Origin of the sequence: Actinokineospora sp., from assembly GCF_052390155.1 — a bacterium.
In the GTDB taxonomy this organism is placed as follows: Bacteria; Actinomycetota; Actinomycetes; order Mycobacteriales; family Pseudonocardiaceae; genus Actinokineospora.
Map to the genome: position 1 here is coordinate 1 of NZ_JBQTHF010000028.1, position 113984 is coordinate 113984.

At 72.4% G+C, this 113984-nt stretch carries 104 protein-coding genes (1 of these 104 running past the window's edge); 46 read left to right on the forward strand and 58 right to left on the reverse strand.

The window, feature by feature from the left end:
• Window positions 1-418: 418 nt before the first annotated feature.
• Window positions 419-616, forward strand: coding sequence for a hypothetical protein (locus ACT4N7_RS10395; RefSeq protein WP_444828435.1), 198 nt, complete (start codon window positions 419-421; stop codon window positions 614-616).
• 7 nt (window positions 617-623) lie between these two features.
• Here ACT4N7_RS10395 and ACT4N7_RS10400 read toward each other — a convergent pair whose 3' ends face one another.
• The gene (locus ACT4N7_RS10400) at window positions 624-1670 is read right to left on the reverse strand and encodes a ketoacyl-ACP synthase III family protein (protein ID WP_444828436.1); all 1047 of its coding nucleotides are present in this window, start codon (window positions 1668-1670) and stop codon (window positions 624-626) included.
• Window positions 1671-1845: 175 nt separating this feature from the next.
• Here ACT4N7_RS10400 and ACT4N7_RS10405 point away from each other — a divergent pair, with 175 nt between their 5' ends.
• The 6 genes from ACT4N7_RS10405 to ACT4N7_RS10430 are packed head-to-tail and all read left to right on the forward strand — an operon-like array spanning window position 1846 to window position 8779.
• On the forward strand, window positions 1846-2700 hold the full coding sequence (locus ACT4N7_RS10405; protein WP_444828437.1) for a hypothetical protein: 855 nt from the start codon (window positions 1846-1848) through the stop codon (window positions 2698-2700).
• Window positions 2697-3464, forward strand: a complete 768-nt coding sequence (locus ACT4N7_RS10410) for a methyltransferase family protein (RefSeq protein WP_444828438.1) — start codon at window positions 2697-2699, stop codon at window positions 3462-3464. Before ACT4N7_RS10405 ends, ACT4N7_RS10410 begins: the two co-directional genes overlap by 4 nt.
• The gene (locus ACT4N7_RS10415) at window positions 3464-6076 is read left to right on the forward strand and encodes a PEP/pyruvate-binding domain-containing protein (protein ID WP_444828439.1); all 2613 of its coding nucleotides are present in this window, start codon (window positions 3464-3466) and stop codon (window positions 6074-6076) included. Before ACT4N7_RS10410 ends, ACT4N7_RS10415 begins: the two co-directional genes overlap by 1 nt.
• Entirely contained in the window at window positions 6019-6966 is a 948-nt protein-coding gene (locus ACT4N7_RS10420) for a hypothetical protein (RefSeq protein ID WP_444828440.1), read from the forward strand. Before ACT4N7_RS10415 ends, ACT4N7_RS10420 begins: the two co-directional genes overlap by 58 nt.
• The gene (locus ACT4N7_RS10425; protein WP_444828441.1) at window positions 6963-8159 is read left to right on the forward strand and encodes a cytochrome P450; all 1197 of its coding nucleotides are present in this window, start codon (window positions 6963-6965) and stop codon (window positions 8157-8159) included. The genes ACT4N7_RS10420 and ACT4N7_RS10425 overlap by 4 nt, the downstream gene beginning before the upstream one ends.
• On the forward strand, window positions 8156-8779 hold the full coding sequence (locus ACT4N7_RS10430) for a nitroreductase family protein (RefSeq protein ID WP_444828442.1): 624 nt from the start codon (window positions 8156-8158) through the stop codon (window positions 8777-8779). The genes ACT4N7_RS10425 and ACT4N7_RS10430 overlap by 4 nt, the downstream gene beginning before the upstream one ends.
• Here ACT4N7_RS10430 and ACT4N7_RS10435 read toward each other — a convergent pair whose 3' ends face one another.
• Window positions 8780-10297, reverse strand: coding sequence for a long-chain-fatty-acid--CoA ligase (locus tag ACT4N7_RS10435; protein ID WP_444828443.1), 1518 nt, complete (start codon window positions 10295-10297; stop codon window positions 8780-8782). It abuts the gene before it with no gap.
• Window positions 10298-10473: 176 nt separating this feature from the next.
• On the opposite strand from ACT4N7_RS10435, the gene ACT4N7_RS10440 reads away from it, so the two are divergent.
• From ACT4N7_RS10440 to ACT4N7_RS10455, 4 genes are read left to right on the forward strand one after another with little or no spacing between them, the layout of a single operon-like run.
• On the forward strand, window positions 10474-11232 hold the full coding sequence (locus ACT4N7_RS10440) for an esterase/lipase family protein (protein ID WP_444828444.1): 759 nt from the start codon (window positions 10474-10476) through the stop codon (window positions 11230-11232).
• Window positions 11229-12158, forward strand: coding sequence for an alpha/beta fold hydrolase (locus tag ACT4N7_RS10445; RefSeq protein ID WP_444828445.1), 930 nt, complete (start codon window positions 11229-11231; stop codon window positions 12156-12158). The genes ACT4N7_RS10440 and ACT4N7_RS10445 overlap by 4 nt, the downstream gene beginning before the upstream one ends.
• A gap of 9 nt (window positions 12159-12167) precedes the next feature.
• The gene (locus tag ACT4N7_RS10450) at window positions 12168-13613 is read left to right on the forward strand and encodes a WS/DGAT/MGAT family O-acyltransferase (protein ID WP_444828446.1); all 1446 of its coding nucleotides are present in this window, start codon (window positions 12168-12170) and stop codon (window positions 13611-13613) included.
• A complete protein-coding gene (locus ACT4N7_RS10455; protein ID WP_444828447.1) occupies window positions 13614-14252 on the forward strand; it encodes a QsdR family transcriptional regulator in 639 nt (212 codons plus the stop codon). It begins immediately after the preceding gene.
• A gap of 43 nt (window positions 14253-14295) precedes the next feature.
• Here ACT4N7_RS10455 and ACT4N7_RS10460 read toward each other — a convergent pair whose 3' ends face one another.
• On the reverse strand, window positions 14296-15297 hold the full coding sequence (locus tag ACT4N7_RS10460; RefSeq protein WP_444828564.1) for an adenosine kinase: 1002 nt from the start codon (window positions 15295-15297) through the stop codon (window positions 14296-14298).
• 262 nt (window positions 15298-15559) lie between these two features.
• On the opposite strand from ACT4N7_RS10460, the gene ACT4N7_RS10465 reads away from it, so the two are divergent.
• Window positions 15560-16330, forward strand: coding sequence for a carbonic anhydrase family protein (locus ACT4N7_RS10465; RefSeq protein ID WP_444828448.1), 771 nt, complete (start codon window positions 15560-15562; stop codon window positions 16328-16330).
• 7 nt (window positions 16331-16337) lie between these two features.
• On the opposite strand, the gene ACT4N7_RS10470 is transcribed toward ACT4N7_RS10465, so the two are convergent.
• Genes ACT4N7_RS10470 through ACT4N7_RS10485 form a run of 4 tightly spaced genes read right to left on the reverse strand, consistent with a single transcriptional unit; the run spans window position 16338 to window position 21419 of the window.
• A complete protein-coding gene (locus ACT4N7_RS10470) occupies window positions 16338-17348 on the reverse strand; it encodes an NlpC/P60 family protein (RefSeq protein ID WP_444828449.1) in 1011 nt (336 codons plus the stop codon).
• Window positions 17349-17383: 35 nt separating this feature from the next.
• A complete protein-coding gene (locus ACT4N7_RS10475; protein WP_444828450.1) occupies window positions 17384-17866 on the reverse strand; it encodes a poly-gamma-glutamate biosynthesis protein PgsC/CapC in 483 nt (160 codons plus the stop codon).
• Window positions 17863-19227, reverse strand: a complete 1365-nt coding sequence (gene pgsB / locus ACT4N7_RS10480; protein WP_444828451.1) for a poly-gamma-glutamate synthase PgsB — start codon at window positions 19225-19227, stop codon at window positions 17863-17865. The genes ACT4N7_RS10475 and pgsB overlap by 4 nt, the downstream gene beginning before the upstream one ends.
• Entirely contained in the window at window positions 19224-21419 is a 2196-nt protein-coding gene (locus ACT4N7_RS10485) for a HAMP domain-containing protein (RefSeq protein ID WP_444828452.1), read from the reverse strand. Before ACT4N7_RS10485 ends, pgsB begins: the two co-directional genes overlap by 4 nt.
• A 148-nt stretch (window positions 21420-21567) precedes the next feature.
• Between ACT4N7_RS10485 and ACT4N7_RS10490 the strand changes: the two genes are divergently transcribed.
• Window positions 21568-22488, forward strand: coding sequence for a hypothetical protein (locus ACT4N7_RS10490; protein ID WP_444828453.1), 921 nt, complete (start codon window positions 21568-21570; stop codon window positions 22486-22488).
• A gap of 88 nt (window positions 22489-22576) precedes the next feature.
• Here ACT4N7_RS10490 and ACT4N7_RS10495 read toward each other — a convergent pair whose 3' ends face one another.
• Complete coding sequence (locus tag ACT4N7_RS10495; RefSeq protein WP_444828454.1) at window positions 22577-23131, reverse strand: NUDIX hydrolase; 555 nt, start codon at window positions 23129-23131, stop codon at window positions 22577-22579.
• A gap of 59 nt (window positions 23132-23190) precedes the next feature.
• Here ACT4N7_RS10495 and ACT4N7_RS10500 point away from each other — a divergent pair, with 59 nt between their 5' ends.
• Window positions 23191-23889: an HAD family hydrolase gene (locus tag ACT4N7_RS10500; RefSeq protein ID WP_444828455.1), complete on the forward strand. Its 699-nt coding sequence runs from the start codon at window positions 23191-23193 to the stop codon at window positions 23887-23889.
• 351 nt (window positions 23890-24240) lie between these two features.
• Here ACT4N7_RS10500 and ACT4N7_RS10505 read toward each other — a convergent pair whose 3' ends face one another.
• The gene (locus ACT4N7_RS10505; protein WP_444828456.1) at window positions 24241-25923 is read right to left on the reverse strand and encodes a putative bifunctional diguanylate cyclase/phosphodiesterase; all 1683 of its coding nucleotides are present in this window, start codon (window positions 25921-25923) and stop codon (window positions 24241-24243) included.
• Between the two features lie 61 nt (window positions 25924-25984).
• The gene (locus tag ACT4N7_RS10510) at window positions 25985-26326 is read right to left on the reverse strand and encodes a hypothetical protein (RefSeq protein ID WP_444828565.1); all 342 of its coding nucleotides are present in this window, start codon (window positions 26324-26326) and stop codon (window positions 25985-25987) included.
• Between the two features lie 88 nt (window positions 26327-26414).
• Between ACT4N7_RS10510 and ACT4N7_RS10515 the strand changes: the two genes are divergently transcribed.
• The 4 genes from ACT4N7_RS10515 (at window position 26415) to ACT4N7_RS10530 (ending at window position 30124) form a co-directional block, all read left to right on the forward strand.
• The gene (locus tag ACT4N7_RS10515; protein WP_444828457.1) at window positions 26415-27209 is read left to right on the forward strand and encodes a glycerophosphodiester phosphodiesterase family protein; all 795 of its coding nucleotides are present in this window, start codon (window positions 26415-26417) and stop codon (window positions 27207-27209) included.
• Window positions 27210-27325: 116 nt separating this feature from the next.
• Complete coding sequence (locus ACT4N7_RS10520; RefSeq protein WP_444828566.1) at window positions 27326-28741, forward strand: MFS transporter; 1416 nt, start codon at window positions 27326-27328, stop codon at window positions 28739-28741.
• Between the two features lie 28 nt (window positions 28742-28769).
• Window positions 28770-29540, forward strand: coding sequence for a thymidine kinase (locus ACT4N7_RS10525; RefSeq protein WP_444828458.1), 771 nt, complete (start codon window positions 28770-28772; stop codon window positions 29538-29540).
• Between the two features lie 239 nt (window positions 29541-29779).
• A complete protein-coding gene (locus ACT4N7_RS10530; RefSeq protein WP_444828459.1) occupies window positions 29780-30124 on the forward strand; it encodes an RNA polymerase-binding protein RbpA in 345 nt (114 codons plus the stop codon).
• 70 nt (window positions 30125-30194) lie between these two features.
• Here ACT4N7_RS10530 and ACT4N7_RS10535 read toward each other — a convergent pair whose 3' ends face one another.
• Together ACT4N7_RS10535 and lnt are read right to left on the reverse strand one after the other, a co-directional pair.
• On the reverse strand, window positions 30195-30965 hold the full coding sequence (locus ACT4N7_RS10535; protein WP_444828460.1) for a polyprenol monophosphomannose synthase: 771 nt from the start codon (window positions 30963-30965) through the stop codon (window positions 30195-30197).
• A 47-nt stretch (window positions 30966-31012) separates the two neighbouring features.
• Window positions 31013-32623, reverse strand: a complete 1611-nt coding sequence (lnt, locus tag ACT4N7_RS10540; protein ID WP_444828461.1) for an apolipoprotein N-acyltransferase — start codon at window positions 32621-32623, stop codon at window positions 31013-31015.
• 138 nt (window positions 32624-32761) lie between these two features.
• Here lnt and ACT4N7_RS10545 point away from each other — a divergent pair, with 138 nt between their 5' ends.
• Window positions 32762-33442 carry a cyclase family protein gene (locus ACT4N7_RS10545; RefSeq protein WP_444828462.1) on the forward strand — a complete coding sequence of 227 codons (681 nt, stop codon included), beginning with the start codon at window positions 32762-32764 and terminating at the stop codon, window positions 33440-33442.
• Here ACT4N7_RS10545 and ACT4N7_RS10550 read toward each other — a convergent pair.
• From ACT4N7_RS10550 to ACT4N7_RS10580, 7 genes are all read right to left on the reverse strand, one after another.
• Entirely contained in the window at window positions 33427-34332 is a 906-nt protein-coding gene (locus ACT4N7_RS10550) for a universal stress protein (protein ID WP_444828463.1), read from the reverse strand. The genes ACT4N7_RS10545 and ACT4N7_RS10550 overlap by 16 nt on opposite strands.
• 136 nt (window positions 34333-34468) lie before the next feature.
• Window positions 34469-36535 carry an AMP-binding protein gene (locus tag ACT4N7_RS10555; RefSeq protein WP_444828464.1) on the reverse strand — a complete coding sequence of 689 codons (2067 nt, stop codon included), beginning with the start codon at window positions 36533-36535 and terminating at the stop codon, window positions 34469-34471.
• A gap of 230 nt (window positions 36536-36765) precedes the next feature.
• Entirely contained in the window at window positions 36766-37182 is a 417-nt protein-coding gene (locus ACT4N7_RS10560; protein WP_444828465.1) for a hotdog fold domain-containing protein, read from the reverse strand.
• 70 nt (window positions 37183-37252) lie between these two features.
• Complete coding sequence (locus ACT4N7_RS10565; RefSeq protein WP_444828466.1) at window positions 37253-38008, reverse strand: OAM dimerization domain-containing protein; 756 nt, start codon at window positions 38006-38008, stop codon at window positions 37253-37255.
• Window positions 38005-39576 carry a lysine 5,6-aminomutase subunit alpha gene (locus ACT4N7_RS10570; RefSeq protein ID WP_444828467.1) on the reverse strand — a complete coding sequence of 524 codons (1572 nt, stop codon included), beginning with the start codon at window positions 39574-39576 and terminating at the stop codon, window positions 38005-38007. Before ACT4N7_RS10570 ends, ACT4N7_RS10565 begins: the two co-directional genes overlap by 4 nt.
• Window positions 39563-41182, reverse strand: coding sequence for an amidohydrolase (locus tag ACT4N7_RS10575; protein ID WP_444828468.1), 1620 nt, complete (start codon window positions 41180-41182; stop codon window positions 39563-39565). Before ACT4N7_RS10575 ends, ACT4N7_RS10570 begins: the two co-directional genes overlap by 14 nt.
• A 2-nt stretch (window positions 41183-41184) precedes the next feature.
• Window positions 41185-42237: an L-erythro-3,5-diaminohexanoate dehydrogenase gene (locus tag ACT4N7_RS10580; protein WP_444828469.1), complete on the reverse strand. Its 1053-nt coding sequence runs from the start codon at window positions 42235-42237 to the stop codon at window positions 41185-41187.
• A gap of 87 nt (window positions 42238-42324) precedes the next feature.
• On the opposite strand from ACT4N7_RS10580, the gene ACT4N7_RS10585 reads away from it, so the two are divergent.
• Both ACT4N7_RS10585 and ACT4N7_RS10590 read left to right on the forward strand, forming a co-directional pair.
• Window positions 42325-43755, forward strand: a complete 1431-nt coding sequence (locus ACT4N7_RS10585) for a KamA family radical SAM protein (RefSeq protein WP_444828470.1) — start codon at window positions 42325-42327, stop codon at window positions 43753-43755.
• A gap of 132 nt (window positions 43756-43887) precedes the next feature.
• Window positions 43888-45321, forward strand: a complete 1434-nt coding sequence (locus ACT4N7_RS10590) for a S28 family serine protease (RefSeq protein ID WP_444828471.1) — start codon at window positions 43888-43890, stop codon at window positions 45319-45321.
• A 61-nt stretch (window positions 45322-45382) separates the two neighbouring features.
• Here ACT4N7_RS10590 and ACT4N7_RS10595 read toward each other — a convergent pair whose 3' ends face one another.
• Window positions 45383-45799: a cupin domain-containing protein gene (locus ACT4N7_RS10595; protein WP_444828472.1), complete on the reverse strand. Its 417-nt coding sequence runs from the start codon at window positions 45797-45799 to the stop codon at window positions 45383-45385.
• Window positions 45800-45878: 79 nt separating this feature from the next.
• On the opposite strand from ACT4N7_RS10595, the gene ACT4N7_RS10600 reads away from it, so the two are divergent.
• Together ACT4N7_RS10600 and ACT4N7_RS10605 are read left to right on the forward strand one after the other, a co-directional pair.
• Window positions 45879-46934, forward strand: coding sequence for a GDSL-type esterase/lipase family protein (locus ACT4N7_RS10600; RefSeq protein WP_444828567.1), 1056 nt, complete (start codon window positions 45879-45881; stop codon window positions 46932-46934).
• A 34-nt stretch (window positions 46935-46968) separates the two neighbouring features.
• Complete coding sequence (locus ACT4N7_RS10605) at window positions 46969-47481, forward strand: hypothetical protein (protein WP_444828473.1); 513 nt, start codon at window positions 46969-46971, stop codon at window positions 47479-47481.
• On the opposite strand, the gene ACT4N7_RS10610 is transcribed toward ACT4N7_RS10605, so the two are convergent.
• On the reverse strand, window positions 47405-47890 hold the full coding sequence (locus ACT4N7_RS10610) for a hypothetical protein (protein WP_444828474.1): 486 nt from the start codon (window positions 47888-47890) through the stop codon (window positions 47405-47407). The genes ACT4N7_RS10605 and ACT4N7_RS10610 overlap by 77 nt on opposite strands.
• 110 nt (window positions 47891-48000) lie before the next feature.
• Here ACT4N7_RS10610 and ACT4N7_RS10615 point away from each other — a divergent pair, with 110 nt between their 5' ends.
• Together ACT4N7_RS10615 and ACT4N7_RS10620 are read left to right on the forward strand one after the other, a co-directional pair.
• The gene (locus ACT4N7_RS10615) at window positions 48001-48930 is read left to right on the forward strand and encodes a phosphatidylinositol-specific phospholipase C/glycerophosphodiester phosphodiesterase family protein (RefSeq protein ID WP_444828475.1); all 930 of its coding nucleotides are present in this window, start codon (window positions 48001-48003) and stop codon (window positions 48928-48930) included.
• Window positions 48837-49286, forward strand: a complete 450-nt coding sequence (locus ACT4N7_RS10620) for a GNAT family N-acetyltransferase (RefSeq protein WP_444828476.1) — start codon at window positions 48837-48839, stop codon at window positions 49284-49286. The genes ACT4N7_RS10615 and ACT4N7_RS10620 overlap by 94 nt, the downstream gene beginning before the upstream one ends.
• Here ACT4N7_RS10620 and ACT4N7_RS10625 read toward each other — a convergent pair.
• Together ACT4N7_RS10625 and ACT4N7_RS10630 are read right to left on the reverse strand one after the other, a co-directional pair.
• On the reverse strand, window positions 49272-49730 hold the full coding sequence (locus ACT4N7_RS10625) for an Lrp/AsnC family transcriptional regulator (RefSeq protein ID WP_444828477.1): 459 nt from the start codon (window positions 49728-49730) through the stop codon (window positions 49272-49274). The two genes, ACT4N7_RS10620 and ACT4N7_RS10625, sit on opposite strands and share 15 nt — an antisense overlap.
• Window positions 49727-50848 carry a M24 family metallopeptidase gene (locus tag ACT4N7_RS10630; RefSeq protein WP_444828478.1) on the reverse strand — a complete coding sequence of 374 codons (1122 nt, stop codon included), beginning with the start codon at window positions 50846-50848 and terminating at the stop codon, window positions 49727-49729. Before ACT4N7_RS10630 ends, ACT4N7_RS10625 begins: the two co-directional genes overlap by 4 nt.
• A 120-nt stretch (window positions 50849-50968) precedes the next feature.
• Between ACT4N7_RS10630 and ACT4N7_RS10635 the strand changes: the two genes are divergently transcribed.
• The gene (locus tag ACT4N7_RS10635; RefSeq protein ID WP_444828479.1) at window positions 50969-51862 is read left to right on the forward strand and encodes a hypothetical protein; all 894 of its coding nucleotides are present in this window, start codon (window positions 50969-50971) and stop codon (window positions 51860-51862) included.
• A gap of 119 nt (window positions 51863-51981) precedes the next feature.
• Window positions 51982-52905 (forward strand): 5'-3' exonuclease, encoded by a 924-nt coding sequence (locus ACT4N7_RS10640; protein ID WP_444828480.1) that lies wholly within the window; start codon window positions 51982-51984, stop codon window positions 52903-52905.
• A gap of 69 nt (window positions 52906-52974) precedes the next feature.
• Here the strand turns inward: ACT4N7_RS10640 and ACT4N7_RS10645 are convergent, their stop codons facing one another.
• The 9 genes from ACT4N7_RS10645 to pafA all read right to left on the reverse strand — a co-directional run bounded on the left by ACT4N7_RS10645 (window position 52975) and on the right by pafA (window position 63401).
• On the reverse strand, window positions 52975-53637 hold the full coding sequence (locus ACT4N7_RS10645; protein ID WP_444828481.1) for a DUF4333 domain-containing protein: 663 nt from the start codon (window positions 53635-53637) through the stop codon (window positions 52975-52977).
• Between the two features lie 154 nt (window positions 53638-53791).
• On the reverse strand, window positions 53792-56563 hold the full coding sequence (locus ACT4N7_RS10650; protein WP_444828482.1) for a DEAD/DEAH box helicase: 2772 nt from the start codon (window positions 56561-56563) through the stop codon (window positions 53792-53794).
• Between the two features lie 62 nt (window positions 56564-56625).
• A complete protein-coding gene (locus ACT4N7_RS10655; protein WP_444828483.1) occupies window positions 56626-57507 on the reverse strand; it encodes a diacylglycerol/lipid kinase family protein in 882 nt (293 codons plus the stop codon).
• A 42-nt stretch (window positions 57508-57549) separates the two neighbouring features.
• The gene (tatC, locus tag ACT4N7_RS10660) at window positions 57550-58515 is read right to left on the reverse strand and encodes a twin-arginine translocase subunit TatC (protein ID WP_444828484.1); all 966 of its coding nucleotides are present in this window, start codon (window positions 58513-58515) and stop codon (window positions 57550-57552) included.
• A gap of 17 nt (window positions 58516-58532) precedes the next feature.
• Entirely contained in the window at window positions 58533-58847 is a 315-nt protein-coding gene (tatA, locus tag ACT4N7_RS10665; protein WP_444828485.1) for a Sec-independent protein translocase subunit TatA, read from the reverse strand.
• A 288-nt stretch (window positions 58848-59135) separates the two neighbouring features.
• On the reverse strand, window positions 59136-60110 hold the full coding sequence (locus ACT4N7_RS10670) for a helix-turn-helix transcriptional regulator (protein ID WP_444828486.1): 975 nt from the start codon (window positions 60108-60110) through the stop codon (window positions 59136-59138).
• Window positions 60107-61081, reverse strand: coding sequence for a helix-turn-helix transcriptional regulator (locus ACT4N7_RS10675; protein ID WP_444828487.1), 975 nt, complete (start codon window positions 61079-61081; stop codon window positions 60107-60109). Before ACT4N7_RS10675 ends, ACT4N7_RS10670 begins: the two co-directional genes overlap by 4 nt.
• A gap of 366 nt (window positions 61082-61447) precedes the next feature.
• Window positions 61448-62002 (reverse strand): GNAT family N-acetyltransferase, encoded by a 555-nt coding sequence (locus ACT4N7_RS10680; RefSeq protein WP_444828488.1) that lies wholly within the window; start codon window positions 62000-62002, stop codon window positions 61448-61450.
• Window positions 62003-62042: 40 nt separating this feature from the next.
• On the reverse strand, window positions 62043-63401 hold the full coding sequence (gene pafA / locus ACT4N7_RS10685) for a Pup--protein ligase (protein WP_444828489.1): 1359 nt from the start codon (window positions 63399-63401) through the stop codon (window positions 62043-62045).
• Window positions 63402-63549: 148 nt separating this feature from the next.
• Between pafA and ACT4N7_RS10690 the strand changes: the two genes are divergently transcribed.
• Window positions 63550-65034, forward strand: coding sequence for a bifunctional phosphatase PAP2/diacylglycerol kinase family protein (locus ACT4N7_RS10690; protein WP_444828490.1), 1485 nt, complete (start codon window positions 63550-63552; stop codon window positions 65032-65034).
• A gap of 9 nt (window positions 65035-65043) precedes the next feature.
• Window positions 65044-65871, forward strand: coding sequence for an MOSC domain-containing protein (locus ACT4N7_RS10695; protein WP_444828491.1), 828 nt, complete (start codon window positions 65044-65046; stop codon window positions 65869-65871).
• Between the two features lie 12 nt (window positions 65872-65883).
• Here ACT4N7_RS10695 and ACT4N7_RS10700 read toward each other — a convergent pair whose 3' ends face one another.
• From ACT4N7_RS10700 to arc, 8 genes are all read right to left on the reverse strand, one after another.
• A complete protein-coding gene (locus tag ACT4N7_RS10700) occupies window positions 65884-66846 on the reverse strand; it encodes a LysR family transcriptional regulator (RefSeq protein ID WP_444828492.1) in 963 nt (320 codons plus the stop codon).
• Between the two features lie 139 nt (window positions 66847-66985).
• A complete protein-coding gene (gene prcA, locus ACT4N7_RS10705) occupies window positions 66986-67756 on the reverse strand; it encodes a proteasome subunit alpha (RefSeq protein WP_444828493.1) in 771 nt (256 codons plus the stop codon).
• 32 nt (window positions 67757-67788) lie between these two features.
• Window positions 67789-68658 carry a proteasome subunit beta gene (prcB, locus tag ACT4N7_RS10710; protein ID WP_444828494.1) on the reverse strand — a complete coding sequence of 290 codons (870 nt, stop codon included), beginning with the start codon at window positions 68656-68658 and terminating at the stop codon, window positions 67789-67791.
• Window positions 68659-68700: 42 nt separating this feature from the next.
• On the reverse strand, window positions 68701-68898 hold the full coding sequence (locus ACT4N7_RS10715) for a ubiquitin-like protein Pup (RefSeq protein ID WP_444828495.1): 198 nt from the start codon (window positions 68896-68898) through the stop codon (window positions 68701-68703).
• Window positions 68899-69003: 105 nt separating this feature from the next.
• Window positions 69004-70512, reverse strand: coding sequence for a depupylase/deamidase Dop (gene dop, locus ACT4N7_RS10720; protein WP_444828496.1), 1509 nt, complete (start codon window positions 70510-70512; stop codon window positions 69004-69006).
• A 57-nt stretch (window positions 70513-70569) separates the two neighbouring features.
• Window positions 70570-71241, reverse strand: coding sequence for a hypothetical protein (locus ACT4N7_RS10725; RefSeq protein ID WP_444828497.1), 672 nt, complete (start codon window positions 71239-71241; stop codon window positions 70570-70572).
• Window positions 71242-71369: 128 nt separating this feature from the next.
• The gene (locus ACT4N7_RS10730) at window positions 71370-72275 is read right to left on the reverse strand and encodes an aldo/keto reductase (protein WP_444828498.1); all 906 of its coding nucleotides are present in this window, start codon (window positions 72273-72275) and stop codon (window positions 71370-71372) included.
• Window positions 72276-72335: 60 nt separating this feature from the next.
• On the reverse strand, window positions 72336-74186 hold the full coding sequence (gene arc, locus ACT4N7_RS10735) for a proteasome ATPase (protein WP_444828499.1): 1851 nt from the start codon (window positions 74184-74186) through the stop codon (window positions 72336-72338).
• A gap of 591 nt (window positions 74187-74777) precedes the next feature.
• Here arc and ACT4N7_RS10740 point away from each other — a divergent pair.
• The gene (locus ACT4N7_RS10740; protein WP_444828500.1) at window positions 74778-75461 is read left to right on the forward strand and encodes a hypothetical protein; all 684 of its coding nucleotides are present in this window, start codon (window positions 74778-74780) and stop codon (window positions 75459-75461) included.
• A gap of 81 nt (window positions 75462-75542) precedes the next feature.
• Window positions 75543-76253: a hypothetical protein gene (locus ACT4N7_RS10745; RefSeq protein WP_444828501.1), complete on the forward strand. Its 711-nt coding sequence runs from the start codon at window positions 75543-75545 to the stop codon at window positions 76251-76253.
• Window positions 76254-76306: 53 nt separating this feature from the next.
• Here ACT4N7_RS10745 and ACT4N7_RS10750 read toward each other — a convergent pair whose 3' ends face one another.
• Both ACT4N7_RS10750 and ACT4N7_RS10755 read right to left on the reverse strand, forming a co-directional pair.
• Entirely contained in the window at window positions 76307-77140 is an 834-nt protein-coding gene (locus ACT4N7_RS10750; protein ID WP_444828502.1) for a tRNA (adenine-N1)-methyltransferase, read from the reverse strand.
• Between the two features lie 64 nt (window positions 77141-77204).
• A complete protein-coding gene (locus tag ACT4N7_RS10755; protein WP_444828503.1) occupies window positions 77205-78341 on the reverse strand; it encodes a site-2 protease family protein in 1137 nt (378 codons plus the stop codon).
• Between the two features lie 88 nt (window positions 78342-78429).
• Here ACT4N7_RS10755 and ACT4N7_RS10760 point away from each other — a divergent pair, with 88 nt between their 5' ends.
• The 3 genes from ACT4N7_RS10760 (at window position 78430) to ACT4N7_RS10770 (ending at window position 81878) form a co-directional block, all read left to right on the forward strand.
• Window positions 78430-79323, forward strand: coding sequence for a RecB family exonuclease (locus ACT4N7_RS10760; RefSeq protein ID WP_444828504.1), 894 nt, complete (start codon window positions 78430-78432; stop codon window positions 79321-79323).
• Window positions 79323-80102 carry a thioesterase family protein gene (locus tag ACT4N7_RS10765; RefSeq protein ID WP_444828505.1) on the forward strand — a complete coding sequence of 260 codons (780 nt, stop codon included), beginning with the start codon at window positions 79323-79325 and terminating at the stop codon, window positions 80100-80102. The genes ACT4N7_RS10760 and ACT4N7_RS10765 overlap by 1 nt, the downstream gene beginning before the upstream one ends.
• Before the next feature lie 300 nt (window positions 80103-80402).
• Window positions 80403-81878: a S8 family serine peptidase gene (locus tag ACT4N7_RS10770; protein WP_444828506.1), complete on the forward strand. Its 1476-nt coding sequence runs from the start codon at window positions 80403-80405 to the stop codon at window positions 81876-81878.
• A gap of 51 nt (window positions 81879-81929) precedes the next feature.
• Here ACT4N7_RS10770 and hisG read toward each other — a convergent pair whose 3' ends face one another.
• The 3 genes from hisG to ACT4N7_RS10785 are packed head-to-tail and all read right to left on the reverse strand — an operon-like array spanning window position 81930 to window position 83565.
• Window positions 81930-82775 (reverse strand): ATP phosphoribosyltransferase, encoded by an 846-nt coding sequence (gene hisG, locus ACT4N7_RS10775; protein WP_444828507.1) that lies wholly within the window; start codon window positions 82773-82775, stop codon window positions 81930-81932.
• A gap of 44 nt (window positions 82776-82819) precedes the next feature.
• Window positions 82820-83083: a phosphoribosyl-ATP diphosphatase gene (locus ACT4N7_RS10780; protein WP_444828508.1), complete on the reverse strand. Its 264-nt coding sequence runs from the start codon at window positions 83081-83083 to the stop codon at window positions 82820-82822.
• Window positions 83084-83136: 53 nt separating this feature from the next.
• Complete coding sequence (locus ACT4N7_RS10785) at window positions 83137-83565, reverse strand: DUF3995 domain-containing protein (RefSeq protein WP_444828509.1); 429 nt, start codon at window positions 83563-83565, stop codon at window positions 83137-83139.
• A gap of 53 nt (window positions 83566-83618) precedes the next feature.
• On the opposite strand from ACT4N7_RS10785, the gene ACT4N7_RS10790 reads away from it, so the two are divergent.
• A complete protein-coding gene (locus ACT4N7_RS10790) occupies window positions 83619-84176 on the forward strand; it encodes a TetR/AcrR family transcriptional regulator (protein WP_444828510.1) in 558 nt (185 codons plus the stop codon).
• Between the two features lie 196 nt (window positions 84177-84372).
• On the opposite strand, the gene ACT4N7_RS10795 is transcribed toward ACT4N7_RS10790, so the two are convergent.
• A complete protein-coding gene (locus ACT4N7_RS10795) occupies window positions 84373-85014 on the reverse strand; it encodes an HAD family hydrolase (RefSeq protein WP_444828568.1) in 642 nt (213 codons plus the stop codon).
• A gap of 32 nt (window positions 85015-85046) precedes the next feature.
• On the reverse strand, window positions 85047-88607 hold the full coding sequence (gene metH, locus ACT4N7_RS10800; protein WP_444828511.1) for a methionine synthase: 3561 nt from the start codon (window positions 88605-88607) through the stop codon (window positions 85047-85049).
• A gap of 51 nt (window positions 88608-88658) precedes the next feature.
• Between metH and ACT4N7_RS10805 the strand changes: the two genes are divergently transcribed.
• On the forward strand, window positions 88659-89582 hold the full coding sequence (locus ACT4N7_RS10805; protein WP_444828512.1) for a PAC2 family protein: 924 nt from the start codon (window positions 88659-88661) through the stop codon (window positions 89580-89582).
• Window positions 89583-89598: 16 nt separating this feature from the next.
• Window positions 89599-90735, forward strand: coding sequence for an MFS transporter (locus ACT4N7_RS10810; RefSeq protein WP_444828513.1), 1137 nt, complete (start codon window positions 89599-89601; stop codon window positions 90733-90735).
• Between the two features lie 3 nt (window positions 90736-90738).
• Here the strand turns inward: ACT4N7_RS10810 and mshC are convergent, their stop codons facing one another.
• Window positions 90739-91977, reverse strand: a complete 1239-nt coding sequence (mshC, locus tag ACT4N7_RS10815; RefSeq protein WP_444828514.1) for a cysteine--1-D-myo-inosityl 2-amino-2-deoxy-alpha-D-glucopyranoside ligase — start codon at window positions 91975-91977, stop codon at window positions 90739-90741.
• Window positions 91978-92128: 151 nt separating this feature from the next.
• On the opposite strand from mshC, the gene ACT4N7_RS10820 reads away from it, so the two are divergent.
• Window positions 92129-93310, forward strand: coding sequence for a S8 family peptidase (locus ACT4N7_RS10820; RefSeq protein ID WP_444828515.1), 1182 nt, complete (start codon window positions 92129-92131; stop codon window positions 93308-93310).
• On the forward strand, window positions 93307-93642 hold the full coding sequence (locus ACT4N7_RS10825) for a hypothetical protein (RefSeq protein WP_444828516.1): 336 nt from the start codon (window positions 93307-93309) through the stop codon (window positions 93640-93642). The genes ACT4N7_RS10820 and ACT4N7_RS10825 overlap by 4 nt, the downstream gene beginning before the upstream one ends.
• A gap of 4 nt (window positions 93643-93646) precedes the next feature.
• On the opposite strand, the gene ACT4N7_RS10830 is transcribed toward ACT4N7_RS10825, so the two are convergent.
• A complete protein-coding gene (locus tag ACT4N7_RS10830) occupies window positions 93647-94426 on the reverse strand; it encodes an ion transporter (RefSeq protein WP_444828517.1) in 780 nt (259 codons plus the stop codon).
• A 54-nt stretch (window positions 94427-94480) separates the two neighbouring features.
• Between ACT4N7_RS10830 and ACT4N7_RS10835 the strand changes: the two genes are divergently transcribed.
• The 3 genes from ACT4N7_RS10835 to ACT4N7_RS10845 all read left to right on the forward strand — a co-directional run bounded on the left by ACT4N7_RS10835 (window position 94481) and on the right by ACT4N7_RS10845 (window position 97419).
• Window positions 94481-94621 carry a hypothetical protein gene (locus ACT4N7_RS10835; protein ID WP_444828518.1) on the forward strand — a complete coding sequence of 47 codons (141 nt, stop codon included), beginning with the start codon at window positions 94481-94483 and terminating at the stop codon, window positions 94619-94621.
• Window positions 94622-94784: 163 nt separating this feature from the next.
• Entirely contained in the window at window positions 94785-95714 is a 930-nt protein-coding gene (locus tag ACT4N7_RS10840) for an anti-sigma factor RsbA family regulatory protein (RefSeq protein WP_444828519.1), read from the forward strand.
• Between the two features lie 79 nt (window positions 95715-95793).
• The gene (locus ACT4N7_RS10845; protein WP_444828520.1) at window positions 95794-97419 is read left to right on the forward strand and encodes an amidase; all 1626 of its coding nucleotides are present in this window, start codon (window positions 95794-95796) and stop codon (window positions 97417-97419) included.
• On the opposite strand, the gene ACT4N7_RS10850 is transcribed toward ACT4N7_RS10845, so the two are convergent.
• The 5 genes from ACT4N7_RS10850 to hrpA all read right to left on the reverse strand — a co-directional run bounded on the left by ACT4N7_RS10850 (window position 97420) and on the right by hrpA (window position 107087).
• Window positions 97420-98151: an enoyl-CoA hydratase/isomerase family protein gene (locus ACT4N7_RS10850; RefSeq protein WP_444828521.1), complete on the reverse strand. Its 732-nt coding sequence runs from the start codon at window positions 98149-98151 to the stop codon at window positions 97420-97422.
• Window positions 98148-99527, reverse strand: a complete 1380-nt coding sequence (locus ACT4N7_RS10855; RefSeq protein WP_444828522.1) for a hypothetical protein — start codon at window positions 99525-99527, stop codon at window positions 98148-98150. The genes ACT4N7_RS10850 and ACT4N7_RS10855 overlap by 4 nt, the downstream gene beginning before the upstream one ends.
• Window positions 99528-99625: 98 nt before the next feature.
• A complete protein-coding gene (locus ACT4N7_RS10860) occupies window positions 99626-101047 on the reverse strand; it encodes an nSTAND1 domain-containing NTPase (protein WP_444828523.1) in 1422 nt (473 codons plus the stop codon).
• Entirely contained in the window at window positions 101044-103107 is a 2064-nt protein-coding gene (locus ACT4N7_RS10865) for an SIR2 family protein (protein WP_444828524.1), read from the reverse strand. Before ACT4N7_RS10865 ends, ACT4N7_RS10860 begins: the two co-directional genes overlap by 4 nt.
• A gap of 74 nt (window positions 103108-103181) precedes the next feature.
• Window positions 103182-107087 (reverse strand): ATP-dependent RNA helicase HrpA, encoded by a 3906-nt coding sequence (hrpA, locus tag ACT4N7_RS10870; RefSeq protein WP_444828525.1) that lies wholly within the window; start codon window positions 107085-107087, stop codon window positions 103182-103184.
• Between the two features lie 143 nt (window positions 107088-107230).
• On the opposite strand from hrpA, the gene ACT4N7_RS10875 reads away from it, so the two are divergent.
• From ACT4N7_RS10875 to ACT4N7_RS10890, 4 genes are all read left to right on the forward strand, one after another.
• The gene (locus ACT4N7_RS10875; RefSeq protein ID WP_444828526.1) at window positions 107231-107635 is read left to right on the forward strand and encodes a DUF6319 family protein; all 405 of its coding nucleotides are present in this window, start codon (window positions 107231-107233) and stop codon (window positions 107633-107635) included.
• 330 nt (window positions 107636-107965) lie between these two features.
• Window positions 107966-109411, forward strand: a complete 1446-nt coding sequence (locus ACT4N7_RS10880; RefSeq protein WP_444828569.1) for an SDR family NAD(P)-dependent oxidoreductase — start codon at window positions 107966-107968, stop codon at window positions 109409-109411.
• Between the two features lie 77 nt (window positions 109412-109488).
• A complete protein-coding gene (locus tag ACT4N7_RS10885; protein WP_444828527.1) occupies window positions 109489-110067 on the forward strand; it encodes a hypothetical protein in 579 nt (192 codons plus the stop codon).
• A gap of 91 nt (window positions 110068-110158) precedes the next feature.
• Window positions 110159-110449 carry a hypothetical protein gene (locus tag ACT4N7_RS10890; RefSeq protein ID WP_444828529.1) on the forward strand — a complete coding sequence of 97 codons (291 nt, stop codon included), beginning with the start codon at window positions 110159-110161 and terminating at the stop codon, window positions 110447-110449.
• A 1-nt stretch (window position 110450) separates the two neighbouring features.
• Here the strand turns inward: ACT4N7_RS10890 and ACT4N7_RS10895 are convergent, their stop codons facing one another.
• The 4 genes from ACT4N7_RS10895 to ACT4N7_RS10910 form a co-directional block, all read right to left on the reverse strand.
• Window positions 110451-110894: a response regulator gene (locus tag ACT4N7_RS10895; protein ID WP_444828530.1), complete on the reverse strand. Its 444-nt coding sequence runs from the start codon at window positions 110892-110894 to the stop codon at window positions 110451-110453.
• Window positions 110891-112474, reverse strand: coding sequence for a sensor histidine kinase (locus ACT4N7_RS10900; RefSeq protein ID WP_444828531.1), 1584 nt, complete (start codon window positions 112472-112474; stop codon window positions 110891-110893). The genes ACT4N7_RS10895 and ACT4N7_RS10900 overlap by 4 nt, the downstream gene beginning before the upstream one ends.
• A complete protein-coding gene (locus tag ACT4N7_RS10905; protein WP_444828532.1) occupies window positions 112467-113651 on the reverse strand; it encodes a PP2C family protein-serine/threonine phosphatase in 1185 nt (394 codons plus the stop codon). The genes ACT4N7_RS10900 and ACT4N7_RS10905 overlap by 8 nt, the downstream gene beginning before the upstream one ends.
• Window positions 113652-113713: 62 nt before the next feature.
• Window positions 113714-113984, reverse strand: the final stretch of a protein-coding gene (locus ACT4N7_RS10910; RefSeq protein WP_444828533.1) for a 1-aminocyclopropane-1-carboxylate deaminase. Its footprint extends 734 nt past the window's final position; only the last 271 of its 1005 coding nucleotides appear in the window; the start codon falls outside the window, past its right edge; its stop codon occupies window positions 113714-113716.

Sequence of the window (113984 nt, forward strand, 5' to 3'; positions counted from 1 at the left end):
TCCGGTGTTCTCGATCTTCTTGGTCGTTGATCGATCTACCGGAGACCTCGCCTATTTGATCAACGACACGCCGAGACCGCGCATCACTGCCGATGTTGACCGGTACGGACTTCGAGACACTGCCTAGGTCGGGGAAGCGTTGGAACAACTGGCGCAATGCCCACGCCGCCACCATTCGGGCCAGGCCCGCGCCCAGGCAGCGGTGCTGGTCGCCGTGGTCGCCGTGGTCGCCGCGCGCCAGAACCGGGACGAGGACACCGCCCAGGCGGCGACTGTGCCTGCCGGCCAGCTGTACCCGGTGGTGCGGTCCGCGAAGACCCGGGTGCTGGACCGTTCACCACGGGCGCCGAGCGGGTGGTGCCGCACTTCGTGGCGGTGACCTCGGCACTGATCCGGCCCGCGTCCATGACGGCGTCGAATGGCCGGACACTCCCTCGGCGCGTGCACCACGATGGCCATGACGGGCGCCTACCAGACCGTCGACCCCGCCGCCCCCGCCACCAGCGTCACCGTCGCCTACCTGCGCGACGACCCCGCCGCGCGCGCTTTCCTTGCCGCGGAACCGAATCCGGTCGAGGTCGCCGGCGGCGACGTGGTGGACCTGCGCCGCAAGTGAGCCGCGGTCACCAGTTCACGTCGTCCAGGATCTCGACCACCGCGCAGGACAGCGCGATCCCGCCGCCGTTGCCCATCATCAGCACGTGGTCGCCCGCGCGGACGGCACCGGTCTCGACGAGGTGGGTCAGGCCGGCGACGTGGTCGTTGACACCGAGGTGGCCCACGCCGCGGCCGTAGTCGAGCAGGCCGCGTTCGGGGGCGATGCCCAGCGGGGTCAACAACCCTCGCAGGTAGGCGATCCCGCCCGTGAACACGTGGGTCACCCGGGTGATGGCCGCGGGCGTGACGCCTGCCTCGGCGAGGGTGCGGGCCGCCAGGTCCGACCGCGCGGCACCCAGTTCGTCGCGCAGGGCGGCGAAACGGGCGGGATGGCGCTGGGCGAACTCGGCGACCCGCGCGCCGATCCGCATCGGTTCGCCGACGGTGCACGGCGGCGGGAACACCGGGGTGTCGCCCCGGTACATCTCCTCGTACTCCGGCAGCGTCGTGGTGCCGATCGCGCGCAGCCGGGCGAATCCCGCGCGCCGGGACAGCACCACCGCGGTGCCCGCGTCGCCGAGGATGGAGCCGCGGTTGGTGGTGGCGCCCGCCAGGTAGCGCCAGCGGTCCACCAGCGCCACGCCGAAGTTCTCCGCCCCGGTGACCAGGGCGGCCGTCCCGCCGGTCGCGGTGAGGTAGGCGCAGGCCAGTTCTAGGCCGCTCAGCATCCCGTTGCACGCCTGGCGCACCTCGAACGCGGGCGCGTGCCCGCCGACGGTGTGCCGCTGCACGTAGTTGTGCGGAGACCAGCCGTCCGGGCCCTGGTGGAAGAACGACGCGTGCAGCACCAAGTCCACTTCGGACGGCGCGTGGCCCGCGCGGTCCAGCGCCCGGCGCGCCGCGAACACCGCCATGTCCGGTGCGGACACCTCGCCCGCCACCGCCGCCCCGGTCCACCCGTCGCGCTCGCACGCGTCGGCGTCGTAGTCCCCGCGGGCCACAGCGTCCACAGTGGACACTGACGCGGGCAGGTACGCGCCGAGTCCGGCGAGGTACACGTCCCGCACTCGCACCGGGAACCCCCTTCTCGCACCGGTCGTCACCATCATGGCGGTTCGGGCGCCCCGGCGTACATGCCCGCACCTGCGGCGGTCAGGGGCATATCAGCGACGGCTGTTACCAAGGATGTTCAGACCAAACCGTGGTGATCGGCTCGGCACGGGGGCTCCGACTGAATCGAGGTTGCCGATGACCGTCCTCAGCGAACGCGGGTGGACCGCGCCCGGCGGGCTCGTTCGGGACGTGCGCCGCGCGGGCGCGACCTGGGCGGGCACCCTGGCGGTGGCGCGGCAGGACCCGTATTTCTTCGACCATCCGCTCGATCACCTGCCGGGCATGGCGCTGGTCTGCGGACTGCTCGACCTGGTGCGCGGCGCCGACCTGGGGCGCCCCGAGCGGCCGGGCGCGCGGATGACGCTGTCGCTTGAGTTCCCGTCGTTCTGCGAACTCGGCGCGCCGGTCGCGCTGGAAGCGGTGCGCCGGAACGAATCCGGCGCCACGCTGCGCGCGAGTCAAGCGGGCCAACCGGTCTGCGAGGGCACTGTCGACTTCCGCCCCACCGCGACCCGCCCGGCCCGCGGCGCGCCCCCCACGACGCCGCGGCGGGCCGACGCGACGCAGGTTAACCGGCGACGGCAGGAAAACGTGCTCATCGCGCAGCCGGTGATCGGTGCCGAGGTGTCCTCGGTCGAGATCCGCCGCCCCGCGCCGGGCCACCGGCTGGCCACGGCGCCGGGCGCCCCGCCGCGCGCCGAGACGCTGCTCGACGCGGCCCGCCAGTTCGGCACCCTGGTGTGCCACCTGGAGTTCGGCCGCGCGCCCGACACGACGCTGGTGCTGCTCGGGGTCGACCTCGACGTGGTCTGCGGGCTCACCGGCGGGATTCGGCTGACCAGGGCGCGGACCGAGGTCCCCCGCAGTCGGCACCGGTCGGGGTTCGACATCCTCGCCGACGGGGAACCCGCGGGCCGCGTCGACTTCGACTATTTCGCCGCCAAACCCGCGGTGTACCGCCGGATGCGCGGGGAGGTGCGGGTCGCGTGAGCGAGCTTGCGAGCGAACCGATGTCGCAGAGCGAGCTTGCCGGTGAACCACTGTCGCAGAGCGAGCTTGCGAGCGAACCGATGGCAGAGGGCATCCGCGTGAGCACTCAAGTCGTACGGCGGTTCTCCGCCATGGCGCTGGCCGCGCTGCTGACCCGGGTACTGTTCGTCGCGGGCACCGCGCTGCTGGCCGTCCGCGCGGTCACGCACCTCGCCGCAGGCGGCACCGTCCACCTGGCCGCCGGGCTGCTGATGGTCGCCTACCTGGCCTGGGTCGTGCTGGAGATCCGGGTGACGTTCAAGGACCAGTCCGCCGCCGCGGCCGAGAGCGGCACCCTCGTCGCGTACGCGTCGTCGCGGACGCTGGTGGGGATCTGCGCGGTGCTGCCCGCGGTGCCGTGGTCGGGTTGGTCGCCGTGGCTGCTGGTGCCGGTCGCGGTGTTCGGCGCGGGCATCGCGCTGCGGTTCGCCGCGATCCGGGCGCTGGGCGCGCAGTACACCCACCAGGTGGTCCGCCGTGACGACCACGTGCTGGTCACCGGCGGCCCGTACCGGTTCCTGCGGCACCCCGCGTACTCCGGGATGCTGCTGGCGAACGCGGGTTTCGTCGCGTTCTTCGCCAACCCGGCGGCGGTGTTCGCGCTGGCGCTGCTCGCCGCCGCGCTCGGCTGGCGCGTGGTGACCGAGGAGCGGGTGCTGTGGCCGCTGCCGGGTTACCCGGAGTTCGCGGCGACCCGGCCGCGCCTGATCCCCGGGGTGTGGTGATGACGCTCATCGCCCCCGGCGACGACCGGCTGCTCGACGCGACCGCGGTCGGCCACAAGTTCGCCCGCCAGGAACGCCTGCGCCGCAAGGACTTTGCGGTACCGGAGTTCCACTGTGTACCGGTGGCCGAGTTCGACGCCGCCACCGTCGGCCTGGTACCGCCAGAGTCCACTTCGGACGGTGAGCTGATCGCGTGGTCCCGCGCCGCGAGGGACGCCGTCGCACCGGTTTCCGCCGCGCTCGCCGCCGATCTCGTGGCCGCCGCCGAGGCGATGGGCGGGCTGGTCGCGGTGCGGGCGTGTGTGGTCGCCGACGAGCGCGGGGTCGGGGAGGACGGCGCCACCGACGCGTTCGCCGGGCTGACCGACTCGTTCCTCTACGTCCGCCCGGCCGACGTGCCCGCCGCCGTCGCGCGGTGCTGGGCGTCTGGGCTGAGCGCGGAGTCCATTGTGTACCGTGCGCGTCGGGGGATGCCCGCGGCGTCGGCGCGGGTCGCGGTCGGCGTGCAGCGGATGGTGTCGGGCGCCCGGTCGTTCGTGGCGTTCAGCCGCGACCCGCGCACTGGCGCGGCGTGCGGCGTCGTCGCGGCGGCGCACGGCATCGGCGAGGGGGTCGTGCAGGAACGCGCCGACGTGGACCACTTCTACCTCGACGCCGCCGGGATCCGCTCGGACGTGGTGGTCAAGCGGTGGATGGTGGCCCGCGGCGGCGACGGCCCGGTCACCACCGAGGTGCCCGCCGACCTGGCCGAGCCCCCGGTGCTGACCGAGGACGAGGTCCGCCGGGTGCTCGACCTCGCGGCCCGGGTCGAGGCGGTTTTCGGTCTGCCGCAGGACATCGAGGGCACCATCACCCCCGACGGCCGTATCCACCTCGTGCAGGCCAGGCCCGTGGTGTTCACCACCGCCGCACCGCGAATCCCGTGGAGCAACCACAACATCACCGAGAGCTTCCCCGGGGTGTCCGGCGCGCTGACCTACTCCCAGGCCCGCGAGTTCTACCGGCTCGCCTTCCGCGACGCCTACCGGCGGCTGGGGGTGTCCGAGCGCAGGCTGCGCACGGTGGAACACCACCTCGACCGGATGGTCGGCCTGCTCGACGGCCGGGTCTACTACCGGCTCGACGCCTGGTTCGCCCTGCACGGCCAGATCCCGGGATTCCCTTTGGTGCGGCCGTTCTGGGCGCAGTCGATGGGCCTCGACACGGTCGCCGCGCCGTCGCGCGCGGACGTGCGGCGCGCGCTGCCGACCGTGCCGGGACTCCTGGTCCGGCTGGCCCGGCTGCGCGGTTCGGTGCGCGGATTCCTCGGCTGGTGGGACACCCTGGTCGCCGAGGCCGACGGGATGGACGGGTGGTCGCCGGAGGAGCTGATCGCGTTCCATCGCGGGCTGTGGGCGCGGGTGGGCGAACGCTGGGGCGTCACCCTGGTCAACTCCGTGTACCTGCTCGCCTGGGCCACGGCCGCCGCCGCGCTGTTGCGCCGCTGGGTCGGCGCCGACGACAAGCGGATCATGGGCGGGCTGCTGCTCGGCGGCGGCGAGAACCGCTCGGTGCTGGGCGTGCGCTCGGCCATCGCGCTCGCCGAGCTGTTCGCCGCCGACCCGGTGCTCGCCGCCCGCGTCCAGGACGATCCCGCCGACGAGGTGTGGGCCGACGTCGTGGCGGACAAGCACGGTGCGCCGGTCGCCGCCGCCGCGGGCGAACACCTGCGCCGCTACGGCGACCGCGCGCTGCACGACCTGAAGCTGGAGGAGCCCGCACCGCGCCAGCGGCCGGGGATGATCATCGAGATGCTCCGCCCGTTGCTCCAGAGTGGACTGTCCGTCGCGGACAGTCGGGCCCGGGAACTGGCCAGCCGCGCCGACGCGGAGCGCGACCTGCGGGCCCGGTGCCCGAACCCCTTGCGCCGACTGGTGATCCGCGCGCTGGCGACCGGATTGCGCTGGTTCGTCAAGACCCGCGAGGACACCCGCTACTGCCGCAGCCAGCTCTACGGCCTCACCCGGCAGGTGCTGTGGCGGCTCGGCGACCACCTGGTCGCCGCCGGGCGGCTCGACGAGCGCGCCGACGTGGTGGACCTGACCGTCGAGGAGGTGTTCGGCGCCTACGACGGCACCCTGATCGACACCGACCTGCGCGCCCTCGCCCACCGCAGGCGCGCCGAGCGGCTCGCCGCCACGGCGCGCCCGGACCTCGACGCCCGGTTCGGCACCGCCTACGACCGGCCGGTGACCGACGGGCTGCCCGCCCGGATCGTGTACTCCCCCGGCGCCGATCGGCCCACGGAGCTGCGCGGCCTGCCGTCGAGCACGGGCGTCGTGCGCTACCCGGCGCGGGTCGTGCTCGATCCGTCGATCGCGCCGGAGTCCTGCCGAGACCACATCATCGTGGCGAAGGAGACCGATCCAGGATGGCTGTTCCTGATGATGGCGGCCCGGGGCATGGTGGTGGAGCGGGGCACCTTGCTCTCGCACACCGCGATCACCGGCAGGCTGCTGGGCATTCCGACGGTGGTGGCGGTGCCGAACGCGACCGCGCTGATCGAGGACGGGGCGTGGATCGAGGTGGACGGCGCGGCGGGCACGGTGCGGGTGCTCCCGGACGTGGCCTAGCGGCGCGCCTCGGCGCCTACATCGCGGGCAGCTTCCCGCCCGCGGCCTACGTGCCGCTGGCTTTCCTCTGGGCGCTCGGCGCGACGGCGGCGTGCGCACTGACCGACGCCCGGTTCACCGGCTGGTTGCCGGACTTCGGCGTGCTGGTCGCGGCGGGGACGCTGCTGGTCGACCTGCTGGTGCTGCGGGCACTCGACGACATCCGGGACCTGGACTACGACCGCGCACACAACCCCGACCGGCCGCTGGCCCGCGGCGCGGTGTCCACACCGGACTTGGCGGTGCTGGTCGCGGCCGGGGCGGCGGTGCTGGTCGCGGCCAACATCTGGCGCCCGGCGGTGCTCGCGGTGCTCGCCGTACAGCTCGGCTACGTGGGCGTGCTGATCGTGGTGGACCGGTGGTTGCGGTGGCCCTCCGGCGACGCGCTGCTGGTGAACTTCGTGGTGAGCCTGCCGGTTCAGTTGTCCCTCAACGCTTTCCTCTACGCCGGGCTGCTGCACTCGGCCGGGCTCGGGCCGTCCTGGTCGGGCGCGGTCGGCGTCGTGGTGGCCACGGTGTTGTTCGCGCACTTCGAGTTCGCCCGCAAGACGACCCGGGCGCCGCGGCCCGCCGAGCGCACCTACGTCACGGTGCTCGGCGTGCGCGGCACCGCGGCCGCCGGGCTCGGCTGCGCCGTGGTGGCGATCGCGCTGCTCGTCGCCGCGGTCCGGCCGTGGTCGCCCGCGGCGCTGGTCGCGGTGCTGCCGCTGGCCTTCCCGGCGGTGGCGGCGGTCCGCTTCCACCGCGACCGGCCGACCCGCTGGCCCTACGGCCTGGCGGCGGCGTTCCTGCTCGCGGGCTTCGCCTGCTTCGTACTCGCCAACCTCGTGGAGAGAGTGACGCTGCCGTGACCGACCTGCCGTCCTTCCCGTTCGCCGCGGGCCCGCGCTGCGAGCCGCCCGCCGAGTACGCCGAGATCCGCGGCTGCCCGGTGCTGCCCAGGGTCACCCTCGCCACCGGCCGCGAGGCCCTGCTGGCCACCCGCCACGCCGACGTCCGGCTCGTGCTGTCCGACCCGCGGTTCAGCCGGGCCGCGTACACCGACGGCACGCTGTTCGCCCGGTCCGCGGAGTCGCTGCCGCTGATCACCGTCGACGCGCCCGACCACACCCGGCGCCGCTCGGCGGTGGCGCACGCGTTCACCGCCCGGCAGACCCGCGAGCTGGCGCCGATGGTCGAGGAGATCGCCAAGCACCAGATCGCCGAACTGGCCGAGGCGGGCAGCCCGGCCGACCTGGTCGCCGGTTTCACGGTGCCGTTCACGCTGCGGGTGATCAGCCGCGTCCTCGGGGTGCCCGAGGCGGATGTGGCGCTGTTCAAACCGTGGGTCGACCCGATGATGTCCATCGGCCGTTACCCGGCCGAAACGGTCGCGCGCGCGCACGCTGAGTTCCAGGCGTACTTCGCCGAACTCGTCGGCCGAATCGGGACCGACCTCGCCGCGGGCCGGGCCGGGCCGGGTCTCATCGCGGAGATGCTGAACCCGCGCAGCCCGGAGCGGGCGCTGAGCGTCACCGAGACGGTGGTCATGGCCGCCGGGATACTGGTCGCGGGCTACGAGACGACGAGCAACGCCCTGGCGACCGTGGTCCACCACCTCCTGAACCGTCCCGAGTGGACAGTCGGGACGGCTCGGCTCGGCCCGGCCGTCGAGGAGATCCTGCGGTACGTCTGCGGCAACGGCACCGGCGGCGTACCGCACGTGGCGACCGCCGACGTCACCCTCACCGACGGCCAGGTCGTGCGCGCGGGCGAGGTGGTGGTGCCGATCCCGGACGCCGCCAACCGCGACCCGGCGGTGTTCCCCGACCCGGACCGGCTCGACCCCGACCGCCCGGCGAACCCGCACATCGCCTTCGGCCACGGCGCGCACCACTGCCTCGGCGCCGAACTCGCCCGGCTGGAGCTGCGGGTCGGCGTCACCGCCCTGCTGGCCGCGTTCCCGGGGCTGCGGCTCGCCGTGGCCGACGCGGACCTGCGGTGGCGCACGGACATGTTCGTGCGCGGCCCGTGGGAACTGCCCGTCGCGTGGGACCACCGATGACCGCCCTTGCCCCGGCCCCCGCGCTGACCCCCGACGCGCTGCTGACCGGCACCCGATCGGTCCGCAGGCGGCTCGACCTGGACCGGCCGGTGCCGATCGACCAGATCGAGGAGTGTCTGCGGATCGCCCAGCAGGCCCCGTGCGGGTCCGGGCGCAACACCGCGCACTGGATCGTCGTGACCGACCCCGAGATCCGCGCCGCCCTCGGCGCCCACTACCGCTCGGCGTTCAACGACCAGACCGCCGCGATGCCCGCGCTGACCGGCGTCCACAAGCGGTCCTTCGACAGCGCCGCCCACCTCGCGCGGCACCTCGGCGAGGTCCCGGCGCTGGTCCTGGCCTGCCTGGCGACCGGCGGCCCACTGCCCGCCGGGAGCCAGGCCGACCTGTGGGCCTCCCTGATGCCCGCCGTCTGGAGCTACATGCTCGCCGCGCGCGGCCGCGGCCTGGGCACCACCTGGACCACGACCCACCTGCGGCACGAGCGCGCGGTCGCCGACCTGCTCGGCATCCCCGTCGGTGTCCACCAGGCGGCGCTGATCCCCACGGCGTACTACCGCGGCACCGACTTCCGCCCCGCCGCCCGCCCGCCGCTGCCGATCCACCTCGACCGCTGGTGATCAGCCGGTGGCCGCCCGCAGGTCGCTCTTGAGGATCTTGCCGGTGGGGCCCTTGGGCAGGCTCGGCACGAACCGCACCTCGCGCGGGTACTTGTAGGCCGCCATACGCTCCTTGCAGAAGGCGATCACGTCTTCCGCGCTGAGGTCGGTGTCCGGCTTGCGGGCGACCACGGCGACGACCTCCTCGCCGAGCCGGTCGTCCGGCTTGCCGATCACGGCGGCCTCGGCGATGTCGGGGTGGGTGTAGAGGACCTCCTCGACCTCGCGCGGGTAGACGTTGTACCCGCCGCGGATCACCAGGTCCTTGCTGCGGTCGACGATGAAGTAGAACCCGTCCTCGTCGACGTAGCCGAGATCCCCGGAGTGGAACCAGCCGCCGCGGAACGCCGCCGCGGTGACCTCGGGCAACCCCAGGTAGCCCTTCATCACGTTGTGGCCGCGGATCACGATCTCGCCGATGTGGTCGGGCCCGACCGGCAGGGGCTTGTCGTCGGCGTCGACCACACGCATCTGCACGCCCCAGATCGGCTTGCCGATGGAGAGCACCTTGCGATTCTCGGCGCTGGTGTTGAACGACGCCGTGCTCGCGGTCTCCGACAGCCCGTAGCCCTCCAGCACGACGATGCCGAACTTGTCCTCGAACGCCGCCAGCATCGGCCCGGGCAGCGACGCGCCGCCGGACACCGCGATCCGCAGCGCGGACAGGTCGCGTCCGGTGGTGTCCTGCGCGGTGAGCGCCTGCAGCATCGTGGGCACGCCGCAGATCACGGTGCAGCGGTCCCGCTCGACCGCGTCCAGCACCGGCCCGGGCTCGAACCGGGGCACCACCGACAGCGTGCCGCCGTAGCGGAGGGTGACGTTGAGGACCGAGGACAGCCCGAAGACGTGGAAGAACGGCAGCACCGCGAGGGTGATGTCGTCGGGCAGGGCGCCGAAGAGGCCGCCCGCGGTCGTGCAGTTCATGTAGAGCTGGAAATGGGTCAGTTCGGCGCCCTTGGGTTTGCCGGTGGTGCCGCTGGTGTAGATCAGCACGGCGGTGTCGTCGGCCTCGGTCGGGTACAGCTCCTCGACATCGCCCGCGGGCGCCATCAGGTCCGACATCGGGCGCACTTCGGCGGCCAACGGCGCGCCGGTCACCGGCAGCACGAACACCTGCGCGTCGCCCGCGCCCTTGATGGCCTCGTCGGCGACCATGTCGAAAGTGATCAGCACCTTGGCGCCCGCGTCGGCGACGTGGTACTCGATCTCCGGCGCCTTGAGCAGCGGGTTGAGCGGCAGCAGGACCATGCCCGCGCGCACGGTGCCGAAGTACGCGACGAGGAACTGCGGCACGTTGGGCAACTGCAGGGCCACCACGTCGCCGGGGACCATGCCCAACTCGGTCAGCCCGGCGGCGAACCGAGCCGACTGGTCTTCGAGTTCGGCGTAGCTCACCGCCGTACCCGCGAACAGCATCGCGGCCTTGTCCGGGGTGGCGATAGCCGACTCCCGCAGGATCGTCGCCAGGTTGAAACTCACCGTGCACCTCCTCGGACAGCGCGCCAGCGGCCGGAACACACCGCGCATCTGTCTCGAATCACAATGGATGTTGCCTGCTTGGCCAGATCAACCTAGCCTCGGGGTGAGACAAAGCATAGGATTGTTTCAACGCGATGGCCAGGAGGTCATCGGCACGCGAAGAGAAGGGGGCAGGCATGCCGAACGGTGCCGAAGCACCGTCGCTCGGCCTCTACCTCACCGAGCCCGCGCGCGGCGTCCTCGACCTGGCCGCGCTCCCCCTGGCCGCGCCGTGGCTCTACCGCGCGCCCCGCGGCGAAGGCCGACCCGTGCTCGTACTGCCTGGCCTGCTCGCGGGCGACGCCTCCACCGCCGTGCTGCGCACCTTCCTGCGCCACCTCGGCCACCGCGCCTACGGCTGGCGCCTCGGCCGCAACTACGGCCCCGGCGCCGCCGTCATGACCCGACTGCCCGCGATGCTCACCACGCTGGCCGAGCGGCACGACGGCCCGGTGTCGATCGTCGGCTGGAGCCTCGGCGGGATCTACGCGCGCGAACTGGCCAGGCAGAACCCGAGCGTGGTCCGCCAGGTGATCACCCTGGGCAGCCCGTTCGCCCAGATCGACGACCGGCAGAGCCGCGCGCAGAAGGTCTACGACCGCTACGCCCGCAGCCGCGGCGTGCACCCCAGGACACCGACCCGCGCCGTGCTCGCCGCGCCCATCGACGTCCCGGTGACCGCGGTCCACTCGCGCCGCGACGGGATCGTGCACTGGCAGACCTGCGTCGAGACGCCCGGACACCAGAGCCAGAACGTACGGGTCCGGTGCAGCCACCTCGGCTACGGCCACGACCCCGCGGTGCTGTGGCTGATCGCCGACCGGCTCGCCGCCACCACCTGGCGCCCGTTCGAGCCGCCGCGCGCGCTGCGAATGCTCTACCCGGCGACCCCATGACCGCCCCCGCGCCGTGGGCGTTCGCCCAGCCGTGGGGCGCCACCAGCTACGTCACCGACCTCGGCGGCCCGGTGCACTGGATCGACTTCGGCGGCGAGTCCGCCGCGCCGCCGATGGTGCTGGTGCACGGGCTGGGCGGCTCGCACCTGAACTGGTCGCTGGTCGGCGCCGCGCTCGCCGAGCACCGCCGCGTCGTCGCCGTCGACCTCGGCGGCTTCGGCCTGACCAGGCTGCCGCCGCTGCGCGCCACCGTGCAGGCCAACGCCCGGCTGGTCGACCGGTTCGTCCGCGAGATCGTCGGCGCGCCCGCGATCCTGGTCGGCAACTCGATGGGCGGGATGGTGTCCATCCTGCAGGCGAGCGCGCGGCCCGCCGCGGTGGCCGGGCTGGTGCTGATCGACCCCGCGCTGCCGGTCCCCGCGCAGCGCCCGGACCTGCAGGTCGCGCGCCGGTTCCTGCTCTACGCGGTGCCCGGCCTCGGCGAAGCGACCATGTGGCTCACCCGGCGGCGGACCGGCTCACGCGAGCTCGTCCAAGCCGTGGTCGACCTGTGCTTCGCCGACCCGTCGCGCGCGTCGGCCGCGGTGATCGACGCGGGCGTGCTGCTCGCCGACGAGCGCCGCACGACCAAGGGCGCCGAGGTGTCCTTCATGGCCGCGGCCCGCTCGCTGACCGCGGTGCTGGCCCGACCCGCGCGCTACCGGGCGATGCAGCGGGACCTGCCGATGCCGGTCCTGCTCGTGCACGGCGACCGCGATCGCCTGGTACCCGTCGCCGCCGCCCGCAAGGCCGCGGCGGACAATCCCCACTGGGACTTCGCGGAGTTGACTGGCGTCGGACACACACCGCAGCTCGAAGTGCCCGACCTGGTGGTGGACCGAATCCTCGGATGGACCGGCAGGCACCCGACCCTTGCCGCACGCTAGGAGAACCCCATGCAGCAACTCAGCGGTCTCGACGCGGCGTTCCTGACCCTGGAGACGCCCACCTCGTCCGGGCACGTCGGCGGGGTGTGCCTGCTCGACCCCAGCGACGCGCCGACCAAGCTCGACCTCGGCGCGCTGATCGCGGTGATGGCCCAGCGCGTGCCGCTGGTGCCGGTGCTGCGCCGCGCCCTGCGCACCGTGCCGCTGGGCCTGGACCAGCCCTATTGGATCGACGACGAGAACTTCGACCTGGAGTTCCACGTCCGCGAGGTCGCGGTGCCCGCCCCCGGCTCGGACGCGCAGCTCGCCGAGCAGATCAGCAGGCTGCACTCCCGGCCGCTGGACCGCTCGCGGCCACTGTGGGAGATGTACCTGATCTCCGGGCTGAGCGAGGGCAGGCTCGCGGTCTACACCAAGGTCCACCACGCGGCGATCGACGGCGCGTCCGGCGCGGAACTGCTGACCGTGCTGCTCGACATCGACCCGAACGGGCGCGAACTGGCCCCGGCCGAGCCGTTCCGCCCGCAGCGCCCGCCGACCGCGGGTGCGCTCATCGCCCGGGCGGCGTGGTCGATGGCCTCGCGGCCGGTCGACACCGTGCGCATCGGCCGCGGCCTGCTGCAGATGCTGCCCCAGGCGCGGACCGTGTTGGCGCCGATGATCGGCGGCCTGCTCGGCCTCGGCACCAAGGGCGACGGCGCCGTCATCCCCACCGCCGCGCTGCGCCCGCCGCCGACCCCGTTCAACAGCGCGGTCACCCCGCACCGCAAGTGGGCCTATCGCAGCGTCGACCTCGCCGACGTCAAGAAGGTCAAGAACGCCTTCGGGGTCTCGGTGAACGACGTCGTGATGGCGATGTGCGCGGGCGCGCTGCGGCGCTGGCTCACCGACCACGACGCGCTGCCCGCGACCCCGCTGGTCGCGATGGTCCCGGTGTCGGTGCGCGACGAGGCGAGCAAAGGCAAGCTGGGCAACAAGGTCTCCGCGATGCTGGCCTCGCTGCCCACCCAGTTGGCCGACCCGGTGCAGCGGCTCAAGACCGCGCACAACGCCACCAAGGTCGCCAAGTCGCAGCAGGCGGCGATCCCGCCCGGCCTGGTGGAGAACATCACCGACTTCGCGCCGCCCGCACTCGCCGCGCGCGCGGCGCGGGTGGTGTTCGCGACCGGCGTGCTGCACCGGCTGCCGCCGTTCAACGTGGTGATCTCCAACGTGCCAGGGCCCAACGTGCAGGCGTACCTCGGCGGCGCGAAGGTGCTTGCCTACTATCCGGTGTCGGTGGTGCTGGACGGACAGGGACTCAACATGACCGTGCACGGCTACCGCAACGGCCTGCACTTCGGGCTGATCGCGTGCCGCGAACTGGTCCCGGACATCGACGCGATGGCCGGGTACCTGCTCGTCGAACTCGACCTCCTGCTCAAGGCCGCGGAACAAGTGCAGACGGCGCCCTAGATGTCGGTCCCGCGCGTTCTGCCGCCCGACCACGACGTCGAACGCGTCGTACCGGAAGGCGTCGCCGCACCCGCGTCGATCCCCGCCGACGTGTTCGCGGCGGCCGTCGCGTCCTATGTGGCCGGTCAGCGACTGGACATGCAAGGGTTGGCGCGCAAGCTTTGTGTCGGCAGAGCCACCCTCTACCGCCGCGCGGGCAACCGGGAACGGCTGCTCGCCGAGGTCATCTGGTGGCGCTCCCGACACGCGGTCGCCGACGCCCTGCACAACACCGCCGGACTCACCGGCGTGCCGCGCCTGGTCGCGATCATCGGCGCCGTGCTGACCGCGTCCCGCCGCGACTCCGCGCTGCGCGCCTTCCTCGAAGCCGACCCCGAGACCGCGCTGCAGATCCTCACCGGTGCGGACAGCCGGGTGCAGAACGGCATGATGGCGGTGCTCGAAACGCTCATCGAAGTGGAGACCGAACGCGGCACACTGCGCGTCGGGTTGGACAAGTCGCTGCTGGCGTACGCGATCCTGCGCATCGCCGAGGGCTTCCTCTACGCCGACGTGATCGCCGACCGCACCCCCGACGTCACCACGGCGCTGACCGTGATCGAGGCCCTGCTGCGCGGCCTGGACAGCTCGACACCCTGACGCTATCCGAGCCGGTTAGTACAGGATGCCGCTCTCGATCGCGCTAGCTGACCGCGTCCAACTCCGGCTTGGCCAGATCGCTCAGGCTCACCAGCGGCCGGGAGCCGACGTGGGAAATGATCTCCGCGGCGGCGATCGAGCCCAGCCGCCCGCAGGTCGGCAGGTCCAGGCCGTGGGTGAACCCGTAGAGGAAGCCCGCCGCGTAGGAGTCGCCCGCGCCCGTGGTGTCCACGACCTTCTCCACCGGTTCGGCGGACACCTTCAGGAACGTCGAACCGTCGGCGGACACCAGGGAACCGTGCTCCCCCCGGGTCACGGCCACGACCGCGCAGCGGCCCCGCACCTTCGCCAGCGCCTCGTCGAGGGAGTCGACCTCGTAGAGGGCCCGCACCTCGTCCTCGTTGGCGAACAGGATGTCCACGTCGTTCTCGACCAGGGCGCGGAACTCGTCGCGGTGGCGCACGACGCAGAACGTGTCGGACAGGGTCAGCGCGACCTGGCGGCCCGCGCCGTGGGCCGCGGCGATAGCGAGCCGCATCGCCTCCTTGGCCCGCGGCGGATCCCACAGGTAGCCCTCCAGGTAGGCCACCTTGGCCCGCGCGACCAGGCGCTCGTCGATGTCCTCTTTGCCCAGTTCCACGCACGCGCCCAAATAGGTGCTCATCGTGCGCTGCCCGTCGGGCGACACCACGACCAGACACCGCGCGGTGCCCGGCCCGTCGACGGCGGGCGCGGTCTCGAACAGCACGCCCGCGGCGCGGATGTCGTGGGCGAAAGTGTCGCCCAGGGCGTCGTCGCGCACCTTGCCGATGTAGGCGACGTCGGCCCCGAACGACGCGGCGCTGACGATCGTGTTCGCGCACGAGCCGCCGGAGACCTCGATACCCGGCCGCATCGCCGCGTAGAGCGTGTCGACGCGCTCAGCGTCGATCAGCGTCATGCCGCCCTTGCGCAGATCCTGGGCCAGGATGAAGGCATCGTCTTCGTGCGACAGTACGTCGACGATGGCATTGCCGATTCCGACGATGTCCAACTCGCCATTCACCCCGCCCAAAATCGCTCCCTCAATCGTGGTCGCCGGTAACTGTATCGGGTTGATATCACCACGCGCCAGCATCTCAGATCCCGAACAGTCCACTAACACGTCATTGGGTCTGGTAAAATTGACGATTAACAATTCGCGGGAAATCCCTAGACACTATCTTCGGGACCCGGGATGCCGCGCGCGGGCGCGGGGAGGAAGATCTCCGCCATCGATGCAGTACGCCCCCGCGCGCACACCCTCGCGCCGCACACCGAGGAAGCCCGTGTCGTTGACCCGCCGCAGCGTTCTCGCCGGTATCCCCGCGATCGCCGCAGCCGCCGTCGTCCTGCCCAGGCTCGCCCAAGCCGCGCCCGCCGCGGCCATCGCGGCGCCGCGGCAGAGTCCGATCGACATCCGCACCGACCGTGTCCGCCATCCGCACGGCGTGGCGCCGCTTGTCATCGACTACCCGACCAGCGTCGAACTGGAAGTCGAATACGTCAGCCGGGACAACGCGCCCGCGGGCTGCGCCATTCACGGTCCAGAAGAGACCGTCGAGGCGAGCGGGTTCAGCCGACCGGCCCACATCCGGTATCTGGGGGAACGCTACGACCTGCTGCGATTCCACTTCCACCGGCGCTCCGAGCACACCGTCGACGGACTGCACTTTCCGCTCGAACAGCACTTCGTGCACGCCCGCGAGTCCGACGGGCGGATTCTGGTGCTCGGCCTGTTCCTGGTCCGGGGCGCGGGCGCGCCCCAGGACGACGTGCTCGACGTGCTGCCGCGCGAGTGCGGCACCCCCGTCGGACTGTCCGATGTGGACCTGCGGGCGATGCTGCCCGCCGATCTGGCCACCTTCCGGTACTCCGGTTCGCTCACCACCGCCCCCTACGCCGAGGGCATCGACTGGAACGTGCTGCGCGGCCGGGTCGGCGTCCGCGCCACCACGATCGACCACTACCGCGGACTGTTCCCGCACGGCGACGCCCGGCAGACCCAGCGCCTCAACCACCGCACGGTGCTGCTCTCCCCCGACAACCGGCTCGCCTGACCGGCCGTCACAGCCTGCGCGCGGACCGCCAGGCAGTCGAGTAGTAGCCGCCGTCGTCGAGCAGCGAGGTGCCGCCGACGTCGCCCAGGGTCGGACCGTTGATCCGCTCGCGGCTGGAGATGAACCGGTGGTGGCCGCGGTCGTCGAGACCGAAGTAGATCCCGACGTGATCGAGCACCGCGGGATCGTCCTCGACCTCGAAGAACACCAGGTCACCGGGCTGGAGCAGGTCGTAGGCGGTGGCGCGGGCGCGGGTGTTCGGCACCAGCGCCACCCCCGGCCCGAACTCGGAGATCGCGTACGCCCGGCGGGGAATGCCCGGCCCCTCGGTGTTGGTGCCCAACAGCGGCATGCCCAGCCGGTAGCCGAAGACCAGCCGGATGTAGCCCGAGCAGTCCACCGCGCCGTAGCGGTCGGCGTCGGGGCGTTGGGCGCGAGTGTCCGGGAACGTCCACGGCGTGCCGAGGTAGTCGTAGAAGTCCGACTGCTCCTGCCTGCCCGCGCCGGTCGCCTTGACCGGGCCGAACGACGCGTCGCCGCGGAACCGCACGCCCTCGGCGTCCTGCTCCTCGGGCTCCCCGATCAGGTACTGCGCGGCGACGGCGAGCACGTCCGGGCCGGTGTCCTGCCTGGCCTCGGTGAACCACGGCTCGAACCACGCGGCGTTCTCCTCGCCCGCCTGCCACGGCTGCGGGGCCAACCGCACCCAGGCTGCGGTGTTGATCGACGCCGCCGTCGCCTCCGGCTCGCGGAAGGTGCGCTTCGGCCCGGTGATCACCACGGTCCGGGCGCCGTCGGTGAACACGGCCGCGATTGCCCCCGCCGCGTCGCGCAGCACAGTGCGCGGCGGACCGGTCAGCCGCTCGAAGCCCGGTTCGGCCTGGGCGGACGCCACCTCGCCGGGCCGCGCCGACAGCGGCACCGGACCCGCCTCACCGGAGCGGTCGGAGCCCGAGTACACCCACACCCCCACGGCCACCAGCGCGACCACGGCCACCAGGATCGCCGCGGCGATCACGGGCCGAACCCGAACGTGTGACACCGGTCCCCCAGTCAGATCGTCGGCACCAGACCGGCCAACACGCCGCTGGCCAGCACCCCGTAACCCGCGGCACTGACCGTACCCGTCGCCAGCAGGGTCACCAGCGGCGGTTGTCGGACCAACTGGTAGGCGATCAGCCCGGGCACCACGAAGCCGAGGGTCTGGTGGGCGAACAGCAGCGGGTAGTCCTGCTGGATCAACAGGAACAACGTGGTCTGGAACAGCACCCCGGTCAGCACGACGGCGGCGAACAGCCGCTTGCCGTAGAGGATCACCACGCGCTGCAGCACCTTGACCGCGCCGAAGGTCAGCCCGGCCATCACCACCACGATCGCCGCGCGCCGGTAGTCCTCGATCAGGGTCAGCGCCAGCCAGCCGGGGGTGATCATCCCGCCCGGCGACAGGTTCGTCGTCAGGTAGCAGATCAGCGAGAACACCAGGCCGATCGCGAGGCCGAGGGTAGCCACCTCGGGGGCCAGCGACGCCGCGTTCACGGGCGGTTCCGCGGTCGGGGGGAAGGCCGACCATCGGGCCACGACCGGCGGTTCGGGTGGTGCACCGCCGGGTGCTGGGGCCGGATCGGGCGCGGCAGCGGCTGGTACAGCTCACCGCGCACCACCTGCGTGCCCGCCCGCCGCGTGGGCCAGGGCACGGCCCGAACCGGCGCGGGCTCGACCGGGCGCACCAGGTCGAGGGTGTCAAGTTCGGCGAGCAGCAGCTCGCCCTGGCCGTGGATGTTGCCGATCGCGACCAGCGCCGCGACCCGGTCCACACCGTCGACGATCGCGTCGAGCAGGTCGGCCGCGGCGCGGGCCCCGCCGAGGTCGACCACGCGGTCCTGCCACGCCTCGTCGATCGCGCCGCGCGCACTGCGCGTGGGTTCACCGATCAGAATCACCCGATCGGGATCGATGTCGGCGACGAGCGCACCCATCTGCCGATTGCGCTCCACCCGGTCCGGCCTACAGTTGATCACCAGGTGCAGCGGCCGGGCGATCGCTCGCTGACCGAGCAGCCGCTCGATGTTCATCAGCGTGGACTCCGGGTCGTTGGCCGCGAACACGTTCGCCAGCTTGATCAGCTTGCCGGCCACGGCATACATCTTGACGGTGAGCACACCGGGGTCGGGCGGCGCGGCCCACATGCCCGCCATCGCCGATTGCCGGTTCACCCCCAGCAGATCGGCCACCGCCAGCGCGATCGCGACGTTTTCCTTGAACGTCACCCAGCCGAACCGCGCCATGTCCGCGTCCGACACCGACTCCGGGTCGACCACCACCAGCTCGCAATCCCGCTTGGCGGCCTCACGCGCCAGGATGTCGAGCCGCTCGCGCTCCGCGGTCACACACACCCCACCCACCGGCATCGACCGGCTCAGCGACCTGGCCACATCGTCCAGCGTCGGCCCCATCTCGGCCAGGTGGTCCTCGCGCACGTTGCACAGCACGCCGATGGTGGACTTGATCAGCTTGGCCTGGTTGACCTCCTGCAGGTCCGGCAGCACAGCCATGCACTCGATGACCAGCACGTCGGGCCGGTAGGCCGCGGCCCGACGCACGATGCCGATCTGCTCGACGATGTTGGCGATGCCGAACTTGCGGTACACCGGCTCCTCGCTGCCGTCCGGGTGGATGAACCGGGCCGCGGTGCCGGTGGTCTTCGCCGCGGTGACCAGCCCACCGCCGCGCAGCGCCCCCGCGCACAGCCGGGTGATGGAACTCTTGCCGCGGATGCCGTTGACCAGCACCCGGTGCGGGATGCTGTTGAGCTGCGCGAAGTGCCTGCGCTGCTCGACCACGCCCGCACCGAACATGGCCACGGTCGCGATCAGGAACACGACATAGAGATAGATCACGCCGAGCCCTGGCCGATCTTCGGCCGCCTCGGCGCCGCCCTCGCCGCCGGGCGGCGCGCGGGCGTGGGATGCGGCGCGGGCCGAGGCTCCTCGGCGATCCGGCTCATCAACGTCGTCTCGTCGGTCGCGCCGCCGCGCGGGCGCCGCGCCTCGCCGAGCCTGCCCGCGCCCTGGGTCAACGCCTGCCTGCACACCTCCAGGCACGAGGCGATGGTGCCGATCTCGTCATGGCGCTGCGGGTAGATCACCGAATCCCGATCGCCTGCGACGATCCGCCCGGCCGCCCGCGCCACCCGGCGCAACGGCGAGACCACCACGAACAGGTGCCACCCGAACCCGAGCACCGCAAGCAGCGCGGCCACCAACGCCACCAGCGTCGCGTTGCGCCGCAGGTCGTTGGCCGGCAGCGCGAGATCGGCGATGGGCTGCTCGGCCACGACCGTCCACCCCAACCGCCCGATCTCACCGCCCGCCACGGGCGCGGCGGCCACGATCGCGGTGGCACCGGTCTCCGCGACGGCCACGCCACCCCGCGCCTGGGTGACGCCGCGCCGCGGGCCCTCGGCGGTCAACTCCTCGAACGCGACATAGCCACCGGTCGCGCTGATCGTGCGGAATTCGGCGTCGACCAGCCGCACCTTCCCCGGCGCCTGGCCGAGCAGATCCGCGAGATGGTCGAGGTCGAACTCGCCCACCAGGGTCCGATCGGTGCCCGCCAACGGCACGTGCGCGAAGAGCACCGGCACCCGGCCCGCGCTGTTCTGCTGGCGTACCCCGGCCTTCGCGGGCGGCACCTCGGCAACCCGCAGCGGCGCCCGCCCGGCGTACTCGCCCGCGGCGCCCGCGCCGTCCACCAGGTAGACGCTGCGGTAGCGGGGCTGACCCGCCACGAGCTGGTCGAGCGCGGGCGCCAACGCCTCGGGGCCCGCGCTCGCGGCCACCACCGCCAGATCGGCCAGCCCGTCGTTCATGCTGCGCCGCAACGCCTCGGTGGCCCGCGCCGTCTGGTTGCGCACACTCGTCACGACCGCGCCCGGCACCTGCGCCTCGCCCGCGAGCAACACCACACTCGCCGACCAGCCCAGCACCGTCACCGTCGCCAACACCACCGCGACCAGCACGGGCACGCCACCGCGGGCACCCGCTCGCTCCGGCTCGACCCGCAGCAGCGTCCGCCTGCAATACCGCGCCGCGGCGGCGATCCGCGCGACCTCCCGGACCGAGGACCGGCGAACCTTGGTCCGCAGGTTCCCGCTCGCCACCTTGAGCACGTCGGCGCGCAGCCTGCGCACCGGCCGCACCAACAGCACCCGCACGACCAGGAAGCCGAACACCGCCACCACCGCGAGGGCCGCCGCGGGCACGATGCCCGCGCCGCCCGCCGCCGACACCCCCGCCGGGCCGTAGCCGACCGTGACCACGACCAAGTCCAACGCGGTGGGCTGACCGGAGGGAGACACCCGCACCGCCGCGACCGTGGCCTGCAGACCGTCCGCCGTCGGCCCCAACCTGCTGCCCGGCGCACTCTGACCGGCCACACTCACCAGCCCCGCCACCTCGGCCGCGTCCGCCACGGGCGACGACCGGCTCGCGCCGACCACCTGCCCGGCCGTCGTGGTCAACAGCAGCGATTGGCGCAGCCCGTCGTCGGCACCCGCCTCGGGCAGCCGCACGGTGCTCGTCGCGACAAGCACCCGACCGCCGGGCAACGCGATCGCGGTCACCAGGTGCGGCTCGCCGTTCGCCGCGATGACCGAGCTGACCGCCGAATCGCTGACCGACGCGGGAACCGGGACCTGCTCGCCCCGGGTCGCGACCAGCGCGCGCCCGGAGAACACGGCGACCCCACGCCACTTGCGGTTCTTCACCAGCGTGTCCAACAGCGCGTCCGGCTGCGCGGCGGCAGGCCCGGCCGCGGCGGTACGCAGATCATTGAGGCTCTGGTTGGCCGAGACGCCGATCCCCCGCGCGGTGTCCGCGGCGAGCCGCTCCTGGGATTCGACGAACGCCCGGGGCACCGTGCCCTCGGCCCGCCCGTCCAGCAGCACCGCGGTCAGCCCGGCCAGCGCGAGCAGCAACACCAGTAGCGACATCGAGGGAATGCCCACGCCTGCGGGGAATCCGCTCTCCGGCAACTGGGACTCCAGCCTGCCGGTGGGTCTCACCTTGCCCTGGTCGATCCGGTTTCGCACTGGCTCTCCGAGTTCGGCGAACGCCCTGTCTGCGGCCACTCTCCGTCGCCACGGACGTCGTCGTCCGGCATTCTGCTACACGTGGTTCGTCTCGCCACCTGGATGGACGCGTACAACGCCACGATCGTGCGCGGCTACAGTACCGACAGTGACCAAGCTCCGCGGCCGGTCTGTCGCCTTGCTGACAGGGCTCGGCGTGGTCTCGGTGGTGGCGTTTCTCGTGCTCACCCCGACCGACCACGACGAACCCGGCCGCGCCGACGTCGCGGACCTCCGCGACGAAGTGATCAGATTCACCTCGACCCTGCGCGAAGACCCCCGCTACCGGCCACCGGACGCGGCCGAGAGCACCGTCCTCGCGGACGCCGTGCGCCGACTCGGCACCGGCGCGCCCGTGCCCGCCATCGCCGACGAGGTGCGACCGCTCGGCTACGCGCTCAGCACTGGCACCGACCCCGACACCGGCCGCCCCTACGCCCTGCTGGCCAACGAACCCGACACCGAACGCGGCTGGGGCCTCTACATCGTCGACCTGTCCCGACCAGCACGGCTCGTGGTCGAGGTACCCCATCCGGTCAACGACCTGGGCACACCGGACATCGGACTGGAACTGTTCCGCCAGACCCCGGGCGCGGTGCTCGCCGTCGCGGGCACCCACCGCCGCGCCGCCAACGGCGCGGGCGACGTCGCCCACCGCACGGACTCGATGTTCCACGCCGTCGCCGAGACCCTCGCCGCGCGCGGTCTGCCCCAGATCCAACTGCACGGCTTCGACGACGCCACCCAGCCCGACGCCGACATCGTGCTGTCCCCCGGCGCGAGCGACGTGACCTCGGCGCTGCGCACCGCCGCGGACCGCATGTCCGACGCGGGCCTCGACGTGTGCCGGGCATGGACCCAGAACTGCGAGGGCCTCGAAGGCAGACGCAACCAGCAGGGCCGCGCCGCCGCCGACCTCGGCGCGTCCTTCATCCACGTCGAGATGAGCCGAACCGTCCGCGACGACCGCGACCGCTGGTCGAAGGTCGTCCGCGCCCTCCACGCCGCCGACTTCGCAGGCGGCGCCTGACAACGGAAGCCGCGCAACGGCCCGACCGAGGCCGAGATCGCGAAATCCTGCCGCACGGGCATGCAAGGCCATAAACTGTCGGTCCAGGTCAGCCCGTGAGCCGCTCCACTCGCGCCAGTGACTCGCGAAGGTTCTCCTCGGTGGTGGCCGCCCGCGCCTCGTCCGGGGAGAGCCAGCGCAGCGGGGCGTCGGGCCGCTCCGGCCGGGCGGCGTCGGGCAGGTCGGTGGCCAGCACGAACCGCAGGTCGGCGTGCTCGTGCTCGGGTTCGTCGCCCTTCGCCGCCACCGGCACGATCACCACATGCCGGATCGCCGCGTCCGGCCACGGCGCCAGGTCGGGCAGACCGGTCTCCTCACGACCCTCCCGCAGCGCGATGGCCACCGGGTCGCACTCGCCCGGGTCCGCGTGCCCGCCGACGTGCAGCCACGCCTGCTGGCGCTGGTGCCAGCGCAGCAGGATCCGCCCGCTGCCCGGGTGCACGATCAGCGCGGACGCGGTGATGTGCAACGAAGTCATCCGGTGCCACGGGTCGTCCGTGGCCGCCAGGAGCGCCCGAACCCGCTCGACGTCGGCTTTCTCGGTCGGGCCCTGCGGGCGGTACCGGGACAGCAGATCGGCGACGGAGCGACTGACGGTGACCATCGAGCCAGCCTAGAGATAATCACTCCGACCCGGCCGGGCGAGTTGATAGCTTCGGCCGAGTGAGCCGGACAACCACACCCCAGGTGCTGATCTTCGACGCGGACGACACCCTCTGGGAGAACAATGTCCTGTTCGAGCGCGTCATCGAGGACTTCCTCGACTGGCTCGACCATCCGACGATGGACCGGCACCAGATCCGCGGCGTGCTCGACGACATCGAGACTGCCAACGCCGTCACCCACGGCTACGGCTCCAAGATGCTCCTGCGCAGTCTGCACGACTGCTTCACGCGCCTGCGCGACCGCCCGGCCACGACGACCGAACATGCCCGCATCAACCAGCTCGCCACCGCGTTGATCGACCACCAGGTAGACCTCATCCCCGGCGTAGCCGACACCCTCACCGACCTCGGCGACCGCCACGCGCTGCTCCTGCTCACCAAGGGCGACGTCGAAGAACAGCGGCGCAAGCTGGACGCCTCCCAGCTCGCCCACCACTTCCGGGACGTGCACATCGTCACCGAGAAGGACGTCGCCACCTACCGCGACATCATCGCCCGCCACGGCCTGCGGCCCAGCACGACCTGGATGATCGGCAACTCCCCCAAGTCCGACATCGTCCCCGCCCGCGCGGCGGGTCTCAACGCCGTGTTCATCCCCAATGACAACACCTGGATCCTCGAACACGCGGTCTTTGACGAGTCCGACAACCAAGTCCTCGCCCTACGCGCCTTCACCGACCTCCTCGACCACTTCTGACCACCCTCCTCAGCAACCAGATCGACTTTTCACCACTGGGGCAGGTGTCACCATGGGCCGGGGCTGCCCGCCCGCCAGGCGCCACTCCCGACCCACCCAAACCCCACCCCGTCTTGGCTTGTTCTTGACCTCTGCCAGATCTGCCCCGATTTTCCACCAGCCACTCATTATCTTGATAGTGGAAAGTTGATAATAAGACGGAGAGATCGACATGTAGGTAAATAGTGCCAAACAGGCGGAATCAGGCACGAAAGGTGACCGGCGCTCACCCGGGAGAATCGGACATAAAGGATGGGCCCTCGGGGCGGCTAGCGTCCCCAAGGGCCCATCAGAGCATCAACCCACCCGGCGTCAGGTACGCGTCTCCAGGGTCTGCACGTCCTGCATCAGCGTCGGCCTGCGCATCCACGCCCCGTGCGGGCGGGCGAGCAGCGCGTCCAGCGGTTCCGGCTTCCCCAGGTGGAACCCCTGCGCGACCCGCACCCCGAGCCGCGACAGCGCCTCCACCTGCGTGGCCCGCTCGACCCACTCGGCGACCACCGACAGCCCGAGGCCGCGCGCGATGTCGACCAGCCCCTGCACCAGCACGGTGTCGCGGCTGCCGTAGTCGATCCCGTGGATGAACTCGCCGTCGATCTTGAGGCCGGTGATCGGGAGCTGCTTGAGGTGCACGAACGAGCCGAAGCCGGAGCCGAAGTCGTCGAGGGTGATCCGGCAGCCGCTGGCCCGCAACTGCTGGGACAGACTCCGCGCGGCGTCGAGGTTGGTGACCGCTGCGGTCTCGGTGATCTCGAAGCCGAGCCGCCCGGGGGCCACGCCCGCGGCGGTGAGCCGATCGAGCACGAAGTCGCCGAAGTCCTCGTCCTCCAGGGTGCGCCCGGAGACGTTGACGTTGAACCGCAGCCCGGGATACGGGTGCTCGACCAGGGTCTGGATCGCGGTGCCCGCCACCCAGCGGTCGATCTCGCACACCAGGTCGCTGCGCTCGGCGGCGAGCAGGAACTCCCCCGGCCCCAGCCGCGGCTCCTTGCCGTCCTCCAGCCGCAGCAGCAGTTCGTGGCCGATGATCCGGCCGCTGCCCAGCTTCACCATCGGCATCGCGTGCAGCACGAACCCGCCGTGCTTGAGCGCCGCGCGGACCCGTTCGACCACGGTGACCCGCAGCGCCGTGTCCTGGTAGTGCCCCTGCTCGTAGACGGTGACCCGATTGCGGCCCGCCGCCTTGGACGCGTACAGCGCCATGTCGGCGTTGGCCAGCACCTCCTGCCAGCCCGCGCCCGAGTCGAAGGTGGCGATGCCGATGCTCACGGTGATCCGGCTGGCCGCCGCGACGCCGCTCATCGGGATCGCCGCGATCGCGTTGCGCAGCCGGTCGGCCACGGCGACCGCGGACCGCTCGTCGGTGTCGGCGAGCACCGCGGCGAACTCGTCGCCCGAGAGCCTGCCGAGCACCTGGCCGCCGCCGATCCGGTCGCGCAGCAGCGAGGCCAGCAGACACATCACGCGGTCGCCGGTGGGGTGGCCGTGCAGGTCGTTGACGTCCTTGAAGTGGTCGAGGTCGAGCAGCAGGAACGCGCCGCGCGCGCCGAGCGCGAGCTGGCGTTCCAGCTCCCTGGTGAGCGCGCGCCGATTCGGCAGGCCGGTCAGCGGGTCCTCGTCCACCAGGCGCAGCAGCTCGTCCTGGCGCGCGGCCAGGCCGCTCTCGTCCAACTCCCTGGTCCGCCATCGGGTGACGTCCGTCACTCGGTAGAGGAGCTGGTCGTCACCGGAGGGTGTGCACCGGATTTCGAGCCAGCGGTAGCCGGAGCCGTTGGCCGCGGGAAGTGGGATCACCACTTCGTCGTCGCGGGGCTCGCCGGGCGCGCCTGCCAGCAGTGCGGTCAGCGAGCGGCCGGAACTCTGCTCGACGGTGAGGCCGAGCAGCTCGGCCATCGCCGGGTTGACCCACCGCACGTGGCTGCGGAGGTCGGTGAGCGCGAAGGCGGTATCGGTGGCGGCCAGGATCGCCGCCGGGGTGGTGGCTGGATCCGTCACCCGATACCCCTCACCCATTGTCGTGGGGACATGGGCACGAAGCGTAGTGGACCGATGCTTCTCAGCGCAGGCGCTCAAGGCCCTTGGCGCTGATCTTGATCGCTTCGGCAAGCGTACGCAGCTCCGCCGAGGTGGCACCATCCTGCGCGGCCGTGACGACGTCCTCGGCGGCGCAGCGGAGCTGGAAGAGCCGATCCTGCAGGTCAGCGAGTTCCGCGGCGGACAGCACGACCGTGTCCTCGGGCAGTCCGCCGCGCTGCACGGCGGTCCGCCGCTCGTAGGCGCGCTGCCTGCACGACTGGGCACAATAACGCCGCGGCCTGCCCGCGCCCTCGTCACCGGGCAACTGCCGACCGCACCAGCCGCAGTGCCGGGGTTCGTGGCGCCGCCGGACCGGCTCCATCTGTGGGGTAACGACCGCCATAGCCCGAAACGCTAGCCGGACACCCGGAGTGCACCCCACCGCCACGCCGCTGAGGCACACTCAGCGGGTGCAGTCCGACCATGGGTTTCTCGCCGGGCCGTATCCGCGCGCGTTCGTGCACCGCGGCTGGCATAGCGCCGAACACGCCGATGACGGCCTCGCCGGGATGGAGAACTCGCTGTCCGCGTTCCGGCGCGCGGTGGCCGAGGGGTACCGCTACCTGGAGACCGACGTCCACGCGACCAGCGACGGCGTGGTGGTCGTGCACCACGACGAGGTGCTCGACCGCACGACCGACGGCGCGGGCGCGGTGGCCCGACTGCCCTGGGCGAGCGTGCGCCGGGCCAAGATCCGCGGCCGTGAGCCGGTCAGCAGGCTGGAGGACCTGCTGGAGGAGCTGCCTGACGCGCTGGTGAACATCGACGTCAAGGCCGAGCGGGCCGTCGAGCCGCTGCTCGCCGTGCTGCGGCGGACCAACGCGCTGGACCGGGTGTGCCTGGCGTCGTTCTCGGAGGCGCGCCTGACCCGGGTGCGCAAGCTCGCCGGGCCCGGGGTGCTGACCTCGATGGGGATGCGCGCGATGGCCGCGTTCTGGGCGTCGGGCAGGCTGCCCCTGCCCGCGCGCCGCGCGCCGCGGCCGCTGGTGGCGCAGGTCCCGGTGCGGCACGGGAGGCTGACGGTCGTCGACAAGCGGCTGGTGGCGGTGGCCCGCAGGCGCCGCGCCGAGGTGCACGTGTGGACCATCGACGCCGCCCCGCAGATGCACGAACTGCTGGACCTCGGCGTGGACGGGCTGATGACCGACCGGCCGCAGGTGCTCAAGGACGTGCTGATCGAACGCGGGTTGTGGACGCACGCCTAATCTTTGGACTCGGCCTCGCATCGGTCACCCGGTTGGGGTAGACGGGCAAGTACTCTCCGCGTGCCGGGCGCGAGTGACCCCGGTTACGGCGTCATTCCGCGGAGGCGGCCTTGAGCATGGTGGACGACAGCACCGGAACCGCGGACGACGAGGCCCGCAAGCGCGAACAGCGGGCCTGGTGCTGGTACGACTGGGCGAACTCGGTGTTCCCGACCTCGGTCACCACCGTGTTCGGCTCGCTCTACCTCACCGCGGTCGCCGCCGAGGCCGCCAAGGCCGACCCGCGCAACGGGCCCAACCCGTGTCCGGCGGACGCGGCGGGCAACACCGACAAGCTGCGCGACTGCGACATCAGCGTGTTCGGCCTGGACTTCGCGGCCGGGTCGCTGTGGGGCTACCTGCTCTCGGTGGCCACCGTGATCCAGGTGCTCATCGTGCCGCTGATGGGCGCGATCGCGGACCGGTCGAGCAACAAGAAGCCCATGCTGGCAGGCTTCGCCTTCGGCGGGTCGGTGGCCACCGTCGCGATGGCCCTGGTCAGCGGGGACAACTGGGAACTGGGCGTCGTCCTGTTCATCCTCGGCAACATCTGCTATGGCACGTCAGTGGTGATCTACTACTCGTTCATTCCCGAGATCGCCACGGCCGACGAGCGCGATGGCCTGTCCACCCGCGGCTGGGCGTTCGGCTACCTCGGCGGCGGTGTGGCGCTCGCCATCCAGCTCGTGATCTACCTGTTCCGGGACAGCTTCGGGATCACCGAGGGCAACGCCGCGCAGATCGCGTTCCTGCTTTCGGGCATCTGGTGGGCGCTGTTCACGATCATCCCGCTGCGCAGGCTGCGCGGACACAGTGAGCGCACCGTGGTCCCCATGGAGGGCTCGGTGGTCACCGCGGGGTTCCGGGAACTGCGCGACACGCTGCGCCACGCCCGGGCCTTCCCGCTGACCCTGGCCTTCCTCGGCACGTACCTGATCTACACCGACGGCATCTCCACCGTCGCGAACGTCTCCGCCCAGTACGGCAGCGAGGAGCTGAAGTTCGAGGCCGACGTGCTGATCACGACGATCCTGATCGTGCAGTTCGTCGCGTTCTTCGGCGGACTGCTGCACGGGCTGGTCGCCCGCCGGATCGGCGCCAAGCGGACGATCATGGGCAGCCTGGTGGTGTGGGTCTTCGTCATCGCGGCGGCCTACTTCGTCCAGGCGGGCCAGGCAGTGCAGTTCTACCTGGTCGCGGGCGGTATCGGGCTCGTGCTCGGCGGCACCAACGCGCTGTCGCGGTCGCTGTTCAGCCAGATGGTGCCCCCCGGCAAGGAAGCGCAGTACTTCGCGGTCTACGAGGTCGGCGAGCGGGCCACCTCGTGGCTCGGGCCGCTGGTCTTCGCGATCACCGCGGGCGCCACCGGGTCCTACCGGTACGCGATCGTCTCGCTGGTCGTCTTCTTCGTCGTCGGGCTGGTGCTGCTGTACTTCGTTCCGGTCCGCCGGGCGATCCAGGCGGTCGGCAACCCCGAGCCCGCGCTCCTGTGACGCCTGCGGTGCCCTAGGGTTTCGGCCCGTGACCGCGAGCATCCAGCCCAGCCCGGCGTCCGGCGCCGACCCCACCGACGCGCTGTCGGCCGTGCCCGCCGCGGGAGCGCGCCGGGCGATGCCGGTCGTCGGGCACCTGCGCTTCTACTACGGGCCGATGGACTGCGGGAAGTCCACGCTGGCGCTGCAGGTCGACCACAACCACGCGCGCCAGGGCAGGCGCGGGCTGTTGCTGGTGCACCTGGACCGCTCGGGGCTGCCGCAGATCTCCAGCCGCATCGGCATCACCCGCCAAGCCGTCGAGGTGCACGCCGGGGTCGACCTGCACGCGCTGGTCCGCGCGCAGTGGGCGGTGGGCGCGCGGGTGGACTACCTGATCGTCGACGAGGCGCAGTTCCTGACCCCGGCCCAGGTCGACCAGCTCGCCGAGCTGGCCGACGACTCGCAGGTCGACGTGTACTGCTTCGGCATCGCGACCGACTTCCGCAGCACGCTGTTCCCCGGCTCGCGGCGGCTGTTCGAACTCGCCGACGAGCTGCAGCCCGTCCAGGTCGACGTGCTGTGCTGGTGCGGCCTGCCCGCGCGGTTCAACGCCCGGGTCCAGCACGGCGCGGTGACACGGGCCGGGGACACCGTCCTGGTGGCGGACACGGAGCCGGCCGGTGTTCACACGGACAGTGAACGCGCTGGTGAAAGCGATTCGACTACTGTACGTTATCAAGTGCTGTGCCGCCGACACTTCCGTCTGGGCGACCTGGGCGGCAGCCCCGGGGTCCAGGGCCAGCTCTCGTTCGCCTGACCGGCGAGCGTTCGGATAACATCCCCCAGACGGGTGAGATGTTCGTGTCGAATGTGCGATTAGGCGTCACAAACCGGGCGCGGTGGCATCCCATGGGAGGATGCTGTTGTTGACGGGTGAAGCATGTCACCCTGAGCAATCGCGACGGACGATCCGGGAATCCGTTCCTTGATCCAGACGTTGCTCTGGGTAAGCAACACCCCTGGCTCACCTCGTGGGCCGAGCGAAAGGACACCGCCATGGCCGACCGTGTGCTCCGTGGTAGCCGGCTGGGAGCGGTCAGCTACGAGACTGACCGCAATCACGACCTGGCCCCGCGCCGAACGGTCCGGTACGCGTGCCCGAAGAACCACGACTTCGAGGTCCCGTTCTCCGACGACGCGGACGTACCCTCGGTGTGGGAATGTCGGCTGCACGGCACCGAGTCCAAGATGCTCGACGGTACCGACCCCGAGCCGAAGAAGGTCAAGCCGCCACGCACGCACTGGGACATGCTGCTGGAGCGGCGCACGATCCCGGAGCTGGAAGACCTGCTGACCGAGCGCCTGCAGGAGCTGCGCGGCAGGCGCAGCCGCAGCGCCTAACACGCCACCCACAGACCGACAGCCGCCCGGGTCTCCCCCACTCGGGCGGCTGTCCTGTGTCCGGGGCCGGTCAGCCCCGCAGGCGCAGCAGCGACTTGACCTGGTTGCCCCGGCGGCGCAGGCCCCACTTGGTGACCCGCCACAGTGCCTCGCGCACGATGTTGCCGCTCATCTTGGACTCGCCGCGCTCGCGCTCGGCGAAGGTGATCGGGACCTCGACGACGGTGAAGCCCGCCTCGATGGTGCGCCAGGCCAGGTCGATCTGGAAGCAGTAGCCCTGCGAGGCCACGTTGTGCAGCTTCAGCTTCTCCAGGACGGCCCGCCGGTAGGCGCGGTAGCCGCCCGTGATGTCGTGGACCTTGGCGCCCAGCGCGAGCCGGGAGTACAGGTTGCCGCCCCGGGACAGGAACTCGCGGCTCTTGGGCCAGTTGACGACCTTGCCGCCCGGCACCCAGCGGGACCCGAGGACGAGGTCGGCGTCGGTGAGGGCGTCGAGCAGCCGCGGGAGGTCTTCCGGGGCGTGGGAGCCGTCGGCGTCCATCTCCACGATGACCGCGTAGTCGCGCTCCAGTGCCCACTCGAAGCCCGCGATGTAGGCGGCGCCGAGGCCCGCCTTCTCGGTGCGGTGCAGCACGTTGACCCGGTCGTCGGCGCGGGTCAGCTCGTCGGCGAGGTCGCCGGTGCCGTCGGGGCTGCCGTCGTCGACCACCAGGACGTGCGCCTTGGGCAGGACGGCGTGCAGCCGCTCGACGATCGGGCCGAGGTTGTCCCGCTCGTTGTAGGTCGGGATCACCACCAGGACCGGTTCGAGCTGCCCTTGGCCGTGCGGCTGGTCCGCCATCCGTTTCCTCCTCGCCGACCGTGCGCGCACGGTCGGACCCGATCCGTCTACTCGTGATTGTCCGCGGCGGGCGACACGTCCCGCGCGGCGGACCGCCTGCGCCTGCCGGTCGCCAGTGCGAAGACCAGCGCGGCGAGGCTCGCGGCCACCATGGCCCGCTCGGGCCATGCACCCAATCGGTCCGCCATGGTAGTCGCTGTCCGCAGCGGCACTCGCTGCACCAGGGCCGCGGGGGTGAAAAGGTCGGTGCGCTGGGTCACCGTGCCGTCTGGGAGCACGATCGCACTGACGCCGCTGGTGGCGGCCACGATCACAGTGCGGCCGTGCTCGACGGCCCGCACCCGGTCCATCGCGAGCTGCTGGTAGGTCATCTCGCTGCGGCCGAAGGTGGCGTTGTTGGTGGGGACCGCGAGCAGGTTGGAGCCGTTGAGCACGGACTCGCGGACGACGTCGTCGAAGGCGACCTCGTAGCACGTGACCAGGGCGACCCTGGCCCGGTCCATGGCGAACACGGTGGCCTCGTCGCCCGCGGCGAAGTTGTTGGCGCGGTCGACCGTGGCGCTGAAGATCCGAAAGAACTCGCGCATCGGCATGGTCTCGCCGAAGGGCTGCAACTGGCGCTTGGTGTACTCGTCGGTCGGGCCGCGGCCCGGCTCCCACAGGATGACGGTGTTGCGGGGCCGCCCGTCCTCGCCGATGACGACCGAGCCCACCGCGATCGGCACGCCGATGTCCGCGGTGGCGCGGGCGATCCGCTCGTAGGCGTCGCGGTTGCGGTAGGGGTCGATGTCGGAGGCGTTCTCCGGCCAGATCACCAGGTCGGGCTGGGGCGCGCGGCCCGCGCGCACGTCGGCGGCCAGTTCCTCGGTGCGCTTGACGTGGTTGTCGAGCACGGCCCGGCGCTGCGAGTTGAAGTCGAGGCCCGCGCGCGGCACGTTGCCCTGGATCGCGGCGACGGTGACCTCTCCCGCGTCGGGTGTGACGCTGACCAGCGGGATCGCCGCGAGTCCGGCGGCGAGCGGCAGCACGGTCGCCAGGGCGGGCAGCAGGACGGCCCGGCTGCCGGTGGCCAGGCGGCGGACGAGTTCGCCCAGGCCGAAGCCGGTGAGGGTGACCGCGAGCGCGATGAGCGGGGTGCCGCCGACCACGGCGAGCGGCAGGTACAGGCCCTCGGGCTGGCCGAAGGCGAGCTTGGCCCACGGGAACCCGCCGAACGGCGCGACCGAGCGCAGCGCCTCCCCCGCGACCCACAGCAGCGCGGCCCACACGACCCAGCCGCGCAGCCGGGACACCACGGCGATCGCCGCGCAGGCGACCGCGACGAACAGCGCCTCGGTGAGGCTCAGCGGCAGCCAGGCGATCGGGCCGACGAACACGCCGGTCCAGGCGAGCAGCGGGGTCATCAGGCCCATACCGAACAGCACGCCATAGCCGAAGCCCGCGCGGGCGCGGCGGCCGTGCAGCAGCAGTCCGAGGACGGCGAACCCGAGCGGCGCGAGCCACCAGGTGGGCCGCGGCGGGACGGCGAGGAACACGAGCCCGCCCGCAACGAGCGCGGCCAGCGACCGCAGCAGGACGTCCCGGCGCCGTCCGCGAGCGGGGGCGACGTGGGCGACGTGGGCCTCGTCGGGCGCCGAGGACACAGCGGGGGCGGTCACCTGCACAGCGTACGGGGGGTCACCTGAGACCGGCGCGGCGGGAAACGGCCGCGCGGGCGGGCCCAAGTCTCATGGTTGAGTCGAGAGTGAGACTTTCGGCGTCCGCGCAGGTCGGAGGCGCGCTGGTAGCGTCGTGGCGTGACGATCTCCGAACCGCCCACCTGCAGGCGCCTGGTCGACCTGAGCCACCCCGTCCGGCACGGCATGATCACCTATCCCGGTCTCCCCGGCCCGGAGATCAGCGCGCACCTGAGCCGCGCGGCATCCCAGGCCACCTACGCGCCGGGCACGGAGTTCCATATCGGGCGGATCTCGATGGTGGCCAACACCGGCACCTACGTGGACAGTCCGTTCCACCGGTTCGACGGCGGCACCGACCTGGCGGGCCTGCCGCTGGAGCGCCTCGCCGACCTCGACGCCGTGGTGGTGCGGGTCGCGCTGGACGGGGCACGCGCGATCGACCGGGCCGCGCTGCTCGGGCACGAGGTGGCGGGCCGGGCGGTGCTGCTGCACACCGGGTGGGCCGCGCACTGGGGCACCCCGGCGTACTTCGAGGGCCACCCGTTCCTCACCGCCGACGCGGCGGACTGGCTGGTCGAGCGGGGCGCCGCGCTGGTCGGCATCGACAGCCTCAACATCGACGACACCGCGGGCGGCACCCGGCCCGCGCACACCGCGCTGCTGGCCGCGGGCATCCCGATCGCCGAGCACCTGCGCGGCCTCGACGCGCTGCCTGTCGCCGGGTTCCGGTTCCACGCGGTGCCCGCCCCGATCGAGGGATTCGGCACGTTCCCCGTGCGCGCCTACGCCGTGATCTGAGCCTCGGCCCGGACAACCACCAGCGGGCAGGTGGCGTGATAGATCAGCGCCTGGCTGGTCGAGCCGTGCAGCATGCCGGTGAACCCGCCGTGGCCTCGGCTGCCCACCACCAGCAGTCGCGCGTCGGCCGAGTGTTCGAGGAGGCTGCGCACCGGGCGGTCCCGGCTGACGACCCGGCGGACGGTGACGTCCGGGTACTTCTCCTGCCACCCCGCGAGCCGCTCGGCCAGCGACGCGCGCTCGCGGCTCTCGACCGCGTCCCAGTCGACGTCGAACCGCTGGGCGTAGGCGTCCGCGGCGAACTCGATCCAGGTGTGCACGGCGACCAGGTCGGCGCCGCGGCCGGAGGCCTGGTCGAAGGCCACCGCGAGCGCGGGCTCGCTGGTGGGCGACCCGTCGACGCCGACGATCACCGGCCCGTCGGTCGGTGGCGGCGTGTCGGCGGTGCGGCCCCGGATCACCGCGACCGGGCACAGCCCGCGGGCGGACAGGGCGACGGCGGTGGAGCCGACCAGGATGCCGCTGAACCCGCCCAGGCCCCGCGAACCCAGCACGACCAGGCAGGCGTTCGCGGACTCCGCCACCAGCGCGGGCACGGCGTCCGCGGTCTGCAGGTCGCGGTCGACCACCAGGTCAGGATGGTCGGCCAGCACCGCGTCCCGCACCTCGGCGAGCATGCGGCGCCCGCCTGCCTCGACGGTGTCGAGGAAGCCGTGCGGCGCGCCGAAGCCGCCCGCGTGCGCGTACGCGGCGACGTCGACCGCGTGCACCAGCCGCAGCGGGACCTGCCTGCGGGCGGCCTCGGCGGCGGCCCAGCGGACGGCGTGCAGCGCCGAGGTCGACCCGTCGACACCCGCCACGACCGGCGGACGGGAGAGGGTGGCGCTCATCCTGGTGACTCCTCGGGGTGGGGCGCGCGGTCGGCGCAACGCCGTCCGGGGTCACGGGACGGTGGTGGATGGTGCACGGCGGCGGACACGACTTGCCCGCGCGGCTCCGTGAGGTCAGGCTACGCCCTCGCGCGGCTCAGTCGAGATCGGCGAGCAGCCGCTTGACGACCTTGCCGGTGGCGTTGCGCGGCACCTGCCGGACGAAGATCACGTCCCGGGGCACCGAGAAGCGCTCCAAGTGCTCGTGCACGTAGTCCCGCACGGCGGTGGCGCCGAGCCGGGCGCCCGGCTTGAGGGCGACGTAGGCGGCGAAGCGCTGGCCGAACTCGCGGTCGGGCACGCCGACCACGGCGGCGTCCTGCACGCCGTCCAGGCCCAGCAGCAACTCCTCCACCGGCCGCGGGAAGACGTTCTCGCCACCCGCGATGATCATGTCGTCGTCGCGGCCGGAGACGAACAGCCGCCCGTCGGCGTCGAGGTAGCCGCGGTCGCCGGTGACCATGAGGTCGTCGTGCATCTCGTTGCGGGTGCCGTTGGTGTAGCCCTCGAACAGCATGTCGTTGCCGACGCAGATCCGGCCGACCGTGCCGGGCGGCAGCGGCTCGCCGTCGGCGTCGAGGATGCCGACCTTGGTGCCGACCGCGCAGCGTCCGGCGGTGGTGGGAGCCGCGCGCAGGTCGGCCGGGTCGGCGATGCTGGCGGTGGACACCTCGGTGGAGCCGTAGAGGTTGTAGAGCACGTCGCCGAAGGCGTCCATGAACGCGGTGACGAACGGCCCGGACAGCGCCGACCCGCTGCTGGCGACCACGCGCAGCGACGACAGGTCGTAGCGGGCGCGGACGCGCTCGGGCAGCGCGAGGATGCGCTGGAGCATGACCGGCACGGCGATCAGCGACGTGCAGCGCAGTTCGGCGATGGCGCGCAGCGCGGACTCGGCGTCGAAGCGGCGCTGCAGCACCAGGGTGGCCCGCAGCGGCATGCCGAGCTGGGTCGCGGCCAGCCCCCAGGTGTGGAAGATCGGCGCGGCCACGAGCATCCGCTCCCCCGCGCGTAGCGGAATGCGGGAGAGCACCGTGGCGGCCGAGCCCATGCCCGGCGGGTTGCGCCTGCGCGCGCCCTTGGGCGTGCCGGTGGTGCCCGACGTCAGCACGATGACCTTGCCCGCGGACATCGGCGGCCGGATCGCGTCGCCGGGCGAATCCGCGATCAGCGTGTCGACGGTGACCTCGCCGGGCGCGGCGCTCCAGGTGGAGATCCACGGCAGCGACGACGGCAGGTTGTGGAACAGCGGCGCGAACTCGTCGTCGGCCAGTAGCGCGACCGGCCGGTGCGCCTCCACCAGGTCGGCGATCTGGTCGGCGGCCAGGCCGGTGTTGAGCATGAGCACGTCGGCGCCGAGCTTGCCGCACGCGATGGCCGCCTCGACCAGGCCCGCGTGGTTGCGGCACATCAGCGCGACCCGGCGCCCGTGCCGCACCCCGTACTCGGCGAGGCCGTTGGCCAACCGGGTGGTGCGCAGGTCGACCTCGGCGAAGGTCAGCTCGCCGCGCTCGTCGACGATGGCTATCCCGTCCGGCCTACGCGCCGCCGACGCCCGATAGCCGCCGACGAGGGTGGCACCCCACCGGGTGAGCGCGGTGAGCTGGCGGGCCATCCGGTCGGGCCTGCCGGGGGTGAGCACGCCCGCCCGCGCCAGGGTGCGGGCCACGGTCAGGGTCGACTGGCCCTTGGCGGTCTGGTCGATGCGCGACGGCGAGACGGTGACCGCACGCCCGGACAGGTGGTGGTCGATGAGCGTGAGCGCCTTGCGGATCCGCTTGCGCTCCCAGGACGGGGTGAGCACCGTGCCCGCGGTGAGCCCCTCCGGCAGCGACAGCATGACCTGCACCAGGGTGCGCCCGCGCGGACCCACCGCGAGCCGGATCGTCAGGTGCCCGCCGTGCCAGCTCGGGCTGACCAGCACCAGGTGCTCGGCGGGCCGGTGCACCAGCACCTCGATCTCGTCGTGCAGCGGTTTGCCGCCCGCGACGCAGAACCGCACCCGGTAGCGCGCCCCGCGACCGGCGGGCGCGCCCGCGAGCCGCTCACACGAGGCGACCTCGCGGACGAACCGGGGGTAGAGGGCGGGTTCGCTGAGGATCTCCCAGACCTGTTCCGGCGGATGGTCGAGGGTGTGTTCCACCTCGACGAGCTCGGTCGGCATGGTCCTCCGTCATCGGCACCCGCACGGGCAGGCGCACGTGTTGGCACCGGTTGGTATCAGCGAACCGTTGGCCGGGGCAAGCACGCGTACCGCCATCTGGACGACCAGCCATCAAGATCACCCGGACGGCGCAAGCCAGTCGGCAACCAGCAGTGTCCACTCCCTCACCCTGGGCGTCCAGAGCACTGGACCGTCGACTCGCTCGTGCTCGACCCGATCGGCGGTTCCCCTCAGCTCGCGGGCACGACCACCGTGCCCTTGGCGCGAGTGACCACGACAGGCGGGTCGAGCACGTCGGCGGCGGACGGGCCGCGTTCGGGGGCCGAGCGGCAGACGACGCGGGCCTCGAACTCCAAGGTGCGGGAGCGGGTGCCGATTCGGACCAGGGTGGCGGTGGCCTCGATGACGTCGCCCGCCTGGATCGGGGCCAGGAACTCGACCTCGGCGTACCCGGCGAACAGGCCCTCGTCGCCGTCGGTGCGCACGCACAGCTCGGTGGCCACGTCGCCGAACATGCCGAGGCCGTAGGCGCCGTCGACCAGGTTGCCGCCGTAGTGGGCGTGCGAGTGCGGCACGTACCTGCGGTGGCTGACAGTGAACCCAACAGTGCGGCCCTGTGACAGTGATTCGCTCGCGGGCTCGCTCATGACATCCCCTCGCAGGCTCCGTGATGCCGCTCGCGGACGCCCTGTGACATCGATTCGCTCGCAAGCTCGCTCATGAGTGGGCAGGCTCCTTCGTGGACTGGATGGCGTGCGCGAGGTAGCTCGCGACCTCGCCGGGCGTGGTACCGCGACCGAAGACCCGGTCGACACCGAGTTCGCCCGCCATCAGCGGGTCGAACCGGGGGCCGCCCGCGATGAGCAGCGGGCACCGCTCCCCCATGGCCTCGCGGAACGCCGCCGACATCTCCTGGGTGTTGAGGATGTGCGCGTCCCGCTGGGTGACGACCTGGGAGACGAGCACCGCGTCGGCCTTCTCGGTGCGCGCGGACTTGACCAGCTCCGGCACCGACACCTGGGCGCCGAGGTTCACCACCCGCAGCTCGCGGTAGTACTCCAGGCCCTTCTCCCCCGCGAAGCCCTTGATGTTGAGGATGGCGTCGATGCCGACGGTGTGCGCGTCGGTGCCGATGCAGCCGCCGACGACGACGAGTTTGCGCCGCAGCCGCCTCTTGATCACCGAGTTGACGTCGCTCGGCGGCAGCAGCGGGTATTCGCGCTCGACCACCTTGACCTCGTCCAGGTCCACGATATGGGTCACCGAGCCGTAGACGACGAAGAACGTGAAGTCGTCGCCGATGGGGTGCGAGTGCACCACCATGGCCGGGTCCATGCCCATCTTGTTCGCCAGCAACTGCGCGGCGCCGTCGGCGCGGGGGCCGTGCGGCACGGGCAGGGTGAACGAGAGTTGCGCCATGCCGTCGCCGGTGGTGTCGCCATAGGGGCGGACGTGGCGCTTCGCGCTGGTCACGGGGCCACTCCTTCGAGCAGGTCGGTCGCGGGGTTGACGTAGCCATCGGCCTTGACGACCACACCATCGGCGCCCTTGCCCTTGTCGGCGGGGCGCTTCATCAGGCCGAACGTGCCGTCCGCGATGGCGTTGAGCAGCCCGTCGTCCACGATCCGGCCGAGCAGGTCGACGGCCTCGCCGAGCACCTGGTGGGCGCGCTTGACGATCAGGCCGTCCGGCGCGGGCCGGAAGTCCTCGCGCAGGCTGCCCGCCGCGTCGAGCACGTAGCGCACGTTGGCCAGCGCGAGGTCGCGGTCGGACAGGAACGGGGTGACCACGGCCTCGGTCATCATCCCGACCAGCAGGATCGACTGGCCGGTGAGCACGCCCGCGAGGTTGAAGAACCCGTCGAGCAGGTAGCCGTTGAACACGTCGCCGGTCATGTGCTTGGTCGGCGGCATCCACTTGAGCGGCGCGTCGGGGAACAGCTCGCGGGCGAGCAGCGCGTGCGCCAGTTCGAGCCGGAACGAGTCGGGCACCTTCGGGTTGATCTCGAACGCGTGGCCGAGGCCCAGCAGCTCGTCGGGCAGCCCGGCCTCGTGCGCGAAGTGCTCGTTGAGGAGCTGCGACACCGTCACGGTGTGCGCGGCGTCGACGGCGTCGGCGGTGGTGAGGTAGTTGTCCTCGCCGGTGTTGATGATGATCCCGGCGCGGGCGTGCACCTGGCGGGAGAACCGCTGGTCGACGAACGTGCGAATCGGGTTGATGTCGCGGAACAGGATCCCGTACATCGAGTCGTTGAGCATCATGTCGAGCCGTTCGAGCCCGGCGAGCACCGCGATCTCGGGCATGCACAGGCCCGACGCGTAGTTGGTGACCCGGACGTAGCGGCCGACCTCTTTGGACACCTCGTCCATCGCGGCCCGCATGATCCGAAAGTTCTCCTGGGTGGCGTACGTGCCCGCGAACCCGTGGTGGGTGGCGCCCTCGGGCACGTAGTCGAGCAGCGACTGCCCGGTGGAGCGGATGACGGCGATGATGTCGGCGCCCGCGCGGGCGGCGTTCGCGGCCTGCACGACGTCCTCGTCGATGTCGCCGGTGGCCACGATCAGGTAGATCCACGGCCGCTGCGCGGGGTCGCCGAGCCTGCCGACGAGCTTGTCGCGCTGGGCCCGGTTGCGGTCGACGGTCTTGAGGCCCTTGGCGACGGCGGTGCGGGCGGCCTTGGCGGCGCGGGTGGCGTCGCGGCCGGTCGGGACCGTGAACTGGATCTGCCCCGCGGCGGTGGCCTCGGCCAGGTCGGTGAGCGTGGCGAGGTCGTGCGCGCGCAGCGCGTGGAACACCGGCAGCACGGCGCCGTGTGCCAGGCCGCACTGCTCGCGCACGGTGTCCACCACGCGGTTCACCCACGGGACGTCGCCCGCGCGGTGGGTGGTGTCGGCCCCGGTGATGCCCGCGAGGCGCAGCGTCGCGCGTTCGACGGCGACCGTGGTGTGTTTCCTGGCGATCTCCACCACCGGCGCGGCGGCCCGCGCGGCGAGTCCGCGCGCGGTGGCGACGACGCCGGGGTCCAGGTCAAGCAGCCCCATCGCCGCTCCCTTTCTGCTGGTCGTACACGGTGCTGCCGCGCACGACGGTGCGCAGGCAGACGGGCAGGTCGGCGCCGGGGTGCAGCGGCGGCAGGCCGGGGACGCGGGAGCGCGGGTCGGTCGACCAGCGCCGCACGCGCGCGTCCGGCGCGGTCGTGACCAGCTCCGGGGCGTCCCAGACGGCGTAGGTCGCGGGGGCGCCGGGCACGAGGGTGCCGGTGACCCCGTCGTCCACACCCGCCGCGCGCCAGCCGCCCCGGGTGTGGGCGGTGAACGCGGCACGCGGGGACAGCCCGAAGCCGTCGGTGCGGTGGTGCACGGCGGCCTGGACGGTCGCCCACGGGTCGACGCGGGTGACGGGGGCGTCCGAGCCGAGCGCGAGGATCACCCCGGCGGCGGCCAGCGCGGCGAACGGGTTCAGCGCGGTGCCGCGCTCGGCGCCCAGCCGCGCGGCGTACATGCCGTCCGGCCCGCCCCAGGCGGCGTCGAACAGCGGCTGCACCGACGCGACGACACCCCACTGGCCGAGTCGCCCGGCCTGCTCGGCGGTGACCATCTCCAGGTGCTCCAGCCGGTGCCGCGCGCCCGCGAGGGCGACCCGGCCGACGACCAGCTCGGCCAGCGCGAACCCCTCGACCACCGCGCCGACCGCGCCGTCGCCGATGACGTGGAACCCGGCCTGGATGCCCGCCTCGGTGCACACGGCGAGGTGCTCGGCGATCTGGCCCGCGTCGAGGTAGAGCGCGCCGGTCGAGCCGGGTTGGTCGGCGTAGGCGTGGCACAGGGCGGCGGTGCGCGAGCCCAGGGCGCCGTCGACGAACAGATCGCCCGCGAGGCCGCGCACACCGAGTTTCGCCGCCAGCTCGGCCGGGCCGCGCTCGCCCCAGTAGCCGACGACCTCGGGCAGGCGCCCGCCCGCGCGGGCGAGCAGGTCGGCCAGGTCGTCGGCGCCGGAGATGTCCGGGCCCGCGCACTCGTGCACACAGGCGATGCCCCGCGACGCGGCGTGCCGCAGGAACTCGACCTGCGCGTCGGCGCGCTGCGCCGGGGTGATCGCGTCCTGGGCGGCGCGGCGGACGTGGTGGTGGGCGGACGTGGTGAGCGGACCCGTGTCCGAGAACCCGGGTTCGGCGCGGGCGGCGGGCGCGCGGTCGAGCAGCGCGGCGGACACCAGCGCCGAGTGCACGTCGATGCGGGAGAGGTAGACCGCCGCGCCCTCGGCGGCGGCGTCGACCTCGGCGCGGGTCGGCGGGCGGCGCTCGGGCCACGCGGTCTCGTCCCAGCCGTGGCCCCACACCAGCGGGTGCCCGGTGCGCCGGACGTGCGCGCGGAGGGCGTCGAGGCAGTCGGCCAGGGATCGGCACGCGGTCAGGTCGAGACCCGTGCGCAGCAGGCCAGCGGATGTGGCGTGCACGTGCGCGTCGACGAACGCGGGCGCCACGAACGCGCCGTCCAGCGCCACCGTCTCGTCGGCGTCGGGGTAGAGCGTGCGGCCGACGGAGTCCTGGCCGAGCCAGACGACGACACCGTCCGCGACAGCCAGGGCGGTCGCCGAGGGGTCCGCCGGGGAGTGAATCCGGCCCCCGGTGAGCAGTGTGGTGGTCACGACTACGCAGTCTGCCGCTCGCGTGCCTCGAACAGGGCCCGCACCCCGGGCTCGGCGCGCAGCAGGTCGAGGGCGAACTCGGCGTGGCCGGGGACGTAGCCGTTGCCGACCAGCATGCGCACGTCGGCGGCCAGCCCCTCGGCGCCGAGCGCGGCGGCGGAGAACGACGTGGCCATCGAGAAGAAGATCACCGTGCCGCCCGGGGCGGTGGCCAGGATCGCGCCGTGCTCGCAGCCGGGCACGTCCACGCAGACCACGGTGACGTCCACCGGCGCGCCGACAGCCTCGGCCACGGCGACCGGGTTCCGGGCGTCGGCGATCACGACCTCGTCGGCGAGCCCGGCGGCCAGCACGGCGGCGGCCTCGGACTCGAACGGCACCAGCGCCACGACCCGGCCCGCCCCCGCGCGCCGTGCCGCGACCAGCGACAACGACCCGGACTTGCCCCCGCCCCCCAGCACACACACCGACGGCGACGGCCCGGCGGCGCGAACCACCCGGTCGGTGAGCGCGGGGGCGCCGCACACGTCGAGCACCGACAGCGACAGCGCGTCGGGCAGGTCGGCGGGCAGCACGGCGGCGATGGAGCGGCCGAACAGCACGGCGGTGCCCCGGCACGGCACCTGCTCTCCCTCGCCGTCCCAGTCGGCGAGGCCGTCGGTGATGCGCAGCGGGGTCAAGGTGAGCGAGACGAGGGTGGCGACCCGGTCGCCGACCCGCAGGCCCAGCGGCGAGTCGGGCCCGACCGCGCGGACGGTGCCGAGCAGCATGCCGCCGGACCCGGTGACCGGGTTCTGCATCTTGCCGCGCTCTTCGACGATGCGGAGTACGGCCGAGCGGACCGCCGCGCCGGAGCCGTGTTCCTCGCGGAGTTGGCGGTAGGAGGCGGCGTCGAGGTTGAGCCGCTCGACGTCGAGCACGACCTCGTCCGGCCACGGCCGGGGGTCGGCGTCGAGGCATCCGGCCTGCTGAGGCAGCACGCCCGCCGGGTCGAGCACCCGGTGCAGCCCGTACGGCGACCCGGCCCGCCTGCCCGCGTCGATACCCTCGGTCACTGCGAAACCCCTCTCGACGGGAGAATTTACGCTGCGCTCGCGTTGTGGCAGCATATCTTTACGCCCCCCGAACGGCGAGGAGCAAATATGACTGCGGTACGTGAAGTAGCAGAGGCCCCGGCGACCACCGTCTCGGCGGCGATCGACCAGGCGGGCCGCCAGCCCTACGAGTACGTCCGCCGCGAGCTGGTCGAACCGGACTGGCGCCGGTTCCCCGGCTGGGCGCACGTCACCGACGCCCAGTGGCGCGACGCGCAGTGGCAGCGGGTCAACTGCGTCAAGAACGCCGGGCAGCTCCGCAAGGTCGTCGGCGACCAGCTCGCCGAGTCGTTCTACGACGAGCTGGCCGCCGACCAGGAGCTGCTGGCCACGATGTCGATGCTGCTGCCGCCGCAGATGCTCAACACGATGGCGCCCGCCGCGTCGGCGGCCGAGTTCACCGACGCGTTCTTCGCCGACCCGGTCCGCCGCTACATGCTCCCCGTCCGCTCCGACCGCGACCCCGAGTGGCCGAGCCACCCGCACTCCGAGCGCGACTCGCTGCACGAGGCCGAGATGTGGGTGGTGGAGGGGCTGACCCACCGCTACCCGACCAAGGTGCTGGCCGAGCTGATCTCGACCTGCCCGCAGTACTGCGGGCACTGCACCCGGATGGACCTCGTCGGCAACTCCACCCCGCAGGTCGACAAGCACAAGCTGCTGCTCAAGCCGGTCGACCGGCAGGACCTGATGGTCGACTACCTGCGCCGCACCCCGGGCGTGCGCGACGTCGTGGTGTCCGGCGGCGACGTGGCGAACGTGCCGTGGAAGCAGTTGGAGTCGTTCCTGATGCGGCTGCTGGACATCGAGACCGTCCGCGACATCCGGCTGGCCACCAAGGCGCTCGCCGGGCTGCCGCAGCACTGGCTGCAGGACTCCGTGGTCGAGGGGCTGGAGCGGGTGGCCCGCACGGCCGCGCGGCGCGGGGTGAACCTCGCGATCCACACCCACGTCAACCACGCGCAGTCGGTGACGCCCCTGGTCGCGGAGGCGGCGCGGACCGCGCTGGAGGTCGGCGTGCGCGACGTGCGCAACCAGGGCGTGCTGATGCGGGGCGTCAACGCGACCCCGGAAGCCTTGCTGGACCTGTGTTTCGCGCTGCAGGGCGAGGCGAACATCCTGCCGTACTACTTCTACATGTGCGACATGATCCCCAACGCCGAGCACTGGCGGGTCGCGGTGTGGGAGGCCCAGGAGCTGCAGCACGCGATCATGGGCTACCTGCCCGGCTACGCCACCCCGCGGATCATCTGCGACGTGCCCTACGTGGGCAAGCGCTGGGTGCACCAGCTCGCCGAGTACGACCGCGAGCTGGGGGTGTCGTACTGGACGAAGAACTACCGGGCGGGCACCGAGCGGATGGAGGCCGCCGAGGCCGAGGCCATCCTCACCCGCCGCTACCCGTACTACGACCCGATCGCCACCCTTCCGGCCGCCGGACAGCGGTTCTGGCGGGACAACCCGGCCCACCAGGGCTGACCGACCCGCCGATCGGCCGCGAACGGGTGTCGCGGGGTTCGCCTGGTCAGCGCCTTTCCGACCGGCGGCCGATACGGAAGACTCGCGAATCCGGCCGCCGACCAGCGCGGCCAGTGACCGAGGAGTTTCGGCGTGCTCATCCGCAGAAGACGGACGCTCGTGGCCACCCTGGTGGCCGCGGCGACCGCGGGGCTCGTCGCCGCCACCGCCGGGGTCGCCCCGGCGCAGGCCGCGCCAGCCAGCCAGACCCAGCAGGACATCGCGGACCGGTTACGGGCGATCCCCGGGCTGACCGTGGTGTCCGAGTCGGCCACCCCGCCAGCGGGGTACCGGTTCTTCATCCTCAGCTACCGCCAGCCCGTCGATCACCACAAGCCGCGCGGACAGGCGTTCGAGCAGCGCTTCCAGTTGCTGCACAAGGACGTCGCCAACCCGATGGTGCTGCACACCTCGGGCTACAACATGCGCGAGACCGCGTTCCGGTCCGAACCCACCCGGCTGATCGACGGCAACCAGATCTCCGTCGAGCAGCGGTTCTTCTCCCCCTCGCGGCCCGACCCGGCCGACTGGGACGACCTGGACATCTGGCAGGCCGCCACCGACCACCACCGCATCGTGGCGGCGCTGGAGCGGGTCTACCCGGCCAAGTGGATCTCGACCGGCGCCAGCAAGGGCGGCATGACCTCGGTCTACCACCGCCGCTACTACCCGCGCGACGTCGACGGCGTGGTGGCGTATGTGGCCCCGAACGACCGGGTCAACCCGGCCGACCGGGCCTACGACGCGTTCTTCCAGTCCGTCGGCACCGACGCGGCCTGCCGCGCGCGGCTCGACGGCGTGCAGCAGGAGGCGCTGCGGCGGCGGCCCGAGCTGGTGGCGAAGTACCAGGCCGACGCGGACGCGGGCGGCTGGACCTTCACCCAGGTGCTCGGCTCGATCGACCGGGCGTTCGAGATGACCGTGCTGGACACGGTGTGGGCGTTCTGGCAGTACTCCGGTCAGTCCGCGTGTGGCACGGTCCCCGCCACCACCGCGACCACCGATGAGCTGTACACCTTCATCGACGGCGTCGCCGGGTTCTCCTTCTACGCCGACCAGGGCATCCTCCCGTACGCGCCGTACTACTACCAGGCGGCCACCCAGCTCGGCTGGCCCTCGCTGCGCTTCGAGCACCTGCGCGGGCTGACCAACCACCCGGGCCTCTACCAGGCGAACTCCAGCCTCCCGCGGGATCTGCGCGCCCGCCACGACGGCCGCCCGATGCTCGACGTGGACCACTGGGTCCGCACCCGGGCCTCGGAGATGCTGTTCGTCTACGGCGCGAACGACCCGTGGGGTGCCGAGCCGTTCTACCCGAGCACGCACGACTCGTTCACCTACACCGCGGCAGGCGCGAACCACGGCGCGAACATCGCCGCGCTCGCACCCGCCGACGGTGCCGCCGCCACGGCGACACTGCGCCGCTGGGCGGGGGTGACCGCCCCGGCGATCACGTCCCGGTCGGCTTCGGACGGCATCACCGATCTCGACCGCGCCGAACCGCGCAACGAGCGTCGCCCGCTGTAGTCCCCGTCCGCCGCGCCTGGCGTGGGTTCATTCCCGCGCCAGGCGCGGCAGGCGTCGAGCCTCAGTCGAGAAACTCGATGTGGTGCTTGCGGGCGACTTCCGCGGGGTCCAGGCCCGCTGCCCAGTCGTCGAAGAAGTCCTCCAGTCCGGCAGGCGTCCCGAGAATCAGCATCCGGCCGCCTGCCGAACCGGCAACGTACTTGTGCGGGATACCCATTGGCAGGTGCACGAGATCACCGGCCGGCGCCGCGAACGTGTCGGGCCCGCAGGTGACCGTGAAGGCGCCGTCGAGCACGTAGAAAGACTCATCCATCAGCAGGTGGCGATGCAGTGGCGTGGCGTCGCCCGGTGGAACCGTTGCCTCGATCAACGTCAGGCTCCCCGCGGTGACCACTGCGCCCGCGAGAAGGTGACCTCCCGCTGCCGGGAGTCCGCGCGCGGTGGCCGGTGTCGAATGGAATCCGCGGTGTTCGGCCATGACGTACGTCTCCCTTGGCTCATCAGCGCCCAGTGGTGCGACGAATCTCCGGTCGTGGCCACTAAACTCGGCCGGGATGATGCGACGGTATCGCTGGCACGCCGCCGTGCTGCTCCTGGTGACGATGCTGCTCGGCGCGTTCCTCGTGGTCGGCGGCCCCGAACCGGCACCTCCACCAGGACCGCCGACCGGTGTGCCCCGGGTCGTCGTCGCGCTGGGCGACAGCACGATCTCCGGCGAGGCGGCGGGCGACTACGAGCCGGGCACCGACGGCCAGGACGGCAACTGGTGCCACCGCTCGGCCAACGCCTCCATCCACCACACGGCGGTGCGTGGCGTCGCGGAGACGATCAACCTCGCCTGTTCGGGCGCGCCGTCCGCGCAGGTCGGACTGGGTGACACCGAGCAGTACACCGAGGGCTCCCAGGCGGGACGGCTCGCCGCGATCGCCCGGGAGAAGCGGGTGGTGGCCGTGCTCGTCTCGACCGGCGCGAACGACGACCCGGGGTTCTCCCACGTGCTCGACAACTGCGTGCAAGCGTGGTTCGACCGCGGCAAACCCGGCTGCGCCGACGTCGAGGGGCCGGGCTGGCAGCGCAAGGTCGACGCGATGGTGCCGAAGGTCGTGCGCGCGCTGGCCGACATCCGCTCGGTCATGCGCGACACCGGCTATCAGCCCGCCGACTATCAGCTCGTCCTGCAGTCCTATTCGGCGCCGATCAGCCCGGATGTGCGCGCGGAGCTGCGCAACCTCAACGGCTGCCCGTTCCGTGCCGACGACCTGCGGTGGGTGCGGGAATCGGGGATCACCCAGATCACCGACGGCCTGCGGGAGGCCGCCCGCGAGTCGGGCGCGCGGTTCCTCGACCTGTCGCGCGCCGGGCTGGGCCGGGAGGCGTGCGCCCGCGAGGACCCGACCCAGGAGTGGTTCAGCAGGCTGGCGGTCCGCTGGGACGACCTGCGGAGCGAGGTGCGCGCATCGCACGCGCTGCAGGAGTCGTTCCACCCGAACGCGGCCGGACACCGGCAGTTCGGCCGCTGCCTGGGCGAGTTCCTCGGCACCGACGACCGCGCCGCGGCCTGCCTCGCGGGCGCAGACGGCACCCTGCACCCGGCGGCGAGCATCGGGCCGTGACGGAACCCGCCGCGCGCACGGACGTCCAACGGCCATGCGCGCGCTGCTGCTCTGCCTGACCGCCGCCCTCGGCCTGCTCGCGGGCTGCTCGTCGGACCGTTCGCCGGACGCCCTGCCCGCCGACTTCGCGGGCTCGGTCGAGTACCGCAACGGCACGGTGGCGCCGCCCTACCACTACGAGTGGACCGCCGAGTTCACCGCGACCGAGGCCACCGTGCGCTGGCGGCCCGGCTACGCCGAGGCGACCGAGCCGTGGACCGAGACCGTGGCCCTGCCTGCCGACCGACGCGCCGAGCTGTACCGGGCACTGCGGGCGGCGGGCGCCTTCGAGGACACCCCGGACGACGACGGCCTGACCGGTGGTTCACTCGGCTCGGTGCGCCTCACCGCCGATGGCCGCACCTACTCCCCCGGCACGCTCGGCCGGAGCCGAGAGTCCCAGGACCGCCTCGACGCCGTGCGCGACGCGGTCATGGCGGCGGTGCCGACCGAGGTGTGGGACGGGATGCAGCGGCGGCAGGAGCAGTGGGGCCGGACGCGGCGCTGACCCGGTGGCGCACGGTCGCCGCCGCCCAACTGCCCACCCACAGCGCACCCAGCGCGAGCGTCACCCAGGCCACCCAGCTCGACGGCGGCTCCCCCACCAGCCGGACCGCCCGCAGCGCGAACACCACGAAACCGGCCCCCACCAGCACTATCCCCACCCACGACGCGGCCCGCAGCAACGCACCCCCGCGCGGTGGCCGGGCCAGCGCGACAGCCAGCGCGGCCACGACCAGCCCGACCGCCACGTTGCCCCACTGCCCGAGCGCGACGGTCCCGCCGTACTCCCGCACCGCCTCCGGCGAGGCAGCGAACCCGTGCAGCCCCAGTTCGCCGCGCACCGCGAAGTCCACCTTCGCGGCCGCGTAGACCAGCGCACACGCCGCCGCCACGACCGCCCAACCGTTCCGCATGGCACCGACCCTGCCGCATCGCGCGCGCTCCCGCCCGCCCCGCGAGAGTTCGGCGCGACAGTTCTGCACGACGTTGTGCCGGGTTCACCCGCCCCCTCTACGGTCGGGCCATGCGCCTGTTACTCACGCTGCTGACCGTCACCGGACTCCTCGTCGCGCCCGCCGCCGCCACCGCCGACCGCCCCGACCGGGTGCGTCCGCTGGCCCAGGCCCACGCGCACAACGACTACGAGCACGACCGGCCCCTGCACGACGCGCTCGACCACGGCTTCACCAGCGTGGAGGCCGACATCTACCTCGTCGGCGGCGAGCTGCTCGTCGGGCACGACCCGCAGGACCTCGCGCCCGGCCGTACGCTGCGCGCGCTGTACCTGGAGCCGCTGCGCGACCGGGTCCGCGCCAACCACGGCAAGGTGTACCCGGGCAGACCCGCGCCGTTCCAGCTCCTGATCGACCTGAAGAACACCGGCGCCGCCACCTACACCCAGCTCGACCGGGAGCTGCGCGATCCGCGCTACGCGTTCCTGTTCACCCGCTACACCGACGGCAAGGTCAAGGGCGGCCCGGTGACCGCCGTGGTGTCCGGCGACCGGCCGCGCGACCTGATGGCCGCCCAGCGCGACCGGCTCGCCTTCTACGACGGCAGGCTCGTGGGCGCGACCGACCTCGGCGGCGACGCGGAGTTCGTGCCGCTGGTGTCGGACAACTGGACCAAGGTGTTCACCTGGACCGGCGCGGGCACCATGCCCGCCGCCGAGCGCGACCGGCTGCGCTCGATCGTGGCCACCGCGCACGCCGCCGACCAGCGGGTGCGGTTCTGGGCCACGCCCGACCAGCCCGGCCCGGAGCGCACGGCGATCTGGCGGGAACTCGCGGCCGCGGGCGTGACCACATCAACACCGACGACCTCGCGGGTCTGGCGGCGTTCCTGCGGTAGAACCCGCGGGTGCACATCGACGACCTCGACCTGTCCGACGACGCCACCGCCCAGGCGGTGCACGCGGTGGGCCTGCGGGCCTACCGCGTGGAGGCCGACCTGATCGGCTTCGACGGCATCCCAGCCCTGCACGAGTCGCTCGCGGAGTTGCGGGCGCGACCGCTGCGGTGGCTGGGCTGCCGGTCGGGCAGCGTCCCGGTCGCGTTCCTCGCCTGGGACCAGACCGACGAGGTCGACATCGACCGGCTCTGCGTCGACCCGGCGTGGTTCCGCCGCGGCCTCGCCCGCGCGCTGCTCGCCGCCCTGCTCGACCGCACCGAGGGCGACGTCGTGGTCTCGACCGGCGCCGACAACACCCCGGCGGTCACGCTCTACGAGCGCGTCGGGTTCGAGCGCACCGGCACCCTCGAACCCGAGCCCGGGCTGCGGCTGGCCACGTTCCGCCTACAGCGCGGGTGAGCGGCCCTCGTACGGCGTGGACAGCACCACCGTGGTGCGAGTGGACACCTTCGCGGCCTCGCGGATCTTGCGCAGCAGCTCCTCCAGGTCGCCCGGGGTGGGCACCCGCACGAGCAGCACGTAGGACTCGTCGCCCGCGACCGAGTAGCAGGACTCGATCTCGCTGATGTGCTCCAGCCGCAGCGGGTAGTCGTCCGGGGCGGCCGGATCGATCGGCGTCAGCGAGATCAGCGCGGTCAGCGGCAGCCCGATGGCCTGCGCGTCGAGCCGGGCGGCGTAGCCGCGGATCACCTCGCGCTGTTCGAGCCTGCGCACCCGCTGGTGCACCGCCGACACGCTCAGCCCGACCCGCTCGGCCAGGTCGGTGAAGCTGCAGCGGCCGTCGGCGGCCAGCTCGCGCACGATGGCCTTGTCGATCGGCTCCAGCGCGCCGGGGCCCGTCATGCCGGCAGCACCACCAGCTCGTGCGGCCTGCGGTTGAGCGGCTCCACGCCGGTCTCGGTGACCACCACGATGTCCTCGATCCGCGCGCCCCACCGGCCCGGCCGGTAGATCCCGGGCTCCACGCTGAACGCCATGCCGGGCTCCAGCACGAGGTCGTTCCCGGCCACCACGTAGGGGTGTTCGTGCACGTCGAGGCCGATGCCGTGGCCGGTGCGGTGGATGAAGAACTCGCCGAACCCGGCGGCGGCGATGACGTCCCGCGCGGTGGCGTCGACCTGCTCGGCGGTGACCCCCGGCGCCACGGCGTCGACGGCGGCCCGCTGCGCGGCCTGGAGCACGGCGTAGGTGTCGGCCACGTCGGCGTCGCGCGGCTCGCCCACGGCGTAGGTGCGGGTGCTGTCGGAGTAGTAGCCCTCGGCGACCGGGCCGCCGATGTCGACCACCACCACGTCGCCCGCCTCGATCACCCGGTCGGACACGTCGTGGTGCGGGCTGGCGCCGTTGGGGCCGGACCCGACGATGACGAACTCGGCCCGCGTGTGCCCCTCGGCGACGATCGCGGCGGCGATGTCGGCGCCGACCTCGGCCTCGGTGCGGCCTGCGCGCAGCCACTCGGCCATCCGCGCGTGCACCCGGTCGATCGCGGCGCCCGCCGTGCGCAGCGCGGCCACCTCGGCGGCGTCCTTGCGCATCCGCAGCTCCCGCAGCACCGGCCCGGCGAGCACCTGCTCGGCCCCGGGCACGGCGTCGCGCAGCGCGAGAACGTGCAGCGCGGGCAGCATGTCGCCCACCGCGACCCGCGTCGAGGCGCCCAGCAGCCCGGCGACCAGCCGGTACGGGTCCTCGCCGTCGACCCAGGTCGCCAGCCGGACACCCAGCGCGTCGGTGGGCACCTCGGCGTAGCCCGGCGCCTCCAGCTTCGGCACCACCAGCACCGGGTCGCCCGCGACGGGCAGCACCAGGCAGGTAAGCCGCTCGAACGAGCTGCCGCTCCCGCCGATCAGGTAGCGCAGGTCCGACCCGGGCGCGATCACCATGGCGTCGGCCGCCGCGGCCGCGGCGGCCGCGCGGACCCGGTCGAGCCGGGCGCGGAGCAGGTCGGAGACGATGGTCGACATGACCGGCAGCCTAGCCCGCGGCCGCGGCGAAGCGCTCCCGTGATCATCCGGGACCCCGCCCGGACCCGGTGTGCGAACCTGCACCGCCGACAACCGCACCAGCGACGAAGGAACCAGCACATGATCCGACGCCCCGCCGTCCTCGCGCTGGGGCTGGCCGCCCTCGCGACCGCCACCGCGTGCACCATCCCCAGCACCACCGCCAGCGAGGTCGCCCTGCAGTACGGCGGCGGCCCGCTCGACTCCCGCGCCTACGTCCAGTGCATCCCGTCGGCCACCAAGCAGGTCAACGACATCAACGACACCTACGTCTACTACCCCGCCGGGCAACGCGACTTCACCTTCGGCGACGGCGACGACCTCGACTCCGCCGCGCTGACCTCCACCACCCAGGACGCCCAGGAGATCAAGGTGTCCGGCACGGTGAAGTTCACCTTGAACACCGACTGCGCGGAGTTCACCGACCCGTCCGGCAAGAAGTGGCCGGGCGGCAAGCTGCAGTACTTCCACGAGCTGATCGCGCAGAAGTACGACGCCGCGCCGGACGAGGGCGGCATGCAGATGAAGGAGGGCTGGTCGGGGCTGCTGCGCAACTACATCGGCGCCGCCCTTGACCGCGCCACCGACAACGAGGCGCTCAAGTACCCGTGGCTCAAGCTCTACACCGACACCGCGTCCAAGGCGCAGTGGGAGAAGGACGTCCTCGGACAGCTCCCGGCCATCCTGGCGTCCCTGACCCAGGGCGTCGACCTGATCACCATCAACTCGGTGCTGCTGCAGAAGCCCGGCATCCAGCCGGATCTCGTGCAGGGCCTGACCGAGAAGCAGGCCGCCGAGCTGCGGGCGCAGGCGGTCGACGTGGACAAGCGCGCCGCCGAGAGCTTCCCCGGCGGGATCGCCGCCTACCAGTTGTACCAGCAGCAGCAGGCGGTGAACGAGGCGATCAAGTCGGGCAAGGTGCAGGTGCTGCCGGTGCCGCAGGGTTCGCCGGTCATCGTGTCCCCCATCAAGTAGCGGGCCACGCGCTGGGCCCGCTGTCGCGCGGGCCCGGCGCGCGGTTACTACTTCATCGCCGCCCGGTACCCACGGGTGCCCGCCGAACCGCCGCCTGCGGCATGGCAGGCTCACCGCTCGTGAGTGGACCACTTGTGCTGTTGGACTCGGCGGGTCTGTACTTCCGGTCGTTCTTCGCGCTGCCGGAGTCGATGACCTCGCCTGACGGTGTGCCGGTGAACGCGGTGCGCGGCTTCGCCGGGATGGTCGCCCAGATCCTCACCGACCGGCGGCCGGGCAGACTGGTCGCGTGCCTCGACGCCGACTGGCGGCCCGCGTTCCGCGTCGCGGCCATCCCGAGCTACAAGGCGCAGCGGGTGGCGAATCCGGCGGAGAACGAGGAAGAGGTGCCCGACGCCCTCACCGCGCAGATCCCGATCATCCTCGACCTGCTCGACGCCGTCGGCCTGGGCATCGCCGCCGCCCGCGGCTACGAGGCCGACGACGTCATCGGCACCCTGGCCGCGCAGGAGGCCGACTCGCCGGTCGAGATCGTCACCGGCGACCGCGACCTGTTCCAGTGCGTGCGCGACGAGCCGACCCCCGTCCGGGTGATCTACGTCGGCCGCGGCTGGTCGAAGGCCGAGACGATCGGCCCCCGCGAGCTGGCCGAGCGCTACGGCCTGCCCGCGGACGGCATGGCGTACGCCGACATGTCGGTGCTACGCGGCGACCCGTCCGACGGTCTGCCCGGCATCTCGGGCATCGGCGAGAAGACCGCCGCGAAGCTGATCACCCGGTTCGGCTCGCTGCAGGCCCTGATCGAGGCCGCCGCGGCGGGCGTGAAGGAGGTCCCGCTGCGCGTGCGCGAGGCGTTCGTCCACGACGCCGACTACCTGGCGAAGGCCCCCCTGGTCGTCCGGGTCGCCACCGACGCCCCGATCGAGTGGCGCCACGACGCCACGATCCCGGCCGCCCCGAAGGACCCGGACCGACTGCGCGAACTCCAGCAGCGCTGGGGCCTGGGCGCCCCCGTCGACCGCCTGATCGCCGCCCTCGGCTGAGTGCGGGGCTCAGAAAAGTGCCGCAGAAGGCCGCGCGCGAGCGACCCGCCTCGACCGCTGAGCCAGGCGCTACTTGTCGGCGGGCGGGGCGACCTCGTACTCGCCGGTGTCGTTGCGGACGGTGATGTTCACGGTGCGCTGCTCACCCGCGATGGTGGCCGTGCAGGAGAACTGCCGGTCCTTCTTGACCTCCTGGTCGGCCGGGCAACTCACCGACTCGACCCCCTCGACGTTGTACTTGTCCGTCAGGATCGACTTGACGCCGGTCTCCACCGCCTGCTGGTCGAAGACCTTCTTGTTGAACCAGCCGGGGGTGACGAACCCGAGCACCGCGACCGCGCCCGCGATCAGCACGATGACGACGACCAGCACCCAGATCCAGGTGCCGCCGCCCTTCTTCTCGCGCGGCGGGACCCCCGGGTAGCCGCCGGGCTGGCCGTAGCCGCCGTACTGCTGCTGCTGTGACGGGTCTGGCTGGCCGTAGGGCGCCTGCTGGTAGCCACCCGCCGGGTACTGCTGCGTGGGCTGAGGCTGCTGCGGCGGCTGCCCGTAGCCGCCGTACTGCTGCGTGGGATCAGGCTGTCCGTAGGGCGACTGCGGGGGCGGCGGATAGCCGCCCTGAGCCGGGAACCCGCCCGACGGCGTCCCCTGGGGTGGGCCCGCGCCGTAGGGCTGCTGGCCCCACGGCTGCTGCGGATCTTGCCCACCGGACGGCCCGTAAGGGCTGCTCATTTTTCGCCTCCGCCTGATCGAGGTCGCGCGGCCGGAGTCCGGGGACGCCGGACGCCACTGAGCGCGATCAAACCACAGCTCGACAGGTCGGCCCCACCCCACCCGCCCAGCGTGTCCAACCTGGGTGCCGGGGCGCACCCCGTTCGGCCCGACTTCACACCGTCGCCAGGGCCACGACGCCGCGGCGGATGGCCTTGACCGCGTCCCGCGCCGCCTTGCCCACCGGCTCGTGTTCGCCGACCACGTCGCGGATCTGGTCGAGCAGGTCGATCACCTGCCTGCACCAGCGCACGAAGTCGCCCGCGGACAGCTCCTGCCCCGCCGAATCGGCCGCCGTGATCACCTTCTCCAGCGACTCGCCGCGGGCCCACCGGTACACCGTCCAGGCGAATCCCGGGTCGGGTTGGCGGGTCCGGTCGAGCCGGTGGTGACGTTCGTCGCTCTCCAGCTCCACCCACAGCCGCGCGGTGGCTGTCAGCGCGTCGGTGACCGCGCCGCCGGGCATCCTGGCCTCCATCGGACCGTCCCGGCGCGCCTCGTAGACCAGCGCCGACACCACCGCCGCCAACTCGGCCGCGCCGAGGCCGTCCCACACCCCGTTGCGCAGGCACTCCGCCGCCAGCAGGTCGGACTCGCTGTAGAGCCGGGCAAGGCGCTTGCCGTGCTCGGTGACCACCTGCTCGCCCTGCTTGTCGCCGGTGCCCGGCGCCAGGTAGCCCCGGTCGGCCAGCAGCCCGCGGATGCGGTCGAACGCGCGGGCCAGCGAGTGCGTCGTCGCGGCGACCTTCCGCTCGACCTGCTCGGTCTCGGCCAGCAGCCGGTGGTAGCGCTCGGCCCAGCGGGCGTGGTTCTCCCGGTCCTGGCAGCCGTGGCAGGGGTGCGCCCGCATCGCCCGGCGCAGTGCCGCCAGCTCGGCGTCGTCGTCCGCGCCGGAGCGGCGCCGGGTGCGCGCGGGCGCCTCGATGCCGGTGTCGCGCAGCGCCGAGGCCAGGTCGCGACGCGACCGCGGCGACCGGATGTCGACCTGCTTGGGCAGCTTCACCCGGCCCAACGCGGCCACCGGGTTCGGGAAGTCGGACACCGACAGCCGCCCGGCCCACCGATCCTCGGTGACCACCAGCGGCCGCGGCTCGCCCATCGGGTCCAGCCCGGGGTCGATCACGACCGCCAGCCCGGACCGCCTGCCCGCGGGCACCGCGATCACGTCGCCCTTGCGCAACTGCTCCAGCGAGTGCGCCGCCGCCGCCCGCCGGGCCGCGCTGTTCTGCCGCGACAGCGACTTCTCGCGGTCGGCGATCTTCCTGCGCAGCTCGGCGTACTCGGCGAACTCGCCGAGGTGACACGTCATCGCCTCGGCGTAGCCCGCCAGCGCCTCCCGGTTGCGCTCGACGCGCCGCGACAGGCCCACCACCGAGCGGTCGGCCTGGAACTGCGCGAACGACTGCTCCAGGATCTCCCTGGCCTGCTGCGCGCCCAGCCGGTCGACCAGGTTGACCGCCATGTTGTAGCCCGGCCGGAACGACGACCGCAGCGGGTAGGTGCGGGTCGAGGCGAGCCCGGCGACCTGCTTCGGGTCAACGCCGGGCTGCCACACGACGACCGCGTGCCCCTCGACGTCGATCCCGCGGCGCCCGGCGCGGCCGGTGAGCTGGGTGTACTCCCCCGGTGTCAGCTCGACGTGCGCCTCGCCGTTGTACTTGACCAGCCGCTCCAGCACGACCGTGCGCGCGGGCATGTTGATCCCCAGCGCCAGCGTCTCGGTCGCGAACACCGCCTTGACCAGCCCGCGGACGAACAGCTCTTCGACGGTCTCCTTGAACGCGGGCAGCAGCCCGGCGTGGTGCCCGGCGAACCCGCGCTCCAGGGCGTCCTTCCACTCCCAGAAGCCCAGCACGGTGAGGTCGGCGTCGGGCAGGCCGCGGGTCTTCGAGTCGACGATCCGGCGCACCTCGGCGACCTCGTCCTCGGAGTTGAGCCGCAGCCCCGACCGCACGCACTGCGCCACCGCGGCCTCGCAGCCCGCCCGGCTGAACACGAACACGATCGCGGGCAGCAGCGCCTGCGCGTCGAGCCGCTGCACCACCTCGACCCGCGACGTCGGCTTGAACCGCGGCCCCCGCGCGCCCGCGGCCCGGCCGCCCTTGGCCCGCGGCCCGTGCCACGGCGAGTGCATCCGGCCGACTTCCTCGGTGCGCCGGACCAGGTGCGGGTTGATGTGCGGCTCGCCTGCCGGGTCGTCGCCCGCGAACAGGTCGAGCATCCGGGCGCCCACCAGCATGTGCTGCCACAGCGGCACCGGCCGGTGCTCGTCGACCACCACCGTGGTGTCGCCGCGCACCTCGACCAGCCACTCGCCGAACTCCTCGGCGTTGCTGACCGTCGCCGACAGGCTGACCAGGTTGACCCACTCGGGCAGGTGCAGGATCACCTCTTCCCACACCGCGCCGCGGAACCGGTCGGCCAGGTAGTGCACCTCGTCCATCACCACGTACCCGAGCCCGTCCAGCGCGGACGACTCGGCGTAGAGCATGTTGCGCAGCACCTCGGTGGTCATCACGACGACGGGCGCGCTGCCGTTGACCGACGTGTCGCCGGTCAGCAGGCCGACCGACTTCGGCCCGTAGCGGGCGGTCAGGTCGGCGAACTTCTGGTTGGACAGCGCCTTGATCGGCGTGGTGTAGAAGCACTTGCGGCCCTCGGCGAGCGCCAGGTGCACGGCGAACTCGCCGACCACTGTCTTGCCCGCGCCTGTCGGCGCGCAGACAAGGACCCCGTGCCCGTCCTCCAGCGCGGCGCACGCCTGGCTCTGGAACGGGTCGAGGTCGAAGGACAGCTCGGCGGCGAACTCCGCCAGCTTCGGGTAACTCGCTCGACTCCGGGAGGCCGCGTACGCCTCGGCCGGGGAGCGGGATGAACTGGCGGACACACCGGCAAGGCTTTCACATCACACCGACAGACGTCGCGTGAACTTCCCGGCGCGGCGGTCGGTCAGCCGACGATCTCGATCGCGCCCGGCACGCACTCGATCTCCACCGGCAGCGGCCCCATCGGCTCGCCGTCGGCGTAGGCGACCCAGCCGTTGTCGCCGCCCAGGGCCACCCGGCGTGCCCGCAGCGTCCGCACCCTCGGGTGCGCCAGGTGCTTGCCGGTGCGCAGGCTCGGCAGGATGCGCAGCAGGTCCAGCCGCGACGCGTTACCCACGACCGTCACGTCGAACAGGCCGTCGGTCGGATCCGCCGCCGGACACACGGGGATGCCGCCGCCGTAGTAGCCGGTGTTGCCCACGGCCACCAGCGTCGCGTCCAACTCGACCCGGCCGGTGTCGGTGTCGAGCACCAGCGGGCGGGGCCGCAGCGCGGCAAGCTCGGCGACGATCGCCAAGTCGTAGCGCCTGCGGCCATGCGGCCAGCGCATCCGGTTCACCCGTTCGTTCACGGCCGAGTCGAACCCCGCGCACAGCACGCTCGCGAACCACTCGCCGCCGCCGAGCCGCCCGAGGTCGAGCCGCCTGCGGGTGCCCGCGCGGATCGCCGCCGCCACCGCGTCCGCCGCGGCCAGCGGCTCCGGCGGCCCGCCGAGCGCGCGCACGAGGTCGTTGCCGGTGCCGGCCGGGACAACCGCCAACGCCACGCCGTGGTCCGCGCAGAACTGCACGCCCTGGTGCGCCGAGCCGTCGCCGCCGAGCACGACGAGCAGGTCCAGCCCATCGTCGCGGGCGCGCGCCATCAGCGCCCGGGACTCCGCGACGGTGTTCGCCTCGACCATCGTGAGGTGATCGACGACACCCCGAATGCGGTCGGCGACGGCGTCGGCCACGCGTCCCGCCGCGCCGTGCCCCGATCCGGGGTGGACCGCCAGTGCCGCTCGCATGCGTTCTCCCACCCGGCCAGGACCCGCCCCGGCTGGTCCAGGTCAGGTCACGTCGTCGTAGCCGCGCCCCGGCTCACTGGGCAGCGTGCTGGGTTCGACCGGCTCGGCACGATAGTTCATCGGCGTCGCCTCGTCGGCACTCAGCCCCGCCGCCGGGTTCTCCAGCGCGTCCCGCTTCGCCTTGCGCCGGTCTTGCAGGCGGGCGACCTGCACCGCCAACTCGAACAGCACCGTCATCGCGACCGCCAGCACGACCATCGACACCGGGTCCGTGCCCGGGGTGGCGAACGCGGCGAAGATGAACAACCCGAAGACGATCCCCCGGCGCCACTTCTTCAGGTTGGTGTACGGCAGGATGCCCACCCGGTTGAGCATGATCACCAGCAGCGGCAGCTCGAAGCTCACGCCGAAGATCAGCAGCATCACCAGCACGAACGAGATGTAGTCACCCGCGTTCAGCGCCGTGATGAACACGTTGCCGCCGAAGCCGACCAGGACCTCCAGGCCCTGCGGGATGACGAAGAACGCCAGGAACGCGCCCGCGGCGAACAGCAGCGACGCGAAGATCACGAACACGAAGGCGAACCGGCGTTCCTTCGCGTAGAGCCCGGGGGTGATGAACGCCCAGAGCTGGTAGAGCCACAGCGGCGAGGTGACCACCATGCCCGCCGCGATGCCCACCTTGAACTGCACCATGAACGCCTCGAACGGCTGCGTCTGGAAGAGCTGGCAGTTGCCGGGCGTCGGCTCGAAGCGCACGCCTGCGGGCAGCGCGCAGTAGGGCTGCAACAGGATGTCGCCGAGCGAGGGAACCGGCCCCAGCTTGGTGAAGAACCAGATGAACCCGAAGACACCGCCGAGCAGGATTACCAGGACCGCGAGGCCGAGCCGGTTGCGCAGCTCGTAGAGGTGGTCCTTCAACGTCATGGTGCCGTCGGGGTTGTGCCTGCGGTTGCGGATTTTCCGCTTCGCGCGGCTCTCAGCCCGGCGGTGCGGATCGCGCGCCACCGTGGGGACCGGTCCTCTCAGCTAACGTTCTTGGGCGCCTGGTTCTGCGTGTCCACTTTTCGCTGGAGATCATCGACCTGCTGCTGGAGCTGCTCCGGGGTGGCCTTCGGCTGCGCGGGGGGCAGTTGCGCGGCGGGCGGCGGGGCGGCGGCGGTCTTGTCGGTCGCGGTGGCGTCGTCCTCGTCGTCGTCCTTGCGCATGCCCTTGGTCTCGGCCTTGAGAATGCGCATGGACTGTCCGAGCGACCGCGCCATGGCAGGCATCTTCCGCGCACCGAACAGCAGCACGATCACCACCGCGATGATCAGAATTTCCCACGGTCCAAGATTCACGGCCGTCCTCCTGTCTCGCTTCGCCCTGTGGATGGTACGCGCCCGGCGCCGCGTCTCCGCTCGGCTACCGCGACCCGCAGGGCGGCGGACCTGGCACGCAACAGACTTGATTCGTCACCGAAGGCGGCTTTGGCTGCCCCGAGGACGACCCTGGTACGGATCACACCACGGGCCAAGCGCACGAGGATGAACCCCAGCAGCACCAGTCCGACCAGGACCAGCGCCGCACTCGGCAGGAACGACACAGCCCGAACTCTACCCGGTGGCCCATGATCGTCCGCCCGGCCGTCAGGTGACGGCGAGGTGACCATCGATCCGGCGGACCGCCGCCGTGGCTTGCGCGCGCAGCGCCACCGCCAGCTCGGCGGGCTCCTCGACGCGGACCTCGCCGCCCTGGCCCAACAGCAGCCGCACCAGCCAGGACGTGTCCGCGTAGCGCATCAGCACCCGCATCCGGCCGCCGTCGAGTTCCTCGATCTCCTCGACCGGGTAGTACTCCGAGATCCACCGGGCGTCCGGCTCCAGCATCAACCGCGCCGCCCGCTGGTCGGGGGCAGCGCGGAACAGGCCGGCGGAGATGTCCGTCGGCTCCGCGTACGGCGGCGGGGCGGCGGCCTCGGCCAGCACCTCGACCTCGTCGATCCGGTCGAGCCGGAACAGCCGCACCGCCTCGGCGCGCCTGCACCACGCCTCCAGGTAGCCGCGGCCCTCCACGATCAGCACGCGCATCGGGTCGACCGTGCGCTCGGTCATCTCGTCCTTCGACGCGGTGTAGTAGGTGATCCGCAGCGCCCGGCCCGCCACCAGCGCCGACTGCACCGCCTCGCGGACCTTCACCGTCTCGGCCGCCTCGCGCACGCCCAGGCCCACCGCCATGCCCGCGGGCCGCGCCTGACCGGCCGCGGCCTCGATCTTGGCCACCGCGCGCCGGATCGCGTCGGCGTCCGCCACGCCCGGGGTATCCACCAGCGCGCGCAGCGCGACCAGCAGCGCGGTCGCCTCGGCGCCGGTCAGTCGCAGCGGCCTGCGCATACCGGCGTCGAAGGTCACCGTCACGGTGTCCTCGGCGAACGAGATGTCGATCAGGTCGCCGGGGCCGTAGCCCGGCAGCCCGCACATCCACAGCAGCTCCAGATCCTTGCGGAGCTGCTTGGGCGTGACCTCGAAGTCGGCGGCGGCCTCGTCGATCCTGATGCCCGGCCGGGCCAGCAGGTACGGCACCAGCGCCAACAACCTCGGCAGCCGCTCCTGCGACGCGGTCACGACGTCCCCTCCGCCACGGCGATCAGCCGCTCGCGCACCGACTTGGCCAGCACGTCCGGCTCCAGCACCAGCACATCGGCCCCGTACCCGGCGATCCAGCCCGCCGCCGTGTCGGGGAAGTTCACTTCGAGTTCCAGCACGTCGCCTGCCTCGCCGTCGACGTCGCGCCGCTCGACCACCGTCGCCCGCCTGCGCAGCCCCGCGCCGCGTCCCGCTGCCACCCACAGCCGCACGGTCGAGGACTGCCGCGGCTCGCCGCCGGTGGTCGCCACGAACCGCAACAGGTCGATGTTCTCGGGCCTGCGCACCTGCCCCGGCTTGCCGATCTTGCGCACCTCGCCGACCACCCGCGACAGCCGGAAACAACGCGGCGCCCCCCGGTCGCGGTCGTGCCCGACCACGTACCAGCGCCCCCGCCAGGACACCACACCCCACGGCTCCAGGGTGCGCGACCGCAGCTCGGCGGGCGAGGGACGGCGGTAGTCGAAGGACACGGCCTGACCCGCCTGCACCGCCGCCAGCAGCGGCCCGAACGCCGGTTCGGACGTGCGGACCTTGGACTCCACCACGGCGGGCGCGGCCTGGTCGACGTCGACACCCGCGGCCCGCAGCTTCAGCAGCGCGCCGTGCGCGGCGCCGGTCAGCTCCGGGGAGTCCCACAGCCGCACCGCGAGCGCCACGGCGGCCGCCTCGTCCGGCTCCAGGTCGATGTCGCCGAGCTCGTAGTCGCGCCGGGCGATCCGGTAGCCGTCGACGGTGTCGAACGCGGAGTTGCGCCCCACCTCCAGCGGGATGCCCAGCTCGCGAAGTTCGGTCTTGTCGCGCTCGAAGGTGCGGAAGAAGGCGTCGTCGGACGGCGCGTCCGCGTAGCCGGGGACGATTCCCCTGATCCGGTCGGCGCTGAGGTACTGGCGGGTGGACAGCAGGCACAGCACCAGGTTGACGAGACGTTCGGCGCGTGCAACGGACACCGACGAACCATAACGTGCCTGCTCCCGACGCTGGAACCCAACGCGCCGAACACACGTGCGAACGATGCTCTTCCGCCGCCCACCCCCATCGTCCGGGCCGTTTTTGGTGTTCCGACCCAAACCGGGCTCCCGTTTTCTCGCCGACAATCATCCGATATCTTGATAGTTGAAACTGAATAATGACATTCTGGATGATGATGAGGGGAGTGAGAGCGGGGAATGGCGCGGTGAGCAGGGCACAGCCAGCGGCAAGCAGGCGCGGTCAGCCCTGTGGGTGACCGACCGAGGGGGCCGGCGGCGGTGGTGAGCAGGCGCGGTCAGCCTCGTGAGTGACCGACCGCGGGGGCTGGCGGACGGTGGCGGTGGTCACGCCTGGTGTTCGGCGCGGGTGCGGCGCCAACGGACGTCCACCCCGTCCTCCCCCGCCGTCAGTGGTTCGCGGGGTGGGGTGACCCGGGCGACCTCGGTGAACCCGAGCCGCCGGGGGACGGCGCCGCTGCGGGTGTTGGCCGAGTCGTGCAAGATTTCGACGTGGTCGATGCCGGGTAGCTCGAACGCGGCCGCCACCAGCGCCGACGTCGCGGCCGTGACGATCCCCCGGCCCACGAACGCGGGGTGCAGCCAGTAGCCGATCTCCAGGCCGCCGGGACCGATCCGCGACATCAGCCCGCAGCTGCCCGCGACGGCACCGTCGACGGTCACCGCGTAAGCGAACTCCGACTCCGACTCCCACCCAGCGTCGACAGCGCGCAGGTAGTCGCGGGCGGTGTCGATGGTGTACGCGCCCACCGCCCACGGCATCCACGGCCGCAGGTGCGGGAGCGCCTCGGTGACCACGCGCAGCAGGTCGTCGGTGTCGGTGGCGACCCAGCGGCGCAGCACGACGGGACCGTGGGCGAGTACGGGCGAGGGGCGGGCCATGCCGGGAGCATCCCGGCCGGGCCCGCCCCTCGCAAACGGGTTACAGCGACGCGATCAGCCGCTCGACCCGCTCGTCGACCGCGCGGAACGGGTCCTTGCAGAGCACGGTGCGCTGCGCCTGGTCGTTGAGCTTGAGGTGCACCCAGTCGACGGTGAAGTCGCGACCGGCCTGCTGGGCGGCGGCGATGAAGTCGCCGCGCAGCTTGGCCCGGGTGGTCTGCGGCGGGGTGTCCTTGGCGGCCTCGATCTCGCCGTCGTCGGTGACCCTGGCCACCAGGTCCTTGCGCTGGAGCAGGTCGAAGATGCCGCGGCCGCGCCGGATGTCGTGGTAGGCGAGGTCGAGCTGGGCGATCCGCGGGCTGGACAGCTCCATGTTGTGCTTGGCGCGGTACCGCTCGACCAGCCGGTGCTTGATGGCCCAGTCGACCTCCCGGTCGATCCGGGACAGGTCTTGCGCCTCGACCGCGTCGAGCACCCGACCCCACAGGTCGATGACGCGCTGGGCCAGCGGATCGGGCGAGCGCCGGGCGACGTGCTCGACGGCCTTGCCGTAGTACTCGCGCTGGATGTCGAGGGCGGACGCCTCGCGCCCGCCCGCGAGCCGGACGAGCCTGCGCCCGGTGAGGTCGTGGCTGATCTCGCGGATGGCGCGGATCGGGTTGTCCAGGCTGAAGTCCCGGAACTGGACGCCCTCCTCGATCATTTCCAGCACCAGGTTGGCGGTGCCGACCTTGAGCAGGGTGGTCGACTCGGACATGTTGGAGTCGCCCACGATGACGTGCAGGCGTCGGTACCGCTCGGCGTCGGCGTGCGGCTCGTCGCGGGTGTTGATGATCGGCCGGGAACGGGTGGTGGCGCTGGAGACGCCCTCCCAGATGTGCTCGGCGCGCTGGGACAGGCAGTAGACCGCGCCGCGCGGGGTCTGCAGAACCTTGCCCGCGCCGCAGATGAGCTGGCGGGTGACCAGGAACGGCAGCAGCACATCGGCGATCCGGGAGAACTCGCCCGCCCTGGTGACCAGGAAGTTCTCGTGGCAGCCGTAGGAGTTGCCCGCGGAGTCGGTGTTGTTCTTGAACAGGAAGATGTCGCCGCCGATGCCCTCGTCGGCCAGTCTTCGTTCGGCGTCGATCAGCAGATCCTCCAGGATCCGCTCGCCCGCCTTGTCGTGGGTGACCAACTGGACGAGGTCGTCGCACTCCGCCGTGGCGTATTCCGGGTGCGACCCCACGTCGAGGTAGAGGCGTGACCCGTTGCGCAGGAAAACGTTCGAGGAACGCCCCCACGAAACCACCCGCCGGAACAGGTACCGCGCGACCTCGTCCGGCGACAGCCTGCGCTGCCCGTGGAACGTACAGGTCACGCCGAACTCGGTCTCGATGCCGAAGATCCGCCGCTGCATTCCCTAAGCCTATGCGCTCGGACCGACACAGACGGTGCGCCGTTCGGGGAGGGCCGCTGTTCCGTTATCGAGCGCACGGTAATCGGCGGGCTCCCCCGAGGCACCACCCGTCCGGCGGACCCGGCCCGCCCAGTGTTGAATCCAGATCATGTTCGGACACGTCCGCCGCTCGGCGCGCAAGGTCAACCGGTTCGACCAGGATCTGGTCCGACACAGCGCGGCGCTGCCCCGCACACCCGTCGACGAGGGCCTCAAGTCGCTGGGGAGGTCGGCGAACAAGGGCATGCTCTGGTTCACCGTGGCGGCGCTGCTGGCCGCGCGGAAGGGGCCGACGCGGCGGGCGGCCATCCGCGGGATCGGCGCGATCGCGTTCGCCAGCACGTCGGCGAACCTGGTCGGCAAGAACCTGTTCCCGCGCAGGCGCCCCGCCGCCGAGTTGGTGCCCGAGCACCGCAGGCTGGTCAAGCGCCCGACGAGTTCGTCGTTCCCGTCCGGCCACTCGGCCTCGGCGGTCGCGTTCACCACGGCGGTGGCCATGGAGAGCCCCCGGCTGGCCGTGGCGCTGGCGCCGCTGGCCGGCGCGGTCGCGTACTCCCGGGTGCACACCGGGGTGCACTGGCCCACCGACGTGGCCGCGGGCGCCGCGATCGGCGTCGGCGCGGCCTGGGCCACGCGGCACTGGTGGCCCAAGACCCAGGACGGCCCGGCCCGCACCGCCCACCCGGCGACGCTGGACGGCCTGGCCGACGGGGACGGCATGCTGGTCATGGTCAACCCCAACTCCGGGGTGGCGGGCGAGGACCCGACCGACGCGGTGAAGCAGCACTGGCCGCGGGCCACCGTGATCCACTCCGAGCCGGACACGGACCTCATCGAGCAGCTCTCCGCCGCGGTGAAGGTCGCGGACCACGAGGTCCGGGCGCTCGGGGTGGCGGGCGGCGACGGCACGGTCGCCGCCGTGGCCGCGGTGGCCGCGGAGTTCGAGCTGCCGCTGGTGCTGATCCCGGCGGGCACGCTCAACCACTTCGCCCGCGACATCGGGGTGGAGACCGTCGACAGCGCGGCCGACGCGGTGCGCGCGGGCGTCGGCGTGCGAATCGACCTCGCGGGCGTCCGAATCACCGACGCCGCGGGCACTGAGCACCGCTGGTTCGTCAACACCGCGGGCCTCGGCGGCTACCCGGAGATGGTGCGGCTGCGGGAGGCGCTGGAGGCGCGCGGGTGGCCGAAGTGGCCGGCGGGCGGGCTCGCGCTGATCCGCGCGCTGCGCCGGGCGCAGCCGATCCGGTTGGACCTCGACGGCAAGTCGCACCTGGTGTGGTGGCTGTTCATCGGCAACGGCACCTACGAGCCCAAGGGGTTCGCCCCGACCCGGCGGCCCGCGCTGGACACCGGCCTGCTCGACGTGCGGTATCTGCGGGCGGACGTGCCGTACTCGCGCGCCCGGTTCGTGTTGGCCACGCTGACCCGCACGCTGTCGACCAGCCACGTGTACCGCCAGCGCGACCTGCCCTCGCTCGACGTCAAGCTGCTCGACGGCCACCGTCGGGTGGCGACCGACGGGGAGGTCGGGCCGCTGGCGAACCGCTTCGAGTTCAGTTCGCGGCCCCGGGCGCTCTCGATCTACCGGTAACTTTGGCTGGTGGCCACCATCGTCGAACTGACCTGCTACCCGATCAAGGGGTGCGCGGGAACCGCCATGCCGGACGCTGTCGTGACCCCGGCGGGTCTCGCGCACGACCGCTCGTTCATGGTTGTCGACGTCGGCGGCGGGTTCCGCAGCCAGCGCCGCGATCCGCGGCTGGCGCGGATCCGTCCCGAGGTCAGTGCCGACGGCGACCGGCTGACGCTGCACGCCGACGGTGTGGACCCGGTGGTCGTGCCCGTCGACCTGACCGCGGCCCGCCGCCAGGTCGAGTTGTTCGGCACGCCCTACCAGGGCATCGACCAGGGCGACACGGCCGCCGAGTGGCTCTCGGAGGTGCTCGGCGCGTCGAGCAGGCTGGTCCGGGTGCCGCCGGAGCACGTGCGCGCCACCGACGGCCAAACGCCCGGCACCTGCGGCTACGCCGACAGTAGCGCGATCCAAGTGCTGTCCCGGTCCACCCTGGACGGGCTGACCGAGCGCATCGCCGCGAAGGGCGGCGAGCCGGTGCCGATGGCCCGCTTCCGGCCCAACATCGTGGTCGACGGCTGGGCCGAGCCGCACGTGGAGGACTTGGCCCGCCAGGTCCGCGTCGGCGACGTCGAACTCGGCTACGCCAAGCTCGCCATCCGCTGCGCCGTCACCATGGTCGACCAGGCGACGGGCGCGAGCGCGGGCCCGGAGCCGCTGCGCACCCTCGCAGGCTACCGGCGGGCGGTCGTGGGCGGCGTGGCGTTCGGCACGAAATTCGCGGTGGTGCGCCCCGGCAAGGTCTCGGTCGGCGACGAGATGATCGTCACGTCCTGGGGTGCGTCGGAGCTCTAGCGGTCGTGACCACTAGGTCTGCCCGATCGGGGCGTCCTTGTGCTCGGCCCACCAGGCCGCGAACAGCGGGTTGGTGTCGGTGAGCTGGGCATAGGCCGACAGCAGCGACGCGGGCGCGCGCTCGGCGGTGAGGGTGCTCTCCTCGTGCCACACCAGCACGATCTCCTGGCGCAGCGGCGTGCCCGCGAGACTGCGGATCACCAGGCCGTTGCCCTCCCTGGCGACCGGCTTGGCCAGCGTGACCGCGCCCGCCTGCACCAGGGCGCGCGTGGTGGTGGAGTCCGACATCTGGTGCTTGATCTTCGGGCTGAAGCCGCTGGTCGTGCACGCGCGCATGAACGCGAGTTGCTCGGTGCCCTCCGCCACGGACGGCATCACCCAGCTCTCCCCCGCCAGGTCGGCGAGGTCGATCTCGCCGCGGCCGGCGAGCGGGTGGTCCTCGGCGAGCGCGACGAACAGCGGGGCGCGCAGGATCACCCTGCTGCGCACCTGGGCGGGCAGCGGCGTGCGGAAGCCCGGGTTGTCCTCCAGCACGGCGAAGTCGAGCTGCTGGTCGGCGACCTTGCGCACCAACTCCCCGGGCTGGGTGTCGATGTCGATGGACGCCTCCGCGCCGCCGAGCCGCTCGGCGATCGCGGCGGCGAACAGCGGCACCACGATCCCGGGCGGCCCGCCGACCCGGACCAGGCCCGCCACCGTGGTGGCCTGGGTGCGCTGCCGGATGCCCGCCATCAGCTCGTCGACGTCGTTGAGAAGCACGCGGGCGGCCGAGAGCACGTAGCTGCCGAGGTCGGTGGGCACCACCCCGGTGCCGGTGCGGGCGAACAGCAGCCCGCCGACGCGCCGCTCCAGGCGCTGGAGCTGGGCGGTGAGCGCGGGCTGCGACACCCCGAGCTGCACGGCGGCCTTGGACAGACTGCCCGCGTCGGCCACGGCGCGGATCACTCGGAGATGGCGCAGTTCGAGCTCGGTCACACCAGTGTTATGCCCTGCGGCGAGACGTTATGCAAATCTCCGGCGCCACGATGGGAGCCTTCCCACACTTCGGCGTCGCGGCGTGTCGAACGATCCGGCGTTCACTCGTCACTGACCGATCGGCGCGAGGGCAGACGCGCTACTCGGCGGGCGGCGGGAGTTCGACGTCCTCGACGGGCTTGGCGGGCGACTCGGCCGGGTCCTCCGGCGCCTTCTCGGGCAGCAGGGCGGTCAGCGCGGCACCGGTGACGCGGCGGAACGCGCGGCGTCGGGCGCCGCGCTCCAGCACGGCCACCTCCAGCTTGTCCGGCACGGTCTCCCCCGCCGACGCGCCGTTGCTCACGCCCGCCGCCAGGGCCTTCACGGCCAGCTTGACCGCGTCGCCCAGGGCGATGGCCTCCTGGAAGGTCTCCTTGAGCGAGGCGCTGATCGGGTCGGTCTGCCCGCCCATGACCAGGAACTGCGGCTCGTCGACGATGGAGCCGTCGTAGGTGAGGCGGTAGAGCTGGTCCTGGGCCGGGGTGGCGCCGACCTCGGCGACGCACAGCTCCACCTCCATCGGCTTGACCTGCTCGGTGAAGATCGTGCCGAGGGTCTGCGCGTAGACGTTGGCGAGCTGGCGCGCGGAGACATCGCGCCGGTCGTAGGAGTAGCCCCAGAGGTCCACGTGCCGGATGCCGCCGCGGCGCAGGCTCTCGTACTCGCTGTAGCGGCCCGCGGCGGCGAAGCCGATCCGGTCGTAGATCTCGGAGACCTTGTGCAGCGTCGCCGACGGGTTCTCGGCGACGAACAGCACGCCCTCCGCGTACTTGAGCGCGACGACGCTGCGGCCCCGGGCGATGCCCTTGCGGGCGTACTCCGAGCGGTCGCGCATCAACTGCTCGGGGGAGGCGTACAACGGCATCGTCACGGGGCGGGCTCCTTGCTCGACAGGGGTTGGGGTCAGCCGCGCGGACGGCCCGCGCGGTCGGTCACCACGGCCTCGGCGACCGCGGCCGCGTCGGCCTCGGACAGCCGTAGCGCGCCGTCGGCGGCGGTGATGGTGACGATGCTCGGGTAGATCCGCCGGGCGAGGTCCGGTCCGCCGGTGGCCGAGTCGTCGTCGGCGGCGTCGTAGAGCGCCTCGACCGCCGCGCGGACGGCCGCGGCCTGGTCGCCATCGGGGTCGTAGAGCTTCTTGAGCGCCGACTTGGCGAACATCGAGCCCGAGCCGATGGCGTGGAAGCCCGCGCGCTCCTCGTAGCGCCCGCCGGTGACGTCGAAGGACACGATCCGCCCGGCGCGCGCCGGGTCGACCGCGTCCACGTCGAAGCCGACGAACAGCGGCAGCACCGCCAGGCCCGCCATGGCCATTTCGAGGCTGCCGCGCACCATGCTGGCCAGCTTGTTGGTCTTGCCGTCGAGGGAGAGCTGGACGCCCTCGATCTTCTCGTAGTGCTGCAACTCCACCGTGTAGAGCCGGACCAGTTCCAGGGCCAGCCCCGCGGTGCCCGCGATGCCCACCGACGAGTACTCGTCGGTGATGTACACCTTCTCGATGTCCCGCTGCGCGATCAGGTTGCCCGCGGTCGCCCGGCGGTCGCCCGCGATGAGCACGCCGCCCGCGAAGGTGACCGCGACGATGGTGGTGCCGTGCGGGACGTCGAGGTGGTGGCCCGCCCGCTCGACGGGCCGCGGGTCACGCAACCCGCCGCCGGGCAGCAGGTCGGGGGCCTGGGCGCGCAGGAAATCGGTGAACGACGACGTTCCGGCCGACAGGTAGGCAGCCGGGAGCGAGGCGCCCAGCGGCCCTCGGGGCGAGGTGTGTTCCATGCCTTCTTTCGTTCCTGTCGCGGGTGGACCGAGGAGTGGTGCTTACTCGCCGCCCTTTTGCACGTAGGCGCGGACGAAGTCCTCGGCGTTCTCCTCCAACACGTCGTCGATCTCGTCGAGGATCGCGTCGGTGTCGTCGCCGAGCTTCTCCCGGCGCTCCTGCCCGGCGGCTGTGGTGCCCTCGACGTCGTCGTCGTCGCCGTCTCCGCCGCCTTGGCGCTGCTTCTGCTCCTGGGACATCTCGCCTCCCGGTCGTGGCTGGCCTACCCCGAACACTACCCAGGCGGACCGGCTTTCGTCGCCGGCCGCGCCGAACGCAAGATCGAGTTTCGCGCTGGGTGGAACTCAGCGTTTCGCGGCACCGGTCAACGCGTCCACCAGTTCCTCCGCGGTGGCCGCGGCGTCGAGCAGGGCGCCGACGTGCGCCTTCGTCCCCCGCAGCGGCTCCAGCGTCGGGATGCGCACCAGCGACTCGCGACCCAGGTCAAAGATCACCGAGTCCCACGACGCGGCCGCGATCGAGTTGGGATAGCGCTCCAGGCAGCGGCCGCGGAAGTAGGCGCGGGTGTCGCTCGGCGGGGTGGTGACCGCCGAGCGCACCTCCTCCTCGCTGACCAGGCGCTTCATCGACCCGCGGGCCACCAGCCGGTTGTAGAGGCCCTTGTCGAGCCGAACGTCGGAGTACTGCAGGTCGACCAGGTGCAGCCGCGGCGAGGACCAGGCCAGGCCGTCGCGGGCACGGAAGCCCTCCATCAGCCGCAGCTTCGCGGGCCAGTCGAGCCGGTCGGCGCACTCCATCGGGTCGCGGGCGAGCGCGTCGAGCACCTCGCCCCAGGTGCGCAGCACGTCGAGGGAGACCCGGTCGAAGTCGGCCCGGTCGAGGTGCTCTGCGACCATCTCGTGGTAGGCGAACTGCAGGTCGAGGCCGGTGAACTTGCGGCCGTTGGACAGCTCCACGGTCGCCTTGAGCGTCGGGTCGTGGCTGATGTGGTGCACCGCGCGGACCGGGTCGGCGAGCTTGAGGTGGTCGAACCGCACGCCCGTCTCGATCATGTCGAGCACCAGCGCGGCGGTGCCGACCTTGAGGTAGGTGGACGTCTCGGCGAGGTTCGCGTCGCCGATGATCACGTGCAGCCGCCGGTACTTGTCGGCGTCGGCGTGCGGCTCGTCGCGGGTGTTGATGATGCCGCGCTTGAGCGTGGTCTCCAGGCCGACCTCGACCTCGATGTAGTCCGCACGCTGGGAGAGCTGGAAGCCCGCCTCCTCGCCCGCCACGCCGAGGCCGACCCGGCCGGAGCCGCAGATCACCTGGCGGGAGGCGAAGAACGGGGTGAGCCCGGAGATCACCGCGGTGAACGGGGTGCCGCGGGCCATCAGGTAGTTCTCGTGGGTGCCGTAGCTGGCGCCCTTGCCGTCGACGTTGTTCTTGTAGAGCTGCAGCCGCGGCTGACCGGGCACGGTGGCCGCGCGCATCGCGGCCTCCTCCATGACCCGCTCCCCCGCCTTGTCCCAGATCACCGCGTCGCGCGCGTTGGTGACCTCGGGCGCGGAGTACTCCGGGTGGGCGTGGTCGACGTAGAGCCGGGCGCCGTTGGTGAGGATCACGTTGGCCGCGCCGAGATCCTCCACGTCGGGGTCGGCGGGCGCCATGCCGGGCACGCCGAGGTCGAATCCGCGCGCGTCGCGCAGCGGCGACTCGACCTCGTAGTCCCACCGGGCACGGCGCGCCCGCGGGATGTCCGCCGCCGCCGCGTAGGCCAGCACGACCTGGGTCGATGTCAACACCGGGTTCGCCGTCGCGTCGCCCGGCACCGCGATGCCGTACTCGACTTCGGTTCCCATGATCCGCCGCATGTGCCCCAGCCTACGGGGCGGCGGCGACGGTCCCCGGCGTGAGCCGCGACGCGGCCGTCAGACGCGGGCGAGGGCGACCGCGGCCTGGGGCGCGACGCGGACCACGGCCGCGCGGGCGCGGGCAGCCGTGGCGGCCTCGACCGTCACCACGGTCAGCAGGCCCGCGCGGGCCAGCACGACCGTGCAGGTCGCCGCCCCTGGCCCGGCGGCGCACCAGCTCGTCTGGACGTCCACGCCGGGCAGCGCGGGCAGCGCGGCACCCGGTTCGACCCGCTGCGCGCCGCCCGCCCGCTGCCCCGCGCCGCAGCCGAGGTTGTCGCGCAGGGCCGCGACCACGGGCGCCGCGCCCGCGGCGTGGAATCCGACGTACTGGCGCAGCACCGACCCGCTCGGGTACCGCCAGGTGGTCCGCTGGCCCGCGGTGGCGCAGTCGGCCAGCGCGGCGGGCGGCGTCCGCTCGGGCGCCCCCTCCGCGACGACCTCCTCCGCCGCCAGGTCGGCCGCGGTGAGCGCGGCTTGACCCGGCGCCGGGGCAGCGCTGGTGGTGGTTGTCGTCGTGGTGACGGGCGCACGCGGCGGCGGGACGGGGGCGAGCGCGGCGGCGGTCGTCGTCGGCGCGGCCTCGTCGTAGTAGGTGTAGAGGTCGTTCGGTCGGTTCGAGCAGCCTGCGAGCAACCAGACGGGCAGCACTGCGGCGCAGGCGGCGGCCAGCGCGGGCACAGGACGCAACGGCGTCCCCTTCGGGAGTCGGCGGCGGGATCACCCGGCAACCTACTCGGCGCGGACACCGCGCCGGGTCCCAGGTCCGGCCAGTCCCAGGTTCGGTCAGTCCCAGGTTCGGTCAGTCCCAGGGCTGTTCAGTCCCAGGGCAGGGCGGACCGGGTCGCCCAGTAGGCCGCGGGCTCCTCGGCGAGGTCCGGCAGGTCCGGTGCGGCGAGGCAGGCGGCGGCGAGGTTGGACCCGAGCTGCGCCGGGCTCGCGGGACCCAGCAGCACCGTGTCGGCCCACGGCTGGGCCAGGGCCGCGGCCAGCGCCACCGCGTCCGGCGTCGCGCCGAGCCGGTCGGCGGCCGCGCGCACGGCCGCGGGCGGGTCGACGGCGAGCCGCCCGTTGGCCAGCGCCTCCTTCACCGCCACGTGCGCGCCCGCCGCGCGCGCCTCGGCCAGGGCGGGGCCGACGGAGGGCTCCAGCGGGTTCCAGGTGGACTGCACGGCGGTGAAGACCGGCACGCCCGCGCGGACCAGCGCGAGACCGCGGCGCACCGCGGCAGGCTGGGCGGGCCCCGAGGTGGAGAACCCGAGGCGCTGCCCCGAGTCCGCCAGCTCGGCCAGCGCGTCGAGCAGGGCGTCGTCGGTGAACAGTGGACTGTCCACGGTGAGCGAGTGCACTTGGTACAGCGCGACGCGCGCGCCCAGCAGGGCCCGGCTTTCCGCGAGCTGCGCGCGGAACCGGGGCAGTGAGTGCTCTTTGGACTCGTGCGCCGCGGCGTCCATGCGCCAGCCGCCGACGTAGGCGTAGCCCCACTTGGACGAGACGGTGACGTCCGCGTGGCCGCGTGCGTCGAGCCAGCCCGCCAGGAATTCCTCGGCACGGCCATAGGATCGGGCGGTGTCGATCCGCCGCACGCCCGCGGCGTCGAGAACGTCCCAACTGGCCGCGCGCAGGCTCGGCACGCTCCGGTCCGCAGGCAGGGCGTCGGCGCGGCCCAGGTTGATGTACGCGGGACGGCCGAGCGCGGCCAGGCCGATGGCGAAGCGGGACACGCGCCCGAGTATGCGCGAGGGCCCCGCACGGCGTGCGGGGCCCTCGCGGTGGGACTGTCCTTACAGGTACTGGCCGGTGTTCGTCGCGGTGTCTATCGCCCGACCCGAATCCTGGTTCTTGCCGGTCACCAGGGTGCGGATGTAGACGATGCGCTCGCCCTTCTTGCCCGAGATCCGGGCCCAGTCGTCCGGGTTGGTCGTGTTGGGCAGATCCTCGTTCTCGGCGAACTCGTCGACGATCGCGTCCAGCAGGTGCTGCACGCGCAGGCCGCGCTGCTGGGTCTCCAGCACGGACTTGATCGCCGCCTTCTTCGCCCGGTCGACGATGTTCTGGATCATCGCGCCGGAGTTGAAGTCCCGGAAGTAGAGGACTTCTTTGTCACCGTTGGCGTAGGTGACCTCCAGGAACCGGTTCTCCTCGGTCTCCTCGTACATGCGCTCGACCGTGTGCTGGATCATCGCGTCGATGCACATGCGCCGGTCGTCGCCGAACTCGGCCAGGTCGTCGGCGTGGATGGGCAGGCTGGCGGTCAGGTACTTGGAGAAGATGTCCTTGGCCGCCTCGGCGTCCGGCCGCTCGATCTTGATCTTCACGTCGAGCCTGCCCGGTCGCAGGATCGCCGGGTCGATCATGTCCTCGCGGTTGGAGGCGCCGATGACGATGACGTTCTCCAGGCCCTCGACCCCGTCGATCTCGCTGAGCAGCTGCGGGACGATGGTCGTCTCGACGTCCGAGGAGACGCCACTGCCGCGGGTGCGGAAGATGGAGTCCATCTCGTCGAAGAACACGATCACCGGGGTGCCCTCGGACGCCTTCTCCCGAGCGCGCTGGAAAATCAGCCGGATGTGCCGCTCGGTCTCGCCGACGAACTTGTTGAGCAGCTCAGGGCCCTTGATGTTGAGAAAGTACGACTTCGCCTCCGAGCTCGACTGCGTCGCACCGTCGGCATTGCGCGCCGCCGCGACCTGCTTGGCCAGCGAGTTCGCCACCGCCTTGGCGATGAGCGTCTTGCCGCAACCGGGCGGGCCGTAGAGCAGCACGCCCTTCGGCGGGCGCAGCTCGTACTCGGCGAACAGTTCGGCGTGCAGGAACGGCAGCTCCACCGCGTCGCGGATCTGCTCGATCTGCCGGAACAGCCCGCCGATGTCGGTGTAGTCGACGTCCGGGACCTCCTCCAGCACGAGATCCTCGACCTCGGCCTTGGGAACCCGCTCGTAGGCGTAGCCCGACTTGGTGTCCACGAGCAAAGAGTCGCCGGGCTTGAGCGGCGCGTCGAGCAGCGGGTCGGCCAGCCAGACCACCCGTTCCTCGTCCGCGTGCCCGACGACCAGGGCCCGGTTGCGGACCTCCTCGCCGAATCCGTCGGAGGAAATCAGCAGCTCCCGCAGGGTGGACACCTCGCCGATGCGCTCGAAGCCGCCGCCCTCGACCACCGTGAGGGCTTCGTTGAGACGCACCGACTGGCCGCGACGGAGCGAGTCCGTCTCGACGGCGGGCGATACCGACACCCGCATCCTGCGGCCCGCGGTGAACACGTCGACTGTGCCGTCCTCGTGACCTTCGAGAAACACGCCGTAGCCGCTGGGCGGCTGGGCGAGCCGGTCGACCTCTTCGCGCAGGGCGAGGAGCTGGCTGCGTGCCTCCCGGAGCGTGTCGACCAGTTTGGCGTTCCGCTCGGTGAGCTGACTCACCCGCTCGGACGCCTCGGCCAATCGTTGCTCCAGCAGCCGCGAATGCCGCGGCGACTCCGTCAGTTTCCGGCGCAGCAGTGCGATTTCCTCTTCGAGGAAACGGATCTGCGCGGCCTCGGAGCCATCGGCGCGCTCCGCGCGCTCCGCCTCCAGGCCGGGCGCATCACCCTGCTCATCGTCAGCGTCTTCTGGCCGACTGCCGGGACGATCGTGCTGCATGTCGGCACCTCCTCCCGAACTCGTACCCACTACGGTACCGGCGATCACCGACAACAACAGAGCATCAGGATGTCGGAACTTGCGTGTCACCCCAGCGCAACACCCGCTTGGACGCAAGGAAAGCGCCAACCCGGTACTCGCGGGAACCCTCCTCCCGCTACGGTGCGTCGGGGTGTTAGGCCAACCGCGCGCGATTTTCGGGCCGGTACTACGGCCAGCAACAACAGCCGTACCCGGATGGCCTATCCGGCGACCGTCCGCCGAAGCGCGGGCCGCCGTGGATCCTGGCGGGCGGCGGCCTCGTAGTGACCGGCGTCACGGTGACACCGGTCCTCGTGCTCACCGGCGACGCGGGCACCGGCACCGCCCAAGGCGCGGCCGATGCGGTCGTCGACGCGGTCGTTCCGGCTGCGCAAGAAGGGCGAGGACTGATGTGCCGAGCGCCGGGGCGCCCGGCGAGATCGGTGTTTCGGCGGGCAATACCATGGATACGCTCCCCTCGGGATACCTTTCGGGTGGAACGCGATGGCCCACCCGGCCGTCTATTCGACACAACTCGCGCGTACCCAGCACAAGGAGTCAGGGGCGACCATGACCTATCCCCCGCAGCAGCCCGGGCCCTACGGCCAGGACCCGTACGGGCAGCAGCAACCGGGCTACGGCCAGCAGCCTGACCCGTTCGCGCAGCAACCCGCCTACCAGGGGTTCGGCGGCTACCCGGGACCCGGTGGCCCCCCGCAGCCCCCGAAGCGGGACAACACCGGCAAGATCGTCGCCATCGTGTTGATCGCCCTGCTCGTCCTGGGCGGCGCGGGCGTGGGTGTCTACTTCCTCACCAAGGGTGACGACAAACCCACCACCGCCGCCCCCGGCGGGAGCACCAAGAACACCCCCTCGGGCTCCGAGACCCAGTCTCCCGACGACACGAGCACGAAGTCGACCACCGAGCCGCCCGCGAACGACGACGGGCCACAGCAGGTCGTCGAGGCCTATGTGGACGCCTACGAGACCAAAAGCTTCTCCTCGGTGACCACCGCGGCCTGCGATGCCTACAAGAAGAAGTACGGCACGGACACCAGCGACCTGGAGGGCAAGCTCGCCGAGTTCGACATCATCGCGACGGCCAAGGGCTCGCCGGAGGTCAAGGGCAGCACCGCCACCGCCCAGATCGACCTCAAGCTCAGCAAGGACGGCCAGAGCAAGGACGCCAGCATCAAGATCAAAATCGTCAAGGAGAGCGGCGCCTGGAAGTTCTGTGGCGAGGAGGCGGCCTGACCGCCCCGTGTCACACCCGCTCGCGCTCGGACGATCCACCAGCAACACACCGTCGCACAGATTGAGGAGTCGGGGTCCCCGATGACCTACCCACCGCAGCAGCCCGGCCCGTACGGCCAGGACCCGTACGGCCAGCAGCAACCGGGCTACGGCCAGCAGCCAGGGCAGTACGGCCAGCAGCAGCCCGGCTACGGCCAGCCGCAACAGTTCGGCCAGGACCCGTACGGGCACCCCGGCTACGGCGGCTACGGCCCCGGTGGCGAGCCGCCGAAGAAGAACAACGGCAAGATCATCGCCATCGTGGTCATCGCGGTGCTGGTGCTCGCGGGCGCGGGCGTGGGTGTCTACTTCCTCACCAAGGCCGACGACAAGCCCGTCGCGACCGCACCCGGCGGGGACACGACCACCACGAAGCCGAAGACCACTCCGAAGACCACGTCCTCGGAAGAGGAGACGACCACCACCACCAAGCCGACGGCCAGCAGCCCGTCGTCCGGTGGCGGCGGTGGCGGCGGGGACGACCTCAAGGCGGCGGGCGCCAAGTACGCCGAGGCGGTCAACGCCAAGGACGAGGCCACGGCGACCGGCCTGACCTGCGACGGCACGGACCCCGGCATCATGTACACCAGCGTCGCCCCCAGCGGCGGCAAGGTGAAGGTCGTCGGCGAGCCGGAGATGTACGGCGACAGCAACGGCAAGGTCGACACCCAGGTGACGATCGCGTCGAGCGAGCCGATCGACTTCCCGATCGTGTTCGAGAAGCAGGCCAAGGGCTGGTGCGTCTCCCTCTAGGACGCTCGTGAACCGGGTGGTCGGGGAGAACCCCGGCCACCCGGTTCGTCGTCTCAGCCCTTGCTGGGGCGGCGCTGGGGGCGCGGCGCGACCACGCCGTCCGCCAGCCTGCGGGTGGTGATCAGGAACGCGGTGTGCCCGATCATCCGGTGTTCGGGGCGCACCGCGAGGCCGACCACGTGCCACGGCCGGATCAGCGTCTCCCAGGACTGCGGCTCGGTCCAGCACTGCTGGCCGCGCAGCGCCTCGGTAACCTTCGAGAGCTGGGTGGTCGTGGCGACGTAGGTGATCAGGACGCCGCCCGGGATCAGGTTCTCGGCGACGACCGGCAGCACCTCCCACGGCGCGAGCATGTCCAGGATGACCCGATCGACCTCGCCATGATGGGTGGCCAGGTCGGCGATGGTCAGCGTCCAGTTCTCCGGGTGCTCGCCGTGGAACTGGCGGACGTTGCGCTCGGCGTGCTCGGCGTGGTCGGCCCGCACCTCGTAGGAGGTGACCGTGCCGCCCGGGCCGACGGCGCGCAGCAGCGAACAGGTGAGCGCGCCCGACCCGGCGCCCGCCTCCAGCACGCGCGCGCCGGGGAAGATGTCGCCCTGCATGACGATCTGCGCGGCGTCCTTCGGATAGATCACCTGGGCGCCGCGCGGCATGGACAGCACGTAGTCCGACAGCAGCGGGCGCAGCGCCAGGTACGGGGTGCCCGCGGCGGAGTTGACCACGGAGCCCTCCGGCTGCCCGATGACCTCGTCGTGGGCGAGGGCGCCGCGGTGGGTGTGGTACTTCTCGCCGGTTTCGAGGACCAGCGTGTAGTGCCTGCCCTTGGGGTCGGTGAGCTGCACCCGGTCCCCCGCCTCGAAGGGACCGCTGACCTTGCGTGCCGTCACCGACGCCTCGCCTTCGTCTGACCTGGACCGACGAGAGATCGTCGCAGAGCCGTGCGCGGCGGTGTCAGCCAACCCCTCGCTCGGCGAGCGCGGCGCGCAGGTCTTCCCGGTACAGCACGCCCGCGGGCCTGCCCTCGTCGTCCACGACGACGAACTGCCAGGCGGCGGTCTCGCGGACGCGCTCCACGATGTCCTCCCCCGGCTCGGAGGCCAGCAGCACCGACTCGGGCCGGATCGGCTCGGCGGCGTGCTCGGCGGGCGAGAACGGCGACCGCGCGGCCAGCTTCCTGGCGGCGACCTCGTCGAGCAGGCCCGCGGCCACGCCATCGGCCCGGACCAGGACCACGCCGCGGCCCGCCGCGGCGGCGAGCGCGTCGGCCACCGGGCTCTCGGCGGGGAGTTGCAGGATGGGGCGGACCAGGTCGGCGAGGCGCAGTCCCACGGGCCAGGTGCGGCGCTGTTCGGCGGCCAGTTCACCGCCCGCGCCCGCGACGACGAACCACGCGGTGAGCAGGCAGACACCCAGCCGCAGCCAGCGGTCGGGACTCTCGGCCGCCAGGCCCCACAGCGCCCACAGCACGAGCAGGCCCGCCACCACCCAGCCGCCCACCACGGCGGCGCGGGTGCCGGTGCCGCGCTTGCCGGTGACCGCCCACACCCCGGCGCGCAGCATCCGGCCGCCGTCCAGCGGCAGGCCGGGCAGCAGGTTGAACGCGGCGACGGCGACGTTGGCGAAGGCGCACTCCAGCACCAGCAGCCACACCGGCCCCTCGGCGGGCATGACGAGCAGCCCGAGTCCGCACACGGCGGCGAGCAGGATCGACACGGCCGGGCCCGCTGCGGCGACGACGCCCTCATGCGCCGGTCTACGCGGGGTGCGGGTGATCTCGGACAGGCCGCCGAGCAGGAACAGCCGGAGTCTGCGCACCGGCAGGCCGAGCCGCAGGGCGACAACGCAGTGGCCCAGTTCGTGCGCGAGTACCGAGGCGCCCAGCAGCACGGCGAACGCGGCGGCGAGCAGGATCGAGGTGAGCAGCGAGGCGCCCGGCAGCAGCCTGCCGACCAGCGGGGCGTAGAAGACCACCACGGCGGCCGAGCCGAGCCACCAGGACGGCGCGAGCACGACGGGCACGCCGCTGTAGCGAAACAGCAGCAGGCCGCCCCCGTGCGGGACCGAAGCCGGGTAGGTGGTGCTCGACACCTCGCACAGCGTAGGCCGGTGCGTGTGGGACGGCGGTGATCCGCGTGGCCGCCGGTCGGGTGTCGGTGGTCGACACTATGGTCTGGGCATGTTGTCTGGACCCGGAACGGACACCGACCCCGCGCAGGCGCAGGCGCGGCGTCGGCCTGCCCTGTCGCCGTCACGGGCGGGCGACTTCAAGCAGTGTCCGCTGCTGTACCGCTTCCGCGCGGTGGACCGGCTGCCCGAGCGGCCCACCCAGGCGCAGGTCCGGGGCACCGTGGTGCACGCGGTGCTGGAGCAGCTCTACGGCCTGCCCGCCGCCGAGCGGGTGCCCGCCCGCGCCCGCGCGCTGCTGGCGCCGACGTGGGCGCGCCTGGTCGAGGAGAGCCCCGAGCTGGCCGCGATCTTCGACGACGCCGCGGACGTGCCCGAGCAGCGGGACCGCTGGCTCGACTCGGCGACCGGGCTGCTCGACGGGTACTTCGAGCTGGAGGACCCGCGCAGGCTGGAGCCCGCGGCGTGCGAGCTGCTGGTGGAGACCGAGCTGGCCTCCGGGGTGCTGGTGCGCGGCTACATCGACCGGCTCGACATCGCCCCGACCGGCGAGATCCGCGTGGTGGACTACAAGACCGGCACGGCGCCGCGCGAGATCGGCGAGGCCAAGGCGCTGTTCCAGATGAAGTTCTACGCGCTGGCCCTGTGGCGGCTGCGCGGCGTGGTCCCCCGGCAGTTGCGGCTGATGTACCTGGCGGACCGGCAGAGCCTGGCCTACACCCCGGACGAGGCCGAGTTGGCCCGGTTCGAGCGCACCCTGGACGCCATCTGGCAGGCCATCCTGCGCGCCGCGCCGACCGGCGACTTCCGCCCGAACAAGAGCCGCCTCTGCGACTGGTGCTCCCACCAGGCCATCTGTCCGGCCTGGGGCGGCACTGCCCCGGACTATCCGGGCTGGCCCGAGCCAGACCCGGGCGAGGAGACGGTCTTGGACAGGGCGGACTGATGGGCGAAGCGTTCTACGAACACCTCGGCGGCGGCCGGTACGCCTCGACGGCGCACACCGCGGGCCCGTGGACGGCCGAGAGCCAGCACATGGGCCCGCCGACCGCGCTGCTGGCCCGTGAGCTGGAGTCGCTGCCGTCGGCGGCGCCCGGCTCGATCGCGCGGGTGACGATGGAGGTCCTGGGTCCCGTGCCGGTCGCCGAGCTGACCGTGCACGCCGAGGTGGAGCGCCCCGGCAAGTCGGTCGAGCTGCTCGCTGCCGAACTGCGGGCGGGCGACCGGGTGGCGGTGCGCGCCCGGGCGTGGCGGATCACCCGGTCCGACTCGTCCTCGGTCCACACCCCCGACGACGCCGCCCCGCTCGCGGGCCCCGAGACGGGCACCCCGATGGGCAGGCCGCCGGGCTGGGGTCCGGGATACCTCGACGCCCTGGAGTGGCGCGCCATCGTGGGCGACCTCGGCACACCGGGCCCGGCCACGGTGTGGGCCCGCCAGCGGGTGGACCTGGTCGCGGGCGAATCCCCCACCGCCCTGCAGCGCCTGCTCGTGCTGGCCGACTCGGGCAACGGGGTGTCCAGCCTGCTCAACCCCAGCCAGTGGTACTTCATCAACCCGGAGCTGACCGTGCACATCCAACGCCTCCCCGAGGGGGAGTGGATCTGCCTGGACGCCCACTCCGTCATCGGCGCGAACGGCGTCGGCGCAGCGTACAGCGTGCTGCACGACCGCGGCGGGCCGCTCGCCCGCGGCGCCCAGGCCCTCCTGGTCCGCCCCCGCTAGATCCACTCCGGTGCCGCGTCCCGAATGGCGATTGCGCCATTCGACGCACTCTGCATGTGGCCGTTAGCCGTAGTCGACTAGGCCGCGTTGATCGCTTCCGACGGTGGTCGTCAAGTCGCATTCAGGTCATTGCGGCAGGTCGGAGGGCGCCCGTATGGTCCGCTCACGTTCGCGCGGACGCCCCTGTTTCCATGGTTCGTCGTTGAGGGAGCAACCGAAATGTCGCATTCTCGCGCTGCCCGGAATCGGTGGTTATCCGGTCTCGGAATAGCCGCGGTCACCGCGGTCGCGGCCACCGTCGTGACGGCGTCGCCCGCGTTCGCCGAGGGCACGGTCCTCGGTACCGGAAACCCGAACGCGATCAAGGACAGCTACATCGTCACACTCAGGGACGCCGCCGCGCCCCAGGGCGTGCGGTCCCTGGTCGGCACACTCGCGAGCAGACACGGCGCGAAGGTCGAGCACACCTACGAGCACGCCGTGCGCGGGTTCGCGGGCACGATGACCGCCACCGCGGCCCGCAGGCTCGCCGCCGACCCGACGGTCGCCAGGGTCGAGCAGAACGGCACCGTGTCGATCACCGGCACCCAGCCCAACCCGCCGTCGTGGGGGCTGGACCGGATCGACCAGCGGGATCTGCCGCTGAACAGCAGCTACACCTACCCGAACACCGCGACCAACGTCCGCGCGTACGTCATCGACACCGGCATCCGCACCACCCACCAGGACTTCGGCGGCCGCGCGGTCTTCGGCACCAACACCGTGGGGGACGGCAACAACACCGACTGCAACGGCCACGGCACCCACGTGGCGGGCACACTCGGCGGCGCGGCGTACGGCGTGGCCAAAGGCGTGGCACTCACCGCGGTCAAGGTGCTCGGCTGCACCGGCTCCGGCAGCTTCGCAGGCGTGGTCGCGGGGGTCGACTGGGTGACCGGGAACCACACGTCCGGGCCTGCGGTGGCCAATATGAGCCTCGGCGGCGCAGGCACCAACATCACGCTGGAGAACGCGATCCGCGCCTCCATCGCCGACGGCGTCGTCTACGCGCTCGCCGCGGGCAACAGCGCCTCCGACGCGTGCAACTTCACCCCGGCCCGCACGCCGGAGGCGATCACGGTCAACAACTCCCAGATCACCGACGCCCGCTCGTCGTCGTCGAACTTCGGCACCTGCACCGACATCTTCGCCCCGGGCACGAACATCACCTCGGCTTGGAGCACCAGCGACACCGCGGTCAACACCATCAGCGGCACGTCGATGGCGTCCCCGCACGTGGCGGGCGGCGCGGCGCTCATCCTGGGCGCGAGCCCCGGCATGAGCCCGCAACAGGTCGCGAGCAAGCTCTACGCCGACGCCACCCTGAACAAGATCACCAACCCGGGCGCTGGATCGCCGAACCGGCTGCTCTACGTCGGCTCCGTCACCCCGCCGCCGCCCGCGAACGACCGGCTGGTCCGAGGCCAGGGCCTGCAGCCCGACCAGTCCCTGCGCTCGGCGAACGGCGCCTACCTGCTCGCCATGCAGGGCGACGGCAACTTCGTGCTCTACAACCAGGCCAACCAGCCGCTGTGGCACACGAACACGCACGGCAACCCGGGCGCGTACCTGATCTTCCAGGGCGACGGCAACGTCGTCATCTACACCGGGTCCGGCCAACCCCTGTGGCACACGAACTCGCACGGCACGTTGGCGAGCACGTTCGTGGTCCAGGACGACAGCAACATCGTGCTCTACGGACCCAGCGGCCAGGTCTACTGGCACCGGTTCCAGTAGGTGAACGAAGCCCGTGGGCGCCATCGGCGATGGCGCCCACGGGCCCGTCCGTCAGAGCCTGCAGGCGCGGATGTCGGAGGCCAGCACGGCCTTGGCGCCGACCGCGGCCAGCCGGTCCATGATCGCGTTGACCTTCTTGCGCGGCACCATCGCCCGCACCGCCACCCAGTCCGCGCTGGCCAGCGGCGCCACCGTCGGCGACTCCAGGCCGGGGGTGATCTCGATGGCCGCGGCCAGCAGCGATCGCGGGCAGTCGTAGTCGAGCATCATGTACTGCTGGGCGAACACGACCCCCTGCAGCCGGGCGCCGAGCTGGTCGCGGGCCGGGGACGGGGCCGCGTCGGCACGCTGGACGAGGACGGCCTCGGACACGCAGATCGGGTCGCCGAACGCGACCAGGTTGTGCTGGCGCAGGGTGCGCCCGGAGCCCACCACGTCGGCCACCGCGTCGGCCACGCCGAGCTGGATGGAGATCTCCACCGCGCCGTCGAGCCGGATCACGTCGGCGGTGACGCCCTGGCGGGCCAGGTCGTCGGCGACCAGCCGCGGGTAGCTCGTGGCGAGCCGCTTGCCCTGCAGGTCGCCGACCTTCCAGTCCTGGCCCGCGGGCGCGGCGTAGCGGAAGGTGGAGCCGCCGAAGCCCAGGGCGAGCTTCTCGGTGACGTTGGCGCGGGAGTCCAGCGCGAGGTCACGGCCGGTGATGCCGAGGTCGAGCTCGCCGGAGCCGACGTAGATCGCGATGTCCTTGGGGCGCAGGAAGAAGAACTCGACCTCGTTGTCCGGGTCGATGACGGTGAGGTCGCGGGGCTCGTGCCGCTGTCGGTAGCCCGCCTCGATGAGCATGTCGGACGCGGCGACGGCCAGCGCCCCCTTGTTCGGGACTGCGACGCGCAGCATGGGTGGTGTTCCTCCGGTCGAGGGGTGCGATGGCGGTCTACCGGTCAGAGATGTCGGTAGACGTCCGCCAGGGTCAGGCCGCGCCCGATCATCAGCACCTGCACGCGGTAGAGGAGCTGCGACACCTCCTCGGCCAGTCGCTCGTCGGTCTCGTGCTCGGCGGCGATCCACACCTCGCCCGCCTCTTCGAGGACCTTCTTGCCCTGGGCGTGCACGCCCGCGTCCAGCGCCTCGACGGTTCCCGAGCCTGCCGGCCGGGTCCGTGCCCGCTCGCTGAGTTCGTCGAACAGTTCGTCGAACGTCTTCACGAGCGATGATCCTTCCATCCCGCTCGCGCCGGACGCCACCATGGGGTCCGAGGTCACCCGGACGGATTCGCCCCGAGGGCGACCGCGGCGCACAGCCCGCCGAGCACCACGCACAGCGGGGCGTAGATCCGCAGGTCCCACCACGCGAACTCGGTGTCGCGGCGCGCGGAGACCGCGAGGCCGGAGAGCCCCCGCAGCAGCAGCACGGCCGCGACCGTCGCCGCGCCCGCGGGCACGAGCCAGTCGGGGCCGACGCCGCCGACGATCCCGGCGCGCGCGGCGACCAGGTAGCCGCCCGCGAACAGCAGAAACGCGACCGCGCCGGTGAGCGGCGGGCTGGGCAGGCGCTCCTCCGGCACGTCGACGACCCGGCGGGCGAACTCGGCCCTGGTCTGCACCGGCCAGGTGGAGAACATCCAGACCACGTGCAGCGCCCCCACCAGCACCAACGCCACCGCGGCGATTCCTCCGACGACTGTCATGACACTCCTTCCATACACCACTGTACGGTCATCCGTACACTACTGTATGGACCGTGGCGAAACCCAGACTGGCCCGTGCCGACTGGATCACAGCGGCCCTGCGCGCGCTGGCCCGCGGCGGTGTGGCCGCGGTCGCGGTCGACCCGCTGGCGGGCGAACTCGGCGTGACCCGCGGCAGCTTCTACTGGCACTTCGACAGCCGGGGCGAACTGCTGCGGGCCGCGCTCGACTGGTGGGAGGAAGAGGGCACGCTCGCGGTCATCCGACGCGTGGCCGCGATCGATGACCCGCGACTGCGGCTGCGGGAGCTGTTCCGAATCGCGCTCACCGAGGACCCGACCGAGGGGCTGGAGCCCGCGCTGGTCGCGCACGCGGACGACCCGGTGGTCGCGCCCGTGCTGCACCGGGTCACCGAGCGCAGGCTGGCCTACCTCGCGGCCCTGTTCGGCGAGACCGGGCTGTCCGCCGAACAGGCGCGCCTACAGGCCGTGGTCACCTACTCGACCTATGTCGGCTGGACCGAGCTGCGCCGGGCGGCACCCCGCGAGGCCCCGGAAACCACCGGCGACCCGGACGCCCTGGCGTACCTGATCGACACGCTCGTCCCGTGACAACGGACGGCCCGGCTGACGATCTTGACCCCAGCGGGGCCGCCGCGCCCTCGACGCAGTGTCGGACAGCAGGCCCGGTGAGCCGACGAGGTCGCCCCGACATCCCGACTTCGACCCTGCCTGCTCCTGCGGCTCGTGTGCGGTGTTGGTGGCGGGCGTGCGCCGCCTGCCTCACTCCTGGTGGGGCAGGCGAACGTCACGCGGACGCCGCGACCAGGGTGCGGAGCAGGTCCGGGCCGACGCCGACCAGCGAATCGCGGAAGATCCGCCGCTCCCCCGGTTCCACCGGCACCTCGCACGGCACGACCAGCACCGTGCACCCGGCCGCCACCGCCGAGGCGACGCCCGTGGGCGAGTCCTCGATGGCGACACAGCCTGCCGGGTCGACGCCGAGCAGGCGGGCCGCCCTGCGGTAGGGCTCCGGGAGCGGCTTGTTGAGCCCGTCGACCTCGTCGCCGCAGACGACGACGTCGAAGAACTCGCGGCCCACGGTGTCGAGCGCGATCTCCACCAGCGCGCGCTCGGTCGAGGTGACCAGCGCCGTGGGGACACCCGTGTCCCGCACCGCCCGCAGCGCCTCGGGGGCGCCCGGCCGGAACGCGGCGTCGGTGCGAAACAACTCGGCCATCCGGCCGTCGATCCACACCATCGCCTCGCGGACGTCGTCCTCGGTCGGCTCGATGCCCGCCTCGCCGAACAGCATCGCCATGGTGGTCGGCACGTTGGTGCCGACCATGGCCGTCCGGGTCTCGGCGGACAGCTCGAAGCCCAGCTTGGCGGCGAACTCGTGCAGCGGGACGTCCCAGAGCTTCTCCGAGTCCAGCAGCGTGCCGTCCATGTCCCACAGCACCGCGGCGGGCAGCCCGGCCCTCACGTGTTGAAGTACTTGGCTTCGGGGTGGTGCAGCACGATCGCGTCGGTCGACTGCTCGGGGTGGAGCTGGAACTCCTCGGAGAGCTTGACCCCGATGCGCTCCGGCTGGAGCAGGTCGACGATCTTCGCGCGGTCCTCCAGGTCGGGGCAGGCGCCGTAGCCGAGGGAGAAGCGGGCACCGCGGTAGCCGAGTTTGAAGAACTCCTCGATGTCCGCCGGGTCCTCTTCGGACAGTGCGGCGCCGCCTGCGAAGCGCAGTTCCTCGCGGATGCGCCGGTGCCAGTACTCGGCCAGCGCCTCGGTGAGCTGCACGCCGAGGCCGTGCACCTCCAGATAGTCCCGATAGGAATCGCCCGCGAACAGTTCGTTGGCCACGTCGGCGATCGGCTGGCCCATCGTGACCAGGCTGAGCCCGACGACGTCGACCTCGCCCGCGGCGAGCGCCTGCTCGCGCGGGCGGAAGAAGTCGGCCAGGCACATCCGGCGGTCCTTGCGCTGGCGCGGGAATGTGAACCGGGTGCGCTCGGGCGCGTCGGGCGCGGGCTCGGTGAGCAGCACGAGGTCGTTTCCCTCTGCCACACAAGGGAAGTAGCCGTAGACGACGGCGGCGTGCGCGAGCACGCCCTCGGTGGCGAGGCGGTCCATCCAGTACCGCAGCCGGGGCCTGCCCTCGGTCTCCACCAGGTCCGCATAGGACGGTCCGGCGCCGCCGCGCACGCCCTTGAGGCCCCACTGGCCCATGAACGTCGCGCGCTCGTCCAGCATGGCGGCGTAGTCCGCGACCGGAACACCCTTGACGACCCGGCTTCCCCAGAACGGCGGGGACGGCAGCGCCACATCGGTGGCGACGTCGGACCGGGCGGCCGGGTCGGCGGTCTCCGCCGGGTCCTCTTTGGACTTGCGGGCCGCGGCGATGCGCAGCGACCGCTCGCGCCGCGCCCGGCGTTCGGCGGCCTTCGCCTGCATCTCCTCGTCCACCAACGGCGACTCGCCGCGCTTGGCTGCCATGATCGCGTCCATCAGGCGCAGGCCCTCGAACGCGTCGCGGGCGTAGCGGACGTCGCCGAAGTACATCTCGGTGAGGTCGTTCTCGACGTAGGCACGGGTGAGCGCGGCGCCGCCGAGCAGCACCGGCCAGCGCGCGGCCACGCCGCGGGAGTTCATCTCCTCCAGGTTCTCCTTCATGATCACCGTGGACTTGACGAGCAGGCCGGACAGCCCGATGACGTCGGCGCGGTGCTCCTCCGCGGCGTCGAGGATGGTCGTGATGGGCTGCTTGATGCCCAGGTTGACCACGTCGTAGCCGTTGTTGGACAGGATGATGTCGACCAGGTTCTTGCCGATGTCGTGCACGTCGCCCTTGACCGTGGCGAGCACGATGCGGCCCTTGCCGTCGTCGTCGGTCTTCTCCATGTGCGGCTCAAGGTGGGCCACCGCGGCCTTCATCACCTCGGCCGACTGCAGCACGAACGGCAACTGCATCTGCCCGGAGCCGAACAGCTCGCCGACGGTCTTCATGCCCGAGAGCAGCGTGTCGTTGATGATCTGCAGCGCGGGCCGCTCCTGCAAGGCGGCGTCGAGGTCGGCGTCGAGGCCGATGCGGTCGCCGTCGACAATCCGCCGCTCCAGCCGCTCGAACAGCGGCAGCGCGGCCAACTCCTGCGCGCGGGTCTCCTTCGAGGAGGCCAGCGTGGCGCCCTCGAACAGCTCCATGAGCCGCTGCAGCGGGTCGTAGCCCTCGCGGCGGCGGTCGTAGACGAGGTCGAGCGCGACGGCGCGCTGCTCGTCGGCGACCCGGGCCATCGGAATGATCTTCGACGCGTGCACGATGGCCGTGTCCAGCCCGGCCTGCACGCACTCGTGCAGGAACACGCTGTTGAGCACCTGGCGGGCGGCGGCGTTGAGGCCGAAGGAGATGTTGGAGACGCCGAGGGTGGTCTTCACCTTCGGGTAGCGGCGCTTGAGCTCGCCGATCGCCCCGATGGTCTCGATGCCGTCGCGGCGGACCTCCTCCTGCCCGGTGGTGATCGGGAAGGTCAGGGTGTCCACGATGATGTCCTCGACCCGCATGCCCCAGTCGCGCACCAGGTCGTCGATGATCCGGGTGGCGATGCGGACCTTGTGGTCACTGGTGCGGGCCTGGCCCTCCTCATCGATGCACATCACCACGACCGCGGCGCCGTGCTCGCGCACCAGCTCCATCGTGCGGTGGAACCGGGACTCGGGGCCGTCGCCGTCCTCGTAGTTCACCGAGTTGACCGCGGAGCGCCCGCCGAGCCGCTCCAGGCCCGCCTGGAGCACGTCGGGCTCGGTGGAGTCGAGCATCAGCGGCAGCGTCGAGGCGGTGGCCAGCCGACCGGCCAGCTCGGCCATGTCGACGGCGCCCTTGCGGCCCACGTAGTCGACGCACAGGTCGAGCATGTGCGCGCCGTCGCGCGTCTGCGCCCTGGCGATCTCCACGCAGTCTTCGAGCCTGCCCTCCAGCATGGCGTCGCGGAACGCCTTGGAGCCGTTGGCGTTGGTGCGTTCGCCGATGACCAGCACCGACGAGTCCTGCTGGAACGGCACCGCCTGGTAGAGCGAGGACACCCCCGGCTCCGGCCGAGGGCGTCGGGGACCGGGCGCGAGGTCGCGCACGGCGGCGGCGACCTGCCGGATGTGCTCGCCGGTGGTGCCGCAGCAACCGCCGACCAGCCGCGCGCCGAACTCGGTGACGAACCCGGCGAGCGCCGCGGCCAGCGCCTCCGGGCCGAGCGGGTAGACCGCGCCGTTCGGGCCGAGTTCGGGCAGGCCCGCGTTCGGCATCACCGACAGCGGGATTCGGGAGTGCTTGGACAGTGTGCGCAGGTGCTCGCTCATCTCGGCCGGGCCGGTGGCGCAGTTGAGCCCGATCAGGTCGATGCCCAGCGGTTCCAGCGCGGTCAGCGCGGCGCCGATCTCGGAGCCGAGCAGCATGGTGCCGGTGGTCTCCACGGTCACCTGGGTGATGATCGGGACGACCCGACCCTCGGCGGCCATCGCGCGCTTGGCGCCGATGATCGACGCCTTGGTCTGCAGCAGGTCCTGCGAGGTCTCCACGATCACCGCGTCGATCCCGCCGACCAGCATGCCGCGCACCTGCTCCTGGTAGGCGTCGCGCAGGGTGGCGAACGGGGCGTGGCCCAGGGTGGGCAGCTTGGTGCCCGGGCCGACCGAGCCCAGCACGAACCGCGGGTGGCTCGCCGTGCTGAACTCGTCGGCGACCTCCCTGGCCAGCCGGGCGCCCGACTCGGACAGCTCGAAGATCCGCTCCGGGATGTCGTACTCGGCCAGGTTGGCCAGGTTGGCCCCGAAGGTGTTGGTCTCCACGGCGTCGGCCCCGGACTCCAGATACCCGCGGTGGACCTGGCGTACCACGTCGGGCCGGGTCACGTTGAGGATCTCGTTGCAGCCTTCGAGGCCGGCAAAATCGTCCAGCGAGAGGTCGAAGGACTGCAGCATGGTCCCCATGGCGCCGTCGGCCACGAGAACACGGTCGGCGAGGGCGTCGAGCAGAGGCGACGGGGTGCTGTCCGGCATGTCCCCAGCCTACGATCTCCGTCCACCGGGGCAGCGTCGTAGTCTTGCGCAGTGACAGCTCCAGACCCGCAGAAGCCTGCCGACCACGAGCCCCCGGCCGGGCAGCACGATCTCGTCGACCCCGTCATGGTGGCGGCGTTCGAGGGCTGGAACGACGCGGGAGACGCCGCGAGCACCGCGATCGAGCATCTGCAGCTCACCTGGGACGCCAGTCCGCTGCTGGAGATCGATCCAGACGATTACTACGATTTCCAGGTGACAAGACCCACAGTCCGCATGGTGGACGGGGTCAGCCGGAGAGTGGACTGGCCGACGACGAGGCTGTCGGTGTGTCGTCCGCCCGGGTCGAATCGGGACATCGTGCTGGTGCACGGCATCGAGCCGAACATGCGCTGGCGCAAGTTCTGCGCCGAGCTGCTCCAGCACATCGACGACCTCGGCGTGAACACGGTGGTGACGCTCGGCGCGCTGCTGGCCGACACCCCGCACAGCCGCCCGGTCCCGGTCACCGGCACCGCCTACGACGCGACGTCGGCGGCCCGTTTCGGCCTGGAGCGCTCCCGCTACGAGGGCCCCACCGGGATCGTCGGCGTGCTGCAGGACGCGTGCGTGCAGGCCGGGGTGCCCGCGATCTCGATCTGGGCCGCCGTGCCGCACTACGTCTCCCAGCCGCCCTCGCCCAAGGCGACGCTCGCCCTGCTGCACCGGGTCGAGGAGGTGCTCGACGTGGAGGTGCCGCTGGGCACGCTGCCCGAGCAGGCCGAGGAGTGGCAGCACACGGTCAGCGAGATGGCCGAGGAGGACGAGGACGTGCGCAACTACGTGCGCGCCCTGGAGGAGCGCGGCGACGCGCAGAACACCCTCAACGAGACCAGCGGCGACGCGATCGCGGCCGAGTTCGAGCGCTACCTGCGCAGGCGGCGGCCCGGCGGTTCCGGGCGGGGCGGGTCGGGCCCGGGCCCGACCGGCGTGTGAGGCGGTTCGCGGGACCGTGCGGCGGCGGATCGCGCTCGCGGCGCTCTACGCGGGCGGGTTCCTCGGTCCGTTCGGCGGCGGCATCACCACCTCGATGCTGCCCGAACTCGGCGGCGACTTCGGCGTGTCCAGCCAGGTGGCCGCGTCGTCGCTGACGGCGTACCTGGTGCCGTTCGCGACGCTGATGCTGTTCTCCGGGACGCTGGGCGCGCGCTGGGGCGCGGGGCGCAGCGTGCGGGTGGCGTACCTGGTCTACGTCGGCGCGTCGGCGGTGTGCGCGCTGGCGGAGACGTTTCCGCTGTTGCTGGCCGCGCGGGCGGTGCAGGGCGCGGCCAACGCGTTCACCACGCCGCTGCTGCTGGCCACGATCGCGGCGATCACCCCGCCCGCCCGGCTGGGCCGCACCCTCGGGCTGTTCGGCTCATTGCAGGCCGCTGGGCAGACGAGCGCGCCGCTGCTGGGCGGGCTCGCGGCCGAGGCCACCTGGCGGCTCGCGTTCGCCGGGGTCGGCCTGGTCGCGGCCGGTCTGGCGGTGGCGGGCCTGCCGGACGAGGCGCGCGACCGACACGCCGAACCGCCGACGCTGCGCTCGGCGTGGCGGCCCGCGGTGCTGCGCGCGGGCGCGGTGGCGCTGGTGGGCTGGGGGTGTCTGGGCGGGCTGTCGTTCCTGGTGGCGCTGCGCGCGGAGGACGTGTTCGCCCTCGGCGCCGCCGAGCGCGGGCTGCTGCTGACCGGGTTCGGCGTGTTGGGCCTGCTCAGCGCACGGGCGGTCGGCCGCGGCATCGACCGCATCGGCGCGCGGCGGGCGGTGCTGATCGGCACGGTCGCGGGCGCGGTGCCGATCGCGCTGGTGGGGACGCTGCCGTGGCTGCCCGCGGTGGCGGCGCTGTGGGCGGTGGCGGGCGTGGCGGCGCAGTTCCTGCTGGTCGGCCTGAACGCCCTGGTGCTCTCCGGCGACGGGCCGAACCGGGCGGGGTCGGTGTCGGTGGTGCAGTCGTTCCGGTTCACCGGGGCCGCGATCGCGCCGCTCGCGTTCACCCCGGTGTATGTGGCGGCGCCCGCGGTCGGGTTCCTGCTGCCCGCCGTGCTGCTCGCGCTGTCGGCGCCCGCCGCGCTCACCCGCCGTCCCGCCCGGACCGGGCCTAGGGATTAGGGCTTAGAGGGCGACCCCCAGCAGCGCGTCGAGGGCGGTGCGGACCGCGGCGGGTGCCTCGGTGTAGTGACCTGCGCCGGAGCGGGTCTGGTCGGCCCACGCGTCGACGGCCGCGATCGCCCGGGGGGTGTCCAGGTCGTCGGACAGATGGTCCCGCAGGCGGGACACCAGCGGCGCGGCGTCCACCCCGGCGGCCGAGCCCACCGCGGCCCGCCAGCGCTGGACCCGGGCCAGGGCCTCGTCCAGCACGTCGTGGGTCCAGGACCGATCGGTCCGGTAGTGGCCCGAGAGCAGCCCGAGCCGCACGGCCATCGGGTCGACCTTGTCGGCGCGCAGCCGGGACACGAAGACCAGGTTGCCCCGCGACTTGGACATCTTCTCGCCGTCCAGACCGATCATGCCCGCGTGCGCGTAGTGCCGGGCGAACGGGTGCTCGCCGGTCAGCGCCTCGGCGTGCGCGGCGCTGAACTCGTGGTGCGGGAAGATCAGGTCCGAGCCGCCGCCCTGCAGATCGAAGGCCATGCCCAGCCGGTTGAGCGCGATGACGCTGCACTCGACGTGCCAGCCGGGCCTGCCCGGACCGAGTTCGGTGTCCCAGCTCGGCTCGCCCGGGCGGGCGGCCCGCCACATCAGCGCGTCGAGCGGGTGGCGCTTGCCGACCCGGTCGGGGTCTCCCCCGCGCTCGGCGAAGAACCGGGTCATCGTGGGCTCGTCGTAGTTCGACTCGTAGCCGAAGCGGCCACTGGCCCGGTGGTCGAAGTAGATGTCCGGGAACCGGGGGTCGTCGGCCCGGTAGGCGGCGCCGCCCGCGAGCAGCTTGGCGACGGCCTCCACGATCTCCGGGATCGACTCGACCGCCCCGACGTAGTCGCGCGGCGGCAGCACCCGCAGGGCGGCCATGTCCTCGCGGTAGAGCGCGGTCTCCCGCATGGCCAGCACGACCCAGTCGTCCTGGTCGCGCTTGGCGCGTTCGAGCAGCGGGTCGTCGACGTCGGTGACGTTCTGCACGTAGTGCACGTGGTGGCCGTTGTCCAGCCAGATCCGGTGCACGAGGTCGAACGCGAGATAGGTGGCCGCGTGCCCGAGGTGCGTGGCGTCGTACGGGGTGATCCCGCAGACGTACATGGTCGCGGTAGGCCCCGGCGCGGTCGGCCGGATCCCGCCCGCGGCGGTGTCGTGGAGCCGCAGCGGCCGCGGTGTGCCTGCCACCAGCGGCACCGGGTCGGAGAGCCAGGTCTGCATGGCTCGACCCTAAACGTCTGCTCACCGGGGTTCAGGGTGAGCCACGTGGCGGGACCGCGGAACCGGACATGTGTGAGTCCCGTTACATCTCACTTGACGCCGCCGATCTGGTCTGTATATGGGAGTACGCGAACCGAGAGGGGTGGGGATGATGACCAGTCCCCGACAAGGCGGCACGACGGGCCGGTACCTCGTGCTGTTGGAGGACGACGCGGTGGCGGCGGGCACGCGCGCGCTGTCGCGGGTGGCGGGCATCCGCACCACGAGCAGCGCGGACTCCGGCGGCGCGGCTGTCGACTTCGCGGGCACGGACGGGCTGGTGCTGCACCAGCTCGGCGTCGCCGTGGTCAACGCCGACGCCGACCAGGCGCGGGCGCTGGCCAGGGCCGCGACCGAGTCCGGGCCGATCGCGCTGATCGAGCGGGAGCGCCGGGTCTACGCGATCAACGCGGCGCCCGCGGCCGCGGCGACGGCCACCGTCGACGAGACGCTGTTCACCTGGGGCCTGCAGGCTGTCGGCGCACAGTTGAGCACCGCGACCGGGGCGGGCATCCGGGTGGCGGTGCTGGACACCGGCTTCGACCTGGCGCACCCGGACTTCGCCGGCCGCGCGGTCACCACCAGCTCGTTCGTCCAGGGCGAGGAGGTGCAGGACGGCCACGGCCACGGCACGCACTGCATCGGCACCTCGTGCGGGCCGCGGGAGCCCGCGGCCGGACCCGGCTACGGCGTCGCCCACGAGGCGGAGATCTTCGCGGGCAAGGTGCTCAGCAACGCGGGCTCCGGCGCGGACGGCGGCATCCTGTCCGGCATCGCGTGGGCGATCACCAACGGCTGCCCGGTGGTGTCCATGTCGCTGGGCGCGGCCACCCGCCCCGGCGACCCGTTCTCGCGGACCTACGAGAGCGTGGCGACCCGCGCGCTGGCCCAGGGCACGCTGATCATCGCGGCGGCGGGCAACGAGTCGAAGCGGCGCAACGGGAAGATCAGCCCGGTCGGCCACCCGGCCAACTGCCCGTCGGTCCTGGCCGTCGGCGCGGTCGACGTGGCGCAGGCCGTCGCGCCGTTCTCCTGCGGCACGGTCGACCGGATCGGCCAGGTCGACCTGGTGGGACCGGGCGTGGACGTGTACTCGTCGTGGCCGAATCCGTTGGCGCACAACCGGATCAGCGGCACCAGCATGGCGACCCCGCACGTGGCCGGGGTGGCGGCGCTCATCGCGCAGGCCACCGGGGCGCGGGCGTGGGAGTTGTGGGCGCGACTCACCCAGATGGCAAGCCGGATGCCGCTGCCGTCGGTCGACGTCGGCGCGGGCCTGGTGCAGGCGCCGTGAGCGAGCTTGCGAGCGAACCATCGAAACAGGGCGAGCTTGCGAGCGAACCAACGACACAGGGCGAGCCTGCGAGCGAACCGTCGACGGGTGCGGAGACCGAGCGGGTGCTGGTGACCGTGGACGACGCGGGCCTGGCCCGGTTGACCGAGCTGGTGGCCGACCTGCGGGACGCGGGCCTGCTGGTCGAGGAGGTGCTCGAACCGATCGGCACCATCACCGGGTCGGTCGCGGTCGATTCGCTGGCCGCGCTGTCCGAAGTGTCCGGTGTGGACGGTGTGGAGCCGCAGCTCGCGTCGTTCCAGATCCCGGAGCCGGACAGCGACGTCCAGTGACGCGCTAGCGGTCGGCGGGAGCCGGGTCGGGCAGCGCGCGGTGATCGCCCGCGTGCACGGCCTGCCGGATCTGGTCGATGTTCTCCCGCAGCAGGTCGGAGATCAGCTCGTCGGTGCGCGGGTCGGCGAGCATCTCCAGGATCACCCGCAGGGCGGCGTCGGAGACCGCGGAGACGATCTCGTCGTGGAACGGCAGCACCGACAGCTTGCCCACCTGGCGGTCGTGTTTGAGTTTCTCCAGCACCATCGCGCGGATCTCGGCGCGGTTCTCCGCCAGCGCGCTGGCGATGTTGCGCGCGTAGTGCCCGGTGCGCAGCACGGAGACGACCTCCTCCAGTACCGCGACCGTCAGCGGCTTCTTGATCACGTCGATGAGCACCCCGCCGAACCGGCCCATCGCCCGGTGCGCCAACTCCTCGCCGACCGACCGCTCGACCGGCATCCGCAGCCGGGTCAGCACGACCGCGATGCGCACGAACCGCAGTAGCCGGAAGGCCCGGAAAGCCAGGTGTGCCACCGGAACCATGCCGACCACGTCGTACCAGTTGTGCCCGAGGAACCGGCCGGAGAACCCGGCAGAGCGCCAGCGCCACAGGAACTCCACGGCGAACACCGCGCACAGCCCGAGGTCGATCCGCACGATCAGCGTGGCCACCTGCGGGTCGGGCTTCCAGAACGCGCGGTAGGCCAGCAGGCCGACCGACACCACCGCGAGCAGGGTCATCAGCCAGTCGTCGAGGCTGACCCGGTGCTTCTTCGGCGACGCCGCCAAGGGGATGACCATGGCGCGAACCTATGCCACTTCGGGCCCCGCGCGCCGCGGCGCAGCGTCGGGCGGGTGAGCGAACCACTTTGGATCGAGCCGTCGGCCAAGCGGGTGCGGGTCTACCTGGGCGGGCCGCTGGTGCCGTACTACCCCACCTACTTCCTGCCCGAGGCCGACGGCTTCGGACCCGCCCCGGACAGCCCGTTCAGCTAGCGCGTCCGCCGAGGTGGACGGGGTCACGTTCCGTTGGCCCCGTGGAGGTACTCGCGGGTACCCTTCGCCAGGTGTGCGGCACGCGAAGGGCAACGCACCCGGGCCTACCGCGTCCTGGAGGACAGACACCGCCCGCACCACGGCAAGAGGACGTGAGCACCGGATGAGCGCACCAGGGTTCCTGCACGAGGCGCTCGTGTACCGCGACGACGAGGGCTTCCTCGACGGGACGGTGCCGTTCCTGCGGGAGGGGGCCCGCGCGGGCGAGACGGTGTTCGCGCTGCTGCCGCCCGCGCGGATCGAGTTGGTGCGCGCGGCGCTGGACGAGGACGCCGACCAGGTGCTGTTCCTGGACATGACCGAGGTCGGCCGCAACCCGGCGCGGGTCATCCCGGCGCTGCGCGAGCTGGTCGACGGCACGGACGGCCGCCCGGCGCGTGGCCTCGGCGAGCCGGTGTGGACCACGATCGACGCGGACCAGCTCGCCGAGGTGGGGCTGCACGAGGCGCTGGTCAACCAGGCGTTCGAGGGCGCGGCCGGACTGCGGCTGCGGTGCCCGTACGACGTCGCGGCGGTCGAGGACGAGGTCGTCGGCGCGGCCGAACGCAGTCACTCGGTGCTGGTGGACGCCGGGGTGAGCAAGCCGAGCGAGCGGTACGACCCCGACCAGGCGCACGGCGAGTTCGCCGCGACGCTGCCCGCGCCCGCGGAGGTGTCCGACATGGCGCACTTCACCCTCGACGACCTGCCGGAGCTGCGCGACCTGGTCACCGTGCGGGCGAGCGGGTTCGGCCTGAGCCGCGACCGCGCACTCGACCTGACGCTGGCGACCAACGAGATCGTCACGAACAGCATCTGCCACGGCGGCGAGCGCGGCACCCTGCGACTGTGGTCGGCGGGCGACGCGTTCGTCTGCGAGGTCAGCGACGGCGGCCACATCGCCGAGCCGATGGTCGGCCGCGTGATGCCGCGCGCGTCGGTGCGCGGCGGGCGCGGGGTGTGGCTCGCGAACCAGCTCTGCGACCTGGTGCAGATCCGCTCGGCCCCGGCGACGGGCACCGTGGTGCGCCTGCACATGCGCAGGCAGGTTTAGGCCGTGTCGGCCATCAACCCGCCGCGCTGTGCGTGATTGACCACTCGACGCGCGCGGTGTACTGCTGGGGCGGTCCTCGATGCCTCGGAGGTTCGTCTTGTCGGGTCGTATCCGCACGCTCGCCGCGCTTGTCGCGGTCCTGTTCGTCACCTCCGCCACGGCGGCACCCGGCACCGCGGACCGGGGCACGCCCCCGGTCCCCGCTCCGGTCGTCGCGGGCATCGACCTGGAGCGCGCCACCATCCCGGACTTGCAGCGCGCGATGGACACCGGGCGGCTGTCCTCGGTCCGGCTGACGGCGTTCTACCTACAGCGCATCCGGGTGCTGAATCCGACGCTGCACGCGGTGATCGCGACGAACCCGGACGCGCTGCGGCTCGCGGCGGCCAGCGACGCGCGCAGGCACCGCCACGGCCCGCGCGGCCAGATGGAGGGCATCCCGGTGCTGCTCAAGGACAACATCGACACCGCGGACCGGCAACAGACGACGGCGGGGTCGTTCGCGCTGGCGGGCGCCCGGCCCGCGCGGGACGCGCACCTGGTCCACCGGCTGCGGTCGGCGGGCGCGGTCATCCTCGGCAAGGCCAACCTGTCGGAGTGGGCCAACTTCCGCTCCTCGATGTCCACGAGCGGCTGGAGCGCGGTCGGCGGGCAGACCGCCAACCCGTACGTGCTCGACCGCAACCCGTGTGGCTCGTCCAGCGGCTCTGCCGTCGCGGTGTCGGCGCACCTGGCCACGGTGGCGGTCGGCACGGAGACCGACGGGTCGATCGTCTGCCCCTCCGGTGCCACGGGGATTGTCGGCGTCAAGCCCAGCATCGGGCTGGTCAGCCGCGCGGGCGTGGTGCCGATCTCGGCGGCGCAGGACACCGCGGGCCCGATGGCGCGCAACGTGACCGACGCCGCGATCCTGCTGGCCGCCATGAACGGGCCGGACCGGCGCGACGAGTCCACAGTGGACGGCGGGGCGCACGCGCTCGCCGACTACACCCGGTTCCTGCGGCCGCACGCGTTGCGCGGCAAGCGGATCGGCGTGTGGCGCGACGCCGCGGGCGGCGCGAGCCCGGCGGCCGACGCGGCGCTGGACCGGGCCGTCGGGCAGCTCCGCGGGCTCGGCGCGTCCACTGTGGACATCTCGATCCCGTATCGGGACATCGTCAACGAGAACGAGTTCCCGGCGCTGCTCACCGAGTTCAAGCACGACATCAACGCCTACCTGGCCGCCACGCCGGGCGAGCACCCGCGCGACCTGGCCGGGCTGATCGAGTTCAACCGGGCGAACGCCGCGCGGGAGATGCCGTTCTTCGCCCAGGAGGTCTTCGAGCAGGCGCAGGCCACCACCGGTGACCTGAGCGACCCGGAGTACCGCCGCGTGCGCGCTGCGGCCACCGGCGCGGCCCGGCGCGGACTCGACGAGGTGCTGGGCGGGTATCGGCTGGACGCGATCGTCGCGCCGACGAACAGCCCGGCGTGGAATACCACCCTCGGCTCCGGCGACGCGTTCCTGTTCGGCTCCGCGGGCATGGCCGCGGTGTCGGGCTACGCGAACCTGACCGTCCCGATGGCGTACTCGGGCGCGCTGCCGCTGGGCATGTCGATCATGGGCGGCCGGTTCAGCGAGCCGACGCTGCTGGCGGTCGCGTACGCGTTCGAGCAGGGCACCAAGGTCCGGCAGCCACCGCGGTTCCTGCCCACCGTCGGCTGACTATCGCGAAAGGGCGTCCAGGTAGGCGGCGATCGCGGCGAGCCGCTCGGGTGTCTGCCACAGCGCGATCACCCGCGGGTCGTCGGTTGTTCGGAGGGCTTCGACGCTGGTGCGGGCGGGGCGGTGCACTTGCTCCTTGGTCAGCGCGAACGCGGCTGCCGGGATACGGGCGAACGCGGTCGCCCGCGCCAACGCGCGGGGCAGCAGCTCGTCGGCGGTGACGACCTCGTCGACCAGGCCGATCGCCAGCGCACCCGCCGGGTCGAGCACGACGCCGGTGTTGGCCAAAGACGCGGCGCGGTGGCCCACGGCGTGTCGGATGATCTCCAGGGCGGCCACCGGAAACGGCACGCCGACCAGCAGCTCGGTGAGGCCGATGCCGCCGCCGGACATGACGCGGTGGTCGGCGGCCGCGGCGAGCACGCAGCCGCCCGCGATGGCGGACCCGCCGACAGCGGCCACGACCGGGCGCGGGCAGTCGAACACCGCGAGGAACGCCTTGCTCAGCGCGGGCAGGAACGCGGCAACGTAGTCCGCGCCACCGGCCACGATCCGGCGCAGGTCGACCCCGGCCGAGAACGCCCGGCCCGCCCCGGCGAGCACGATCGCGTCCGCCTCGGTCGAGCCGACAGCGCGGGTGATCGCGTCGCACAGTTCCAGGTCGAGGGCGTTGACCTTGCCGTGGTCGAGCCGCAGCACGGCGATGTCGCCGTGGGTCTCGGTGGTGATCACGTGTCCTCCCCGGGCCGCAGCCGCACGGCCGGGTCACCGAGGACACTGTAGTTGCGGGCGTCGGTCGTCGCGGTCCACAGGGCGGCCAAGGTCTGGTCGTCGACCCGCTTCCCGGTGCGGCGCAGGGCATCGAGCCGGGTGACCAGCTCGGTGGCGATCGCGGCGTAGCGCTGGTTGAGGTACTCCATGGCCGACCCGAGCCGCTGCCCGGCGAGCAGCGCCCGCAGCGTGCCTGCCAGCGCGCCGATCTGCGGGTCGAGGCCCTGCCACAGGAACGAGCAGCTCCACACCCGGTCGACGTGGCCGACGAAGCCGAGCCCGCCCGCGGCCAGCAGCCGCTGCGGAAGCCTTGCCACATAAGCCTTTCCCGAGGCGTGGCCATCGGCGAAGTCGGGGGTGGCCGGGGTGCCCGCGCCGTAGCAGGCGAACGAGAACACGATCTCCGGCACCGGCTTGCCGGTGACGTCGGCGCCCGCGAAGAAGTGCCCGGCGCCGAGCGGGCCGCCGCCGGGCCCTGGCCAGTCCTGACACAGCAGGGCGCCCTGGATCTCGCGCGCCCGGGCCGAGGAGGTACCGACGCCGTGCGACGCGGTGAACAGCACCCGGCCGGGATGCGGCTCGGCGAGCAGCCCGGCGAGCCGCGCCTTGGTCGCCGTCTCCCCCACGTCGGCCGCCACCGCGAGGCCGTGACCGGCCAGCTCCGCGCGCAGCGGCTCGACCAGGCGGTCGGCGCTGAGCGCGGTGGCGCGGTCGCCGGGGTTGCGCGCGCCGAACAGGTGCGCGCCGGGCGGCCGCGGCGGCGCCTGCTCGGCGGCGACCACGGCCGCGGCGTAGCCCGCGTACTCGTCGGCGGTGTCGAAGTGCAGTCTGCCGACGGCGTACTGCACGTCGAGCTGGTACTGCAGGGTGAACGGCAGCTCGTCGGGGTCGCCCGCGAGCAGCAGGTAGTAGGGCACCTTGGCGGGTTCGGCCGGGCCGGGGCCCGCCCCGTGCCTGCGCAGGAAGTCGGCGTCGTCGTCGCCCGGCTCCACCACCAGCTCCCGGTACAGCGGGCCCGCCTGGGCGCGGCGCAGGTTCAGCAGCGGACGCAGCGCGTCGAGCACGGGGCTGCCGGGTGCGGTCACCACGGCCCAGCCGACCGACGCCAGGTCCTCCGGGTCGTGGCCGTACGCGACACCGAAGGTGGGTTCGCGCTCGCGGTCGCGCCTGCGCAGCGCGCGGACGTGCCGGTCGTCGGGAGCGTCGCCGCGGGCGGCCGCGGCGAGGTCGGCGGCGGTGTCGGGGGCGAACAGGTAGCCGCCGGTCTCCGCGTCCACCCCGTTGACCACCAGCGCCTCGGACTGGTCCGCCTCCCCGGAGTCGACCCTGGTGGGCACGTCGGGTTGACACTGTCCGGTTTGGCGGGTGCCGGTGGCTGGGTGGCGTCCCGTTCCCGTTGGGTGCGGCTGGCCGCCGCGTGGTGCTGTCCGGCGGGTCATGTCAGCACCAGCAGCACGGCCAGCACCACGATCACCACGGCCTGCACGCAGGCGAGCACGGCCAGCCGGTTGGTGGTGCCGAGCGCGTCCGCCAACCCGGCCTCGTCGCGGGAGCGGCTGAGGAACTCCCGCTCCAGCTCGGCCAGCCCGTCGCAGGCGGGCGCGGGCGCGCGGCGCAGCGCGTCACCGGTGAGCAGGAACGCGCGCTGGCGCTGGTGGCGCCGCCACTCGTAGGCCGCGACCTGCCACGGGTCGAGCGTCGCGTGCCGCCACGCCCGGTTGCCCGCCAGCACGGCGGGGATCAGCCGGTCGTGCGCCAGCTCGTACCAGGTGGTGCCCGCGCGGGTGTCGGCCCGCAGCAGGTAGGCGTCCTCCAGCGCGTCGAGCAGCCGGACGCCGAGGTCGCCGGGCACCGGACCCGCGGTGGTCTGCGCGCGGAACCGGCGGGCGGTGATCAGGTCGTGCTCGAACCAGTCGCGCACGACGCGCTGCTCGACGCCGTGCACCCGCTCCAGCTCGGCCAGCGCGTCGCCGTAGTAGCGGCTCAGCGCGCGCTCGATGTCGACCCGCGCCACGTCCGGCGGGCCGATCTCGGTGCAGGAGTCCCCGTTGCGCGAGCAGGTGACCCGCCACAGCGTGTGGCAGACGACCTGGAGCTGGAAGGGCTCCACGAACGGCGTGCGCGGCCCGCCCTCCTCGCCGCCGCCGCGCGCCAGCCGATCGACCAGGATCGCCGCCGCACCATCCACAAAGGACACTCCCTGTTCCTCCGCAGGTGTGCGGACCGCGGCCAGCGCCTCGGCGTCGTCGAGGAAGTCCAGCCGGTAGCGGGCGCGCAGCCTGCCGGGCAGAAACCGCAGGTAGCGGTCCAAGCCGCCCAGGTAGTCCTCGCGGACCGCGAGCAGTGCCCACAGCGACCCGTCTGCCAGCGCCGCGCCGAGCTGACCGAAGAACTCCTCCTTGGCGCCCCGGTCGGTCGAGTCGACGGTCAGCACCTCTTCGAGCTGGTCGAGCACCAGCACCCGCGCGCCCCCGTCGAGCAGCGGCGGCTCGACCCGGGCGACGATCTCGGTGAGGGTCAGTCCGTCCAGGCCGGGGGTCTCCGCGCCGAGCAGGTCGACGCCGACACTGTGCACGTACCGATTGCCGTGCGCGGGCGGCGGTTTGTCGACCCGCGCGGCCCGGGTCGGCACGAAGCCGTCCGCGCGCAGCATCCGCGACACCGCCGCCTGGATCAGCGAGGTCTTGCCCGCCCCGGACGGCGCGTGCAGCAGCACCACCCGCTCGGCGATCACCAGGTCGGCCAGCTCGCGCGCGGCCCGCTGCCGGTTGGGCAGCCGCTCGTGGCTGCGGAACGCCCGCGGCCCGACGTACGGGTTGCCGGTGGGCAGCACGATCGGCGCCGTGTCACCGCTCATGGTGCGCCTCCCGCCCGCGCGCGCAACTCGGCGAGGAAGTCGCGGGTGTCGGCCCAGAACAGGCTGACCCGGTCCTCGCCGAAGTAGGACTCCAGGTAGCGCTGCGCCGCCTCCGGCTCGATGAGCCTGCTCTCCGGGCGGACCTGGACGCCGACGTGGGAGTTGGCGCGCAGCCGGGAGCTGCCGCCGAAGCTCTTGATGCCCTGGAACACCACCCGGAAGTCCCAGTCGTCGAGCCGGTAGCCCAGGAACATCAAGGAGTTCTTGGTCAGCGACGCCGACACCGCGGGCGGGATCGATGGCCGCTGCTCGATCCACGCGCCGAGCCACTCGAAGTGGTCGTCCTCGGTCAGCACGACCGAGTCGGGGTTCTCCAACCTGCCGAACAGGTGGTAGACCCACGGCCGCGCGACGGTCGGCGGCTCCAGTGCGCGCGCGTCGACCTGCTCGATGGTGTCGTTCCAGGGGAAGCACAGCGTGACCGGGGCCTTGCCGTCGGCGGCGAGCGCGTCCTGCAGCAGGTCGGTCCAGCCGGTGGTGACGTAGACCTTGACCGGCAGCGCGGCGGCGGCCCGGTAGGGATCGTCGGGGTCGCTCTCGCGCAGCAGCCTGCCCAGCTCCAGGATCAGCGGTTCCGGGTCCGGCCCGTCGAACAGGCGCGCGTCGGCCCGGGCGAGGACGTCGTCGGGCCCGACCCGCCCGCGCCGCTCGCGCAGGTCGGAGAGCAGGTAGTCGATGAGGAACGCCCGCACCTCCCCCGGCGACCGCCCGACCCGCAGGTACTGCGCGACCTGGGCCAGGTTGCCGCGGCCCGCGGCCGCGATCGGCATCTGCCAGCGGCGCGCCCAGCGGCGGGCCATCTCCGCGCGTGAGCCGACGATGCCGTCGGCGAAGCCGGGGCCGAGCACCGGGGTGAACCGGCCGGTGCGCATCATCAGCGCCAGCGACCGCCAGGTCTCGCCGCCGACCTCCGTTCGGTAGTAGGTGCGGCCCGAGCGCAGCCGGGAGAACAGCACCGGCACCCACCAGTCCGGCCGGTCGCGGATCGCGCCGCGCGCCTTGGCCACCGCGCGGTCGACCACGCCGTCCTCGGCGAACTCGGCGAAGAACCGCTCGGCGAAGGTCTGCGCGGTCGCCATCGTGACGTCGCCCTGCATCGCCACCACCGCGGCGATCCCGGCACCGGCCAGCCGCGGCCCGAGCGCGGCGAGCGCCCCGCCGTCGTCCGACGCGATCCCCGTGCCCGCCGACCGGCACGACACCAGCACGGCCAGGGTCGGCTTGTGGTCGAGGTGGTGCAGCGTCTCGACCAGCCTGCGGGCGTCCACCGGTTCGGCGGTGCCGTCTGCGCGTTCGAGGAACAGCAGCGGCACGTCGTCGGTGAGCGCGCCGTGCGCGACGAGGTAGAGCACGTCGATCGGGTCGTCCGGGTCCTCCAGGCGCTCGGCGATCCCGGCCAGGGTGGCGGTTCCGTCGCCGCCGAGGACATCGGTGCGGTAGCCCGCGAGGGCGCGGGTCGCGCGGCCGCGCTCGTCGGCGAGCAGGACCGGCGCGAGGGCCCGCCCGCCGGGCGCGTACTCGGCGAGGTCGCTCGGCGCGGCGATGACGACCAGCGCGGAGGACTCCCCTGGCGGGCGCACCGGGACCGGGCGCCAGTCCGAACTGGACAGATAGCGGGAGAACAGGACCGTCGGGCTGGTCGCGATCGGCAGGCCGGTGGCCGGGTCGCGGAGCAGTTCCCAGCGCACGGCGTGGAACCGGGGCGGGCCGTCGACGTGCAGTCTGAAGTGGACCGGGATGGTCTGCGCGGCGGCCATGGCCTTCTCGTGGAACCGGGCCACCTCCGGGCTGCCGAACACCATCGTGGTCAGCGCGTCGGCGTACGCGTCGTCGTCGTCCACCAGGTCGGCCAGCGCGGCGGTGTCGATCGGCAGCAGCTCGCTCGGGTGCTCCGGCCAGTCGACGGTGTCCACGCCGGTGTAGCGCAGGCTCACGTCGAACGCGTCCCGCGCGGTGACGTGGACCAGGCCGAACTCCAGGTCCGCGTAGTCGTCCGCCACGGCGCTCACCTCCCGCTACTAGGCAGAGGCCGCGACCGGGGCCGCAGATACGTGTGGGGTCAGCCGAGTTGGACTCAGCCGAGTTGATCGATCGCCTTGCGGATGCGCTTGTCCGAGATGGCGCCCGAAGCGCCCAGGGTCTGCGCGAAGTAGCTGATCCGCAGTTCCTCGATCATCCACCACACCGCGCGCACCTGGTCGGTCTCCCTGGCCGCGGGGCGGAGCTGGTCGAGCTGCTCGTGGTAGGCGTCCTCCAGGTCTTGGACCTGGTGCATCCACGCGGTGTCCCGGTCGGGGCGCTCGGGCAGCTTGTCCAGCCTGCGTTCGATACCGCGCAGGTAGCGCTCCACATCGGACAGTCGACTGTGGCCGGTCGCGGTGATGAAGCCCGGGAAGATCAGCGCGGCGAGCTGCTCGCGGATGTCGGCGACGGCCTCGACGAAGATCGGGCCCGCGGTGCGGGTGAGCCGGTTCTGCACGTCGGTCCAGGCGGTGACGACCTTGCGGGCCTTGTCGAGCACGTCGAGCACGGTCGGGTTGAGGCCCACGCGCACGTGCTCGCGCAGCCTGGTGAACCCGGCCTCGTCCCACGCGGGGCCGCCCGCCTCGGCGATGAGGTGGTCGGCGGCGCAGTCGACGCAGTCGGCCAGCAGGGCGGGGACACCGCCGTGCGGATTGTGCGACAGCGCGAGCTTCGCCTGGTTCGACAGGCCGCGCACGGCGTGCTTCACCGGCGACGGGACGCCCAGCAGCACGAGCCCGCGGGTGCCCAGCCACATGGCCCGGCGCTGGTCGATCTCGGTGTCGAGCATGCGCACCGCGACCGTGCCGCCCTCGTCGACCAGGGCCGGGTACGCGGTGACCACCAGGCCGTTCTGCTCGGTGCGGGCGACCTTGGGCAGGGTGCCGATCGTCCACGACGTGAGGCCGCTGCGTTCCAGGTCGACGGTGGCCTTGGCGAGCGACTCGCGCAGCTTCGACTTGAGCTGCTGCTTGAGCGCGCCGAGATCCTTGCCCTGGGCCAGCGTCCGGTCGCCGTCGACCACCTGGAAGGTGGTCTTGAGGTGCTCGGGGACGGTGTCCAACTGCCACGCGTCGCGCGGGATCGTGATGCCGGTCAGGGCGCGCAACTCTCGGCCCACCGCGTCCGGCAAGGACTCCTCGACGGCGCCGAGCCGGTGCACCACGGCCTTGGCGAAGTCGGGCACCGGGACGAAGTTGCGGCGCAGCGGCTTGGGCAGCGACCGGATCAGCGCGGTGACGACCTCCTCGCGCAGACCGGGGACCTGCAACGAGAAACCGTCGCCCTGGAGCTGGTTGAGCACCGAGATCGGCACCCGCGCGGTGACCCCGTCGTCGGCGCGGCCCGGCTCGAACCGGTAGGTCAGCGGCAGGGCAAGGCCGTGCTGCTGGAGCGTGTCGGGAAAGTCCTGGTCGCGCACGTCGCGGGCGGAATCGTTGAGCAGCATGGACTTCGAGTACGACAGCAGGTCCGGCCGCTCGTGCCGGGCCTTCTTCCACCACGAGTCGAAGTGCCGCCCGGACACCACATCGGCCGGGACCCGCTCGTCGTAGAACTGGAACAGGGTCTCGTCGTCGACCAGAATGTCGCGCCTGCGGGTGCGGTGCTCCAGTTCCTCGACTTCCTTGAGCAGATCCCGGTTCTCGTGGAAGAACCGGTGCCGGGTCTGCCAGTCGCCCTCGACCAGAGCGTTGCGGATGAACAGATCCCGCGACATCTCCGGGTCGATCCGGCCGTACTGCACCTTGCGCGCCACCACGATCGGCAGCCCGTAGAGGGTGACCTTCTCCATGGCCACCACCGAGCCCTGGCGGGCCTCCCAGTGCGGCTCGCTGTAGGTGCGCTTCACCAGGTGGGCCGCGAGCGGCTCGACCCACTCCGGCTCGATGCGCGCGGCGATGCGCCCCCACAGCCGCGTGGTCTCGACCAGTTCGGCCGCCATGACCCAGCGCGGCGGCTTCTTGAACAGCGCCGAACCGGGGAACACCGCGAACTTCGCGTTGCGCGCGCCGAAGTACTCCTTGCCCGCCGGGTCGCGGAACCCGACGTGCGAGAGCAACCCGGCCAGCAGCGCGAGGTGGACGTTGCGCGGATCGGCGGCCACGTCGTTGGGCGTGCAGCCGAGCTGGCGCACGACCTGGCGGAGCTGGCTGTGGATGTCCTGCCACTCGCGCACCCGCAGGTAGTTGAGGAACTCGGCCTTGCACTGCTTGCGGAACCGGTTGCCGGACAGCTCTTTCTGCTGTTCGCGCAGGTGGTTCCAGAGGTTCAGGTAGCTGACGAAGTCGGAGTCCTGGTCGGCGAAGCGGGCGTGTTTCTCCGCCGCCGCCTGCTGTTTGTCCTGCGGCCGCTCCCGCGGGTCCTGAATGGACAGTGCGGCGGCGATGACCATGACCTCGCTGACACAGCCCGCCTTGTCGGCCTCGATCACCATCCGGGCCAGCCGCGGGTCGACCGGGAGCTGGGCGAGTTGGCGCCCCATCGGGGTGAGCCGCTTGCGAACGTCGCTCTCTGCCGGGTCGAGCGCGCCGAGTTCCTGCAGGAGCTGCACACCGTCGGCGATGTGGCGCTTGTCCGGCGGCTCGATGAACGGGAAGTCGGCCATGTCGCCGAGGTCCGCCGCGGTCATCTGCAGGATGACCGAGGCGAGGTTGGTGCGCAGGATCTCCGGGTCGGTGAACTCGGGGCGGGCAAGGAAGTCGTCCTCGCTGTAGAGCCGCACGCAGATGCCGTCCGACGTGCGGCCGCAGCGGCCCTTGCGCTGGTTGGCCGACGCCTGCGACACCGGCTCGATCGGCAGCCGCTGCACCTTGAGCCGGTTGCTGTAGCGGGAGATCCGGGCGGTGCCGGGGTCCACGACGTACTTGATACCGGGCACCGTGAGCGAGGTCTCGGCGACGTTGGTGGCCAGCACGACCCGGCGTCCGCCGTGCCGCTGGAACACCCGGTGCTGCTCGGCGCTGGAGAGTCGCGCGTACAGCGGCAGGATCTCGGTGTCGCGCAGATTGTCGGCGGCCAGCGCGTCAGCGGTGTCGCGGATCTCGCGCTCGCCGGAGAGGAACACCAGGATGTCGCCCGGCCCCTCGGCGCACAGCTCGCCCACCGCGTCGAGGATGCCCTGGGTCTGGTCGCGGTCCGGGTCGGCTTCGGGGTCCTCGGGGTCGACCAGCGGCCGGTAGCGCACCTCGACCGGGTAGGTGCGGCCGGACACCTCCACGATCGGGGCGTCGCCGAAATGCCGGGAGAACCGCTCCGGGTCGATCGTCGCGGAGGTGATGACCACCTTGAGATCCGGCCGCTGCGGCAGCAGCCGGGACAGGTAGCCGAGCAGGAAGTCGATGTTGAGACTGCGCTCGTGCGCCTCGTCGATGATGATCGTGTCGTACTGGTGCAACTGCCGGTCGTGCTGGATCTCGGCCAGCAGGATACCGTCGGTCATCACCTTGACCAGCGTGCGGTCGCCCACCTGGTCGGTGAACCGGACCTTCCAGCCCACCGTCTCCCCCAGCGGCGTGCCGACCTCTTCGGCGATCCGCTCCGCCACCGTGCGCGCGGCGAGCCTGCGCGGCTGCGTGTGTCCGATGAGGCCGGTGACGCCGCGGCCGAGTTCGAGGCAGATCTTGGGAAGCTGGGTCGTCTTGCCCGAACCGGTCTCGCCCGCCACGATCACCACCTGGTGGTCGCGGATCGCGGCGAGGATGTCGGCCCGCCGCTGGCTGATCGGCAGTTCCTCGGGGTACTTCAGCGCGGGCACCGACGCCCGGCGCCGGTCCACCCGCTGCTTCGCGGTGTCGATCTCCGCGGCGATCCGCTCCAGCGTCGACCGGCGCCGGGCCTCGTCGCGGGTCTTGCGCGCGCCGTCGAGCCTGCGCCGCAGCCTGCGCTGGTCGCGCAGCATCAGCTCGGGCAGGCGGTCGCGCAGGTCGGCGAGCGAGGACGTCACGTCGGCGGTGCTCATTTGGGTCCAGCCTAGGCAATGCCGGTGGGCGCTTTCACCCGGTTTCCCTGCGGCGGGCGGCAACGTCGCCCCGACGATCTCCGCGAGACGAACGGGTGTTCTAATTCACGCGGCCCACCAGGCGTCGTGAGAGGGAGTGGATGGTGTCCACCGAGACTGAGACCGTGCAGGCCGAGGCTGTCGAGGGGAACGCGGTCGAGCAGCCGACGGCAGCCGAACCGCCGCCCGCGGTGAAGAAGCCCCGGGCGGCCAAGGCCACGAGCACCGCGAAGAAAACCCGCACGGTCGAGCTCACGCTCACCGTCACCGGCACCGCCGAGGGCGAGTGGCAGGCCGAGCTCACCCAGTCGGGCAAGCGGATCCTGCAGGGCGTGACCGTGCCCGCCGCCGCCGTGTCGCGGGCGGCGGCGGAACTGCACGAGGACATCTCCAAGGCGATCGAGACCGTCCTCGACGCCGCCCGGGAGCAGCACCGGGCGCGCATGGCGGAGCTGGAGGCGGAGCTGTCGAAGGTGAAGGCGGCCCTCGCCGAACTCCAGGAAGGCTGACCGACCGTGCGGCTGGTCGGGACGGCGACCGCCCCGACCAGCCCGCCGGGCGCATGGTCCCTTCGATGCGCTTTGTGTTTTGCTTGCGAGCCCTGGTCCCCAACCCCGCTCGAAATTCCAGAGCCTGGCCATTCATTATCTTGATAGTTGTATCGAACTAGCGATTCGTGGGATATGGGTTTCGATGAGGTGGCGGCGGCAGGCGCGGCGAGCGGACCTGGACGGCGGCGGGCGGGGCGGGCGCTTCTACAGTGGTCACGACAGACGCGAGCACGGGACGGCAGTGGGATGACAGCGATTCAGGACAACCAGACCGAGATGCCGACCGAGATGCCGACCGAGGTGCCGACCGAGGTGCCCGGCATCGATCCCGAGCGGATACGGGCGTGCCTGGCGGTCCTCGCCGAGGTCGAGCGGCTGCCCACCGAGCACCCGGACGCCGTGGCCGTGCGCCGGGCCACCGCCGGGATCTACAAGTCGGTCCGGCTGCGCAGGCGGGCGGCCAAGCGGGCCGCGGTGACCGACGCCGACCGCGCGGTGACCGAGTCGACCGCGACCGGGGCGCCCGGCCGGATCGACGACGAGACCCAGGGCCTGCCGCTGGTATCCGCCACGAGCGGCGCGACGGCGGGCACCCTGCTGCGCGCCCGCTCCTGCTACACCTGCAAGAACCGCTACCACGTGGTCGACGCGTTCTACCACCAGCTCTGCCCGCCGTGCGCGGAGCTGAACCGGTCGCGCCGGGACGCGCGGACCGACCTGGCGGGCAGGCGGGCGCTGCTCACCGGGGGCCGGGCGAAGATCGGCATGTACATCGCGCTGCGCCTGCTCCGCGACGGCGCGCACACCACGATCACCACCCGGTTCCCGAACGACGCCGTGCGCCGCTTCGCAACGATGCCCGACAGCGCCGACTGGTTGCACCGGTTGCGCATCGTCGGCATCGACCTGCGCGACCCGGCGCAGGTGGTGGCGCTGGCCGACACGGTCGCCGCCCAGGGGCCGCTGGACATCCTGATCAACAACGCCGCGCAGACCGTGCGCCGCTCGGCGGGGTCCTACGCGCTGCTGGCCGAGGCCGAGTCCGCTCCCCCGCCGCCCGGTCCGCTGCCCGAACTGGTGAGCCTCGGCCGTACCGGCGACGCCCACCCGGCCGCCCTGACCGGCGCGATCGGCCACGCCGCGGACCTGCACCCGCTGACGGCCCTGGCGCTGACCGCGGGGTCGGCCTCGCCCGAGCGGATCGCGGACAACACCGCCGTCGACGCGGGCGGGCTGGTACCCGACCTGCACCCGGTGAATAGCTGGACGCAGCGGGTGCACGAGGTCGACCCGATGGAGCTGCTCGAAGTCCAGCTCTGCAACCAGACCGCGCCGTTCATCCTGGTGAGCAGGCTGCGCCCGGCGCTGGCGGCCGCCGCGGCGCGGCGCAAGTACGTGGTGAACGTCTCCGCGATGGAGGGCCAGTTCAGCCGCGCCTACAAGGGACCGGGCCATCCGCACACGAACATGGCGAAGGCCGCGCTCAACATGCTGACCCGCACCAGCGCCGCGGAGATGCTCGACGAGGGCATCCTGATGACCGCGGTGGACACCGGCTGGATCACCGACGAACGCCCGCACCCGACGAAGATGCGGCTGGCGGACGAGGGTTTCCACGCCCCGCTGGACCTGGTGGACGGCGCCGCCCGGGTGTACGACCCGATCGTGCGGGGCGAGGCGGGCGAGGACGTGCACGGCTGCTTCCTCAAGGACTACGCGCCCGCGCCCTGGTAGCGAACCAACCTCCCGCCGCGACGCACGTCTTAAGTGCACATCAGGGACAGCGCACCGCGGAGACGTTGGGAATCGCCATGAACGGCAAGGGATCGCGTGGACCGAGAGTCGTCGGCGGACTGCTGCTCGGCCTGGCGCTCGGGGTCAGTGTCGTCGGCTGCACCAGCGTGCAGCGCGGCGAAGGGCGCGCGCCCGCCGGATCGACGTCGAGTTCGGTGCCCGCGACCACCATCACGGTGACGGAGACCGCGACGGCCACCGCGAAGCCCGCGGGCTCGCGCACCCCGACCACCACCAAGAAGATCACCACCACGACGACGACCTCGCGCGGCGGCGGTGCGCGGATCGACAGCTTCACCGTGGTGCGCAAGCCGACCTGCCCCGTCGTCGGCACGCCCGACGCGCCGTTCTCCTCGCCCGGCCAGGGCGTCATCATCGCGTGGAAGGTCAGCGGCGCCGAGGGCGCGGCGCTCGCGGTGGACAGCCCCGGCGTCTACGGCGCGTACGGCAGCGACCACCCGGTCTCGGGCCAGCTCGAACTGTCGTTCCCGTGCAACGCCACGCCGGGCACCACCTCGCACACTTACACGGTCTGGCCCAAGGACGCCAAGACGGTCGCCAAGACACTCACGGTGACCGCGACCAACAACGCGTGACCATTGTCCACACCGGACCGAAGTTTCCGACCGCACGGCGCATATCCGGCCCCGGAACGGGGTACTCCCTGAAACGGGACAGGGAGTCGGGATGCGCACCAGAGGACGCGGGTACTTCGTCGAAGGCTTACTGCTCGGCTTGGGCGCGGCAGCGAGCCTGACGGTGGCCGTGCGGTTCGCCTCGGCGGTGTGGGCGGTGATCGGGATGCTGCTCGCGGGCGTCGCGATCGCCTGCCTGGCGGCGAGTCTGCGGCGGCGCGCGGTCGTCTCCGGGACCGTGCCCGCACCGCGCAAGCAGCGCAGGCTGGGCGTGCGCGGGCGATTCGGGTCGAGCCCCGAGGCCGCCGTGCTGCCCGCGCCGGAGCGACCGGAACCCGACTGACCTACTTGGGCAGCTTCACCACGGTGACAAAGAACTCGTCGATCTTGCGGATGACCTCGATGAACCGGTCGAAGTCGACCGGCTTGGTGACGTAGGCGTTGGCGTGCAGCTCGTAGCTGCGCAGGATGTCCTCGTCCGCCTCCGACGTCGTCAGCACCACGACCGGGATGAGCCGCAGCGCGGGGTCCTCCTTGATCTCGGCGAGCACCTGGCGGCCGTCGAAGCGGGGCAGGTTCAGGTCGAGCAGGATGAGGTCGGGACGCGGCACGTCGGCGTACTTGCCCTCGCGGCGCAAGAACTGCACCGCCTGCTCGCCGTCGCGCACCACGTACAGCGCGTTGCGGATCTTGTAGTGCTCGAACGCCTCGCGGGTCATCAGCACGTCGCCGTCGTCGTCCTCGACGAGCAGGACGTCGATCACGTTCAACACGGTGGGTTCACTCACGAACTACCCTCGGCCTTCTCGTCGTTGTCGCCCAGGGTATCCGGGACGGGCAGGGTGAACCGGAACCGCGTGCCGGGGCCGCCGTACTCGGTGTCGAGCCAGATCCGGCCGCCGTGGTACTCGATGATCTTGCGGCACATCGCCAGGCCGATGCCGGTGCCGGGGTAGGTGTCCTTGCCGTGCAGCCGCTGGAAGATCACGAACACCCGCTCGGCGAACTCGGTCTCGATGCCGATGCCGTTGTCGGTGACCGAGTACAGCCAGTCCTCGGCCACCCGCTCGGCCTCGACGCGCACTCTCGGCGCGGCCTCGGCGCGGAACTTGACCGCGTTGCCGATGAGGTTCTGGAACACGGCGGTGAGCAGCACCGACTCGCCGCGCACCGTCGGCAGCGGGCCGGTCTCGATCACCGCGGCGCTCTCCTCGACGGTCGGGCCGAGATTGGCGGCGGCCTGCGCGACGAGGTCGGCGCTGTCGATCAGCTCCGCCTCCCTCGGGACCCGGCCGACCCGGCTGAACGCGAGCAGGTCGTTGATCAGGATCTGCATCCGCTTGGCGCCGTCGACGGCGAAGCCGATGTACTGGTCGGCCCGCTCGTCGAGCTGCCCCTTGTAGCGGCGCTCCAGGAGCTGGCAGAAGCTCGCGATCTTGCGCAGCGGCTCCTGCAGGTCATGCGAGGCGACGTAGGCGAACTGCTCCAGCTCGGCGTTGGAGCGCTTGAGGTCCTCGGTCCGCGAGTCCAGCTCGGCGTTGATCTCCCGCTGGCCCGCCAGCTCGTCGAGGATGCGGCGGCGCATCGAGTCGACGTCGCCGGACAGCTCGGTCACCTCGCGCGGCCCGGCGACCAGCAGGCTGTACTGGAAGTCGCCGTCGGCGACCCGGCGGACCTGGCCCGCGAGCCTGCCGAGCGGGCCGATCACCGCCGCCCGCAGCGCGATGATGACCGCGGCGAACACGATCACCAGCAGCGCGGCGATGGTGAGGCACACGACGACGACGAGGTCGGCGGCGTCGCCGAGCGCGGCCCTGCCCTCGACCCGAGTCGCTTCGAGCGCGGCATGCAGGCTGTCGACCGCCGCGCGGACCCGGTCGAAACGCGCTTTGCCGCCCGTGTCCTGGGTGCCGGTCGGCCCGGACGTCCGGATGCGCTCGATGCTCGGCTCGGCGAACTCCGCGCGCCACTGGACGGCCTCGCTCAGCACGCCGTCGAGGTCGGCGAGCTCGGACCGGTCGCCGAGCAGCTCGCGCAGCCTGCCCGCGGCGGCCTGCTCCCGTTGCACGCCCTCGACGTACGGGGCGAGAAAGTCGTCCCGACCGGAGAGGGCGTAGCCGCGCAGCCCGGTCTGCTGGTCGAGCAGCGCCACGTCGAGGCGCAGCGCCTGCCGCAGCGCCGGGTCGATCCGGTCGACCAGCGACTCCCGCGCCACCGTGAGGTTGGTGATCACGGCCGCGCCCGCGACGATCGCCCCCGCCGAGAACGCCACGAGCAGGCCGACTGCCAGCGCGAGCCAGCGGCGCAGCGGCCACTGGGCCAGGCCCCGGCCGCGAGACCAGCGCGGGACCAGGTGGGGCTCAGACATCGGCGCCGCCCGCCACCCGGCTCAGCAGCAGCGCGGCCACGTCGTCCATCAGGTCGCCCCGGTTGAGCACGCACACCGCGCGGATCAGGTCGTCGAGCACCGTGGTGCGCCAGTCGCCGCCCTCGGCGGCCAGCGAGCCGACCAGGCCGGTCAGCCGGTCGCCGCCGAGCCGCTCGCTGCCCTCCCCCATCCGACCCTCCACGAGCCCGTCGGTGTAGAGCAGGACCGACCACCGCTCGCCCAACTCGACCGTGGCCGGGTGCCAGGTGGCGGTGGGCAGGACCCCGAGCGGGACGCCCACGGGCGCGTCGAGCAGGCCGACGCCCCGCGCGGTGTGCAGCACGGGCGGCGGGTGGCCTGCCAGGCGCAGCTCGGCGCGGCGCCGGTCAGGCGCCACCGACAGCATGCACAGGGTGGCGAACAGGCCGTCGAGGTGCCGCTCGTGCACGAGCACGCGCTGCATGGTGTCGAGCACCTCGGCCACCGGCCTGCCGGCCAGCACCATCGTCCGCCAGGCCACCCGCAGGCACACCCCGAGCGCGGCCTCGTCGGGGCCGTGCCCGCAGACGTCGCCGACCATGGCGTGCACGGTGCCGTCGTCGGCCTGCACGACGTCGTAGAAGTCGCCGCCGAGCAGCATCCGCTGCCTGCCGGGCTGGTAGCGGGAGGCGATGGTGAGCCGGTCGTCGGACAGCAGCGGCGAGGGCAGCAGACCGCGTTCCAAGCGGGCTTTCTCCTTGGCGTACAACCGTTCCTCGCGGAGCTGGCGCTGGATCTCCTCCGAGCGCACCCGCTCGACCGCGTACCGGATCACCCTGGCCAGCAGGTCGCCGTCGACCTGGCCCTTGACCAGGTAGTCCTGGGCGCCCGCGGCGACCGCGGCCACGCCCTGTTGCTCGTCGGCGAGGCCGGTGAGCACGACCACGGCCACGTCGCCGTGCACCTCGGCCAGCTTGCGCAGCGCCTGCAGGCCGCTGGCGTCGGGCAGCCCGAGGTCGAGCAGCACGCAGTCCTGGCCCGCGAGCAGCGGCTCTGCCTCGGACACCGAGTGCGCCCTGGTCAGCCGGATCGGCGCGGCCACCTCGGCGAGCAGTTCCTCGACGAGCAGGGCGTCACCCGCGTCGTCCTCCACCAGCAGGACGCGAACGAGATCCGGTGGGGCCACGAAAACATCCATCAAGCGGCTCCACGGCACTGAAGGGTCGGCGGGTCCCGATCGTAGCCGCAGGCGCGCCCTGGTCAGACCACGGCGCTGTAGCCGTTGAGCGCGGGCTGGCCGCCGAGGTGTACGAAGAGGACGGTCGAGTCGGCCGGGATCTCCCCGGTGGCAACGAGATCCACCAGCCCGGCCATCGACTTGCCCTCGTACACCGGGTCGGTGATCATCGCCTCGGTCCGCGCGGCGAGCCGCATCGCGGCGAGGGTCTCCTGGTCCGGGATGCCGTAGGTGCCCGCGTGGTAGCGCTCGTCGAGGATGATCTCGTCGTCGGCCAGGTCGCGGTCGAGGTCG

Excerpts from the sequence above, each read along its gene's own strand:
- ACT4N7_RS10395 (WP_444828435.1), top strand. The coding sequence starts at position 419 with ATGGCCGGACACTCCCTCGGCGCGTGCACCACGATGGCCATGACGGGC.
- ACT4N7_RS10405 (WP_444828437.1), top strand. The coding sequence starts at position 1,846 with ATGACCGTCCTCAGCGAACGCGGGTGGACCGCGCCCGGCGGGCTCGTT.
- ACT4N7_RS10415 (WP_444828439.1), top strand. The coding sequence starts at position 3,464 with ATGACGCTCATCGCCCCCGGCGACGACCGGCTGCTCGACGCGACCGCG.
- ACT4N7_RS10430 (WP_444828442.1), top strand. The coding sequence starts at position 8,156 with ATGACCGCCCTTGCCCCGGCCCCCGCGCTGACCCCCGACGCGCTGCTG.
- ACT4N7_RS10440 (WP_444828444.1), top strand. The coding sequence starts at position 10,474 with ATGCCGAACGGTGCCGAAGCACCGTCGCTCGGCCTCTACCTCACCGAG.
- ACT4N7_RS10445 (WP_444828445.1), top strand. The coding sequence starts at position 11,229 with ATGACCGCCCCCGCGCCGTGGGCGTTCGCCCAGCCGTGGGGCGCCACC.
- ACT4N7_RS10450 (WP_444828446.1), top strand. The coding sequence starts at position 12,168 with ATGCAGCAACTCAGCGGTCTCGACGCGGCGTTCCTGACCCTGGAGACG.
- ACT4N7_RS10455 (WP_444828447.1), top strand. The coding sequence starts at position 13,614 with ATGTCGGTCCCGCGCGTTCTGCCGCCCGACCACGACGTCGAACGCGTC.
- ACT4N7_RS10495 (WP_444828454.1), bottom strand. The coding sequence starts at position 23,131 with ATGGTCACCGTCAGTCGCTCCGTCGCCGATCTGCTGTCCCGGTACCGC.
- ACT4N7_RS10510 (WP_444828565.1), bottom strand. The coding sequence starts at position 26,326 with ATGGAGCCGGTCCGGCGGCGCCACGAACCCCGGCACTGCGGCTGGTGC.
- ACT4N7_RS10520 (WP_444828566.1), top strand. The coding sequence starts at position 27,326 with ATGGTGGACGACAGCACCGGAACCGCGGACGACGAGGCCCGCAAGCGC.
- ACT4N7_RS10530 (WP_444828459.1), top strand. The coding sequence starts at position 29,780 with ATGGCCGACCGTGTGCTCCGTGGTAGCCGGCTGGGAGCGGTCAGCTAC.
- ACT4N7_RS10535 (WP_444828460.1), bottom strand. The coding sequence starts at position 30,965 with ATGGCGGACCAGCCGCACGGCCAAGGGCAGCTCGAACCGGTCCTGGTG.
- ACT4N7_RS10550 (WP_444828463.1), bottom strand. The coding sequence starts at position 34,332 with ATGAGCGCCACCCTCTCCCGTCCGCCGGTCGTGGCGGGTGTCGACGGG.
- ACT4N7_RS10555 (WP_444828464.1), bottom strand. The coding sequence starts at position 36,535 with ATGCCGACCGAGCTCGTCGAGGTGGAACACACCCTCGACCATCCGCCG.
- ACT4N7_RS10560 (WP_444828465.1), bottom strand. The coding sequence starts at position 37,182 with ATGAGCGAGCCCGCGAGCGAATCACTGTCACAGGGCCGCACTGTTGGG.
- ACT4N7_RS10570 (WP_444828467.1), bottom strand. The coding sequence starts at position 39,576 with ATGGGGCTGCTTGACCTGGACCCCGGCGTCGTCGCCACCGCGCGCGGA.
- ACT4N7_RS10585 (WP_444828470.1), top strand. The coding sequence starts at position 42,325 with ATGACTGCGGTACGTGAAGTAGCAGAGGCCCCGGCGACCACCGTCTCG.
- ACT4N7_RS10595 (WP_444828472.1), bottom strand. The coding sequence starts at position 45,799 with ATGGCCGAACACCGCGGATTCCATTCGACACCGGCCACCGCGCGCGGA.
- ACT4N7_RS10600 (WP_444828567.1), top strand. The coding sequence starts at position 45,879 with ATGCGACGGTATCGCTGGCACGCCGCCGTGCTGCTCCTGGTGACGATG.
- ACT4N7_RS10605 (WP_444828473.1), top strand. The coding sequence starts at position 46,969 with ATGCGCGCGCTGCTGCTCTGCCTGACCGCCGCCCTCGGCCTGCTCGCG.
- ACT4N7_RS10610 (WP_444828474.1), bottom strand. The coding sequence starts at position 47,890 with ATGCGGAACGGTTGGGCGGTCGTGGCGGCGGCGTGTGCGCTGGTCTAC.
- ACT4N7_RS10615 (WP_444828475.1), top strand. The coding sequence starts at position 48,001 with ATGCGCCTGTTACTCACGCTGCTGACCGTCACCGGACTCCTCGTCGCG.
- ACT4N7_RS10625 (WP_444828477.1), bottom strand. The coding sequence starts at position 49,730 with ATGACGGGCCCCGGCGCGCTGGAGCCGATCGACAAGGCCATCGTGCGC.
- ACT4N7_RS10630 (WP_444828478.1), bottom strand. The coding sequence starts at position 50,848 with ATGTCGACCATCGTCTCCGACCTGCTCCGCGCCCGGCTCGACCGGGTC.
- ACT4N7_RS10635 (WP_444828479.1), top strand. The coding sequence starts at position 50,969 with ATGATCCGACGCCCCGCCGTCCTCGCGCTGGGGCTGGCCGCCCTCGCG.
- ACT4N7_RS10645 (WP_444828481.1), bottom strand. The coding sequence starts at position 53,637 with ATGAGCAGCCCTTACGGGCCGTCCGGTGGGCAAGATCCGCAGCAGCCG.
- ACT4N7_RS10655 (WP_444828483.1), bottom strand. The coding sequence starts at position 57,507 with ATGCGAGCGGCACTGGCGGTCCACCCCGGATCGGGGCACGGCGCGGCG.
- ACT4N7_RS10680 (WP_444828488.1), bottom strand. The coding sequence starts at position 62,002 with ATGGCCCGCCCCTCGCCCGTACTCGCCCACGGTCCCGTCGTGCTGCGC.
- pafA (WP_444828489.1), bottom strand. The coding sequence starts at position 63,401 with ATGCAGCGGCGGATCTTCGGCATCGAGACCGAGTTCGGCGTGACCTGT.
- ACT4N7_RS10690 (WP_444828490.1), top strand. The coding sequence starts at position 63,550 with ATGTTCGGACACGTCCGCCGCTCGGCGCGCAAGGTCAACCGGTTCGAC.
- prcB (WP_444828494.1), bottom strand. The coding sequence starts at position 68,658 with ATGGAACACACCTCGCCCCGAGGGCCGCTGGGCGCCTCGCTCCCGGCT.
- ACT4N7_RS10715 (WP_444828495.1), bottom strand. The coding sequence starts at position 68,898 with ATGTCCCAGGAGCAGAAGCAGCGCCAAGGCGGCGGAGACGGCGACGAC.
- dop (WP_444828496.1), bottom strand. The coding sequence starts at position 70,512 with ATGCGGCGGATCATGGGAACCGAAGTCGAGTACGGCATCGCGGTGCCG.
- arc (WP_444828499.1), bottom strand. The coding sequence starts at position 74,186 with ATGCAGCACGATCGTCCCGGCAGTCGGCCAGAAGACGCTGACGATGAG.
- ACT4N7_RS10740 (WP_444828500.1), top strand. The coding sequence starts at position 74,778 with ATGACCTATCCCCCGCAGCAGCCCGGGCCCTACGGCCAGGACCCGTAC.
- ACT4N7_RS10745 (WP_444828501.1), top strand. The coding sequence starts at position 75,543 with ATGACCTACCCACCGCAGCAGCCCGGCCCGTACGGCCAGGACCCGTAC.
- ACT4N7_RS10760 (WP_444828504.1), top strand. The coding sequence starts at position 78,430 with ATGTTGTCTGGACCCGGAACGGACACCGACCCCGCGCAGGCGCAGGCG.
- ACT4N7_RS10765 (WP_444828505.1), top strand. The coding sequence starts at position 79,323 with ATGGGCGAAGCGTTCTACGAACACCTCGGCGGCGGCCGGTACGCCTCG.
- hisG (WP_444828507.1), bottom strand. The coding sequence starts at position 82,775 with ATGCTGCGCGTCGCAGTCCCGAACAAGGGGGCGCTGGCCGTCGCCGCG.
- ACT4N7_RS10785 (WP_444828509.1), bottom strand. The coding sequence starts at position 83,565 with ATGACAGTCGTCGGAGGAATCGCCGCGGTGGCGTTGGTGCTGGTGGGG.
- ACT4N7_RS10795 (WP_444828568.1), bottom strand. The coding sequence starts at position 85,014 with ATGGACGGCACGCTGCTGGACTCGGAGAAGCTCTGGGACGTCCCGCTG.
- metH (WP_444828511.1), bottom strand. The coding sequence starts at position 88,607 with ATGCCGGACAGCACCCCGTCGCCTCTGCTCGACGCCCTCGCCGACCGT.
- mshC (WP_444828514.1), bottom strand. The coding sequence starts at position 91,977 with ATGCAGACCTGGCTCTCCGACCCGGTGCCGCTGGTGGCAGGCACACCG.
- ACT4N7_RS10820 (WP_444828515.1), top strand. The coding sequence starts at position 92,129 with ATGACCAGTCCCCGACAAGGCGGCACGACGGGCCGGTACCTCGTGCTG.
- ACT4N7_RS10830 (WP_444828517.1), bottom strand. The coding sequence starts at position 94,426 with ATGGTCATCCCCTTGGCGGCGTCGCCGAAGAAGCACCGGGTCAGCCTC.
- ACT4N7_RS10840 (WP_444828519.1), top strand. The coding sequence starts at position 94,785 with ATGAGCGCACCAGGGTTCCTGCACGAGGCGCTCGTGTACCGCGACGAC.
- ACT4N7_RS10845 (WP_444828520.1), top strand. The coding sequence starts at position 95,794 with ATGCCTCGGAGGTTCGTCTTGTCGGGTCGTATCCGCACGCTCGCCGCG.
- ACT4N7_RS10860 (WP_444828523.1), bottom strand. The coding sequence starts at position 101,047 with ATGAGCGGTGACACGGCGCCGATCGTGCTGCCCACCGGCAACCCGTAC.
- hrpA (WP_444828525.1), bottom strand. The coding sequence starts at position 107,087 with ATGAGCACCGCCGACGTGACGTCCTCGCTCGCCGACCTGCGCGACCGC.
- ACT4N7_RS10880 (WP_444828569.1), top strand. The coding sequence starts at position 107,966 with ATGCCGACCGAGGTGCCGACCGAGGTGCCCGGCATCGATCCCGAGCGG.
- ACT4N7_RS10885 (WP_444828527.1), top strand. The coding sequence starts at position 109,489 with ATGAACGGCAAGGGATCGCGTGGACCGAGAGTCGTCGGCGGACTGCTG.
- ACT4N7_RS10890 (WP_444828529.1), top strand. The coding sequence starts at position 110,159 with ATGCGCACCAGAGGACGCGGGTACTTCGTCGAAGGCTTACTGCTCGGC.
- ACT4N7_RS10900 (WP_444828531.1), bottom strand. The coding sequence starts at position 112,474 with ATGTCTGAGCCCCACCTGGTCCCGCGCTGGTCTCGCGGCCGGGGCCTG.
- ACT4N7_RS10905 (WP_444828532.1), bottom strand. The coding sequence starts at position 113,651 with ATGGATGTTTTCGTGGCCCCACCGGATCTCGTTCGCGTCCTGCTGGTG.